Below are 115,343 nucleotides of genomic sequence, written 5' to 3'. Positions count from 1 at the left end.
GCGGGTATTTCTCTCCTTTTCGCGGGTAAACCTCCTTACTCCGCGAGTATTTCTCTCCCTTTCGCGGGTAAACACCTTTACTCCGCGGGTATTTCTCTCCTTTTCGCGGGTAAACCTCCTTACTCCGCGGGTATTTCGCAACCAGTCATTTGTGTAGCTGTTTGCGAAGATATTGTTGATGGTCAAGTATGCGTTGATCGTTTGGTTTATGGTGGCGTGCTGCTTCATTGTGTTCATAGGCATTTTCATAAAGCCGTAATCGATCATATAATAGACTTAATTGATAATGCGGTATCCATGTTGAGTATGCTCGTTTGTAAACGCCAATAGTGCAAGGCGTTACTTGTAAAGCTTGGGAATACCAATAAATTGCTTCCTTATTTTTCGATTGCGCCATAAAGTGTTGACCGATTCGACAGCATGTTTCCGGTTTTGGTTGATCATACAATAATGATTGAAAAACAGCCTGTGTCGCATTCTTGGTATCTTGTAATTGCTCATAGCAATCTGCTAAATTTAAACAAGCTTGAACTTGGGCCTCAGATGTTTCGAGTGCTGTATCTAAAAATGTATGATAGTGATTAATTGCTTCTAAAAAACGGCTGTGTTGTTTTAATTCATTTGCATAATGGAAAAAATCTCTTGGCGCAAATGTATATCCATCTGCTATTAACCGCTCATATATGCGTAGATTACGAGCTGTTTGTTGCTTTACTGGTACATGCACAACTGTTACATCACTTTTATAGATGTTACCTGTTACATCCAAAAACTCATGCACTGCTCCCTGCCACTGATAATGACGTGCTCGCTTTACTAACCGGTATCTTTTTTCACTCGTTGCGACAGTCCCATCCGCCTCTAGCGTTACAACATAATCCATTGAAACTGCATCGATGCTTGGATAAAGAAATTGCTTTAATTGTACTAACTTTTGCTGATGTTCAGATGTGAGCACATCATCTGCATCAAGCCACAAAATATAATCTTTCGTTGCTTGCTGGAAGGAAAAGTTCCGCGCCTTTGCAAAATCATCGCACCACGGAAAATCAAAAATTCTAGAGGTATAGTGCTGTGCAATATCCTTTGTACGATCAGTTGAGCCAGTATCAATAATATTGATTTCATCCACTACATGTTGGACGGAATCTAAACATCTTTCGAGCAAGCTTTCTTCATTTTTGACAATCATACATAAACTAATCGTTATCATTAGGACCCTCCTTTATGTAAGTAATATATGCAGGCTAGAAAATTTGCACGCTGTTATCTAAATGCACAAAAAAAACGAACGGCAACTGCGCCGCTCGTTCTCGCATTTATAAATATTGTGCTCGCCATTGTGGCTGCTCTTGGTCTGTAAGTTGCTGTTCTAGCTCTTCGTCCCATTTATTTAACAAAGTATTCCATACACGAACGTAGATAATATCTTGTTCCTTATCGTAAAGAAGAAATTCTAGACATGGAATATCATTGATTTGTTTCGCTTCTGATGTCACAATGGTTTCGATTATTTTCTGCGAGCTTGATGCTTCTTCCTCTCCCTGCTGTAAAGCTATAAGCAACATTGCCTCATCAAATTGTTCTTGCTGCTCTGCCTCTTTATCAACATAACGATAAGGAGCTGGCAACTCATCAAATTCCTCTATCTCGTCTTCTCCAACAGGGAGAATCGCTTGGTGGCATGGACTAAATAACAAAGTCGCTGTTTCGACTTCTAACTCCTCTTCGAAAATGCCACGTGCCAACTGTTGTTGTCCTTTAGGGGTTAATGTATAGAAGCCCTCTGATTGCTCGATAAGACGCACGCGAGACATTAATGATACTAAATCCTCAATAAACAGTGGGTCTACTAGTAAAAGCTCACTTAACTCCTGCACATTTTGAAAATTCGCTTCCTGCATGCTTATTAACAGCATTTGCATCAAGACATCCATCGTAGAGCGACGAATCGGCTCATATGTTACCTCAATGGTACGAATTGGAATGCACCAATCCGTTGCCTTTACTATTTTGACATGACGATTTTGTTGTAACTCTCTCATTAAACGTTGCTGTATTTTCAACACCCTACATCACCTGTCCTTTATGATTACGTAAGCCATTGTAGGATTTCACCGTTGTTAAAAGATTGCTGTACATATCACGTGTATCCTGATGTTTCGCACGTTTTGCAAACATATCAGCACTGCCGACAAGCATTAACAGTTCTCGCGCACGAGATAGCGCGACATTTAACCTGCGATAATCTCTCGCAAAGCCAATGTCCCCTCCCTTTGGCGTATTCCGTACCATACTCACTAAGATGACATCCATCTCCATCCCTTGGAATTTATCGACTGTGCCCGTTCTAAATTGGAGATGTGGTAACTGTAATTCTTGCTGAAGAAGGCGATTAATTTTCTTCACCTGCTCGCCATAGAAGCTAATAACGCCTACACTTTTCTGTGCATCCTGTGGTATGCGACCAGCCTTTTTCGCTTCCATTACAGCACTATTTAAGTCTGTTAAAATACTGCGGATTGTTTGTAGTTCTCCTTCATTATAACGACTTGTGCCACCCTTAACTTGTTCCTCTAAAAACGGTCTTTCCGCTGGCATATCAATCCATAGCAAATGATCATCACGACCGACAAATTGCCCTTCTAAGCCATGGTCACGGGCTGCATCCGAATCTGGTAATCCACATTGCAAGCCGTTTTCTTCCTTAGCGTAAAATGGTGTAATGCTGTGCATGATTTTTTCATGCATACGATACTGCAATGCAAGCATTTGCTTATGTGTTGAAGGTAGGTTATTAAATAATCGCTCAAATAGCGACTCACGAAGCAAGCTTTTCAACTCTTGCGCCCCATCAAAATTAGGATTTTCTTCTAGCATTCCTTTCAATGTTTCCTCCAACGTATCATCACCGAGCAACGGCGGTAATTGATGATGGTCACCCACTAAAATAATTTTTTTGCCTTTTAGCATTGGTAATAATAGCTCTGGCGGTGTAGCCTTCGATACTTCGTCGATTATTACAACATCAAACGTTGGATAGTTCTCCATAAACTCCTTGCTTGCCGAAGCAACGCATGTTGTGCCGATTACGTTGGCATGACGCACATACAATTTACGAATTTCATCTAAATCATATTCCGTAGCGTTTTGTAGCTTATCGCGCCATTGCTCTTGTAATTTCTTACGTAGAGGTAACTGCTGTTGTTTTCGATGTAGCTCTTCTAAACTTTCATTTGCTGTTTGAATAGCTTCCTTCACTTCTTCTAATGTTCGCTCTGGCGTAGCTTGTAGCAATGTTGTTAAAGCCGTTAGTTGTTTTTCCTTTTTTAGTCCTTCTATATTAATAGCTTTAATTTTTTCTTCTAATTGCGCTAGCTCTTCGTCAATCTCTTGTAAGCTTGCCTTAGCTGTTTGATGTGCCGCTCTTTTCGGTAAAAGCTGTGTATTTGCTTGTTCAACAGCCTGAAGCTGCTGACGGGCTGTTTGCACAGAGGATTGCGTTGTAGTTACGAGCATTTTCAACTGCTCTACAGATTCTTCTGGCATAGTCTCAGCTTGGAACGTATTTGCAAGTTGTTGTAAACGCTCGGTATGAGCTAAATACGGCTGCAATTGACGCTGCAAGCTTTGTACATCGAAGCTTGTAATTGCACATTCTTGGTGTATTAAACTCGCGATATTTTTGCGGAGCGACTCAAATTCACGATCTTTATGCTCCTGTTGTTGGCGAAGTGCCATCCCCTTTTGCCACACAAAATCGCGACGCATATACAGTCCCAGTAAATAGCTTTCTAACTGTTCCACTGACGGTGTTTGCCCTTCTTGAAATGAGGCATTTAGCTGTGCAAAAACGCCGTTTAAATTTTGTAGGGAAAACGATTGAACAGGCTGTTGACGACTTTTCGCAAGCGCCCGCTCTTTCCCATCAGGTGAAACCGACGCTTCAAGTTTTGCAATCGCTTTTTGTAGACGCGTATTTATGGTTGCCCATGCTTCTAAATCTTTCGCATCCTCTAAATGCTCTAGTCGTCGAATTTGCTGCGCTAACACAGGTGAAGGTTGAACTTGATAATGCTGTAAAAACCGTTGGATACGGTCATAGGTTGTTAATGAAGCGATATAATTTTGACTTTCCTTCATGAAAAGCAATCGCTTATTTTCTTGTTCATATTTCACTTGAATATCTTGAAACTGCGTTGTGAGCTCTTGTTTTTCTACAAGTAATTCTTTATATTGAATAGCCGCTTGCCATTGCTCTATTTTGATGGTGTTGTCTTGAATCGTTTGTTGTAACTGTTCAGCGGATGCGTATTCAGCTACTATGAGCTCCTGTGATTGAATAGCGGACTCTAACTGTGCAAGCTGTTTTTCATAATGCTCTTTTTGTGCTTCACTCGCTTCTTTTTCCGCTTTTGCCGTTTTTAACTCTTTTTTAAGCGATTGAATTTCTTTTTGTAAAATGGGTTCGTCGATTGCCGCTTGCTCCTTAGCAGCAATTTCCTTTGTTAGTTCTTCTAGCCACTCTTGCAATTTCGTTAGCTCATCAGTTGTTTTACTTATACTCGCTTGTAATTCTTGTTCACGTTCAGTAAAAGCCGTAATTTCTTCTTCAACAGCAGCTAATGTTTGCTCACGCCAATGTAGGGCAACATTTTCCTCAATGAATTTTTTCCCCTCTTCTTCAATACTTTCTGTTCGGCCATATCGTAAAATACGAATTTCTTGATTGGAGAGAAGTCTTCCTAAGGCATTATCAACAGCTAAGTTTGACTGTGAGGCAACGAGTGTTTTTAAGCCTGCTTTTACGTTTTGCTGGCAAATCTCTGAAATAACCGTTGTTTTCCCTGTTCCAGGGGGCCCTTGAATAACATACAAATCTTCTACAGATAACGCGCCGATGACAGCTTTCCGTTGATATTCATTTAAATTATTATGAAACTCAATATCTTCACGAAGCTTTGCTGTACGGACAGTCGGACGCTTTTCAAATAAAATCGTTTCTAAGCTAGCATTTACTGCTTCACCTTTTTCAAGCTTTGTAAAGCCGTTACGTAAGCGTCGAATTTGACTTAGTGTCGCAAAATTACTAAAGCTTACTTGTTTTGAGCGCAAATTTAGCTGGTCTTTGCGTGCTTGCTCCTGTGCAAAAGGCTTTAAGTCAACTTCCACTGTTTGCTTACCCGCATTCGCTTTTAACACTTGTCCAATTTCACCACGTACCCCTTGGATGCTCACACTTAAACCTTCAAGTTGCTTCCATTCCTTCGCTTTCACATAGGGACATACTAGTGTTAAACGTGAAAAATCTTCATTATAGTAGCTTTGTTTAAAGTCCGTATGAATATCATCGATCGTCGCATCACGTTCTTGAATTTTTAAATAGCCTTCCCAACTTGCAATACGCTTTTTCACATATTCTGTCCGTTCCTCTGCAATCGGTAACTCTCTAATTTTCGTGTGAAGATCAAGCGGGATACCAGCCCCATTATTGGGCTTTGTGACAAATTGCAGTGCCGCTGGTAAACGACGATTCGTACTAATTGGACCACGCATATGTACAAAACGTATATTTGTTGCTAATAACCCTTCCACTTTTAACACACAATCCATAATCGCTGTTTTTCCGGCCAATGTACTGTCTAACTTTTCATTATGCTCTGCATTAAAATAAATCGATAAAAACGTTTCGCCAATTGTTTTTGCTTTTCTTTTTTCAATATAGACGGTCAAAGTTTTTTGTAACGCAAAAAAGGCATGCTCATTTGCTGAGCATTCCTCTACCGCCTCCTTCGCCTTATTCGTCAAAATTAAATTACAGCGTTGTTTCTCTAGTAAAGCGATGTTCTGCATGAGCTGCCCTCCCTTCCGAATTCACTAAAGTACTATTTTATCATATCGTAAAAGGATTTCTGAAAAGAAAAATCCCCTGCACAGTGATTTCCTTCCACTGCACAAGGGACTTTATAATATTGCAAAATTACGCATCAGTGTGACTCTTGCTCGTCATAACTGTTTAGGAACAGTACTCACCTTTGTTTAATGTTGGTCTATTGTTTCTTTCGGTAATGATTTACTCATTTCACAGTACTGGACAAAAACGCGAGCCATTTCACGTAAACGATTATGAACATCCTCGTCTACAATTTTATTGTCTGCATCAAAATGTGATGTATGTGTATAGACATAGTTTGGTGTTACAAGCGCACGGAAGTAGTCTAAAATTGGTTTTAGTTGATTTTCAACTACTAAATGGTGCTGATATGTGCCACCATTCGCTACGATAGAAACAGGCTTATAACGCATCGTTTTCGGATGTAAGAAATCGAATGCATTTTTTAACACACCTGGAATTGAAGCTTGGAAAATTGGCGTAGCAATAATATACGCATCTGCTTCTTCAAATTTTTGTATCATTTTTTTCATATCATCATTTAGTGGTGAACCATCGACAATTTGATGCTTATATTCACTAAAATGCATAATTTCTAAGTCGAAACTAGCATCGAATTCTTTAATATAATGCTCTACTTGCTCTAAAATAGCACCAGTTTTACGCCCAAACATTGTGCCATCAACGAGTAAAATTTTCATATTCATTTTGCCTCCACATTCATCTTCTACAATAATATTGTAACAAATGAATAGAGTCACGGGAAGAATTGTAGCAGTCAAAACATGAAATTCAGTCTTTAGGCGGAATGATATGAAAGGTACCTATTTTTCATTTTTGCGATGAAATGTCACCTCTTTGTCTACTACGCTTTCCTCCACTTTAAATTTATCTCGATTAATGATAACCTCTCGATTTACCTTGTCCGCTTCAGTTACATCTGCACCTTTTCGCTTTTGCCAATTAAATAGCTCCTCACGTGCAAACTCTTCGTGAACCACTTTTGGAAAATCCATTGTAGCTAGCTGTTGGGAAGGATAGATGGTCACTGGTTGCTTCTTGCCATGTAACGCAATAACAAGCATCGCTTTTGCCACCTGTGAAGCATCGATAGCACGCATACGTTTTAATGGTCCTATTAGCAAAGGTTTAGCAAGCTTTAACACCTTTTCCCCAGCCTTCTCACCAAAACGAAACTCATCTCGTTGCCCTACTAACAGAGATGGACGAATAATGGATAAGCGTTGCATACCTAGCTCTATTAAAGCTTGCTCCAACTTCCCCTTCACCCGATTATAGTAAATTTTTGACCGTTCATTTGCACCCATTGCCGTTATAACAAGCAAATGGGGAATCCCTTGTTTTTTCGCTAATGAAGCAATAGCTAGTGGAAATTCAAAATCCACTTTTTCAAATTCTTCACGTGAGCCTGCCTTTTTGATAGTAGTACCTAAACAACAATATAACTCATGAGCAAATTCAATATCCTTTTCTTCTAGTGTGTCAAAGTTACGAATCTTGACCTCTAACTTCGGGTGTTCATAGTGAAGCTTTCTTCGTGCAATAACGATGACCGAAACGTATTCATCATTTTCACATAACTGTTCTATGAGCGAGCTTCCCGTTAACCCAGTGGCTCCCACAACAATTGCCGAACGCATACCCAATCTCTACTCCTCCTATCTGCCTTAACATAGACGGTTACTAGATATGTATAGTATGAATAAGAATATAGCTTATCCTCTCTATTATTCATCGGTATGACAAACGCCATTTTTGAAGTTTAACTACATACTTTCTTTATCTAATGTTAATTTTTACACATACTTGCCCATTTTTCACCATAATTTAAATAGACAGATGAAAGGATGGGATACATTTGCAAAACGAAACACAAACAATAAAACCGAAAAAATCGATTGTTTTCATAATTGAAAGCTGTATTGATAAAGGGCTGTATCCTTTTGAACGGGTTGCAACATTGGCTAAGTTGCTTGTGCAAGAGGACGTTTTCATATTCGTCAAAACCCCTTCTAATGATGGGATTCAAATTTTAATGCATCACAATCTTTCACCAATACTATTCGATCTTTTTGACGAATTACCTAAGCAAATCAAAGCCATACAGCCTGATTTAATTGTCAGGGACGGTCGTAACTCCGAAAGTTGGCAAGTGGAAAGTTTACGACCATTCTGTAAAACGATGATTCATTTTGATGATTTTGGTGATGGTGGCCAAGCCTGTGATTGTGTGTTACTCGCACTCTATCAAGAAGTGAAAGATTATTTTCCATCTCATTATATTGGTGGCAGTTTTGCCTTTGCATTACCAGAAGCCTATCAACATACGGAATCATTACCTGATGTTAAAGTCTCTGAAAACCCTCCTCATATTGTTGTTGCTTTTGAGGATGGGGACGAGCATAACTTAACGTATCGAACTCTTCGCCACCTAACCCAGCTACAAATCCCACTACAAATTACAGTAATGATAGATGATAGCTATCGCCATGCGACGGATGACTTGCAAATGATGGTACTTAGTCGTCGTAATACTGCCCTATTGCGTGATAAAGACGCACTTCTCAAATTGTTACCCAAAGCCGATGTCATTATCTGCAATGCGAACTATACACCTTATAAAATTGCTTCTTACGGTGTGCCTTGTATTACACTTGCACAAACGGAGAACGAGCTATTACATGCTTTTCCTCGTGAGCATAACGGCTTTATACACCTCGGTCTCGGCCGTAAGATGAAACAATCACAAATACAAAATGCGGTGATGGAGTTTTTATTGCATGAGGCTCGTAGTGAGCGGGCTGTAAAAAAACAGCGACAGCTGAATCTCGCAAGTAATAACCAAACATTGGAATCATTATTACTCGATTTCGCTTATGATCGACATAATATCGCTTCAACTTAGTGATTCTTTTAAGGTGAATATGATACAATATATTAGAATTTTTCACTTCTTTTCCCCTTGCTTCTAGTTGAATGTAGGCTAGAATTTTCAAGGGAGTTTAAAGCATCAGTACCCGATTGATTTTAACAATTAAGCGGTGGAGGGATGATAAAACCTCCATCGCTTTTACACGCATTGGTAATACAAATGAAACGATAAAGGAGCGACAAACCATGCCAACAAAAAGCGATATTGAATATCAAATTAAAGAATTAAAAATGGATTATATGAATTTACAAGGCGACATTGAAAAACTTGAATCTACAGGCCATAATGACCAAGTCGTTAAAGCAGAACAACGCCTAGCTAACATGGAAACAAAGCTAGCCGAATTAAACAAACTACTAGCAGAGCTTTAATATTTTGCATATTGCAACTGTATGTAATAACAGTCGTACAGCGAATCTATCTACACAAGACGTAATCGAAATTATGGAGGAACAACCTATATGGCAATATTAACAGTTGAAAACTTAGGTCATTCGTTTGGTGACCGCACACTTTTTAAAGATGTTTCTTTCCGTTTAGTTGAAGGCGATCATATTGGTCTTGTCGGCGCTAACGGAGTTGGAAAGTCTACTCTAATGGGAATTATTACAGGGCAAACAATTCACGATGCCGGAAAGGTTGAATGGCTACCTGGTACACATTATGGCTATTTAGACCAACATACTGTGCTGACTGCTGGACGTACTATGCGCGATGTATTGCGTGATGCCTTCCTCCCTCTATATAAAAAAGAAGAAGAGTTAAACGAAATTACAGGTAAGATGGCTGAAGCGACACCTGAAGAATTAGAAGAGTTACTAGAACAAATGGCAGATGTTCAAGATGCACTTGATGCTGGTGATTTTTATTCACTCGATATGAAAATCGAAGAGGTTGCACGTGGTTTAGGTTTGGATGCGATTGGACTTGAACGTGATGTAGCTGCCCTGTCTGGTGGTCAACGTACGAAAGTATTACTGGCAAAGCTTTTATTAGAAAAGCCAAAGGTATTATTACTCGATGAGCCAACGAACTATTTAGACGAAGAGCATATTACATGGTTAAAAAACTATTTAAAAAACTATCCACATGCTTTCTTATTAATTTCCCATGATACGGAATTTATGAATGAGACTGTAGATGTGATTTTCCAATTAGAGTTTTCAAAACTGACTCGCTATACAGCTACGTACGAGAAGTTTTTAGAGCTAGCTGAAATCAATAAACGTCAACATATTGATGCATATGAAAAGCAACAGGAATTCATCAAAAAACAAGAAGACTTTATCGCCAAAAATAAAGCGCGTTACTCTACAACGGGTCGTGCTAAATCTCGCGCGAAGCAGCTTGATCGTCTAGAACGAATTGACCGTCCTGAAACAGCAGTAAAACCTGAATTTGGTTTCAAAGAAGCTCGTACACCAAGCCGTTATGTAGTGGAAGCTGAAAATTTAGTCATCGGTTACGATAAAGACAAGCCTTTACTACCACCACTTTCATTTATGATTGAACGCGGCGAGAAAATTGCCTTAGTCGGTATGAATGGTGTTGGTAAATCTACATTATTGAAAACGATGCTCGGTAAAATCAATCCGCTAAGTGGTACGGTTATTCGTGGGGATTATTTAGCCCCTTCTTACTTTGAACAAGAAGTAAAAGCAGATAAAATTACACCGATTGACGATGTCTGGAACGCCTTCCCATCCATGGAACAGGCACAAGTACGCGCTGCATTAGCACGTGCTGGATTAAAAACAGATCACATCACTCGCCCACTTAATTCTTTATCTGGTGGTGAGCAAGCGAAAGTTCGTTTATGTAAACTCATGATGGAAGAAGCCAACTGGTTACTATTTGACGAACCGACAAACCACTTAGATGTCGATGCAAAAGAAGAATTAAAACGTGCTATGAAAGAATTTAAAGGCACAATCGTACTCGTTAGCCATGAACCTGATTTTTATGAAGGTTTAGTAACGAAAGTATGGAATGTACAAGACTGGTTCACATCTGGTCAACAAAGCTAAAGTGCAAAGCTAAAGTGCCAGTCACCCACACAATTCAAAATTGTGTGGGTGACTGGCACTTCCTCTAAACTTACATCATTGTAAGCTTATTTAATGAAACTTTTCCCTCTTCCCAGCGTATATTTAGTATAGATTAAAAAATATCATATTCTCTTAAAAGTTTTTTAAATAACTATTGATTTATATATAGCTTACTAGTAAGATATATGTATAACCTATTTAACTTACTGATAAGCTATTCATAAAATATAATCTAACAAAGAAAGCGGGGAATGAAGAATGACAGTTACAATTTACTCACAAGCGAGCTGCTCTTCATCCAGAAAAGCATTAAAATGGTTAAAAGAACACAACATTGAATATAAAGAAAAACGTATTACATCACATCCTCTTACACTTGCTGAATTTAAAGAAATTTTAAGCATGACAGAAGATGGCACTGATGAAATTATTGCTACAAACTCTAATGATTTTAAAAATCTTAATATTGATATTGATCAGCTTTCTATTCAAGAGCTATACGCGATTATTCAGGCGCACCCAAGAATGTTACGTAGCCCTATCCTTATAGATGAAAAACGTATCCAAGTTGGGTACAATGAGATGGACATTCGTCGTTTTATTCCACGTAAAGTACGTGCTTACGAGTTAAACGCGATGACAAGATTGGCTCAAGAAAGTTAAAACTGTTTTGGAGATGACCTTATATGGATCAAGAAAAACAACAAGCCATTACCTCATTATTTGAAGTTGTCTCTTCTATCGAGCGTAAATGGGCAAACGAGTGGAATAATCATAATGTACTCGGCTTTTCAAAATCCCATATTTTAATTTTAGACTACTTATCGCAGGAGGGACCAAAGCGCCCTTCTGCTATAGCTGAGCGCTTAAAAGTTACAACAGGTGGCGTCACGGTATTAACGACCAAACTGATTAATGCTGGCTTTATCGAAAAAACACAGCACGCTACCGATCGCAGAGCCTCGCAATTAGTTATTACGACCGAGGGTGAAGATATCCTTGAAGAATCACGTCAACAAGTTAGCGAAATTATTAACAATATGTTTGGCATGCTGTCAGCAGAAGAGGTGCAAACATTACGTGATATTTTTGCCAAGTGTTTACTAACTGTCGATACTAATCGTCAAGATTAAATTTTCAGCTTTGTGTAGAAACACGAATAAGGATGTATTGCAAATTATTGTTTGCAATACATCCTTATTTTGATTGGCCGAACGAATACTTCCGTCTAAGTAGTTAAGATAGTGCGACCAATTGTTTTTATTACGCTGGTAGCACAGCCTCGACGATTGACACATCAGCCATAAGCATTTCTTTTAGGCGAGCTTTCGCACGGAATAAACGAGATTTCACCGTCCCAATAGAAACTTTCATAATAGTAGAAATTTCAGCAAGTGAATATTGGTCTATGTAGAAATACCATAAAGTTTTTCTATAGATTGCATCTAACTGTCCCATTTTATCCTGTACTAGCTTTGTCACAATTTCTTTTTCAATTTTTTCTTCTGTTGAAATTTCATTATTGGGAACCAAATCTAAAATCGGTACGTCTAATGTTTCAGGTTGGTTCATCATGTACTTACTGCGTCGTACTTTTTTTCGATAGCGATCTCTAAATGTGTTCATTGTAATGGTTGTTAGCCAAGCTTTAATATGTTCTACTTCGGCAACGCTATCTTCGTAGCGTACGACTTTGACCCAAACTTCTTGCATCAGATCTTCTGCTTCTACATTATTACGAGTAAGTTTCAAACATAAATGGTATATATAACGATTATATTCCTCATATACGCCTTCTAATTTTTCATTCATTGTGTATTCCTCCGCTTCTTGTTCTTGCTTCTATACACATTCTCGCAAAATAATGTATTACACTCTATCGTATTGGCTTTCAATTTCATTACAATCGTGTAAGCTTAAATGCTTTTACTTGTAATATTCGTAAAAAATGTTTTACTACTATATCTCTTTTATACGGAAAAACCTATGAAAACCCTTCCAAATTCAAATTTACATAGTCGCATTTAATTATTGTAGGCTTAATATTACTTTTGCTTACATAAAGATTTGTTTGTAACTAATAGCGAAGCTTTACACAGTACCTTTATCACTATCATCAAGATATACAAAAAGCTCTTAAAAGGTATTACCCGCTTTAAGAGCTTTTTAAGCTATTTATTGAAAATCTATAATGATTTTTAATGCATGCTCATCCGCCGCATTAGCAAAAGTTTCGTAAGCTTCCATCATGTCGTCAAATTTATAGCGATGTGTAGCTAACCTTTCTGGCTTAATCTTCCCTGTTTCTAACGTTTTTATTAGCATCGGTGTTGTGCTTGTCGATACTAAACCTGTGGAAATTGTCACGTTGCGAATCCATAAATCTTGTAATTGCAAATCGACAGGTTTACCATGAACACCAACATTAGCTAAACGACCTCCTGGTGATAAAATTCGCTGGCAAATATCGAATGTTGCAGGGTAACCTACAGCTTCAATTGCTACGTCAACTCCACGACCATCTGTCATGTCAAATATTTTATCGATTGCAGCTTGGGCATCACGTGAATTGATTGTCTCTGTAGCACCAAATTTCTTGGATTCTTGTAAACGATTATCATCGATATCAATCATTATAATTTTTGAAGGAGAGTAAAATTGCGAAGTTAATAGTGCAGACATTCCAATTGGACCTGCACCTACGATAGCTACTACATCACCTGGTGACACTTGACCATTTAATACGCCAATTTCCAAACCCGTTGGTAAAATATCAGAAATCATAACAGCAGCATCATCGGATATTCCTTGTGGAATGTGGTATAGAGAGTTATCAGCATGTGGAATATGAACATACTCTGCTTGTGTTCCATTGATTAAATGACCTAAAATCCAGCCGCCATCTTCACAATGAGCATATAAAGATTTTTTACAATAGTGGCATTTACCACATGACGTCACGCATGAAATAATTACTTTATCGCCTACTTTAAAGTTTGATACGCCTGCCCCTACCTCTTCAACAATTCCAATACCTTCGTGACCTAAAATTGTCCCCTCTTTAACAGCAGGTACATCGCCACCTGAAATATGCAAATCCGTACCACAAATAGTTGTTTTCACAAGACGCACCACTGCATCGCTATCTTTCACTACACGAGGTTTGTCTACTTCACGTAATTCCTTTTTACCTGGTCCTGCAAATACTAGCGCTTTCATTTAGAATTCTCCTCTCTCAATAGATTTGTAGACTTAATATACTTTAAATATAATTAATTATTCAGAAAACGTCAATTAACTGGACTCTTTTTAGTTAATTTTTATAATTTTTTAGAGACAAAAAAGCCTTCTTAAATATCGCCATTTAAGAAAGCTCTCGTATTCGCATTATTCTCATTTATCTATGGAAGCATGGCCTCGACGCAATCGATATTCTGCACCCGTTAAAAATGGCACCATCGCTTGTAAACATGCATCATCATATAAATACTCTTTAAAAACAATTGGTGGTACTAACAGCTCTTTTTCTTTACAAGCTTCTTTACAATGTTCAATAAACGCTGGTTGTAGGCTAGTATACAAAACTAATGGCATTGGAAACTGGTCATACGCTTTCTGTATAGCCATTACCATTAAGTCTTCACTTAGTAATTGATCGAAGCTGAAGCCTGTTATTTTCTTTGTATGAACATCTATAATAGACGCCATATAAGCCCATCCTTGATGCCAAGTTGGTACGTAACTTATATTGATTACCCATTTTTCGTTAGCTTTTGTCGTTTCAAAGCCTACATTTACTATTGGTTCCGGAACTTCTTCTACTTGTGCTTCCCTTGCCTTTTTTAATACGCGCTGGACCTTCCGCAAACTCCCTTGAAAGCCTCGCATTTTCAATATTTCATAAAGCTGTGCACCATTATAAAGCTGCCCATCTTCGATAAATATTTGTTCAATTTCCTCTAATAACTCTTCCGATGCCGACTTTCTTGATGACTGTTGCTTTTTTTGCAACCCACTATAGTAAGTACTTTTGGGCAAGTCTAATAGCTCACAGAGTACTTTAACAGCATGTTTTTTACTTTCCCGTTCTATATAATCAATTACATCTGTATCATCTAATTGGCTGCGAATATGGTAATAGCCTTTTTTAATATATCGACCTCTTGTTTTAATCGTTCGTTTTCTTTTTGAACGGTTAATACTTCTGCCTTCGTCATGTTGGTGACACCATCAACTGGTGTATATAACTTTATCCATTTATAAATGGTTACTTCAGATATACCATATTCGCTTGATAATTTACTGACAGCGGTGCCGAGGCGATATTGTTTTACAAGCTCTAATTTAAAGTCAGATGAATATCGTTTATTCCCCATACAACTCCCCCTTTTTTCTCCTATTTATAATAGTTGCTTGTCATAACAATGTCTAGGTTGCTGAAAAATTAAGGATGGTTCCGTATGAATCATCACGATTTCAGCTATAAATAATGTTTTGGAAAGCATTGCTACAACAGGATTCCCCCACCACATTATGCTATACTATTTCTATTATCGAAATATTGAAAGAGGGATGAATGTATGACGCAATTACAGACATTAAATGCTTATTTTGCTGAACATCGTGAGGCGCACTTAAATGAATTAAATGAATTTTTACGTATTCCAAGTATTAGTTCATTATCTGAGCATAAAGGCGATATTCAGCATGCCGCAGAGTGGCTAGCTGATGCCTTCAAGAAACTCAACTTAGAAAACATTTCTATCACTCAAACTGCTGGTCACCCTGTTGTTTATGCTGACTGGTTACATGCAGAAGGCAAACCAACTATTCTATTTTACGGTCACTACGATGTACAGCCAGTTGATCCATTACATCTATGGGATAGCGAACCGTTCAACCCTACGATCCGTGATAACAAATTATTTGCACGTGGCGCAAGTGATGATAAAGGTCAAGTGTTTATGCACTTAAAAATGATTGAAGCACTATTTGCAACGACTGGTACTTTGCCAGTGAACGTAAAATTCATCTATGAAGGTGAAGAAGAAATCGGTAGCCCTCATCTGCCTGCCTTTGTTGAAGAACATAAAGAAAAATTAGCAGCCGATTTAATTTTGATTTCAGATACAGGTCTTTATGGTCCTGGTAAACCAGCAGTATGCTATGGCTTACGCGGTCTTACAGGCGTACAAATTGACGTGCGTGGCGCAAAAGGCGATTTACATTCAGGCCTATACGGTGGCGGTGTACAAAATGCCATTCATGCACTAGCAGAAATTTTAGCATCCTTCCGCGATGAACACGGTACAATCCAAGTAGAAGGTTTCTACGATAAAGTATTACCATTAACGGAAGAAGAACGTGAAGCTTATCGAGCACTAGGCTTTGACGAAGACTCCGTAAAAGAGGAAGTCGGCGTATCTGAATTGTTCGGTGAAGCAGGCTATTCTTATTTAGAGCGTACTTGGGCTCGCCCAACGTTAGAAGTAAATGGTGTATTCGGTGGATTCTCTGGTGAAGGCATTAAAACTGTACTTCCTGCTGAAGCTGGTGCAAAAATTACTTGCCGACTAGTACCAAATCAGGAGCCAGAAGAAATCGTTGCTTTATTAAAAGCACATATCGACAAACATAAGCCTGCCGGTGTAGACGTAACGATTTCAGAATTCGATAAAGGCCGTCCATTCTTAACACCATTTGATCATCCATTTATTCAAGCAGCTGGTCGTTCCTACGAAAAAGTTTATAATGTACCTACCGCTTACACACGTGGTGGAGGTTCGATTCCAATCGTTGCTGCCTTTGATGAAATTTTAGATTTACCAGTTGTTTTAATGGGCTTTGGTCTATCGAGCGAAAACTTCCATGCACCAAACGAGCATTTCCATTTAGAAAACTTCGATAAAGGTTTACGTGTATTAGGAGACTATTTATATGAGGTTGCAGCACTAAGTCAATCGTAAACAACACAACTTATCCGCGATGTACTTTGCTTTACCCGCGAAATACTTTGGGTTATCCGCGCTTTATTACCATTTACCCGCGGAATACCCGATTTTACCCGCGCTTTACTGCGGTTTACCCGCGATAATAAAAATCCCCTCGCCATCTGGTGAACTGCACCCCAATTGTTAGACACATCTAACAATTGGAGGTGCAGTTTTTAATGGCAAAATATACTGCAGAGGAAAAATTACAAGCAGCTTTACGATACTTAGAAGGCAAAGAAAGTTCACATGAAATTGCTAAATCGATTGGGACAGATCATAAGGCTATTCTTAACTGGGCTAAACAATATGAGTATAACGGTGTTGAAGCGTTTATAAAATCATATACAAACTATACAGCACAGTTTAAACTAGACGTACTAAACTTCATGATTGAGCACGGCACGTCCTTAATAGAAACAGCGGCTATCTTTGGTATAGCAGCTCCATCGTCCATTATTCATTGGCGAAAACAGTTTGAAACAAAAGGATTCGATGCCCTTCAATCAAAGGAAAAGGGGCGTCCATCCATGAAAAAAGAAACCAATAAACAACCAAAACATACACCAGTAGAAGGCTCACCAGAAGCACTTCAAGCTCGTATCAAGCAGCTTGAAATGGAAAACGAGTATTTAAAAAAGTTGAACGCCTTAGTTCAAGCCAAAGAAACATCACCAAAGAAGACAAAGTAAAGGTCATCTATGAATTAAGGCATAAATACTCGGTGAAGGCACTTGTCGAATTCGCACAGATTCCACGTAGTACGTATTATGACATAGTGAAGAAACTGAATCGTCCCGATCCAGATACCGACTTAAAGGCTGAAATTCAATCCATCTATAACGAACATGAAGGGCGTTACGGATACCGTCGCATTCGTGATGAACTCGCAAATCGTGGACGAAGAGTGAATCATAAGAAAGTACAACGTATCATGAAAACACTTCGTTTAAAGTGCGTAGTCAGAATGAAAAAGTATAAATCATATAAAGGGACAGTCGGTAAAATCGCACCGAATATTTTAGACCGCAAATTTACAGCTGAAGCCCCTAATGAAAAGTGGGTAACAGATATTTCAGAGTTTAAATTGTTTGGTGAAAAACTCTATTTATCCCCTGTTTTAGACTTATTTAACGGAGAAATTATTACTTACACAATTGGTCATCGACCAACGTATTCACTTGTCTCAGAAATGTTGGAGAAAGCATTAGAGAAGTTACCAGAGGAACGCCAATTACTGATGCATTCCGATCAAGGCTGGCATTATCAAATGAAGCAATACCGTCACGCACTTGCATCAAAAGGCATTGTGCAAAGTATGTCACGTAAAGGCAACTGTTATGACAACTCGGTGATGGAGAATTTCTTTGGGATTTTGAAATCGGAATTCCTTTATTTAAAGGAGTTCGAAAGTGTTGAGCATTTTAAATTGGAACTTGAAAACTATATAACGTATTACAATACGAAACGAATTAAGGCAAAATTAAAACTGAGTCCGGTACAATACCGAACTCAGTTTACCCAAGCTGCCTAAATGAAATAACCGTGTCTAACTTTTAGGGGTCACTTCACTGGCAGGGGATTTTTCATTTATTTATTCACCAAAATTCGTTACAAACTGTGCTGATGTTTTTCGTTCTTTACCTTTTGGTACTTCATCAAAATAACCGACCTGTAACATCGCTATTACACGTTCACCTGGCTGTACTTTTAATGCTTCACGGAATTTAGGATTATCTAAGAAGCCTGGTGTTTTCCAGCAAGAGCCAATACCTTTATCCCAAGCTAACAGCTGGATATTTTGAATAAAAATACTCGCTGCTGCGTAATCTTCTAAACGCTCTTTTTGACGTGCATCCTCTGGCACAATAACAAATACATAGCCACCAGGCAATGTAAATTTTGCCATTTGCTTCGCTAAATCTTCACTCGAAAGCTCCTGCCATTTTGGAACAGCTAACTCTCGTAATAGCTGATGAAGTGCAACTAAATCATCATCGCAAGCAATAACTAAACGCCACGGTTCGCGATTACCATGGTTCGGTGCCCAGACAGCATCGTCAACAATGCCCAGTAAATCATCACGTTTCACCAATTGCCCATTAAACTTCTTAATTGAACGGCGATTTATAATTGCATCTCTTACCGATAAAAATTGTTCGCTCATTTTTTTCTATCTCCTTCTAATAATAGTAGTATATATCATTATTCTTCATTTCTATCTCCAACATTATCATAAAATGATGAGCTTTAAAACTGCTAACACTCTAAGCAAAACTATCATCTATATGATAAAAATAATAGGTCATATTTGGGGTATACGCCGTAGAATCCTGATAAAAATAAGCCCTATTAATACTATCTGATGTATGTGCATTGACATAGGGAATTCCATTTTGAATACTCGTAACAATGACCGAATGATCAATTCTGCCATCTCCTTGAAAATCATAAAATATAACGTCCCCAATGTCTAATTGTTCTGCCGTTTGCACGCGTGTTGCCTTTAAACCCGTTTTTGAGCCCTCTAAATACCATCTTAGAGAATGTGCCACAGACCAGCTAAAGCTCCAGTTTCCTTGCTGAATCCACCAGCCCCTTTCCCTATTTGGTGCCCCTCGCATCGGTGCTCCTCCAGCAAGTAAGCACTGTGAAATATAATTCGTACAATCGACATCAAAATTCGGAAATGCCGGATTACGACTATTCCACCATAAATTCGCATATTGTACAGCTGCCTGTCTGTTATACATTTTGGCCACGCTCCCCCTCCTTATGTCCATCATATGACTCCATCGTTCGTTCTATTAATTAGGCGATTCAACGCAAAATTGCTGAAAGCGGTCACATTAGGCGCTATCTTTTCCAATTTCAAGATAGTTTTTGCTACAATAAGATTAAACAAATTGGCAATTTTTTTATTTTACGAACAGAAGGGATGTTGAATGTGAAGCAGCATGCTGAGAAAGAAATTTTACAGCCTACTCTTTTATGCGATAAAAAAGGGAATTTAAATCCAGCTGCTATTGGATTTGCACGAAAACCTCTCATAAATAGCAATTTAAGCGGACATATCATGCGTAAAAAGAAATGGAACTATTGGTGCATCTATGGCGATGAGATTTTATTCTCCGCAACGATTAGTCATCTTGATTACGCAGCTGTGTGCTTTGTGTATTTCCTTGAATATGAAACTCAGCGCTATTTTGAAAAAACAATAACAATTCCACTCGGTGGCAAGCTCAAAATGCCAACACATGTACTGGAATCGGTATCTTTCACGAATAGTGAAATGACAATTGATATGACCTATATTCAAAACGAAACACATTTATCTGTTTCAATCCCTACTTTTGATGGCGATGCCTTGCGTGCCAATTTAATTATTCAGCATCCACCTTCAGACGAATCGTTAAATGTCGTCATTCCTTGGAATCGTAGGACATTTCAATTTACAGGAAAGCATCATATTCTTCCTACTTCAGGAGAAGTAATCATCGGCAATCGCCACTTTACGTTTACCCCTGAAGAAAGCTTTGCTGTACTTGATTATGGACGTGGTGTTTGGCCACGGGAAGCCACTTGGAACTGGGGCATGGCATCTCAACGTGTTCGAGGTAGACGCATCGGGCTCAACTTAGGTGGTAAATGGACAGATGGTACTGGCATGACTGAAAATGCTGTTTTTGTGGATGGGAAGATGACAAAAATACACGAAGATTTGCTGTTCACTTATGATCGAGAGGATTATATGCAACGATGGACAGTCAAAACAAAATTTTCAAATCAAGTATCTCTAACATTCTCTCCATTTTTCGAACGGGTTGCCGCAACTAACGCAAAACTTGTTAAATCAGAAGTACATCAAATGTTTGGTTATTATGATGGAACGATTTTATTAGATAATGGTGAAACATTAGTTATTAAGCAAATGCTAGGATGTATCGAAGAACATCAGGCAAAATGGTAATAACTATCTCCCATTTCAACCTAAAACACAAAAAAATTCGCCCTCTTTTCGCCATCGATAAAAGAGTGTCGCGAATTTTTTTGTTTCCTTTGGAGTCATTAGTTGTCGTTCAGCAAAGGGTAACTTTGTTAATCTTTATTGATTCCATCTAGTATAGCTTCTGGGTCATCTGTAAATAGGGCTTGTATGCCGAGCTGTTGCAATTGCTGTGCATACTTAACGTCATTAACGGTGTAAACACGCACGGTTGCCTCTTTCTCTAGTGCTGTTGCTATAGGTTTCCTAAATGCAGTAGGTAAACTAACATGAATCGCATTAGCAGGAATGGTTGCTGTATAGGTTGTAAAATCGACTAAAACCTCCGCAAATAAGGCAGCCGTTTCAATGTATGGCGCCATCTGATATACAGTTTGAAGCGATTCATGGTTAAAGGAAGAAATAATGACCCTCTCCGTCATTTGGTGCGTCGCTATTTCCTTTAATACAAGTGCCTCAATTCCTTCGTAAGGAAAGACATCCGTTTTTAACTCAATATTGATACGATGGTGTGTAGCGACAAAAAGCTCTAAAACTTCACCTAATGTAGGAATACTTTCACCTTGAAATTGTGCTGCAAACCACGAACCATAATCATATGCACGCAGTTGCTGAAGTGTAAAATCTTTTACATAACCAGAACCATTAGATGTTCGGTCAATTGTTTCATCATGAATCACTACAAGCTCACCATCTGCGGTGACATGAACATCCAATTCAATACCTGCAATTGGTAGCTTAGATGCTGCATAAAAAGCGGCTTTTGTATTTTCGGGATAATGAGCTGAAACGCCACGATGGGCAAATAAATCCAAATGCAAAACCTCCTTCTACTCTTTACTTCATAGTATAACAATAAGCTAAATAGAACGTTTACACTTGATAGGTAAAATTTTGTATAGTAGTATGAGAATCTACTTAAAATTGTAAGTACTTAGGAGGTGCTAAAAATGACTGCACAACACCCGGATTTTCAGGCTGAGTTAGAGCGCCTTGCATACACGCAAAATTATATGCAACAGATTTTAAATGAATCGCAACGAGACCTGCAATCTGCACAAGAAAATATACGAAAGTCTATGGCGGATTTAGATTATCTAGATTCAAGTTTAAGTTATTTAAACATTTTAACAAATGCTCGTTTTTTTGAAATGGCTCGCAATCAAAAAGAAGGTTTAGAGGCTGTACAAAAAAAGCCTTACTTCGCCCGAATTCACTTTCAAAAAACGGGCGATCCTGAAGAGTTTTTGTATATCGGAAAAACATCCTTATTTCATCGTGAAACACATGAACCTATTATTGTCGATTGGCGTTCGCCTGTAGCAAATGTCTATTACGACGGCCGTCTTGGTGATATGGAATATGATGTTCGCGGAGAAGTTCATAAAGGACATTTATTTGCCAAACGACAATATAAAATTGAAGATGGCGTATTGCTCGATATTCGGGATATTGACTTAACAACAAATGATGAATTACTACAAGAAGCATTGGCAGGAAAAGCAGATGTACGCTTAACAGAAATCGTCTCTACTATTCAAAAAGAACAAAACGATATAATACGCGCTCATCTGCGTCAGCCAATTATTGTCCAAGGTGCTGCCGGTAGTGGGAAAACAACGATTGCTTTACACCGTATCTCATACTTCCTCTATACGATGGGCGACCATTTTAATCCTGAGCAGCTCATGATTTTAGCACCGAATAAGCTTTTTATTGATTATATTGGAGATGTCCTCCCAGAGCTTGGTGTTGATAAAATATGCCAAACAACATTTGCAGACTATGTCCTTGCCGCAACAAAACTAAAGTTAAAGCTACGCAATCCGAATGAACAATTGGAATCACTCGTAATAGGCGGTGCTGACCAGCCAACTGCTTGGATTTCTGAAGTGAAGGGCTCCCTTTATTATCGCGATATGATTGAACGATATTTACAAAAAATTGAATTGCAAATAGCTGAACAATTCGAGGATGTCTATATTGAAAAATATCGTATAATGCGGGCTTCACATTTAAAAAAATTATTCTTATATGAATTTTCTTATATGCCGATTGAAAAACGGTTAGCCCATATTAAAAAGGTACTTGCAAGTCATGTTCGGCAAAAGAAACAAGCCGTCTTAAATACGTTGCATGCAAAATACGATGAAGCCCTTGGAAAAGCGCTCAATGGTATTCGTGATGCTGAGAAACGAAAACACATTGTTACAAAATTTATCGATGAACGCGATGAACGTTTACCCGCCATTGAAAAGGAAGCAAAATCTACCGTTGCTGTCTATATGCGCCGCTTTACAAAATATAATGTAAAAACAGTCTATCGTACGCTGCTAACGAATGCTGAGCTATTAGCAGAAATCGCACCAGAATGGCATTATATGGAACAACAACAATTTTTACAAGCACACGCTAAAGAGCAATGGATGTTAGAAGATTTAGCTGCCCTCTATTATTTACAAGCAAAGCTAAAAGGGATTGCAGATGAATGGAAAATGCGCGTTGTCTTTATCGATGAAGTACAGGACTACAGTCTATTCCAGCTAGCCGCTCTAAAAGCAGGGCTAGAAACGGATATGTTTACAATGGTAGGTGATTTAGCACAAGGAATTCATAGCTATCGTTCCCTAACCGCTTGGGAGCCTGTGCAAAATTTATTTCCCCGCGCTAGCTTTAGAACACTTCAAAAAAGTTACCGAACAACCATTGAAATTATGGAGGTCGCTAACAAAATTTTAATGCAAATGGATGAGCAACTGCCATTAGTTGAGCCTGTAGTCCGTCATGGAGATGCGCCAACATTTGTACAGGCGGCTTCCTTTAATACGCAGCAAATTAGAGAAATTTTCGCTTCCATTAGAGCAAATGGGCACCAATCAATCGCCTTAATTTGTAAAACTACGGCTGAAGCCAAATCAATGCAACAGGCGTTAACGAATGACGCGATTCCTTGTCAACTTCTCACAGAAGATGAATCGATTAATCAGCAAGTATTACTTGTTGTACCAAGCCATTTAGCAAAAGGTCTTGAGTTTGATGCTGTCATTGTTGCTGCCTTTGATACGCCCTTCTTTGATTCGAAAATTGATAGAAAATTACTTTATGTGGCATTAACTCGTGCCATGCATGAGCTATATTTAATTGGTCCTACGAAAAAGGCATTTCTATTAGAAAATTAAATAACACAATAAAAAATAGCACAGTAGGATACAGTCCCTAACATGCTATTTTAGCAGTTGGATAGCCGTGCTCATTCATAACGATTAAATAAATACTGTAAAAACTATTTATGGCGCGGTGGTAATCTGTAAAACTTTCCTTTCGATAAATAAGCTTTCACAACCTTCCACCATGAGCGAGGTGCTTCCCTCGGAGGAGACTTTTTTTTCGGCAATGCTGGCATACGCATGACAACGCCCCCTTTCTTCATCCTTATTAATACTATATGGGCATAGTACACATTTATGATAAAAAAGAGGAATATAACAGAAACTTAAACTTCTTAGCAATAAAAAGGCTGGGACATAAGAGAAAAAGTGTTAGATTGAACCTAATCAATCTAACACTTTTTTGCTATGCAGTTGTTGTCCGCTACGACGGTGCTTTCCGCTCAGTACAGTAAGCCGCAACCCTCTGCTTGCGCGCGGAATGCCCGCGTCTAACATTATGTGCTGTTCTGAGCTGGAGTCACCGCCTTCGCTACCAACAACTAGTGAACACTTCTAATTTTTTTAATTGCAAAAGCAAGAATAGCTAGGTCTCCATATAGCAAAAATTTATGAACAGCTTTCGTCTGTTCCTTAAATTTTTTTAGTTTTGTCCTAGCCTCTCTTTACATTAATTTTTCACATAATAGTCTAGTTGCTGTGCTTTCATAAAGCCTGCCTTCTCATAAACAGAAAGAGCTTTTCTATTCTCGATTTCTACATCAAGCATAACAAATTTAGCGCTTTGTTTACTAGCATAGTCTTTTGAAAAGGATAATAAAGCTGTACCGATTCCTTGCCCTTGATACTGAGGATGAACTGCAAGTGCTGTCACCCATTGAATTTCATTTTCTTCTGCTGTGGTCACCGTACCTACAACGTGGCCATCTTTATGTGCCACCCATAGTTTTCGGCCATGCGTTGACGTATTAAAGTCGATTAGCTCCTCCGATTCTGATGGCAAATCCCCAAACGCATCACTATATATAGCGATTAGTTCAGTCTGCTCCCCAGCGTATGGGGCAATTTGAATATCATCTCGAAGTTTAACTGGCTCTGCTTTCGTTTCCAATGTTGCTTCTGAAAAACTGTATGAATAGCCAAACTTTTCGATAAATGTATGCCCGTAAGGAGAGCCATCAATAACAACTGCTAACTGACCTTCTGCTCCTCGCTCTTCTAGTCCAGCTTGTAACACATTGACTAAAGCTGTTCCAATTCCTTTTTGGCGATAAGCTGGTGTCACTACTAACGACCATTCATACGTATGCAGCCCCATCAAATCAATGGCACTTGCAGCACCTACTAATACATCATTGTCATCTTCATAAGCAAGCACCATAAAACCTTTCGATTCAAAAGAACCTGCCGATGGTATATTCATAATCGTTTCATATACACGATAATCGTTTAAAGTTGCTTCTTCACATAATATTTTTAATTCATTCAATGTTTCCCCATCCAAAGGGAATGACACTGTAATCACTGAAATGTTCATTGTTTACTCCGTTCTTATATCAGACTATTGCCCTATTGTAGCAAGAAAGAAAATAAACTGGCAACAAATTATCATACCCGTTTCTAATAATCAGCAATTTTACTTCCAATACAGAATAAATAAAAAGATTTGTACTACTATAGGTCTTTAAAATAAATGAAATTTACTAGAAGCTATTAGTTATAAATCATTATATGGCTTCTCATCCTAAGAAATCGAATAATTACATTTATTGTAATTATTATAACATTAATACAAATAAATTACATTAATAAAAGTACTAAATTTCTACAATAAATTATTATACAACCATTACTATTGGCAGGTGCTTCCAATTAAAAAAGAGCGATTTCTAGAAAAATCGCTCTACAATCAAACTTATCCTACTTTCGTTTACCAGTAATTTGCGGTTCTTTTCCACCGCCATAGTTCTTCCAAACATTACTCTTCTAAATGATATGTGGAGGCGCTTAGCATCTGGGCGTAAATGCCCCCAGATTCAATTAATTCTTGCTGTAAACCTGCTTCAACTAGCTCACCCTTCTGCATAACGAGTATGACATCTGCATTATGCACAGTATTTAATCGATGTGCAATGACAAAGCTTGTGCGTCCTTGCATCAGTCGGTCGAGTGCCTCTTGGATTGCTAATTCTGTTACGGTATCAATGCTACTCGTTGCCTCATCAAGCAATAAAATTTTCGGATTAGCAATTAGTGCCCGTGCAATGGATAATAATTGCTTTTGCCCTTGGGAAATTTCACGACCATCTGCTTTGAGAACAGTATCATAACCATCCTTTAGTTTCTTAATAAATTCATGCGCATTAGCGAGCTGCGCCGCTTCTATAACTTCCTCATCACTAGCATCTAAACGGCCATAACGTATATTTTCCCTTACTGTAGTTTCAAACAAAAAAGGGTCCTGTAATACAAAGGCCATTTGGGAACGGAGTGCTTGCCGTTCAATTTGCTGTACATTTATACCATCAAATAGCACTTCGCCCTTCGTCACCTCATAAAATCTAGCAATTAACTGTAAAATCGTTGTTTTCCCTGCACCAGTTGCCCCTACCAAAGCAACCGTCTGCCCTGGCTCAACCGTAAAGTTAATATCTTTTAGTGTGTAAGATTCCTGTGCCACATCATATTTAAAAAACACATGTTTGAATGTTACCTGTCCTACTAATGGATGATTCTTTGCAGTAGACATTTCCATTTCAGACTGTTCATCGAGTAATGAAAATACACGCTCAGCTCCTGCAATAGCTGAGAGTACTGTATTAAACTGATTCGCCAAATCATTCAATGGTCGTGTAAATTGGCGAGCATATTCTGTAAAAATAACAATTACACCTATTGATACATGACCGTAAAGTGCAAGCACCCCACCAATACCAGCAACAATCGTAAAGCTCATATTATTTAAAAAGTTCATGACTTTTGGTATATATCCAGAGTACGTCTGTGCCCAAAAGCCTGTTCTTTTCAAACGTAAACTTTTGTCGCGAAATTCTGCTTTTACACGCTCTTCCTGTGAAAAGGCCTTTACAATTCGCTGTCCAGAAATAGTTTCTTCAATCATGCCATTGAGCGCTCCCATTGCTGATTGTTGCTCTTTAAATAACGGAGCAGTTCGACGTGTAATCCAGCGCATTGCCCAAAACATAATTGGAATAATTGTCATTGTTAAGATCGTTAACAATGGACTCAAGCTTAGCATGATAATAAGCGTGCCCCCAAGCGTTAAAACGCTGGAAAACACCTGTATAAAAGAACTATTCAAAGTAGAGCTAACCGCTTCAATATCATTTGTCATGCGACTCATTAACTCGCCATGTTGCCGTCTATCAAAAAACGAGATAGGTAACTTTTGAAAATGAGTAAAGACACTTGTTCGCAGCCTATATATCGTCTGTTGGGCAATCCCAATCATCCAATAATTTTGTAAAAATAACGAGATAGCTAAAAGCACATAAATTCCGATTAACAGCGTAATTTTACTGCCTAGTCCATTGAGCTCGCCTTGCATCACATATAGATCGATTATTTTGCCGACTATATACGGTCCTAATAGCGCCAAAAGTGAGCTGACCATAACAAGGAATAGTACGATAACTAATAACATCCGTTGTTCATCGACAATTTTCCATAGACGCCATAATGTACTTTTCCAATCTGCTGCTCGTGGCCCTTTCTTTTTCTTTACAACCTGTTTTACATCCTCTTTCGATAAAATCGGCTCATAGCCAAAAGGTTTTTGGAAAAATCCCATTATTTCACCTCCTGCTGGGAGATAGCGATTTTTTGATAGAGCTCAGAAGTTTGCAAAAGGTCTTCGTGTGAACCATAGGCAACCACTTTACCCTCGTCTATTAACAAAATATGATCTGCACCTTTAGCCGTACGAATTTTTTGTGTGACAACGAGCATCGTTGCACTTTCTTCACTAAGCGCATCCCATAGTGCCTGCTCTGTTTTAACATCAAGTGCACTTGTACTATCATCAAGCATTAATATATGCCCTTTTCTTAATAGTGCCCTCGCAATCGATAATCTTTGTTTTTGACCACCTGATAAATTAACTCCCTTTTGCCCAACGCGCGTATCATAACCACTCGGGAAGTCTTCCACAGATGCATGGATTTGTGCCTGCATCGTTGCATTTAACACTTCGTCCATTTCCGCTTTCGTATCCCCCCAACGTACATTATCAGCAATACTACCTGTAAATAATAAAGATTGCTGCGGAACATAGCCTATAATGTCGCGTAGTTCTTGCAAGTCCCATTGTTGAACATCTTTTCCTTCAACATATATCTGTCCTTCTGTCACATCATAAAAACGAGGAATAAGCTGTAGTAATGTCGATTTACCAGCACCAGTAGCCCCCATAATGGCTAATTTTTCACCTGACTTCACTTGAAAACTTACGTTGGACAAGACGGTCGCATCTGTACCTGGGTATTGGAAGCTGACATTATGAAATACCAGCTCCCCTAATTTCAGGTCACTAGATGCCCCCACTATCGATGACGAAGTACTCTCTACTTCATTGTCAACAGCCAACACCTCTGTCATGCGTTCTGCTGAAGCTTTCGCACGGGCATAAAAAATAATAATAAAAGCAAACATTGAAAACGAACCTGTGATACGCATTGCATAGTTGACAATCGCTACAATATCTCCAAGCGGTGCTGTCCCTGTAGCAACTTGCTTTGTACCAAACCAAAGAACTGCCAATAAACTCATGTTCATTACGAACAATAAGACCGGCATAATATATTCCATCGTGCGCAGTGCTTTAACAGTATCCACCTTCAAATGTGATGCCACCTGCTCAAAACGTGAAGCCTCATATTTTCCACGTAAATAAGCTTTCACGAGGCGCATTGCTTGTAAATTTTCTTGAAGCACTCGATTTAATCGGTCTACACGCTTTTGCACTTTCCCAAAATAAGACACACCTTTTGCAACCATAAAAATCAGGAAAAGAAAAATGATTGGTGCCCCAATAACTAAAAACAACGCTAGTTTTGCATTGACAACAAATGCCATAACAATGCTCCCCACAACAGCAAGTGGTGCTCGGAGCATAATACGAAGGCTCATAAACAACACTGTTTGAACTTGTGTGACATCATTTGTTAGCCGAGTAATGAGCGAAGCTGTAGAAAATTTTTGATACGTAGCCAATGTAAAAGATTGTATTTTTTCAAACAAAGCGTTACGCAAATCAAAAGCAAAGCTTTGCGCAGTATGTGATGAAAAATATGAATTAATGACACCGGCTAAAAAGGCGATAAAAGATAAAATAAGTAATACGGCTCCCCATTGTATAATCATCTGTTGATTTTGAGCACGTACACCATCATCAATAATTTTGGCCATAATAAGCGGTTGAATCAGCTCTACGAATAATTCCATAAGCATCAAACATAATGCAATAACGGCTGTCCACTTATAAGGTTTTACATACGAAAAAATTACTTTCACATTCTCTCCCCCTTGTTTGAGAAGAACTAGTATTCTATAAACCTAGTCAAAAACACCTATACAAATAATATTTTTATGCCTTTTCTCCTGCGATTGATAGCCATGTTACACAAACAAGCATAACGAAAACTCCCACTAATTGCCACAATCCAAGTGATGTACCAAATACAATAACTGAGATCACCATCGCCGTTAACGGTTCGATACTTGATAAGATACTTGTCTCTACAGCAGTAATATACTTCATGCTACTTAAAAATAGAATGAAGGCAACTGTGCCCGTAACGATTAGCGCCAGCATTAAACCTGTAATTTTGAAATCTGTAAAAACCGTCCACTGATTGGATTGCCATACACGACTTACTATACCTAACGTCACACCACCGATTAGCATCCCCCAGCCTACGACAAGGAGCACATTCCACTCTTTCATCAGACGTGCGGGATACAATGTGTAAAAAGCAAACGTTAATCCAACTGCTACTCCCCACAATAAGGCTTTATTACTAACTAATAAAGATTCAAAAGAAGCGTTCGTTAGTAGTAGAAATAAACCGAGTAATGTGCCTATAATACCTAATACTTGATATTTAGGTGGCCATTTCTTTAAACTAAGAGATACATAAGCAACAACAAATATTGGCGCTAAAAATTGTAGTAACGTGGCTAATACAGCATTACTTTCATTTATCGCTCCAACGAAAGCATATTGCACACCGAGCATTCCTACAATACCAAAGGTTATAAGCTGTCTACTCCAAAATTTTTGTTGCCATATGCTAAAAATATCTTTACCTGTTAACAATAAGTATGTAAGTAGAAAAATACCTGCAACCGATAGACGAATTGTCAACATAAAAGAAACTGTCAATGCTGTATGATTGAGTAACCATTCCATTAAAGGTCCTGTTGCTCCCCACAACATCGCTCCAGTGATAATAAAAAGTATACCTTTTAATCGTTCCATTCAATTCCCGCTTCCTATATACGTACTAAAAACTGTTATTTTTCTTCAAAACTTTTCTTTAATTTCGTTAGAAAAGTCCTATTTTTTCTCATTATCAAATATTTACAATTATATTCATAATGACTAATTCCCGATAATTATCTATAATATTAGTATATATTGATTACCCAAGGAGATCGAATACTCATGAGTCTTATGCATAAATCATTTACGATAGATGAACATTATATAAATTCACTTCCTTTTCCTGCAATTGTCATAAAGCAAAATGGACAAGCAACAATTTCGGGAAAACACGCTGAAGAACTATTTGGTTTCTCAGTTACTGACATTACAGGACATACTACTCCATCCATACATGAAAATCTACTAAGAAATCTTTCATCTGAGACGTTTCAAGCGATTTTACACAATACAGAAAGTACATATATAGATAAAGTTCAAGTGTACACACATTCTGAAGAAGAAATTTCTTCAGCATTGCTGGCAAAACCATTTATTGAACAAGGTGAACACCTTATTTTAATTATGTTTATGTTACCAGAGTTAATGATTAATTCTGTTTCAAACAGCAGTACATATGTAGACTTAAAGCAAGGTTTAGACTCTACATTTATGACAGTGACTTTGGACCGTGATGGCTTTATATTAGAGTGTAATGCAGAATTTTTAAAAATTAGCCAATGGACACCAAAGCGAGTAATCGGCAAAACTTTCTGGCAACTATTCCCTGAAAACGAAGCGAGTGAAAAAATTACAAATACGATATGGCGCAATTTGAATAATGGCCATACGTGGCAAGGGGAAATCGAGAAGGTTACGAAAACAGGGCAGTCCTATTGGGTACTTCTCACAGCTATCCCAACTTTTAATTTAGAGGCAAATGAACAACAGTTTATTTTAATTGAGAAGGATATTACAAAATCTAAGACCATTCAACACCAACTTGAAAAAATTGCTTATATCGATACAGAAACAGGCTTAATGAATGCCCACCGTTTAGAAAAAGTGATTACAAAAATGATTGAGGAAGAAAAACACTTCTCCTTCGTCTATTTAAGTATCGATAAATTTTATACATTAAAGGAATTACACGATCAACAAATCAATCAAAGCCTAATTATCGAATTTACAAACCGCATCAAAATGTACTTCCAAGACAGTACGATGGCTCGTATTAACGAAAATGATTTTGTTGTCATTACGCCATTAAGTGAATGGTTTATACAAGGCTTCTTGTCCTATTTACAACAGCATCCAATCTATAGCAGCAATATCGCAGTACCTATTTCAATTAGTGGTGGTATTACACGCTACCCTGAGGATCAAACAACCTTCTCTCAACTAATGAAGGCCTCAATCGCAACGATTACGAATGTGCGTGAAGCAGGTGGTGACAAAATTGTCTCCCTTTCAAAAGCAACACATAAAGCATTAAATCGAAAAGCTTTAATTGAAAAACGTCTGCTACAAGCACTAGACCAGAAAAACCTAAAAGTACTTTATCAACCACAAGTTGACATCTATTCGGGTAAAATTACAGCGGTAGAAGCGCTAGTTCGTTGGGAAGATGAAGTGATTGGTGTCGTTTCACCAGATGAACTAATTCCAATCGCTGAGGAAACGGGTCTTATAAACAATATTGGATCGTTTATGATAGAAAAAGCTTGCGAGCAAGCACTTATTTGGAAGAAGGCTGGTCATAATTTAAAAGTGGCTATTAACTCATCTGTGCGTGAATTCCGCGATAAAAACATGGCCAAATCCATTCTTGATATGTTAGCCAAAACAAATTGCCCTGCCAATCTCATTCAAATTGAAATTACTGAAAAATTCGCATTAGAAGCAGAAGCTGCTACCTTTATTACACAGCAAATGCGAAAACTTGAAAACGAAGGGATTGCTTTTGTTTTAGATGATTTCGGTACTGGTTATGGTTCATTCCGATACATGCAAATTTTACCAATCGAAACATTAAAGATTGATAAAACATTTACTAGTTCGTTATTAAAGTCCGAAAAAACACAAAAGCTTATGCATGGCATGGTACAGTTAGGAAAATCTATGGAGTTAAAAGTGGTAGCTGAAGGCGTTGAAACAGCCGAGCAAGCTGATCTATTAATCACTTACGGCTGTGATGCTATTCAAGGTTTTTATATTAGCAAACCTGTTACACCAGACGAAATCGAAGCATTACTTATAAAATAAATAATGTGATAAAAAGCTGTTCCGAAGTATCCAACACTTTCGGAGCAGCTCTTTTTATTCACCATATTTTGTATAATGTAAAGTGATACTTTATTTTCGATAAGTTCTTTGCAACTTCGACTTGCTTGAGCGGATAGCACGAAATACAAATTGCATTAGGACCTCTGCAAACACTAAGCCCATCACGATTGCACCTGTAATTAAAAACGCCTTCAGCCCATATTGTAAGCCCTGTAAATAATCATCTTCCACAACATTACGCATTGCATTGTAGGCCATCCCCCCTGGCACAAGCGGAATGATTCCCGCCACAATAAAGATAATCATCGGCATTTTAAAGCGGCGTGCATATAAATGTGCAACAATTGCAATGATAAATGAGCTGAAAAACGAAGCGTCTACAACGTCCAATCCCTGCTCAGTCAAAAGATAATAAATCATCCAGCCAATCACACCAACAAAACCACAATGAAACAAGGTTTTTCTTGGTACATTAAAAATAATCGCAATACCTGCTGTTGAAAAAAAGCTCACAATTAATTGTGTAATTATATCCATCTCTTCCGCCTCCTAAAACGATAGGATGACGGCAATCGCTGAACCAATAGCAAAGGCTGTTAAAAAAGCCTCCGCTCCCTTTGCCATCCCTGACATAAAATGACCTGCCATTAAATCCCTTACCGCATTGGTGATTAAAATACCTGGCACTAGTGGCATAACAGAGCTAATAATAATTTTATCGATTTCTGTACCATAGTTAAACTTCACTGCTAAAAAAGCAATAACGCCAATAATTAACGAAGCCGTAAACTCCGAGAAAAATTTCACTTTTGTTAAATGATTCATTAGAATAAGAGTAAGAAATCCTAGCCCACCTGCAATAAATGCTGTAGGGAAATCAGACCATCCACCCTTAAACATAATCAGAAAACAGCCACTAGCAAGTGCTGCTGCAAATATTTGTATATAAATTGGTAAAAAATAATTTGTTTTTTGTATCGACTTTAGCTCGTCATAAGCGTCTTCTAATGATATTATGTGAGATGTGAGTCTACGAGATACTGAATTTACCAAGGATATTTTTTGCAAATCTGTAACCCTACTGGAAATAGAAGTGATTCTCGTCGGCTGTGTCTTGCCTAACGAAAAAATAATACCTGTAGGTGTAGCATAACATTGCGCATCTAGCATATTTTGAGATTGTGCCATACGCAGCATCGTATCTTCAACACGATATGTTTCTGCACCACTTTCAATCATAATTCGCCCTGCAAGAAGCAAGCAGTCAATAGTAAGTTCATTATCCACTTCACGTGATAGCATTCCAGTTATCTACCTCCTTCAAAAGGTTCCTTGCATATAGTAACGAACTGTAAATAAAAACTCAACAAAAAATCTTCGATATTATCAATTATATTTTGTCATAATTGTATCTGTCGCTAAATGATACAATGCCTTCAGTACAAAATCCATTTATCCGTCGAATTTCATTGAGCTAAAATGTGCAAAATACAGTTTGCTTTGAACGAGTCTTTTATAAGTTCTTGTCGTGATAGTTTTAAAACACTGTTACATACTATTTTTTATTGTATTTCTATTAAATTCAACAAAAACTTTGTAGATTTCTACAACTTTTCCGTTGACTCGCACGTCTGATTTTATAGAAGAATAATTATAGAGAGGAGCGTACCAACATTGATTCAGGAACGCAGAAAAAAACGCGGCCCTATGATTGACTTTCTGTTAATTGGGCTTATTGTTACATTAATATCCATCATCCTTGTCATTGTATTGTCTAAGGACCATTTTAAATTCCAAAAAATCAGTGCTTCCAAAGACACAAATAGTGAAGCAACTAGTAATCTATCCACTGAAAACTCTGCGTTTCCAGGTATACGTATTACATCTGACGTTTCTAAAGATAAACGCACACCTTTTGCCGTTCACTATCCACAAACAGAAAGTGAAGTTTTTAACGATGTCGTACTGCAGTATATAACAGAGGCAAAAGAAGACTATCTGTTATCTATGAAAAAAAATAAAGATAAAAAGGCAACAGGTGAGCTTACTATAAATTTAGAGACTTTCCCATATCAGGATCACTACTATTCATTTGTCTTGACGAAAATGCTGTATTTAGGCGGAGCAAATCATGTCGTCTCCACTAAAACATTTTTCTTTAATAATGAAACAGGTGAAGCAATCAATATCCAAACATTATTACAGAACGACAACAATAACCTGACAACTTTAGCAGCCTATGTTCGCAAAGACTTACAGCAAAATCTTGAGCTAAAAAATCAACTCAATAATGATGAGCTACTGAAAGTAACTGAGCCGAAGTGGGAAAACTTTAATCGATTTGCTATTATCGATGATTCAATCCATTTTTACTTTGATGAGTACGAAATTGCCAGTGGCGCAGCAGGTGCACCTATAGTGAAGCTTGCACTTTCACTTATTAATCCATTATTAGCATCCGATTTTCAAATTGCTATGGAAACAATGGAACCTACAAAACCTGTTTCTCCAGGGGATCCAAACGCCAAACGTATTGCATTAACGTTTGACGACGGTCCACACCCGAAAGTAACCGAACAAATTTTAAATACGCTCGATAAATACAATGCAAAAGCGACGTTCTTTATGCTCGGAAGCCGTGTGAAACACTATCCTAATATCGCGAGAGATGTTCTCGCACGTGGTCATGAAATCGGCAACCATTCTTGGAATCATCCAGTATTGACTAAAATGCCAATGGAGCAAGTTTTAAAAGAATATACGTCTACTGCAAATGAAATTGAATTAGCGATTAATCAAGGCGCAACTGTTTTTAGACCTCCATACGGCGCTACTAATGACGACATCAATGCAAAAATACCTGTTCCTGTAGTACTGTGGAGCATTGACACTTTGGACTGGAAACATCGTAATTCACAATTATTACTGACATATATTAAAAAAAATATGCACAACAATGCCATCGTGTTAATGCATGATATTCACCAATCAACAGCAGATGGACTTGACGCTGTATTAGCCTACTTACAGAGTGAGGGCTATGAATTTGTGACTGTCTCTGAAATTCTCCCTTATCGTGAATAGCACGAATAGAAAAAGTGTTAGATTGACCGCAATCAATCTAACACTTTTTTGCTATGTCGGTGTTATCCGCCTCACCACGCACACGCTAGTTGCCTCTTACGTTGTGTGCGTTCTAAGCAGAAGTCACCACTCGATTTAATCTATTATTTAATAACCAGTGTATCTAGCGCTTTGAAATCTTTTAATTGGTAGCTCTTTACTTCATTGCGAGCAACGGTGTATAAAGTATCGCCAACATAGACAACACGTTGTACAACTTGCTCCCAATTCTCATATTGCTCATTTGTCTTTCCATTTATAATATTTCCTTTTAGCACAATGCCCTTCTCTGCTGTAATTTCGTAAATTTGTGCACCCTGACCTTGGTAGACTATCTCATCGCCTTTCCCTTCTTCATAAAGCACGACTGGGAAGCCGAAGTAATGATAGTCTTTATTGCGGAATAAAGCTTTTGGATTGTATTGTACATCTGAATAAGAGCCTTTACCGCCTATTTTAACGGTAGATTGCTCTTTAGGATTTTTAAAATCTGTCACATCAAACAAGGACATTTTCATATTCGTTGACACTGTGAAATTGCGTTTCGTATAAGCATCATAACGTTCTTCCGTATCATAACCAATGCCTATTAAGTGTGTATCATCAAGCGGATGTAAATAATTGCTATACCCTGGAATTTTCAATTCTCCTAGTATTTTTGGTTTTCGTGGATTAGCTACATCAATAACAAATAGCGGATCCACTTGCTTAAACGTTACGACATAAGCTTTCTCCCCCATAAAGCGGGCAGAATACACCTTTTCCCCTGGTGCCATATCCTTTACTGCACCAATTTCTTTTAAGTTCTCATCTAATATGAACAGATGGTTACGAGAAATATTTTTTTCATCCCACGTATTTCCTTCAGTCGTCACAATGCGGAATTTCCCGTCATACTCATCCATTGAATATTGGTTTAACACGGATCCTTTCACTTCACTCGTACCTACAAACTTCAAGACCGTTCCATCTAAGTCCCACTTAAACACTTGTGTATCATTTGATTGAGGCATCCAGATTCTATCCTTTATACCTCCCATTGGCGTTATTTGTTTATCGTCATATTTTGGTGTAGTTAAGTAGAGGGCATCTTCTGACATATAAAGTCCACTACTACCACCTAAATAACCTTTCGTACTCGCTGATGTTTTGGCACCATTTTTTAAATCAATTGCTGTAATTAAACTATATGAGCCATCCATCGTGTTTGGTAAAATAGAAATTTTCTCGATAGCTAAGCTTTTGTATTCCTTACTTACTACACTATCATACGTTTTAGGTTTTAAATCTGGTTTACTTCCCTCTTGAAGTATCCAATAATTCGGATGCATGTTACCAATTAAATACAACGTATCATTCGTAATACGTATATCCTGTAAAGAGCCCTCCTGTGCAACTTCCCGTATCACTTTGGGATTTTTCGGATTTGAAATATCATAAAAAGTTGCCGTTGACATACTTGTGCCTGCTTGTTCAATATATTCTTCTCCGATAGCAATTAATAGCTGATCGTATAATGCTAGTTTCGTAATATATTGAGATTCCTTTTGTTTAATTGTCGTTGCAAGTTTCAAATCTTGGGGATTATTAGCGTCAACAACCGTTATACTTTGATCTTTTATAGCGTAAATAAAGCCATCTTTAACAACGACGATATCCCCCTCCTCGACACCTTCTACTTGGTTGTTTGTTGTAGAAGAATTATCTGCAACTGGGGCACTATCTTTACTACTAGAAGCACTATCTTCAAGGACGTTTATTTCTGGTCCTCTATTTCCATTTGCCACAACGGCTTCAAAATATTGTTGTAACTCTTTTTCAGATTTAACAGCCTCTATTTTGTCAATAACAGTAAAGGCAATATCATGCGATGTTGCTTTCAATGTACTATAAGCAAAAGCTTCCTTTTGCACATGTAAGCGGTAACTCCCAGCAGGAAGGTTACTGACAAAAAGAGATTTTTTATCTTCTCCTAATGTAATCGTTGCCGTCACCTTTTTGCCCGACTCATCCGTAACATAGACATATTCATCTGTTACATTTTTTAATGTTTGTGAAAAGGATGCTCGCCAACTTTGCGTTGTCATTATTGTACTTGCTGCTTTAGCTTGTGCCTCTGGGGAAATCATCAATGTAAAAATCCCTGGTAAAGCAGCTAAAACGATAATCATGAATATAGCTAGCCATTTACTTCTCATTATTTTCCACTCCTTCATATTACTTGTTTTATAATTAGACTACTAAAAGGTTATAAAGTTACATTACATGAAAAATTTTCATAAAAATAAAAGTGACTACCACCAAATTCAGAATTGTTTCGGTGCCTGGCACCATAACAAAAGACATCTGGAATAGGTCATCCGGATGCCTTTTGTACAATAAATTTAAAATAGCTGTCGTTTACTCATCAAATGGCCATTTCGGTAACATTTTGGCTAATGGCTTATCGTTTCTTCGACCAAGTACATAATCTGCTTGCATAATTGTATGGATTTCTCGTGTACCTTCATAAATAACGGGCGCTTTCGAGTTACGTAAATAACGCGCTACAGGATAATCATCCGAATAGCCGTACGCACCATGAATTTGCAGCGCGTCATCAGCCGCCTTATTGGCAAAATCACATGCCTGCCACTTCGCCAAGGACGTTTCTCTTGTATTACGAATACCTTTATTTTTCAACTCGCCAACCCGATAAACGAGCAGTCGGCTCATTTGATAGCCCGCTTCCATTTTGGCAATCATCTGTCCGACAAGTTGATGCTCGCCAATAGGCTTCCCAAATGTCTCTCGTTCATGGCAATATTTCACACTTGCCTCAAGACACGCTTGAATAAGCCCAACTGCGCCTGCAGCCACTGTAAAGCGACCATTATCCAGTGCGGACATCGCAATTTTAAAACCCTCTCCCTCTTCTCCTAAACGATTTTCAACTGGAATGCGTAAGTCTTCGAAAAAGAGCTCACCTGTATTGCCAGCACGAATACCGTACTTGCCCTTAATCGCCTTAGAAGTAAAGCCAACCATGGAGCGTTCTACAATAAAAGAACTGATACCGTGGTGCTTTTTTGCTTTATCTGTGTAAGCAAAGACAATAAAATGATCTGCTATATCACATAAGGAAATCCATGTTTTTTGCCCATTTAACACATAACAATCACCATCTCGTATGGCTGTTGTCGTCATGGCTGCTACATCCGAACCCGCACCAGGTTCAGTCAGCCCAAAAGCCCCAATCCGTACCCCCTTCGCCTGTGGTACAAGGTATTGCTGTTTCTGCGCCTCGCTGCCCCATTGCATTAACGTCATACTATTTAAACCTATATGGACGGATACAGCTGTTCGAAAGGCCGTATCCCCCCGTTCAAGTTCCTCACATACAATGGCTAGTGCGTTATAATCCATGCCGCTACCACCGTACTTTTCTGGCACGCAAACACCCATTAGTCCGAGCTCGGCTAGTCTTGACCAAATGCTTGTATCAAAACTTCCTGCGGCGTCCCATTTTGCAATATGTGGCATTATTTCATCATCCACAAACTGGCGTACGGTTTTTCGTAAGATTTCCTGCTCCGTTGTAAAATCGAAATTCAAGGACTTCACCTACCATTTCACAATCATTGCAGACTTATGTGATGTTTCTTTAATGACAACACCGCGCTTCGCCATTTCTTTAATATACGTCTCCCCTGGAACGATCGTTTCTGGAGCAAACACGCCACGTTCTGTAATCGCGCCATCACCAATCATTTGGGCAACGACAGAAATTGTATTCGCTGTTGCACGAGCCATCGCTGTTTCATTATTCGTCATATCTTTACGTACGACCATTTCGTATTCATATGTGACCTGCTGTTGCGCCTTTTCTCCTGAAACAATTACTCGTAATAACACCGCATCAGGCTTTGTTCCAAGTTCAAGCTTCTTCTTAAGCGCCTCCCTGACAACAGCTCTAACAGGCACTTCTAGGTTATCGACTTCTACATTATTACTTGCATCTAAAAAGCCTAAATCAGCTAGCAATTTAAACTTTTCTGCATGCCCTTTATATCGAATTGTCTTATATTCTAATGTGTGGACATTTGGGAATGTCTTATAAAGAGTGGATATACCACCCGATGTATAAAATGCCTCAAGCACACCAAAATCATCGAAATAGATAGGCTCAATCCCTGATAATGATGGGACTTCTTCAAGTTTCCCCTTTTGAATCATTTTAGAAGGCTCTGTATAGTGGTCAAATACACCATCCAATGAAAAGACACGTGTATAGTGCAACGGTGGCTTCGGCTCTGTTGGAATACCTCCTACATAGAGTTTAATAGATTCCACTTCATCTAGTTTTGTTGCGCCATAGCCCGCTAATATATTGACCATACCTGGAGCTACACCTAAGTCAGGAATAAGTGTCACACCTTTTGCCTTTGCTTCTTCATGTAAAGATAAAATCTTATCCGTTACACCGCCAATATGCCCACCTAAATCGACAGAATGGACACCGGCTTCTATCGCAGCTCGTGCTACACGTTCATTGAACGAATAGAACAGTGCATTGACCACAACATCACCTTTCGCAATAACCGATGTTAAAGAGTCATCATTTTCCGCATGAAGCTCTACGACTTCAACTTTATCTGTCTTTAACGTCTCAACAAATTGTTGGGCTGTCTTTACATCAATATCCCCTAAAATGACCTGTTCCACTTTACTATTTTTTATTAAATCACGAGCAACCTCTTTCCCCATCAATCCTGCACCTAATACAACAACTTTCATCAAGAACATCCCCTTTCATTGATCTGTTACTTTGTATCGATTTGTGCTCTTTGTAATTTACCGCTGTAGTCAACGTAGATGCTCTTCCATTCTGTGTAAACGTCCAATGCTGCCACACCGGAATCTCGATGTCCATTCCCTGTTCCTTTCGTTCCGCCGAATGGCAAATGGATTTCTGCACCTGTCGTACCTGCATTGATATAAACAATACCTGTATCTAAGTCGCGTTGAGCGCGGAAAATCGTGTTCACATTTTGTGAGAAAATAGAGCTTGATAAGCCAAATTTCACACCATTATTGACTTCGATTGCTTCATCTAAATTTGCAACTTCAATAAGAGAGACGACCGGACCAAAAATTTCTTCCTGTGCAATAATCATATGAGGCTTTACATTTGTAAACAATGTGGGCTCATAGTAAAACCCTTTATCATAAGGTGCTTCATTTAAAATTTTGCCACCTGTTAATAAGGATGCACCTTCTTGTTTACCAATCTGTACATAATGATTAATTTTTTCTAATGCCGCTCTATTAATGACTGGACCGATTTTCACAGTTTCATCCAGACCGTCTCCAATTGTTAAAAACTGCATTGCTTCTAATAGACGATTTTCTAATTCTTCTTTTACATCTTTATGCACAATCACACGACTACATGCTGTACATCGTTGACCAGCGGTGCCAAATGCACTCCATAGTATCGCTTCTGTAGCGAGCTGCAAGTCTGCATCCTCCATTACAATGACAGCATTTTTGCCGCCCATCTCTAGCGAAATTTTCTTTAAATGTTTGCCGCCAAGTTCCGCCACCTTACTTCCTGTTGAGGTAGAGCCGGTAAACGATATGACTTTTACATCGGGATGCTCTATTAGCGCCGTTCCGACAGTTGGCCCTGTACCAAAAACAATATTTGCTACTCCTTTCGGTAAGCCAACCTCTTCAAAAATTTTCCCCATTTCATAAGCCATCATCGGTGTTTCATTTGATGGTTTCCAAATAAATGTATTGCCAGCGACAATTGCAGGGAAGGATTTCCACGTAGCAATTGCCACTGGGAAATTCCAAGGAGTTATTAACCCTACTACGCCTATTGGTGCGCGTACACTCATAGCAAATTTATTGGCAAGCTCTGACGGTGTCGTCTCTCCAAATAACCGTCGACCTTCACCCGCCATATAATAAGCCATATCAATTCCTTCCTGTACCTCACCTCTAGCTTCTTCAATCACCTTACCCATTTCTTTTGTTAAAACGGTCGCCAAATATTCTTTCTTGTCTTTCATCTTTTGACCGATGGCATATAAATAATCTGCACGCTTTGGTGCTGGCACAAGTGCCCAACTTTTTTGTGCTGCCTTCGCTACAGCTACCGCTTCCGTCACTTCATTTGCAGTTGAAAGTGGTATTGTTGCTAAGTGCTCTCCGTTTGCAGGACTCGTCACTGCTATACTTTGTAAATGCGAATGTGTAACCCATTTACCACCGATATAGTTTTTAATCTCCATTACACACACCCCCTGATATATCTATGATGCCTTGGCTTCTTTGAACATGTCGCTAATGCTACAGAAAATATCCGTCGCTCTCGCCCTCTATGTGTACTGCATTATATATATGCAGATACAAAATGCCAAAATTCCGAATTTTCATAACAAAGATATGACTCGAATAATAATTTCGAAGCAATGTTAGGTTAAAATATCGGTGGCACTTGCCAAAGGCTTTATCTTCATTTCCAGTAATTTTAACTAGATGATGATACTTTCACCACTAGTAGTAAAACAACTGACAAAAGATAAATAATACACATTCTAGTTTTTTATATTCGACATTTTCTATCTTAATCCCTTTTTTTCTAAAATTATTAATTATGTAATGAAACTATCCTGCATAATAATCGTATACAATAACAACAAATGATATTGGAGGAATTACACGATGAATAACCATGAGATCGACTACAAAGTATTTGGGGATGACATGCAATATGTGCAAGTTGAACTTGATCCGCAAGAAACGGTGGTAGCAGAAGCTGGCGCCTTAATGATGATGGATGATGCGATTCAAATGGAGACAATTTTCGGAGATGGTTCGAAAGGCAATGGCCAAAGCGGTCTTATGGGGAAATTACTCGGCGCAGGGAAACGTCTAGTAACTGGTGAAAGCTTATTCATGACAACATTTACAAATAACGGTACAGGGAAACGTCATGTCTATTTTGCGTCTCCGTACCCAGGTAAGATTATTCCGATGGATTTAAGTCAACATAAAGGGAAAATTATTTGTCAAAAGGATGCTTTTTTAGCAGCTGCTAAAGGCGTTTCTGTTGGTATCGAATTCCAGAAAAAAATTGGCGTAGGCTTCTTCGGTGGTGAAGGCTTTATTATGCAAAAGCTTGAAGGCGATGGTATGGCTTTTGTACACGCTGGTGGGGCAATTCATCGAAAAACGCTACAACCAGGTGAAGTATTACGTGTGGATACAGGCTGTTTAGTGGCGATGACTTCTGACGTTGATTATAATATCGAAATGGTTGGCGGCGTAAAAACGGCACTATTCGGTGGAGAAGGTATCTTCTTTGCAACTTTACGTGGCCCTGGTACTGTATGGGTTCAATCATTACCATTTAGCCGATTAGCAAGCCGCGTCTTCGCTGCAGCACCGATTTCACAAGGCGGTGGCGGACATTCATCAGGTGAAGGTGGTATCGGTGGTCTATTTGATATGTTCAATAAGTAACTAGCCAAATAGGTCTTAGGCTTTTCTTTAAAAAGGCTGGAACAAAAGAGAAACAGTGTTAGATTGACCCCAATCAATCTAACACTGTTTTGCTATGGCGTTGATGTCCGCTACGGCGGTCGCTTTCCGCTCAGCACAGTAAGCTGCAATCCTTGCTTTCGCGCGGAATGCCCGCTTCTTATGTTTTGTGCGTTCTTGCAGGAGTCACCACCTCGCTACCATCAACTAGTTTTCACTATGTTTTATCATTGCATGGTGATTGGATAGCGTTTTATCCGCTAAACTTTTTTATATCGCTTTTGTTTCTTCCCTTAGCCATACTTGTTCTTCTTCGTTTAAATAAGGAGCTAACGTAGTGTATACCTCTTGATGGTAATGATTTAGCCATTGCTTTTCACTTTCTGTTAACATGTCTTGATTGATACCTGCTAAATCAATAGGACAATACGTTACTGCTTCAAACTTCATAAATTGACCAAATTCTGTTTTCTCATCTTCTACTACTGACATCATATTTTCAATTCGAATGCCATACTTACCTTCAAGGTAAATTCCCGGTTCATTCGTAATGATCATGCCTTTTTCTAATGGCACATGATTGGTATTGCGGATGCTTTGTGGCCCTTCATGAACATTCAAGAAAAAACCTACACCATGGCCTGTGCCACATTTATAATCCAAGCCATACTGCCAAATTGGTTGTCTTGCTAAAACATCTAAATTAGCTCCTGTTGCACCGTACAAAAATTTCACTGAGCTTAATGCAATAAACCCTTTTAACACTAAAGTAAAATCTCTTTTTTGTTCATCCGTAAGACTTCCTAAAACAATTGTCCGTGTAATATCTGTTGTTCCATCATAATACTGTCCGCCTGAATCAATTAAAAATAGACCTTCATTTTTCAGCGTATATTGTGTTTCTTTATTAGCTTTATAATGCATCATCGCAGCATGGTCTTGATAACCTGCAATCGTATCGAAGCTAGGCCCTACAAATCCTTCTTGCTCTCTTCTGAAATTTTCTAATCTTTCTTCTGCAGCAATCTCTGTAACTTCTTCTTTATCTACAACGTGTTTTAACCATTTTATAAATTTCACCATAGCTAAACCATCTTTTATTTCACACCATTTTAGATTTTTTATTTCCACCTCATTCTTAATCGCTTTTAAGTTAGTCGTCATGTTAGGACTTTCAATTTTCGTTACATGACTGTTAATGGCATTATACAATCTAATATTGGTTTTATTTGTATCTAGACTAACAGTATCTCCGCCCGAAAGGTTTGCTAAAAAAGTTTCAATTTCATGATACTCCCTTAACGCAATACCTTCCCCCTCCAGTTCTGATTTCAGCGCAGTAGGGACCTTGCAAGAATCAATAAATAAATAACATGTATGTTCTGCTACGATGACATTTGCTATAGCCACTGGATTGTTCGGTACATCTGCTCCTCTAATATTCAATAGCCATGCAATATCATCAAGAGAAGTTAAAATATAATAATTCGCTCCTTGATTTTTCATTTCTGCCCTTACTTCATCTAATTTCTCCGCACGTGATTTTCCAGCATAGTTGACGTCATGACTAAAAATCGTTCCTTTAGGAATTTCTGGTCTATCTTCCCATAACTCACCAATTAAATCTTGATTCATTTTGAATAAGATTGCCTTCGCTTTTAAATCTTTTTCCATACTTCTAACCATATCAATTGAAAAAACATTTCCATCAAAGCCAACATTGCTGCCTTCTTCAAGAACCTCTGCTAGCCATTCTGTATAAGAAGGCACCCCTGGATCCATCATTCTAAATAATCTAATACCTGAGTTTTCAAGTTGCTTGTCAGCTTGAATATAATATCTGCCATCTGTCCATAAACCAGCATCATTTAAAGTAATGACTACCGTCCCTGCCGACCCTGTAAAACCTGATAGCCATTCTCTACCTTTCCAATGTTCTGCTACATATTCTCCTTGATGTGCATCAAAACTTGGAATGATATAAGCATCCAGTTGATGTTTTACCATGAGCTCTCTTAACTTTTCGACTCTATCTTTACTATTCATTACGAATACCTCCATTTTCTTTTACATGCATTTTTTTATTTTCACGATCATACAGCCATAAGACCAATGCTATACTAATAGACCCTGCAGTCAGTTTTGCTACTATAAACGCACCTAGCATTTCCGGAGCTACTTCTGATACAAAACCAAATTGACCCCCAAATACAAATGCTCCACTTACGCCAAAAGCCGTACATACCACTTTTCCTTTAGGGTTCATATCCTTATATGTTCCAAATATTAATAGATTACTAGCTAAATTTCCGAGAAGGCCCGCTACTGACACAGCATTTATGCCAACTTTCTCTCCTAATGCTTTAAAACTTTTTTTGAAAATTGCACTTAGCATGGCTAGCATCGGATATGCTCCCGCTAAAATAAATGCAATTTTTCCTACTATAATAATCGATTCAGATAGCGGTGCTAATCCTGAAACAAGCTTTACACCAAATATCACGTCAATGCCTTGGAATAGTAATCCAACAGTACTTAACGTCACTATAAACTTTCCAAATAGATTAAAAGCTTTTATAAAAACATGTGGAGCCTTGAGTAATCCGACCCCTAACATAATAGTAAAAACAAATATAGGAACCAGATTCCATACAAGTAGAATGATATTTATTTTTTGCCATAAGCCTGCTACAAGACATCCAATTGGTATAGTAATAATGCCAATTAGCACACCTTTAGCAAAATATTTTTCATCCTCTTTAGCAAGCATCCCTAACGCAACAGGTATTGAAAAACTAACGGTAGCTCCTAAAGTAGATGCAATAATAATTCCTGAAAATGCTCCCATCTCATTTGACAAAGCAAGCTTTTCAGCCATTTGAAAGCCTCCCATATCGACAGCTAGAAATGCTGCTGGAATAATGGAAGGGTCCAGATGAAATACTTTACTTATTGGACTAATTTGAGCGGATAAAAAATTTGTTAATACAGGTGCTAAAGACAGTATTCCTATCATACCAAGCCCCAATGCCCCCATCGTTTTTATGCCTTCCTCAAATTTTTTGCCCAATTTCAAATGATTACCAGTAATATAATCAATCCCACCGATTACAAAAAAAGAACCAATTAGGTATAATACAAATTTATCCATTCCCATTATCACTTTCTATAAGCTTTATTACTGCTCGCTAGCTGTAGTGTACATCCTACTATTTGAAAAGATAATTAGGTGTGTTAACAGCGATAAGCTTAACCTTTTTATTAGTGTAATTCGCCCAATTGTGAGAGATAGTTGAGTCCATATGAACACAATCACCAGGATACACTTCATGTCGATTACCATTTATGTAAACGGTTAATATACCTTCTAAAACGTAAATAAACTCTTCGCCCTCATGCGTATAAGATAAAATTTCTTCATCTTGCTTTTGCGGTAGAATTTCGATAAGCCTTGGAACAAGTTGTTTATTTTCCAAGTTGGTGCTTAAACTATACTTAATAAATCCACCTTCTACGGCTTCCATTATTTCTTGCTCATAACTCCTTAAAACGATATCTTTCCGCTTATGTGGATAATCAAAAAAATATGTTAAATGGACTCCCAATATTGTAGCTAGCTTTTCAAGTGAATCGACTGCTATCGTCGTAAGTCCCCTCTCTAATTGAGACAAAAACCCAACAGATAGTTCGCTTCTTTCACTTAACTCTTTCAAAGTAATACCTTTGTCCGTCCTCAATTTTTTTATTTCCATCCCTATATTCATCATCTCACCCCTATTTTTCATATTTGTGAATAATATAATATATATCAATCTTATTCGCAATAAATTGTGAAATAAATTCATAATAATGAAATTCATCTTTTGGCATTTCACTAAATATCCCATATAGTGTCTGCACTATCAATCTATAGGCACAAAAAAAGGCGCTTGATCCATTTAGATCTGCGCCTAGATTTATTTACTTTCTATGAGCCAAGCTCCATTCGTTAATCGATTCTATTTGAAAGTGGCTTACCCTGCCCATATGCCATTAGTGCATTGACATTAAGCATTAGCATAGCTGTTCTTGTCTTTAAAGATGCACTACCAATATGCGGTAATACAACAACATTTGGTAGGGTTAATAGTGGATGATCCAATGCAACTGGTTCCTGTTCAAAAACATCTAGACCAGCAGCCCATAGCTTGCCATTTTTCAAGGTGTTATAAAGGGCATTCTCGTCAATAATACCACCACGAGACGCGTTAATTAATACCGCATCTTCCTGCATTAAGGCAAGCTCCTTTGCACCAATTAAACCGACCGTATCTTTATTATAGGGTGTCATAATCACAACAAAATCAGATTTTGTTAAAAGCTCTTCAAGTGATGCATAGCAAAACCCATACATTTCTTCTGCTTCATGGCGACGTCTACGGTTATGATATAAAACTTTCATATCAAAACCTTTTGCTCGTCTTGCAACAGCCTGCCCAATCCGCCCCATGCCGATTATTCCAATTGTTGCGCCTGATACATCTTTTCCAACTAATTGCATAGGGTACCAGCTTTGCCATTTACCTTCACGTAAATAACGCTCGCTTTCTGGTATTCTACGTGCTGTAGCTAGCAATAAACCGAATACTAAATCAGCCGTCGTATTAGTTAACACACCAGGAGTGTTTGTTGCCATAATGCCTCTTTTACGTAATGCTGGCACATCAATATTATTAAAGCCCACTGCTAAATTTGTCACAAGTTTTAAATTGGGGGCGTGTGAAAGCAATTCCTCATCGACTTGATCCGCTATCGTTACCCACAAAACTTCACAGTTTGCAACGGCTGCTAAAAGTTTTGCGCGAGGTATAACGGTCTCCTCTTCCTCCCATTGTTCAATATCATAATGCTCCTCTAAAGGCTCGACAAACTGAGCCGGGAATTTACGTGTAATAAACAATTTCTTTTTCATCATCCAACACCCCTTATTCGTTTCCCCATTTTGCCTATAGCGTAACACTAATATGGGAAGGTCACAAGCAAGCTTTTACATTGATTTTCCCCACTAAATCCCTTTTTAAAAAGCGTTTTATTACTTTTTCATTCCATCCTTCTTTTTAGTAAATCTATCCTTCTGTTCAGGTATTCTATCCGTTTGCTTCAAAAATATTCCATCTAAATTCCGACAGTTCTAGGCAAAAAAATCCCTTTTGTTGTACCTAGCTCAAAATAATATTAAAAGGCATCAAGTAGTTGAACTTAATACCTTTAGTCATGTTTATGCTTTTTTATAGAAAATGAATTTTATATCCAATTGTTAATTGTAGTAAAATGCGGTGATTGTGCTACTTTAAACGTGCAGCAAAATGCTACGTGTTCCGTTAGAAATCTTTAATGGTCGTATCTAGACGACTCGCAACTCGTTCTAATTCCTCGGAAGATTCTCCAATGGATTCAATGACATTCGCCAATTCCGTTATTTGACTTCCGACATTTTGAAAGTTGACAATAGAGCCTTCCACCGAGCCGGATATTGCGTCAAAGGCTTTTAATGAATTCAAGTTTTGCTCGATACTATTATTAACAAGCACTTGAATTTCTTGAATGGCTTGTACAACGTGTTTTGTAATCCCATTGGACATACCGATTAACTCCGCAATTTGCTCTACAGATTCTTTCGTTTGGTCTGCCAGCTTACGCACCTCATCTGCGACAACTGCAAAACCTTTTCCATGTTCTCCAGCTCTTGCAGCTTCAATTGCTGAATTCAATGCTAGTAAATTGGTTTGTCCAGAAATGTTTTTGACCATTTCAATAACATTATTTATTTTTGAAGAGGAATGATTGAGTTCCTCCACCATCATTGCCATTTCAATCGTTTTATCATTGATTTTGCCTGTTTGCTCATTTAACAATACGATTTTCGAATAGCCTTCAGATGAAACCTTTTGCATCATTTTAGCCTCATCGATACTGTCTTTTAAGTATGCATTCACTTGCTTTGTGCTAGAAATAAGCTCCATTACTGACTCATTTGTCTCATGTGACTGTGCCTCTAATTGCGTCGAAATCCCACCCACTATATCCTTTACATGTGTCCGGACACTCATTCGTTGCTCTTCTATTAAAGAATTGGAGTAGTTATTATATTCTTCTAGTACAATCTGTTGTTCGAAATTACACATTTTACTTACTGCATCACAATACTTCTCTTCTTCTTCTTTAGACAAATATAAATAATAAACAGTCTTGCGCAAAGATTTTTCTAAGTTTTGAAACGCAGCTAAATACCATTTGGGATATAAGTTAATCTTTACATGCATCTTGCCTACATTTCGCCTTTTTTCTATAAAGGCATTATCTATTCTTCCTTCAAACATTTCAATTATATGGTGGCGAAGTGTTTGGCGAAGGCGTTCACTCGAACTGTACTTTTGAATAACATCCCGTAAAGTCGGTACACTCTCAACAGCCTTATAAAATGTTTCAACAATATCCACAACATTTTGTTCGATATAAGGCTTTAAACTTTTTATTAACTGCAAGTCCTGTTTTGTGAGATTGACAAGGTGTAACTGTAGCAAACGTTCCTGATCTTGAATAATTACACCTGTATTTGACACATCATTCATAACAATTGTATTTTGCTTAGGTCTATTTCTAAATTGAAACATCTCTCCACCCCATAAATTAAAATATTATGTCTATTCTTTTTAAATGTTAAAACCTATTAGCTAAAATAAGTATTATGATCTTTTCTATTATTGATTATAAAGTGTATGTAATAATAGTTACAATAGTTCGGTAAATTTTATCTACTATACCACGATTTTACACTAATTTCACCCTTTTTATATATCTATATACCTAATAAATTTTATATTTATTATTATCAATTTGACAATAATAATGTTTAAGTAGTACTTATTCTAAATAAAAAGTTGTAAAATCAAAAAAAAGCCACTCATTGTTGTGACAAATGAGTGACTTTTTAATTACATAAATATAATAACACTAAGAATTGCTGCTAACACTAAACGATAGATTGCAAATGGCATTAGTTTTACTTTTGAAATAAGTGCCAAGAAAAACTTAATGGATAATAATGCGAATACAAATGAACTGATAAAACCAACTACATAAAACCCTAAATAATCCATTGAAAGCGTATCCCAGTTTTTCAATACTGATACAAGACTGGCACCTGCCATTATAGGAACTGCCATAATAAATGTAAAATCAGCAGCTACACGGTGACTAATCCCAAAAAGAACCCCACCTGAAATTGTTGCACCTGAACGAGAGAATCCTGGCCATAACGATAAGCACTGTACTAAACCAACTTTAAACGCCATGCCATAAGAAATCTCATCTAATGAATTAACTTTTGGTCTTCTTGGAGCCAATTTATCAGCCGCAATCATTAAAATTGACCCTGCAACTAATGCATAAATAACATGCTCTACTTTAAATAAATGGTCATCAATAAAATCTTTAAAAGCAAAACCTAGCACTACTGCTGGTAACATACCAACAATCACGTGCATTAAGTTAAAACGACCCGTCATCGATTTTGACTGTCCATCAATATTATAGAGACCAACTAGACTTAGCATACGCTTCCACATGACCACGATAACCGCTAAAATTGACCCTAGCTGAACAACAATTTTAAACGTATTAGCTGGATACTTTCCTAAAAACTCTTCTGTCTTCAACCACATATCATCGACAATAATCATATGACCTGTAGATGATACTGGTGCAAACTCTGTCATTCCTTCGACAAAGCCTAAAATAAGTGCCTTTAATAATTCTATTATCTCCACATTGTCACCTTACCTTTTAACGTTATTCTACTTTTGTTCTACGCGGGGGAATCAGAGCTTCCGCAACATAAAGAAATGCCACAAATGATAAAAAGGCTCTGTGTACGTTCCATTGACAATCACCTAGACTACATTCTTTTGTGCCCACGATATTTGAAAGACTTAGCTTTAAGCGATTTTTGCGCACACCAACTTATTATAAGCTACTCCTTTTTCTTATACTACCTCTTTTACTGAAAAGTAATATCAACTACCCATAGCTCAGAACGACTGCCGATACGCATTGGTGGTCCCCAAAATCCAAAGCCCGATGAAACAAGTGTATGCATTTGTCCCTTCAGCTTATAACCATAATCTAGTTCAAATACACGTGCCGTAATATACTGATTCGGCCATAGCTGCCCTTTATGCGTATGTCCAGACATATGAAGGTCTACCCCTGTACGCGCAGGTGTTGTCAAATCATCTGGTGTATGATTCATAACAAACCAAGGCAACTGGTCGCTCAATTTCAAAGCTTCAAGATGTTTCCTTTCTTTATTCGTTTTATCTTCTTGGCCTGTTATTATAAACGCATTGTTCACTCGAATTGTTTCATCTCGCAAAATTTTAACACCAGCTTTTTTCATTTCTTCTACAAATTCGGGGATTTTCTTTCCGTAATATTCGTGATTACCAAGTACTCCGTACACACCATAAGTCGCTGTTAGCTGTTTCATTACTTCAGCCATTCCCTCTTGAACAAACCATTTTGGATCATCATCCACAATATCTCCTGCTAAAAAAACCACATCTGGCTCCGCTTCATTTGATAACTTAACAAAACGTTGTAAATGCTTTTTGTTTGATAGCACGCCTAAATGAAAATCCGATGCAACGACAACACGCATCGAGGATAGCTCACTATCCTTTTGAGGCATTACAATATTTAAATGCCGGACAACTGGAGAGTATGCAAAATAAGAACCGAAAACCCATAATATAAAGAACATAGCAACTGCTAAACTACCAATTACGCGAATATTGTGAAATGGTGTTAGCCACATTACAAGCTGTACAGTTAAACATAATAACAAGCCATATTCAAATATAAACATCCAATAGTTACCGATAACTGAAAATACGCGTAAAGACTCATGTAGCCTGCCGATAATAATGCTAAAAGAAACAATATAAAGTATGAGCCAATAAAAAATGGGATAGTGAAACCAATTCATTGCGTCAAGCCATTGCTTGATGCCCCAGCCCAAATAGAAAGTTAAAGCGCTATATATACTTATAACAACAAATCCTACAATAATTTTTGCCATATAGTAGTCCTCTTCTTTCATATATTCATTGTGATTATAGCATTCCATATAAGAATCGTATTTTTAAAAGCACTTTTATTTTGCACTGTATTTCAGTAACATTATAGATGTACTAGAAAATTTTTGCATAAACGAGCTAATAAAGGGGTGTTGTCTCAATGGGGAAGTACAAATTTGAATCAACTGAGCATGAGTTATTCCGTAAAACATTACGTAAGTTTTTAGCTGAAGAAGCAGAGGTACACTATGATCAATGGGAAAAAGATCACCTTATTCCACTAGAGTTTTGGCACAAGCTCGGACAATTAGGTTATTTATGTCCTCAAGTTGAAGAAGCGTACGGAGGCCTCGGGTTAGATTTCAGCTTTGGTGTTATTATTCAAGAGGAGTTAGAACGCGTAGGATCAAGCCTGATTGGTGTCGGTTTGCATAATGATATCGTTGTGCCGTATATCGAGGCATATGGAAGCGCTGCGCAAAAATCGCGTTGGCTTCCAAAATGTGTAACAGGCGAGACGATTACTGCGATTGCTATGACTGAACCAGGAACAGGCTCCGATTTAGCCAATATCCAAACAACGGCTATTCGCGATGGCGATCATTTTATTGTCAATGGTCAAAAGACTTTTATCACAAATGGTATTCATGCAAATTTAGTGGTGGTTGCCGTAAAAACAAATCCTCATGCAGAGAAAAAGCATCGAGGTATTAGCCTTATCGTGATTGAGGAAGGAACACCAGGCTTTACAAAGGGACGCAAACTTGAAAAAGTAGGGATGCATGCACAAGATACAGCTGAACTATTTTTTGAAGATTGCCGTGTCCCAGTAGAAAATTTACTCGGGGAGGAAGGAAAAGGCTTCACCTATATGATGGAAAAGCTCCAACAAGAGCGTCTAGCTGTTGCAATTGCTGCCCAATCAGCAGCAGAAGATATGCTTGCTTTGACGGTTGATTATGTGAAATCACGTCAAGCTTTTGGAAAATCCATTAGTGACTTCCAAAATACGCAATTTAAAATTGCTGAAATGGCCACTAAAATAGAACTTGGCAAAACTTTTTTAGAATCCTTAATTGAAGAGCATATTGCGGGTCAAGATGTTGTGACAAAGGTCTCTATGGCGAAATACTGGATTACCGAAAATGCACGCGACATAGCAGCCCAATGTATGCAGTTACACGGTGGCTATGGCTATATGGAAGAATATAAAATTGCAAGACGTTATCGTGATATACCCGTAATGTCAATCTACGCAGGCACAAATGAAGTAATGAAAATGATAATTGCCAAAAATATAGGCTTATAAAAGCATTGTCGCTCCGAGCCAATGTGACTAGGACAAAAGGAAAAAGTGTTAGATTGCTTTAGTCAATCTAACACTTTTTTTGCTATGCCGTTGTTGTCCGCTTTGGTGGTGCTTTCCGTTCAGCTTAATGCCGCACCCCTCACTAACACACGTCGAGCAATCCTTCACTATAATCAATAAAGCTTCTCTCATATGAGTGGATATTTTACCAACACAGCTCCTTTGGCAACGTATTTCTCCAAAGTATTTCTTATCGCAGACGCTTTGAAGGCGAGGGAGTTTAATGTCACCGTAACATTTTTTAGCATAGGAGGAGGATAGGATAACTAGCAAGTTTACTAGTTGATTGGAGTGGAAGGTGCGACATTCCTTCAGGAACAGCACGAGCTGAAAATCCATTTTTTGTGGCGGATGCTACAAAAATTAGTTGACGCAGTGCATGCGGAAAGGGAGCGCTTGGAACGGAAATCAACGCTTTACCAAAATTTAAGCAGCGGCAAATAGATATGCCGCTGCTTTTTTATACTGCTGGAATTCGTACAATTACTTTAAATAAATCTCCATCTACTTCTATACTCATACGCGCTCCGTGCAAATCAACAATAGATTGCGCAATGGCTAAACCTAAGCCTGAGCCTTCTGTATGACGCGATGCATCGGCTCGCTTAAAGCGTTCAAACAATTCATCAGCATTTTCGCTTATTTCATATTTCGCAACATTTTTCACCGTGAATTCAGCATCACCATTTGCCACTCTTTTTAACGTAACATAGACACGTGTACCTTCTAATGCATATTTCAATACATTGACGATTAAATTATCAATCAATCTCCACCATTTTTGCCCGTCCACATAAGCGTAAATCGGCTCATTCGGCATTGTCATACGCAAGTCTAAGCGTGCCTGTGATAAATCCTCCTCATGCTCTCCAACTGCTTGCTGTACAAGCTGTGTGACATCCACACGACTTCGATGGAGCTCAATATTGCCACTCGCCATTTTGGATACTTCAAACAAATCCTCGATTAGCACTTTTAAACGGTCTGATTTTTTATCGAGAATATGAATATACTGCTTACGCTCCTCTTCCGTAATATCTGGATTTTTCAATAAATCCGTATACGTAATGATTGAAGTTAAAGGCGTACGTAAATCATGGCTAACGTTTGTAATAAGCTCTGTTTTTAAGCGTTCACTCTTTGCCTGCTCATGCATTGATGTACGAACACCTTCACGTAAGTGATTAAGATTTTCGGCATGAGCTGCTAATGGGGATTTCCCCTTCACTTTTACATCTCGATTAAGTCGCCCTTCTGCCATATCCTTTGTATCTTTCATAATGCGATTTAAATAGCCCATTTTAAATAGGAAGACAACCATTGCTGGGATACCAACAATCCCACAGATGCCGAATACCATAACCGGAAATCCTCCGCCCATAGAAACACTCGCAACAAAACTACCACCACCAAAAAAGGCAGCTGCGACCATGACAATCGAGTTTAGTGCGATTGATCGATTTAAAAATAAATCAGTCATGGATTCTCCAATTCCCCATAAATAACTGTCTTGTGCATGTTCACTTAGCTTTTCAACAGTATTAACGCGACCATATAACCAAATAACTTGCACGAAAAACGCAACACCAATAATGATCAAAATCAATGCTTTAAAAGCAAAGTCAATTAAAAAACGCACATAATTGTATTGATACATATATTCAATTGCTTCAAATGCAGCATATGAAGAAAACCAATAGATACAACCTGTAATAAACAATATGACAATTTGGATATCAATGCGAAACTTCGCTAGAGATTCTTTTTCTTTTAGTGCCCCAATCGTTGGCAGCAATTCTTTCCGCCCTTTCCAAGCAAAGAATGCCGCGATAAGACTTGATATCCAAATCATAAAGAACATATATTGATTGCGTTTAAATCGGTCATAGCCTTCCATAATTGCTGCGGATTGGGCTGCTTTTTTAGAAATCGTAATCGTCCCAGTGTAATCAGTCATTTCATTTAATACGTCGGATTCGATGTATACATCTGAACCGTATAATAAATTACTTGAATTGTTACTAATACTTCCTGTTCTTATTGGCGGTTCTATATATGTTTTTTTGTATACATTACTGTCAGTAATATTTCCTGAACGATAGGTTTCACCATTTTCATCTGTTAATTCATAAGAAAAATAATTATAATTTTTTGCGAAATCTTTTGCTTCATCTTTTACAGATTTTATATATTTATCAATAAGCGCGCCCTTTTGCGCCACAATTTTCTTACGAACATATTCATCATCTTCAAAGTTTTTCGTAATATCTTTTATTTTGGCATCTTGCTCATTTTCAAGCTTTGTCTTTAAATCATTGGCATTATTATCAGCTGCTTCTTGAATACGAGACTCATATTGACTTTTTATATTGTCGATTTGCGTGCCGAGTGAGCCATAATAATTTCGATGTTCCTCAATTTCATTTTGCGAAACTGTAATCTTGCTCTTCAATTCCTCTGCGGTTGGTATATTTAACGCGAGCGGTCCTATTTCTGCTAGGAAATTGTCCAGTTCATGTTGAAATTTTTCAGATTGAAAATAAGATTTCCCTACATACTGATAACCAATTTTTGAAAATGTAAATACACCGAATATAAACCACGTTAAACAAATAATTGTAAGAAGAGGTTTCCAATTTTTCATCATGTTTTTAACGCTCCTCTAAAAAATTTTTTCAAAAAACTGTAGCATTTCGGAGGAGCGAGCATTGACCATTTGATAGGCATAAATACCGAAATAAATTAGACCGATTACACCTGCCACAAACCCTGCTATCGTGGCATACTTTTCTATTTTATTTTTCCATTTTATAGCCAACGCCCCACACCACCTTTAAGTAACGTGGATTTTTCGGATCCGCTTCAATTTTTTCCCGTATTTTTCGAATGTGGACTGCTACAATATTTTCTGCATTATAAGCTTCCTCATTCCAGACACGTTCATAAATTTCTCGAATCGAAAACACACGCCCTGCATTTTTCATTAATAATTCTGTAATTTTGTATTCAATGGGTGTTAAGCGAACTGGTTCGCCTTCTAACACTACTTCCTTGGCATCTTCATCTAGCACTAAACCATCAATTTCCACCTTCGCAACCCCGTCATGATACGTCCCAAGTTGTACATAACGACGCAATTGTGATTTAACACGCGCCAACAGCTCTAGTGGATGAAATGGCTTTGTTACGTAGTCATCTGCCCCAACAGATAACCCATGAATCTTGTCTCCATCTTCAGCTTTTGCACTAAGCATAATAATTGGAATATTGCGTTCTGCTCGTATTTTAAACGTTGCAGTGATACCATCCATATTGGGCATCATAATATCTAAAATAATCAAATGGACTTCATTGTTTTCCAGCTTTTCAATCGCTTCCACACCATCTGCTGCCTTAATAACATGATAGCCTTCATTTTTTAAGTAAATTTCAATACCATCACGAATATCTTGATCATCATCTGTTACAAGAACTGTTAACTTCGTCATGATATACACCTCGCTCTCAATTAATAGTGTACAGTTTAAATCTTAAAAACCAACTAGGATAAAAATGAAGAATTTCTTAAGCTTTTACCTATTGTTTATCCTTATTTATTTTTTCTTCCAGTCAATGTTAGAACCACAATTCCTCCAAGCAACATGGCTACACCTACCCAAGATGTTGAACTTAGATGTTCTCCAACTAGCAATACCCCGAGCATAGCGGCAGTCAATGGCTCTGCAAGTGACAACGTTACAGCAGAGGACGAGCTAATTTTCTGGAGCCCACTTAAAAATAATAAATACGCTATGCTTGTACACATAACGCCCATAAAAATCATTGTCCATAAATTTTGCATCTCTGCAAGCCAGCTAAAGCCACTACTGATGGAAAACGGTAATAACAATACTGCACAAATCGAAAATGTCATCGCCACTGCAGGCAATGCTTCCTGCTGCGCCATTAATTGTTTACTCATATTTGTGTACACGGCAAAAGATAATCCTGCACAAACGGCTAGCCCAACCCCGCCTAAATGAATAGCACGATCACCACTATTGATGAATAATAAAATACAACCTGTAATCGTCATGATTGTGGCAATACCCCATATTTTAGAGGGGCGTGTTTTCCAAAATAACCACTCTAGTACGCCTGAAAACATAGGAGCACTCCCAATTGTCACAACGGTTCCAATCGCTACACCTGTTAAACGGATGGAAGTAAAAAAAAGACCTTGGAATAAGGCAATACTTGCGGCCGCTAATATTGTCCATTTCCAGGACCATGTCCGAAAAGAGATTTTACGTAATAACACGGCTACGACAAATAATAACCCCCCTCCAATTGCTGAACGAATCGTCGCTACAGCGATGGGAGATACACCTTTATCTAAAAAAGTTTGTGCTGTCCCTGTCATTCCCCATAAAATAGCTGCTAGAAGAACAAAAAAATATGGATAGACCATTGCTTATCCCTCCTGCCTATAACACGATTACTACTAACTATACAGATTTATCCAAAATCAAACAATTCCCAATTTCCTTTCCTTACATTAATCCATCATTATGCTTTCCATTCGAGAGAAGGTATAATAGGTACATCAAAAGGAGCGACCGCTTATGTATAAAACTATTGAAGAAACAGCCATTGATCTTGGCATGCCAGAGGAGCAAGTACTACGACTTGTTTATGAAGGACGCATCCGTTCCATATATGATGGTCATCAATTACTAATTAACAGTGCACAATTTAGCATCTATTTTGAACAACTAGAACGGATAAAAGAAGAAATAGAAATTTGGCGTAACACACCCATTCCTGAAGATATTGACGTTAAAGATGAAGACTAAAGACTAAAAGTGCCAGTCACTCAAACAATTCAAAATTGTTTGAGTGACTGGCACCACATACTTAAATACTTACAACGAACCCAGCGCGTTTACCGATAATTTCAGCGTAGTCTTCCACCATCACGCTTGCTGTTGGATACATGCCTGCACCTGGTCCTACCAATGTTAATGTACCAATATAGTTTGTTTCTAGCGCAACCGCATTATTAACATCATCTACTGGATAAAGTGGATGCTCTTTATCTACTAGTTGTGGCCCGACTTTTGCCACCACTTTACCGTTCGCTAATTTCTCCACTTCGGCTACATGGCGATAACGTAAGCCTTTTTCACAAGCATCTTTCACCTGTTCAGCAGAGATACAGTCAATACCAATTACTTCAACATCAGCCCAATCTGGTTGTTCACCAAATGCTAAAGCACTTAAAATCATTAGCTTTTTAAAAGCATCTTGACCAGACACATCATTATAAGGATCTGCTTCTGCATACCCTAAGTTTTGTGCTTCTTTTAAGGCTTTCTCGAAGGACCAGCCTTGCGCACGCATTTTTGTTAAAATATAGTTTGAAGTGCCATTCAAAATACCTTGAATTCGACTCACATCATTTACAAGCAAAATATTTTTCATCGTTTTGATAACAGGCACACCACCTGCTGTAGTTGCTTCAAAGCCAACGAAAACACCATTTGCCTTTGCAAGCTCCTGTAACTCTAAGCCACGTTTGGCAAACATCACTTTGTTCGCTGTAATCACATGACATTTATGTTCAACCGCACGCTTTAAATAGCCAAATGCCGGCTCTTCATTGACAATCGCTTCGAATACAACTTGCATGCCAGGCTCTGCCAACACTTCATCCATACTCGTTGTCATTAAGTGAGCTGTGCCCGGAACACGTTCACGACTAGCATCCGTTACTAATATTTTTGCTACTTCTAACTCAATGCCTAATTTATGTTTTAGCTCTTCACGCTTTTCATTTAAAATATGATAAATCCCTTGACCTACAGTTCCAAATCCTAAGATCGCTGCCTTTATAGTTGCCATACTTGATTCCCTCCAACGTACATTTCTCCAGTTTTCTCTCTATATAAAGTTTGTGCCTACAAGCACATATTCAAATAATTCAAAATTTAACCTAAAGAAAATTGTAACGCAAATAAATCCATTGCACAAGAAAAATCTTTCTAGGATGGACATTTGTTTTCTCTAGGCGTGCAAAAGAAATCGGTTTCATTGCCTTTATTATACGTTTTTTTTATAAATCTATAATTTTTGAACAAATATTGACGATTCTTTTATAAAAAAAATGCCTTTCTTCTATTATATATGTACGAAGATACTACCTATAGAATGGCTGTCTTGAAAAGTCGAAATAAATTCAACAAATAACTTAGCACAACAAAAAGCTCATTCCCTATAGCAGTAGAGAATGAGCTAAAAAATATAAGGGAAAGTTAACTTGCTAGTAAAAATAATCGATAACGATATTGTGCTAAAGCTGATTGTACTAGTTTGATTTCTTCCTGTGTAAAGTTCGGTATGGCATATGTGCGCTCAATTAGTTGAAATGACCCATATTGTAAGTAATACTCTGTCGCAGGTAGCGCGATATGGTCTGTACCATGAACTTTATACTCTTCAAAAACTTCTTTTACAGTATAGCCTTCTTCTTTAGCATATACGATTTCTTCAAAAGCACTATGTCCAAAGGTTTGTTGCCATTTTGATTCAACTGTCGAAAGTAAGTATTGAATGGCCATATTATTTACAAAATGATGGCTTTCATTTAATTCATATATAAGATAAGCAGTTACATTTTGTGCACGATAAATATTTGCCATTGATAACACTCCTTTTTCGATCAGTTATGGAAAGCGAGAGTAGCTACTGGCTATGTAGCTACCCCCTTTCATGTATATATTCAAAAGTGGGGGAGCACTTATGAAAACAAGTTAGTTGTTTTCGCCTAATGAATGGCGGTGAAAGTTTAGTAACATCAACACTTTGTTCAAGGTTGGTAGCCTTTCGAACGTTTTACTTAATCCCTAGTATACAGCATGGCATTAACTAAGTCAACAATACTTATAAAATTACTAGGTATTATTTATAAAAAATTTCTGAAAACTCACCAAATGAGGTAAGGATTAATGTAGCAACGTTATACGCATTACCAAATGAGGCTTTTCGAATGAGAAAATACGTAAACGCTACAACATACATCTTTGTTTATCTAAATAGGTTATGCTTCTACTTTTTGTTCAGTAGTTGTTACTTGCGCAATAGCTTGTTCTAAATCTGCAATAATATCCTCAACTGCCTCTAAACCGATTGATAAGCGAATGAGCGACTCGGAAACGCCAGTTTGGATTAATTCCTCAGCAGATAACTGTTGATGAGTTGTAGACGCTGGGTGAATAATTAGTGATTTTGCATCGCCTACATTTGCTACGTGTGAAAATAATTTTACGCTGTCTATTAATTGACGGCCTGCTTCTCGTCCACCTTTAATGCCAAATGTAAGCACTGAACCGAAGCCATTTTTCAAATATTTCTTCGCTAAATCATGTGTAGCAAAATCTTCTAATCCATTATAGTTTACATACTCCACAGATGGGTGGTTACGTAAATATTCTGCAACTGCTAATGCATTTTCATTATGTTTAGGAATACGCAAATGAAGCGTTTCTAAACCTTGTAATAAGTTAAATGCAGCATCTGCACTTAATGTTGGTCCAAAATCACGTAGTAATTGCACGCGCAGTTTTGTGGCAAATGCAGCCGCTGCCGTATCAATACCGTATCGTAATCCATGATAAGATGCATCAGGTTCTGTAAATCCTGGGAATCTACCTTGAGTCCAATCAAATTTCCCCGCATCCACAACTACACCACCTAAAGTTGTACCGTGACCGCCAATCCATTTTGTCGCTGAGTGAACGACGATATCTGCACCGAAGTCGATTGGTGTTGAGCCATATGGTGAAGCAAAAGTGCTATCAATAATTAAAGGTAAACCGTTGTCATGTGCAATTGTAGCTACTGCCTCTACATCTAGCACTTTTAAGCTTGGGTTTCCGTAAATTTCAGCGAACACTGCTTTTGTCTTTTCATTAATGGCAGATCGGAAATTTTCAGGATTTGTTTCATCTACGAAAATTGTTTTAATACCGTAGTTTGGTAGTGTATTTGCTAATAAGTTATATGTTCCTCCGTATAAAGAACTTGCTGCTACGATTTCATCCCCTGCTCCTGAAAGATTTAAAATTGAAAATGCGATAGCTGCTGCACCTGATGAAAGTGCTACTGCTGCTGTACCGCCCTCCAATAAAGCGACGCGTTTTTCAAAAACATCTACAGTTGGGTTTGTAATACGTGTATAAATATTGCCCGCTTCTTCTAATGCGAAAAGACGTTGCGCATGAGCAGTGTCTTTAAATACGAAAGCTGTAGAACGGTACACCGGTACAGTTCGAGAGCCTGTCACTGGGTCTGGCTCTTGGCCACCGTGTAATAGTAAAGTTTCTGGTTTAAAATTCGACATGTTTTCTTCCTCCTAAATGGGTTTTTACGATGGTACCGGAGATGAGGAGGATTTATGTGAGAAAACAAAAACCCCCTTCAGTTAAGAAGAGGGTTGCGGTTGCAAGTTTTCCTCCCCTTATCTGCCAGATCCAAGTAAGAATCTGTAGGAATTAGCACCTTAGCAAGTTCGTCACTCACTGGTTGCCGGGCATCATAGGGCCTATCCCTCCGCCGCTCTTGATAAGAGTATGTGATTCAATTTCCATCGTTGTTACACAGTATAAACATAGACTTTTTTTCTGTCAACAGTAAAATTTATTTTTTTCTGAAACTTCTGTCTGCTCCTTTACGTAATAAGAACACATACACTATATAAAAATATAGTTTGAAAGGAGTATTTTTATGGTAAAAGCCATGATTATTTTTATTATTATTGGTTATCTAATCGGCTGTATTCATGGCTCTAAAGTGGCACAGTTTCTATCTGGAGTAGATTTAAAAAAGACTGGCCATGGCAATGCGGGTGCCTCAAACGCAACGCTTTCTCTTGGATGGAAATACGGCATATTAGTAGCACTTATTGATATAGGTAAAGGCGTTGCTGCCGTACTATGCGCACTTTACTACTTTACCTCCAATGCTTCACAATTTACTGAAGTACAAATGTGGTTATTAACCTATGCTATAGCTGCTAGTGTAATACTAGGTCATAACTTCCCGTTCCATATGGGCTTCAAAGGCGGCAAAGGAACTGCATCAATCATAGGCATATTGCTCGCTATTGATTGGAAAATTGCATTATTTGCACTTATGTTATTTGTCATTTTATCTTTAACAACAAATTATTTAATCATTGGTGTGCTTGTATTTTATATTGTTTTTTGTACAGCAACTTACTTATGGATACCTGGTATTGGACCAACAATGATTGCAATTGTTCTTTTTGGTATCGCGCTTATGTTGCATATTGAAAATATTAAACGGCTTATCCAAGGGACAGAGCCTAAAGTAACATCTGCCTTTAAAAAATAAACTTAAACAAATTAAAGCCTTGAGAGACAACAAACAAACTCTCAAGGCTTTTTTATATCATTATTTTGCAAATGATGGATCTTGCATTGTACCGTTCTTAGCTAAATTGACATGCCAAGAAAGCGCTTTTTCTAAAATATGTGGTGTATGGTGGCCGCCTGTTGCCTCGTTCGCTTCGTTAAAGTACGCCCATAATTGTTCCTTATAATCTGGATGCGCACAGTTTTCAATAATACGTCCTACACGCTCTTTCGGTGCTAAACCACGCAAGTCTGCAACACCTTGTTCTGTGACAATAATATCTACATCATGTTCTGTATGGTCTACATGCGAAACCATTGGTACGATACTAGAAATTTTACCGCCTTTTGCATACGATTTCGTCACAAAAATACCTAACCGTGCATTACGAGCAAAATCACCAGAACCACCAATCCCATTCATCATTCGTGTGCCAGAAACATGAGTTGAATTTACATTACCATAAATATCTAGCTCAAGCGCTGTATTTACAGAAATTAAACCGAGTCGACGGATAATTTCCGGATGATTAGAAATTTCCTGTGGACGTAATACTAATTTATCAGCATATTTTTCAAAATTTCCATAAACACGGTTTCCTACCTCTTCCGATAGGGTAATAGAAGTAGCAGATGCAAAGCTTACTTTTCCAGCATCCATTAATTCAAAAACAGCATCTTGCAGTACTTCTGAATAAACTTCTAAATTCTCAAACTCGGAATCTTTGAAACCTAGTAATACAGCATTTGCTACTGAGCCTACACCTGATTGTAACGGGCGTAAACTTGTTGTTAAACGACCTACTTTAATCTCTTCGCGCAGGAAGTTCAGCAAATGATTTGCCATAATATCTGTTTCTTCATCAGCTGGAACAATTGTTGATGGCGCATCTAAAATATCTGAAATAACAATACCTTTTACTTTGTCTAAGTCTAGTGGAATGCCAATTGTGCCAAGACGATCTGACGCATTTAGCATTGGAATTGGATCACGTTTACCTTGTGGTCCTGGTACAAAAATATCATGCACACCCTCTAATGCATCAAGCTGGGCTACGTTTAGCTCGATGATTACTTGATCTGCTTCTTGTACGAAAATCGGAGAGTTACCAACTGAAGTTGTAGGAATTAATAAGCCATCTTCTGTAATTGCAGCAGCTTCAATAATAGCAAAGTCAATCGGACCAATAATACCTTGGCGTACTAGTTCCGCATTATGTGATAAATGGGCATCAACATAAGTGACTTCTCCACTATTGATCATATTTCGGATACCTGGGTCTCCTTGGAAAGGACCACGTTTGCGAATTACACCCGCTTCGGCTAAGTATTGGTCGACTTCTGGTCCAAGTGATGCACCTGTATATACATCTACTTTGAAGCTTTCTGTTTTCGCTTTCTCCACAAGTGCAAGCGGTACCACTTTCACATCGCCTGCACGTGTAAATCCGCTCATACCAAGTACCATGCCGTCCTTAATCCAAGATGCTGCTTCTTCTGCTGTTACAACTTTGTTTCGTAACTGTTCATTACGAAGCTTTTTTGCTAACTTTTCATCCATTCCTTATTCCTCCATCCCACATTTAATTGCTTCAACTAGATTATTTGTCCTATACATCCGTACACCCACAAATGTCAAAATACAGTAGATAAATAATCTGTCGCCATACATAATTTTACACTAAAGAGAACATTTAAGCTATATCTAACAATATATTTTACTTTACGAGGTATTTTTGTCCTAGCTCAAATTATTTAAAAATAGTTTTTTATAAATGATTTTAAGTTTTTTTATTGAAGTTTATTCGATTTTAGCGAAAAAGCGTGATATGCTCTTGGTATATTTAAGGGGAAAAGGAGAATTTTTAAATGGTGAAAGAATTATTGCGTAACCACTCTTCAGTTCGTATTTACGATGGAAATCCTATTTCTAAAGAAATTATTGAAGATTTAATTGCCACAGCACAGATGGCGGCAACCTCTCACTTTGTACAAGCCTATAGCGTAATTTGGGTAACAGACGAAGCGAAAAAAGAACAGCTCGGTTTGCTCTCTGGCAATCCACGTCAATACGAAACTTCGGGTGGTGCTTTTGTCTTTTGTGTAGACTTTAAACGTCTGCAAATGGCTGGGAAATTAGAAGGTGTTGATATTGTGGCAGACTCGGCTGAAAATGTCCTCGTTGGTGTAGCAGATGTTTCGTTATTCGCACAAAACTTTGTGATTGCTGCTGAATCAATGGGCTATGGCATTTGCTATATTGGGGGTGTACGTAATAAGCCTGAGGAAATTAGCGAATTATTGAATCTACCAGATTATGTATTCCCATTGTTTGGTTTAACAATTGGCGTTCCTGCACGACGCAATGAAGTCAAACCTCGCTTACCAGTAGCTGCTGTCCTACATGAAAATGAGTACAATTGTGATAAATACGAGGAACTTTTACCAGCTTACAATGAAACAATGGAAGCTTATTACAATAGCCGCTCCTCCAATCGTAAAATTGATAACTGGACAAAGCAAATGGCTGATTTTTTAATTGAACAACGTCGTCCTTTCATCAATCGCTTCTTAGCACAGAAAGGTTTTAATTGGAAATAACTTTTTCTTTTGGAGTTACTATCGTATGATAATAACTCCACTTTTTTTATATTTTGAACCTTTTTTTATAGCTTATGTAGTATTTTTGTCTTGAATGGTCTGTTAAATTCAGGTACAAATTAAACGAAAAGACTCTTTCCTTTTCCTACCTTTTCATTAATATTAATAGAAGGACCCTATCTCGAAAGGAGTTATGCAAAAATGTCTTATGTTAATAAGCATCTTGCTCGTACCCTAGAACAACATATTGATATCAAACAATACAAAGAAGCTATTGCCTACGTCGATCAATTCGTTTCCTATACAACCATTTTAAATTTAAAATTTGTCACGAATACGCAGAACCTAGAAGTGGTTGTGCTACACGCACTTTTATTGGAGCATATTATAGAAAGTGAAACATCGTTCTCTTTCGAATATGAAACGAATTTGTTACATGGTTATATTCAAGAGATACTGGCATTAAATGATCATGCCTCTACACTTTTTACAAATCATAAAGAAAAAATGCACCGTTACATTGAAACGCAAACTACATAAAAAAGACGATCAAGCCAACAAAATTCATTGTGCTGATCGTCTTTTGTTTATTGTAACCCTTTAATAATTAGCGAGCGTACTGGTAAAAACTGTTCTCCTGTTTCACCATACGTAATAACTACTTCGTCACCTTCTTGTAAATAAATCGCAAGAGGCTCCGTCTCTGCACTTACTGAATAGTTTTCACCATTATTCAGTAAAAACGATACAATGGTAAAGTCACCTAGGCGTTCCTTATAAACGCGTAGTACTGTTCCACTTGCATTTTTCTCTTCTGCATTCGAACTACCTTCAACCGTACTTCCTCCACGACTAAGCGCTGTTTTATATAATTTCAACGCCTCTTTTGGTGTTGTTGCATAGGCTGAGATTTCAGGATTTGCAGCGGAAACGATAAAATAATTTTGTAAGAAGCCATTCGCATCGAGCACTGCTGTTAACCAACTTGCTTCCCCGTAAAAGTTATACAATACAGGCATTTCTCCTGCCCACTTCTTCTCAATAAATTTCTTTTCAATAATTTGTAGATTTCCTTGTGAATCCATATATGAAGCATCTTGATTTCCTGTATAATATGTCGCTTCACCAGTTCGTGCATTCGTTAATGAATAGCCCAGCATTGAATCCACGCCCTCTTTTGGACTCGTGAAGTCTGTGAAATAGTACATTTCGCCTTCCTCATTAAATATCGGACTTACATTCGATTCAGTCCCTTCATCAGAAGGTAATTTGACATCTTTTTTGCCAAACATACTATTCCAGTAACCATGAACATATTTTCCGTAATAGCTATTTTGTAAACTTACTGTCTCAGGTGAAACAGCTCCATCAATAAATGCTGGAACATCTGCTAATTTCACAATTTCAGATTTACCTGTTAATGCATCTACAAGGACAATCCCTTGTACATCAAAGCCATTTCGAGCAGATATAAACTCCCCGTAGGAACGGATATAGTACGGTTTACCGTCATCATCGATTTCCAGCTGAACATCCCCATAGAAAATAAGGAAAGGATGTTGCAAGCGCATATGACGCTCCAAATTAGCATTTAAATAGGCAGAAGGAACATATTTCATTTCCTGTGCGATAAATTTTGGGTTATCCGCTGAGTCTGTCGCACTCATTGTAAAATAACCAGGTGTCGTTTTGCCGTTCATCCATTTAAAGAAACCTGAAAATTCAACAGGTGCAATATAAACATATTCACCATTTACCTTTTGGATTTGTAAGCGTCCTAGTTCATAATAGCTTGTATTCGGTACTTGGCCGAAAGCTTTTTTCATTTTATTGCGGACGAATTTTGGTGGAACACTCGCTGGCGTTTGTGTTTCATCAAACGGCTTGATTTCAACCTCTTCTTTCATTTCCGCGGATTTGAATTTATCGTTAGCATTCCATAGCGGTGCGGACAATACATATACGCCGACGAATAAGCTTGCTAAAAATAAACCACCTTTAACTTTTCTTTCAATACCACTTGCAAGAAATGCACCACTCAACGTGAGTAGTATAATCACTGGCCAAAAGACAAGCCAGTTAACATCAATTTTTGTAACATATAGCGTAATACCTGATGCAATAAATCCTATAACAAAGACTCCGATAAAAAAGTAGCCAATTACTTTTTTCGATTGTCCATCTTCACGCTTTTTCGTTATTAACGGTGTTAATAATACACTCGCAATAATTGCAATGACTGCAGAAGCTATCAATAGCTTAGTCATTTCGTTCACCCTCTCCTCACTTACTGTCTTCTTATTTACGGTTACATACTAAAAAAGTTTCAAACATAAATTATACGGACACTTCTTCCCTTCTACTCTTCGGTAAAACAATTCTGAATAATACAGCTTAATGACGAATAAAGGATTTTAAGCATCGATAGAGAATTTCAAAGAAAAGGGGCTGAAAAATTTGGCGAAAAAATGGTTGTTAACGTGTATCATTGTGCTTGGTCTTTATTATATTTTTTTCTTCTCGCATATTGACCAAAATGTAAAACTGATATTCAAGGTCATACCGATGATTTTGATAATCTTTATGGCGATAACCCAAAAAGTACAATCGATTAAAAAATATCAACTATTCATTATTATAGGTCTAGTTTTTTGTATGATAGGAGACTACACATTACAATGGTTTCTTATTGGTCTTACAAGTTTCTTAATCGGTCATGTTTTTTATATCTTCGCCTTTTCAGGTACTAGTGAACAGCCAGTACCAACTTGGGCAAAAATCGGATTACTTCTATATGGTGCCGCAATGGCTATCTGGATTGCCAGTACCGTATTTAAATCCGGAGAAACCGTACTTACTTTTGCAGTTCTTGCTTATATTTCTATCATTTTAACGATGGGCTGGACGGCTATTCGTACAGGTTCTCCCTTTGCTATTATTGGCGCTTTATTATTTATCGCATCCGATTCCTATTTAGCGATTAATAAGTTTATCATGCCATTACCTTTTGCGCATGAGGTTATTATGATGACCTATTATAGTGCGCAAATACTTATTGCATTGAGCATCCTTCAATATTCCGAAATCCGAAGTAAAGTGGTACAATGAAAGTGCCTGGCACTCAAACAATTCAGAATTGTTTGAGTGCCAGACACCTACAAAGGAGGCTGCATATACCTATGAAAGAACAAGTAATCGAGCGATTAATTCGCTACGCAAAAATCGATACACAATCCGACTTCACAAGTGAAACTACTCCTTCCACTCAAAAGCAATTTAATTTATTGCATGTATTGAAGGAAGAATTGGCTGCAATCGGCTTAACAGACATTACACTAGATGACAATGGCTATTTATTTGCAACACTTGAAGCAAATACAGATAAAGTAGTTCCCACAATTGGCTTTTTAGCGCATGTGGATACAGCTACAGACTTCACTGGTACAAATGTGAATCCTCAACGCATCGATCACTACGATGGCGGTGACATTCAATTAAACGAAAATTTAATCATGTCTCCAACTGAATTTCCTGAACTAAAAAATTATGTAGGCCAAACGCTAATTACAACAGATGGTACAACATTACTAGGTGCGGACGATAAAGCTGGCATCGCTGAAATAATGACTGCTATGGAATACTTAATAAATAACCCTGCTATTAAGCATGGTAAAATTCGTGTAGCTTTCACACCTGATGAAGAAATTGGCCGGGGCCCACATAAATTTGATGTTGCTGCATTCGGCGCTGACTATGCCTACACAATGGATGGCGGACCACTTGGTGAGCTACAATTTGAAAGCTTTAATGCTGCTGGCGTTAAAGTAACAACAAAAGGGACGAGTGTACACCCAGGTTCAGCGAAAAATAAAATGGTCAACTCTATCACGATGGCAATTGCCTTCCAAAATGAAATGCCTACAGATGCAGTACCTGAAAAAACAGAAGGTTATGAAGGCTTCATCCATTTAATGGACTTCAAAGGAGCTATTGAACATACAGAGCTTTCTTATATTGTACGTGACCATGATCGTCAAAAATTCGAAGAGAAAAAGCAATTAATGCGAGATGCTGCTGCCAAAATACAAGCACAGTTTGGCAAAGATGCACTGACAATTTCTATCGAAGATCAATACTATAATATGGGTGAAAAAATCGAGCCTGTAAAAGAAATTGTTGACATCGCCCGTCAAGCAATGGAAAAATTAGATATTACTCCGAATACATTACCGATTCGCGGTGGTACTGATGGTTCTCAACTTTCCTACATGGGTTTACCTACACCAAATATTTTTGCAGGTGGAGAAAACATGCACGGTAAATTCGAATATGTCTCTGGTGAAACAATGGAAAAAGCAACACAAGTTATTCTTGAAATCGTGCAACTATTTGAACAACAAGGCAAGTAAGTTTAACTTTACTTCGAGCAATAAGAAATATTAAAAAAGAAAGACTTTGTACAAAGTCTTTCAGATACTAAAATCCGCTTGGCTCCCAAAGAGCAAGGCACGATAAGCACTGCTTACGCAATGTCGTGCATTTACTTTCTTAGGAGGCAACGCGGATTTTTACTTAACCTTCAGATATTACTTTTTCTGCCGAAATTAATGACTGAATTTTCAAACTACATAAAAGTTAAGGGTGATGAATTATGAAAGAAATTGCATTAGGCATCTTAGCCTCACTTTTTTTTGCGGTGACATTTATTTTAAATCACGCGATGGAAATGCAAGGTGGTAGCTGGCTCTGGAGTGCATCACTTCGTTATTTTTTCATGTTGCCGTTTTTACTAGCTATTGTCTTTTATCGTAAAGGCTTATCTCCACTTACCAATGAAATGAAAAACAAACCAAGGGCTTGGCTTTTATGGAGCTTCGTTGGATTTGTACTATTTTATGCACCACTTACATTTGCTGCAGCATTCGGCCCAGGTTGGCTCGTTTCGGGTACATGGCAATTTACAATCGTTGCTGGTGTCCTTTTAGCTCCACTTTTTGTATCAGTAATCGCTGGAAAAACAGTACGTCAGAAAATCCCGTTAATTTCCTTACTTATTTCATGTGTGATTCTAGTTGGAATATTGCTTATTCAAGTACCACAGGCACAGTCTGCCCCAACTAAAAATCTACTGCTAGGGATTTTACCTGTAGTGATTGCTGCTTTTGCTTATCCACTCGGTAATCGAAAAATGATGGAAATATGCGGAGGACGTATTGATACATTTCAGCGTGTGCTTGGTATGACTATCGCTTCCATGCCTGCATGGATTATCATGGCGCTATATGCTGTTTTAACGGTTGGTCTACCTTCACTAAACCAAGTTCTACAATCATTACTAGTCGGGATTAGCTCTGGTGTCATTGCAACCATTCTATTTTTTATCGCAACAGACCGTGTGCGCGAACATCAAGGCAAACTAGCCGCTGTGGAAGCAACCCAATCAACCGAAATACTATTTGTCATTATTGGTGAGGTGCTACTACTTAACATTGCCTTTCCTGATCCAATTGCCCTTGCTGGACTTGGTATTATTATTGTCGGTATGTTGTTACATAGCTACTATACAATGGTACTTGAAAAAAAGAATGTGGCCCAACACACCTCCCCATCTGAACAGTCTTCATAACATATGAGGGTGCTGCTAAAAAATAAAAAGGACGGCTCATTCATCATAGGAATAAGCCGTCTAGAGATTTTACGTTCCCAAAAAATGAGGGGGGTTTTAGGAGCGCTTTATGAACTAGCAAACTTCTGGAGAAAAGTAGCTAAAGTTCACCCTCTCTACACTCGTTTTGTAGAGGAGGAATAATCTTTACATTGATAATGATAATCATTATCAATTAAATTGTCAACTATTATCTTTAAATTAACTTAAAAATTTTTCAAATAATTACAATGCCTTCTTAAGTGACCTTCTGTATTGCCACTGTTTTAGCTGAAAATGCAAAAAGCAACCGATACAAAAACCAGCAATAGCAACAGATGAAGCGATGGCTACCATTGTTGTCAATACATACCCTACTACATGCCAGTTAAAGAAAAACCCAACGAATCCTCCAGCTAAACATATGCTAGCAATACTAGAGTTAAATTTTTGTTGTTGGGCGTCTTCAGGTATATAGGAAGCTGGTGCTTTTTTCAAAAACAGTTTTCCCAATCGGATAATGGGATTAAAATTACATAAAACACCAAGTAAATTAGCGACTAAAGGAATGACTAATATCCAAGCAAGCCCTGTTATCCATGTCACTATGACACTTAACAAAATGGTCCATTGATTGAGTCGTACAAGTGGTCTTGGAATTGCATATGGCAATGACATTTAAAAACCTACCTTTCAGATATGTTTAATGTATTTTACTATATCGCATTCCATTTGTGAAGTAAAAATGATTAATTTATAATGGATGTTAATGATTGAAAAGAAAAGGTGATGACAGTGCCAGCTTTAACGATGGATCAAGTAAGACAACTGAATTCCTACAGTATTTATACAACAGAACCAAAACGAACATTATTTACATTAGCTGATATACATAAAGACTTTTACCATCCAGATTTTTTAAACCTTATGATGGGTATTACGGATGCGGCAACGGAAACCGCAGCTATTTCCCATTTTGCACGTCGCTATGGTATGTTTTTTGCAATGCAGCTATATATGCTTGCTGCCTATGATGAAGTATGGGATGGAAAGCCAATTGACATTCGTTTTGATGCGGCCAAGGAATTCAATAGCTTTACAGTTGCCATGTTTGTGAACCCTAATGATTGGCGTTACGTGGATGAAGATGAAAGACAATCTGTGATTGAAAAAATTTTATATGATGGGCATGTCATCGTTCAGCAATTGCGCAAAGTAACATCCATCTCTCCTTTAACCATTTGGGAAAATTTCTTTGGTTATCTACTTTGGCATTATCATCAACTGTTGTCTAACCCTGGCTTAGCAGACCAGGCAATGGAAGACATTGAGGCTTTAGAGAACCCTAAAACTTGGGCCCGTTTTTCACAAAAATCTTGGTGGGCTGACTATACTGGTGGTCAAAGCCCTACAAATTTAGTTAACGTTCCTGTCCGTAAATCTTGCTGTTTTTCAAAAGATATCCCTGGCTTACTTGCTTGTGGATTTTGCCCACTCAAGAAATAAAAAAAGCCTTCCCTCTCACACTTTGTGAAAGGAAGGCCTCCTTTTATTCCAAGCTATTTTTCATAAAGTACGAACCAGTCATTTTGCTCTTCATACATGGCAGTTCCCGTATATCCCGCTTTTAACAGTTGCTGCTGCAGGGCAGTATCCCCCATCAAAACAGCTTGTTTTTCAGTATAAGCTGGTTGTTCCTGTTTTAAATCTTTATAGAAAATATATCGCAATTTATCAACATACTTAATCTTCAAGCCCTTTATGACAAGCCCTTGTGAAAATTTATCTTTTAGGCTCGGTATATTATACGGTTTAACCGTAGAGCAAACATAGTCGTAGCAATCCAAATCAATAGCGTTCATCACAACCGTTGCTAATGTTTTTTGTAATCCGTAGCCGCGATAATGTGGGGAGACATTGGATATCTCTTGATATAAAACACGCTGGAACTGATCCTCTGGAATTCCGCAATCATAGCCAAGGTGATCGTTATCAATAGGTGGATTTAATAATGCTCGAAAGCCAATTAACTCATGCTCTACATATGCCCCAATCATCAAACCATTTCCTTGCAAAATGTACTCGAATTCTTCCGTCGTTAAAGGCTGTAAAATGCTTTGGTCTGGCAAAGTCTCGTAAACTTCTTGCTGTAACTTCTCAATCGCAGGTAAATGCTGAAGTTGTAATTTCGTAACATAAAAAGGCGTTTCTCCTAGCATTCCTTCATAAATTCTATCCATGTTAACGCCTCCTTAAGCAGTGACTATTGTTGAAAATTCACATAGTTCCTTAAGTACTGTTTCATCTATATCGACACCTAAGCCTGGTTTTTCTGTTAGACAAATGAACGGTACATCATAGTGTAAATTACCAATATCCTTCGAGAATTTAAGTGGACCTGTTAATTCTACACTAGTCATAATTTTTTTCGAGAATGCTACATGGAAACCAGCCGCTGAACCTACAGATGACTCAACCATTGAACCAATTTGACATTCGATACCTGCCATTTCCGCCATGACAGCTAATTTCATAGCAGGATAAATTCCACCGCATTTCATTAGTTTAATATTTACTTTATCTGCTGCACGCTTTAAAATGATTTCACGCATCTCACGTACGCCTCGAAGTCCCTCATCAATCATTAACGTGACATCAGATTTAGATTTAATTTCTACCATGCCGTCAATATCTTCACTATCAACAGGCTGTTCTAACCAATCAATATTTAAATCTTTTAGTAAACGTAAACCTTGTAAAGTTGTAGAGGCGTTACCCCATCCTTGGTTGACATCTACTCGAATGGCAATCTCCTCGCCTACACGCTCACGTACCGCTTTAATACGAGCAACGTCACGTCTAACTTCCGTTCCTACCTTCATTTTAAATGATTGATAGCCCATTTCTACGCGTCTAGCTGCTTCATTTGCCATTTCTTCAGGAGTGCCAATACTTAACACGTGGGTAATCGGGAATTTCTCATGATAGCGACCGCCAAGTAACTGATATACTGGTACTTGAAGCGCTTTACCAGCAATATCAAAACATGCAATATCAATTGCCGCTTTAGCAGCAGGTACATCCTTTACGATGTGATTCATTTTATCGTGGAGTTTTTCAAAAGCCATTGGATTTTCTCCAATAATCGCAGGGACAAGTTGGTGTTTTAACACTGCATACGTACTTTCCCATGATTCGCCTGTTACATGCTCATCAGGTACCGCTTCACCATAACCAACAATGCCTGTATCTGTTGTTATTTTCAAAATGATAGAAGGCATTGTATCATAAGTAGCATAACTAATAATAAAAGGATCGATAAGTGGTAATTGGATTGCAAAAATTTCTACTTGTTGGATTTTCATTTTATATCATACTCCTGTAATTTTATAGTTGTCGTTAATATGTCGTTAATTGCTTAAAAAATATAGAAAAGGAACGATGCCTATGCCTACAAAAATAGCAATTATATGTTCTAAAGCTTTTATGAAACGTATACTTAGTATCGCACAAAACATAGAGAATATTCAATTAGAATTTTACCTTTACAATCAGCCTTCCGAAGCACCGTCATTATTAAAACAAATTAAACCATGTGATGCTCTTTTACTCGGGGGAACATTACCCTATTTACATGCACAATCATCCCTCGAATCATTGCCGATTCCTTGGAATTATTTAAAGCAAGATGAGGTAACCATTGCGACGACTTTATTATCACTTATTGCAAATAAAGCAATTTCTTTACAAAGGGTATCTATCGATGTCATGCACCCTATCTTTGTCGATAAGGTTCTATCAGAGATAGAATATACCGGAACAAAACCATATGTTCACCCCATTTGCATTACTGAAACATCAAAACATATTTTGAAAAAACATGTCGCTCTTTGGGAAGCCAACCAAATTGATTATGTTATTACAAGCATTCATAGTGTATTTGATGAATTACAGCTACAGAACATTCCTGCAATGCGCATGTTAGATGCAAAAAGTTCCATTATCCAATGTCTTGAAGAAACGAAATCAAGATCACTGCTTACTAAATCCGAATCGGCAAAAGCAGTCGTAGGATTTTTAGCTGTTCCTGAAAAAAACCAATGCGCAGACATTGTACAGCAAATTACAGCAGCGATACGTGCAACCTATAAGGAAATTACCCCTCATTATTATGAGCTTTATACAACAGCTGGACATTTACAAAATGCACTCGACATGGAAAATTTATCGCACCTAATGCAACAAATAAACACGCCCTTTAGGCTCGCCTTTGGCTATGGACACTCCATATATGAAGCTGCTGAAAATGCGACATATGCATTAAAATTTTCCAAACCATATGAAATTTATATTTTAGATGAACAAAAAAATCTTTTGGGCCCATTTCCAAAATCAGCAGGTAAACTCTCTTTAAAAACAAAAGATCCGTATATTTTACAAATGGCTAAACAGACAAGCTTAAGCCCGTTAAATATCTCGAAAATTATTCAATTTAGTAGAGAACGACAATCTTCACAATTTACAGCGCAAAATCTTTCAGAATACTTACAAGTTACTCGTCGGACTACTGAACGTATTATCAAAAAATTAGTTGACCACGGTTATGCGAACATTGTTGGTGAAGAAATGACCCATCAGCAGGGGCGACCACGTACAATTTACGAATTAAATTTTGCAACCTATTCTTAGAACTAACAAGCCCCATCACAACACTTTCCTTGGCGAACGAGCACCTCATCTCATGGTATACATCATGATTACAAAGTCTCTTCTTGCCAACAGTTAGCTGCGTGATGGGGCTTGCCCTCTTTGGCTTTACTAAGCAAAATTCTTCAGAGTATTCCCTCTATTTGAGCAAAACTCGTTTTAATTTAGTCTGCTACGACCATATTATTCATTTCATTTTCTTGCGCATCTTTTTTACGTTGGTTTGCCTCTTCAATTTCTTCTGGTGTCATCTTAACAATGGCAAATCCGACATAACCATAAATAATTGAAATAATTGGCACAACAAAGTTTAGTATTGCATAAGGTGCATATTCCATTGCGCTAACACCTAACGTTGCTAATATAAATACACCACAAGTATTCCATGGGAAGAATACGGATGTTAACGTTCCGCCATCTTCAAGCGCACGCGATAAATTTTTCGAATGCAAGCCGCGGTTTTGATATACGCCTGCAAACATACGAGAAGGTACAACAATAGAAATATACTGTTCTGAACATGTTGCATTTGTTGTAATACATGCGGCAATTGTTGAAGCAATAAGGCTGCCTGTAGATTTAGCAAATTTCACAACGACATCCATCAGTGCTTTTAACATGCCTGAATATTCTAACACCCCACCGAATGTCATGGCTACAATCGTCATTGAAACCGTATACATCATTGAATCTAAGCCACCACGATTAAAGAGCTCGTCCACCATTTCATTTCCTGTCGAAATAGCAAATCCTTCTTGTAATGCTTGAACAGCCATCGTTGGCGATCCACCTTGCACAAAAATTTGTAATAAGAATCCTGAAATAATCCCAATAATTAATGCTGGTATCGCAGGAACCTTTTTTGCCACCATGACAATAACGCCAACTGGGACAAGTAATAACCATGGAGAAATCACAAAGCTTTTTTCCATAACATCAAGCGTAGTCAGTATTTTTTCAGAATTCATGGCTACGTCAGCAAAACTTCTGCCCATAAACCCAAATGCGACAAGTGTAATGATTAATGCAGGTATTGTCGTATATAGCATATGTTTTATATGGTCGAACAAATCTGTATTTGTTAAGCCCGCTGCTAGATTTGTTGTATCCGATAAAGGTGACATTTTATCACCAAAATATGAACCTGAAATTACTGCTCCTGCAATCATCGGTGCAGGAATCCCCATACTTAAACCGATACCCATACCAGCAACACCGATTGTTGCCATTGTTGACCATGAGCTACCGATTGCTAGCGAAACGATTGAACATAATAGCAAGATCGTTACTAAAAACCAAGCTGGAGAAATTAACTTTAAGCCGTAAAAAATCATGGTAGCAACGACTCCACCACCAATCCATGCTCCAATTGTCAAACCTACTAAAATAATAATGACAATGGCTGGAAGTGCTAGACGAATACCTTTATACATCATTTCCTCTATTTCCATCCACTTAAAGCCGTGTTTTTTGGCAACAATTGCTGCCACAATTGTTCCTACAATAAGTGGCACGTGTGGACTTTGCTCTAACATAACTACTGTCACTAGCATTGTCGTTATCATTATTGCAAAAGTCAGGAGCGCCCAACTTGCACTAATATCCTTTTTCATTGTCCCATCCCCTTTTTTTGCACCCAATTATAAATTTGCATTTCATCAGTGCAAATATATTTTTACGATTTTTAGCTTAATATTCAAAAAATATAAAGTCAACGCAAAAATTTTATGCTTCTATAGCAATTCTGAATATTAAAGGGCAAAAAAACGCTTCCAAATAGCAATTACAAACCATTCAAAAACGCGTATTTTTATGCATTTCTTCCCAAAAAGCAAGGAAAAAGAGGCTCTATCCAACGTGTAAAGCTTGGATAGAACCTCTTTGAATTACCTATTCATGGATGGGCTTTTTTTCTAATACACACGCAAGAACTTTCGATGCGTCTATTAATGCACTTCGTTCAAAAGTCATTTTTGGATGATGCAGCCCAGGAACTAAATTAGCACCAATGCCAATCATTGTCGCTTTTAGTTCGGGTTTTTTGACTGTATAAAAATGAAAATCATCGCTTCCTGGTGTTGTAATTTCATCCGCCAAAAATTGCTCTCCGAGTGTTTCTAAAATAGCATTTTTAGCCATTTCAGCAGCAATTGGTGAAACCTCTGCACCAGGTGTGAAATCGACCCATTTCCAATTCATTTCAATTTCAAACTGCTGTTGGATTGATTTTAGTCCCGATTCAATGCGGCTTCGAAGTAATTCTAACTGATGATTATGCTGCGCCCGAATATCCATTGAAAAGCTAGCACTACCTGGAATAATATTCGTGCTACCACCATCCGCAATAATCTTAGTTAGTTTGGCAGAGTGTGGCTCGAATGGAGATAAATGAATGCTATTTAACATTAATTGTATTGCCATAATGACATCATTCGCATTTTTACCTTGATGCGGTCTTGCACCATGGGCATCAATACCATGTATTGTTCCATCTAGAAAATAGGCAGCACCATGGTGGATAGCAGGTGAAACCTTTCCTAAAGGCAACTCTTCAATCGGTCTCAAGTGAACACCAAATAAATGCGAAACATCGTCAACTGCTCCACGGTCAAATGCTGCACAAGCACCATTTCCCACTTCTTCAGCAGGTTGGAATATAAATCTGACGCGATGTTGCAGCGGTCGATCTTTAAGCAATAATAGCGCTCCTAGTACCATTGTAATATTAGCATCATGACCACAGGAGTGATTCGCTTGCCATTTACCATCTACTTCTTGCCATAACGCATCAATATCTGCACGAACTGCTACAATCTCATCGCCTGTACCAATTTCAGCGATTAACCCTGGCACATCACCTAATAAACGGTAAGATACGTTTAAGTCATCTAATATAGATGCAATTTTCTTAGTTGTTTCATACTCCTTCCAACTTACTTCTGGATAATTATGAAAATGTTCAAACCATTGATACATTGATTCTTCTAACATTGCTGCACTTGTCATAACCACACCTCGATATACCTTTTTTTCTCCCCCATTATACATGAAAGCTTTTTAGAAAAGTATATATGAAATTAGTACTATATCCATTTTAAAATCATATAACTTCATAATAAAACGCTTCAACACTTCTTACTATTTTATGTAAACTTCATAAAAAGGTGACTGTACTATACTTTTATGCAATAGTAAAAGGCTGTGTTAAAAGTAGTCGTTCCACTTTTAGCACAGCCTTTTTGAAAATGCGTTATAAACTTGAAAAAAAACCTTCTGGATATTCTTCATATTGGAGTTGATTTGTTTGCTCCTCAATATTTTGGTTTGATGTCAGGAATTCTGCCTCTTGATCCATCAAATACGTTTCAAATTTCGAGTTTAATAATTGTTCCATTCCTCGTCACCCTCCTTTGTTAATTGAATTTTCTGATAATTTTATTATATACTAACTTTTTATTAAAAATCAATAAATAATACTCATTATGCATAATATATATCGATTTCATCTCTTTTTGATATAAGATATACTTAAAATAAATTCGAATAAACAGCAATGGTCATCCCTCTCCATTTTTCCATATCAAAAAAGCATCCAAGTGACTACTTTACTTGGATGCTCTTACGATTTTCTTAAGCTGTTACGCTTTTATTATCATTGTCCATACCGTTACCGCCATACTTATGCTGTGTTAAAATTTGAATCACTACAAGCACAATAAAGATTGCGAGACCTGCCCAGTCAGAGAATTTTTCAGGATAGATGAGCAATAATCCAGCTACGATGGCAATCAGACGTTCAAACCACAACACTTTACGATACCAATAGCCAATTACGCCAGCACCAATTGCAACCATTCCCGTAACAGCCGTAAAGACTACCCATAATATTTGCGGTATCGTTGTATCAATCATTAATAAAGCTGGTGAGAAAACAATCATATACGGAATAATAAATGCAGCAATGGCAAGTTTTGCAGAGTTTACACCAGTCTTAATTGGATCGCCACCTGATATTCCAGAAGCAGCAAATGCAGCAAGTGCTACTGGCGGTGTAATATCGGCAATAATACCAAAATAGAACACAAAGAAGTGCGCCGATAATAAGACAACAACTGGCACTAATTCTTGTGGTGTATTAGGCGATAATAATGCCACAATCGCTGGTGCTGCAATGGTTGATGTAATAACATAGTTTGCCGTTGTTGGAGCACCCATTCCTAAAATTAGTGAAGCAATCATAACGAAAACAAGTGTTAAAATAATACTTCCTCCAGCTAAAGCTACTAAACTATTAGCTAAACTTAAGCCTAAACCTGTTTTAACCACTACCCCTACAATAATACCAGCGCAAGCTGTTGCCGCAACTACACCAAGTGCTGTACGAGCTCCTTCAACTAGTGCATCGATAATATCTTTCGGCTTTAAGCGCGTATCTTTGTTAAACATCGCGACTGCAATGGATATTAAAATCCCATACAGTGCAGCATGCATAACAGGCGTACCTGTTAGCATCAGTATAATAATAGAAACAATTGGTAGTAACAGATAAATCTTCTTAAATACCTCTTTACGATTTGGCATTTGATCATCACGTAAGCCTTTTAAGCCGACACGCTTCGCTTCAAAATGCGTCATAATCCAAATACCTGTAAAATACAGCAACGCAGGAATAGCAGCTGCTTTTGCAATATCCCAATATGTAATTCCACGTCCAATGAACTCCACCATTAGAAATGCCGCAGCACCCATAATCGGAGGCATTAACTGCCCGCCAGTAGAAGCAGCCGCTTCAACTGCACCAGCAAATTCTTTACGGTATCCTAGCTTTTTCATCATCGGAATCGTGTATGAACCAGATGTGACTACATTGGCAACAGAGCTTCCTGAAATCATACCTTGTAGAGCACTTGAAAAGACAGCTACTTTTGCTGGCCCACCAATTAATTTTCCAGCGAATGCTACAGCCAGATCATTAAAATATTGCCCAACTCCTGTTTTTACAAGAAATGCCCCAAATAATAAGAATACAAAGATAAATGTAGCCGATACACTAATCGGTGTTCCTAAAATACCATCTGTCGTATAAAACATCAGATTCACAATACTTTCAAAATCCTGACCTCTATGCGCCATAAAGGCTGGGAAATAAGGACCGAAATAGGCATAAATTAAAAAACATACTGCGATAATCGTTATCGGTAAACCTACTGCTCGACGTGCAGCCTCAAGCACAAGGAAAACAGCTATTAAACCGACTATAAAATCCAACTGTGTAATGGTCCCATTGCGATTAACAAGTTCTGTATAATTCAATGCCCAATATGAACCGACTACTACCGATAATAACGATAAAATATAATCAAACCATGCAATTTTATGCTTTGGCGCCTTTCTACGGGCTGGAAATAATAAGAAAATCAGAGCTAAACCAAACCCTAAGTGAATCGTCCGTTGAATGGGTGCTGTAAATTGCCCAAAAATCGCTGTATACAATTGAAACAATGAAAATGCCAATAATCCAAAGAAGATTATATGTTTCATAATGCCTGATATTGTTCGCACATTGGATTCGATATCGTATTTTTCAAGTATCGCTTGTTGCGCTTCAGCGGATATTTGTTCAAATTCTTCTTTTACCTCGGTGTTACGTTCATGCTGTTTTGTCATTTCATCCTAACTCCTTTCCATCGTTCATAAAGCGATAATCGCTTCACCTCAAATAAATAGGACTTACCCCTTTGCAAATCTTTTTTTAAATCGTATTCTTGTTCCTTGTAAACAAACACAAGGTCTAAGTCTAAATCCCCGATATAAATTGTGAAGTTTTCAATGACTTCCTTGTCAAATTGCAAAAAATATTTACCATCTCGTTGTGTTAACGTTTGATTTTCCTCAGCGTAGCCAGGCATCCCAATTGCTAAGTCTTCATACTCCATTCCAATCATTTGAATACGCTGTTCTTCTATACAACGATAATATTCCAGTACATCTGATTTATGGATAGAGTGTGTGTACCTTATACGAAAATCCTCATCAGATGTTAGTGGAATATAATGTACGATTGGATCGTCTACCCTTGTTTCTGTAAATGCGAATACCTTTTGAAGAGGAAGAAAAATAATGATGCCGAGGCATATACAACATACGGCTATTACCAAACCTATTCTCCTCTTTCGCATCACATCTGTTCCCCCACTTTAAAAACTATTCGCTATTTTGCTAGCATCTTTATGTAACAAAAAGGGGCCCGAAGCTTTACGCAATCCGAGCCCGTTTCATGTTTAAGAAAATATAAAAAACCATTATCAATGTCCAAAAATCACCTTGTTAAACCACGAGCGAATGTTCGTTTTTCAATAGCTTGGAACATGTAAAGCGATGTTGTCCTATTTATTTTCATCAAAGTATTTTTGAGCACCTGGATGAATATCAATACTGATACCATCTAAAGCTGTTTCAGCTTTAATAAATGCACCTTTAGCATGTGAAATTTTGTCTGTATTACTATAAATCGCTTTTGTCATAGCATATACAACATCTTCTGGTAAATCCTTATTCACTGCTAACATCGCAAGAACAGAAACAGTCTCTGTATCATTCGCAATACCGTAAGTACCAGCTTTTACTGTATCTTTTGCATAGTAAGGATATTTGGCAATAAGCTCATCTGCTTTACCAGCATCTACACCGATAATATTAACTTTTGTCGTCGCATTTAATGCCTCTACAGCCCCTGTTGGTGTACCAGCAGTAATAAATGCCGCATCGATTTGACCTGATTGAAGACCATCAGTAGACTCACCAAAATCAAGATTTTGCGCTTTAATGTCATTCATTGTTAAACCATGAATTTCAAGTAATTGTTCAGCATTGGCATAAGTCCCAGAACCCGGAGCCCCTACAGAAACTTTTTTCCCTTTTAAATCTGCATATGTTTTAATACCAGAAGCTTCAGTTGTTACTAATTGAACAGTCTCTGGGTAAAGTGCACCTAATGCCGCAATCGTATCAATTTTTTTACCTTCAAACATGAATTTACCTTCAGTTGCGTAATAAGCGATATCTGTTTGCACAAACGCAATCTCACCTTTACCTTCTTGCAAGGCAGTCATATTTGCTGCAGAGGCTTGTGAAACTTCTGCTGTCGTTTTAATACCTGTTTCTGTTGTAATTAAATCAGCAAATGTACCACCTAATGCATAGTAAGTACCTTGCGTTCCACCTGTTAATAAACTTAAAAATTTTGGCTTTTCAGAGCTAGCTGTATCACCATTCCCATTTTCCTTATCCGAACCTGTACTACTATCAGATCCACATGCCGCTAAAATTAAAAGCGCAATGGCACTTAATAGCATGAATAATCTAAATTGCTTTTTCTTCATATTAACCTTCCCCCTTTGGTTATAATTAAGAATCAATTTAAAATTATCAAATTTAGTATAATTATGTCAACCTATTTATAGTAAATTCAGATAATTATAATTATACAAAATGACATAAATACGAACAACACCCAATTATAATACGCTGTTATTTACCCTTCTTTTTTCTCTAATAAACTAAAAAATACTCTACTACAATAAAATATACTAGTGTAGAAATGTATACATATTGTATAAAAATATACTCCTTGCTAGCTATTTATTTTTATTACATGGAAAATAGGATGAAACTCACAACCTACTACACAACGTAGTGGTGGAGAATGCATAAGCCCCGCCCGTCTATGCGAGCAGCCTGTAACGCAAAAAAACACCCCCACAATACTGAACTGCACCCCAATTGTTAGACACATCTAACAATTGGAGGTGCAGTTTTTAATGGCAAAATATACTGCAGAGGAAAAATTACAAGCAGCTTTACGATACTTAGAAGGCAAAGAAAGTTCACATGAAATTGCTAAATCGATTGGGACAGATCATAAGGCTATTCTTAACTGGGCTAAACAATATGAGTATAACGGTGTTGAAGCGTTTATAAAATCATATACAAACTATACAGCACAGTTTAAACTAGACGTACTAAACTTCATGATTGAGCACGGCACGTCCTTAATAGAAACAGCGGCTATCTTTGGTATAGCAGCTCCATCGTCCATTATTCATTGGCGAAAACAGTTTGAAACAAAAGGATTCGATGCCCTTCAATCAAAGGAAAAGGGGCGTCCATCCATGAAAAAAGAAACCAATAAACAACCAAAACATACACCAGTAGAAGGCTCACCAGAAGCACTTCAAGCTCGTATCAAGCAGCTTGAAATGGAAAACGAGTATTTAAAAAAGTTGAACGCCTTAGTTCAAGCCAAAGAAACATCACCAAAGAAGACAAAGTAAAGGTCATCTATGAATTAAGGCATAAATACTCGGTGAAGGCACTTGTCGAATTCGCACAGATTCCACGTAGTACGTATTATGACATAGTGAAGAAACTGAATCGTCCCGATCCAGATACCGACTTAAAGGCTGAAATTCAATCCATCTATAACGAACATGAAGGGCGTTACGGATACCGTCGCATTCGTGATGAACTCGCAAATCGTGGACGAAGAGTGAATCATAAGAAAGTACAACGTATCATGAAAACACTTCGTTTAAAGTGCGTAGTCAGAATGAAAAAGTATAAATCATATAAAGGGACAGTCGGTAAAATCGCACCGAATATTTTAGACCGCAAATTTACAGCTGAAGCCCCTAATGAAAAGTGGGTAACAGATATTTCAGAGTTTAAATTGTTTGGTGAAAAACTCTATTTATCCCCTGTTTTAGACTTATTTAACGGAGAAATTATTACTTACACAATTGGTCATCGACCAACGTATTCACTTGTCTCAGAAATGTTGGAGAAAGCATTAGAGAAGTTACCAGAGGAACGCCAATTACTGATGCATTCCGATCAAGGCTGGCATTATCAAATGAAGCAATACCGTCACGCACTTGCATCAAAAGGCATTGTGCAAAGTATGTCACGTAAAGGCAACTGTTATGACAACTCGGTGATGGAGAATTTCTTTGGGATTTTGAAATCGGAATTCCTTTATTTAAAGGAGTTCGAAAGTGTTGAGCATTTTAAATTGGAACTTGAAAACTATATAACGTATTACAATACGAAACGAATTAAGGCAAAATTAAAACTGAGTCCGGTACAATACCGAACTCAGTTTACCCAAGCTGCCTAAATGAAATAACCGTGTCTAACTTTTAGGGGTCACTTCATACGTAGTGGTAGGGTGTTTCAACTTTATGTTAACAAATTAGCCAACTAACTTCCTGACTGGATTGCTCCACATGCAATTCTTGCACCTGAATTACCAGCAGGGTCTGTTTTATAATCGTCTGCTGCTTCATGGATAACTAATGAAGTACCTTCTCCATCCATTAAGGAATTTTCAGCATTCTTTTGTAATGTTACACCTTCAGCTAAGAAATTTAAATCTACCGTCCCATCTTCACCAACTTCTAAATTTGGTAAATCACCTAAATGATAACCGTTAGGATTTAATTTTCCATGCTCCTTATTTGTTGGATTAAAATGCGAACCTGCCGATTCAAACTTAGGTGCTTCACACTTCGCTACTGAATGGATATGAATACCATGCGTGCCCGCTGGTAAACCACTTAATGCTAAAGTTACTTTAACCCCATTGTCTTCTTCCTCAAAAAAAGCATTCCCATAGCTCTCATTATTTGAACCAATTACTTTTGCAGTTGCCGTTAAAGACGAATTGGCATTAGAGTTAACGGCTACTTTTTCATCTTTCTTATCAAAAAGATTGCACCCTCCGACAAAGACAGTCAAAGAAATAATTAAGATAGATATTTTTTTCATGTTATTACCTCCTCTATTTCTGATGGTACCCATCTCTACCAATAGTTATGCAATACATACCGGTGTTTTCTCATCACACCATCAAAAGGTAATATTATGAAAACTGCTTGTAAACAGTAATTAATGGCTATAGTCTTTATATTGAGCGTATTCGATTGACCCCAATCAATCGAATACTTACTATGCCGTTGATGGCCAAGCATAGTAAGCCGTAACCCTATGCTTACATTTGTCCTGTTTAAGCAGGGGGCACCACTTGCGTTTCCATCAGTTAGTAGTGAAACCTTGTTATCGGTGCAAACTACAACAACAAAGAGGCTGGGACAAAAGAGAAAAAGTGTTAGATTGATGGCAATCAATCTAACACTTTTTTGCAGCGCCGTTGTTGTCCGCTTCGTCGGTTCTTTCCGCGGGCACACACGTAAGCCGCAACCCTCGCTGTCCCGCAGGAGTCACCGCCTCCGCTACCAACAACTAGTGAACACTTCTAATTTTTTATTTATTGCAAAAGCAAGGATAGCTAAGTGTGCTAAGTCTCCATATAGCAAAAATTTATGAACACCTTTCCTCTGTACATTAAATTATTTTAGTTTTGTCCCAGCCTCCTTTTCTATTATGATTGAATAACACCACATGCAATTCTTCCGCCTGATTCACCAGTAGGGTCTGTCATATGGTCGTCCTCGTTTTCATGAATAACAAGCGCAGTACCTTCCCCATCCATCAAAGAGTGTTCAGCATCTTTTTGTAACGTTACACTTTCTGCCAAGACACTCATAGTTGCAGTACCGTCCTCCGCTACCTCTAAATTCGGTAAATCCCCGAGATGATGGCCATGCGGATTATCCTTGCCATGCTCTTTCTGCGTTGGATTGAAATGCCCTCCTGCAGTACCGAAATCCGGCCCTTCGCATTTCCCCACTTCATGTATATGCATACCATATTTTCCAGCAGGTAAACCACTTACCGTAACGGTTACTTTCACACCATCAGCCTGTTCTTCAAATTTGGCTTCTCCTAAACTTTTATTATCCGAACTCATTACTTTCGCAGTGGCAGTTAAAGCAACCGAGCTATCTGATACTGATTGTTGTTCCGCTTTCTCATCCTTATCAGCGCAGCCCACCAAAAAAACACCTAAAGAAATAATAAGTAAAGTTGTCAATTTCATTTTATTACCGTTGCCAAAAATCTATAAATATCTATAAATCTTGTTTAATTCCCTGTTCAACAAGTCCGATTTCGATCGCTACAAGTAACCCATCTACTTTCATATAACTCTCCGAGGGCGTAAATTCGGATACAACGCATCCTACATATTAGCGTTATCTTGTTGGTGATATTATGCTAATTTATATTTGGCAAGATTAATACTTGCATTTAAATCCCTATCAATACATAAGCCACAACTACAACTATAAACTCGATCTTTGAGTTTTAAGTCTTTGTTAATCTCCCCACAGTGACTGCAAGTTTTGGATGATGGATAAAATCTATCTGCTACTACGAACTCAATTCCTCTAAATTTACACTTATATTCAAGTTGTCGTTTAAATTCATAATAACCTTATTTTGAGATAACTTTAGATAGATGCTTATTTTTCATCATGCCTATAATATTTAAATCTTCTATTACAACTCTGTATGGCTTGGTTTTCACTATACTTGTTGTCGTTTGGTGAAGATAATTAGTCCGTATATTAGTCAATCTTCTGTGGACTAGTCGTATCCGATTTTCAAGTTTTATAATATTTTTAGTTTTGACATACTCCTTTCCTTTTTTATTTTGTTTATATTTTCTAGTTACTTGTCTTTGTAGTCTTTTTAAGCTCTTTTCATTTTTTCTAACTACATAAGATTTATTTTTCCTAAGAACTGTATCGGCTAAAAATTCGCCTCCATTTTTATAATTTTCTTCTTGTTTTGCAAGTGTCCAATTATAGATAAATCTTGCTGTTCCTACTGATTGCCACAACTTTTGTTCTTGCGATTCACTTGGGTACAATCTAACTTTCTTTGCCAGTATCATTCTCTAGCAACTCTCTTTTGAACTGTTTTGCCTATCTTATTTGCAACAATGCGATTACACTGCAACAACTATAAAATTAACTATTTTTGTATAGATTCATTTAAACTGTATCATCCTCCTTTTTTATAGTTTATCATTTATCAGAATACTCTCGCAACTCATAACTAGGTATTTATCCTCATTACAAATAAAGGGATTTCTCAGAAAAATACTAAGAAATCCCTATGTTGTATTAATTTAAAATTTTTACCGTAACTGTTCGAACACCCCAATTACGAGCTTGTCCATCAGAAGGAATAAATACATCAATTTTATTTCCTTTTATCGCACCACCAGTATCAGCAGCTATCGCTTCGCCATAACCTTCTACCCACACCTTCGTTCCAAGGGGAATAACACGTGGATCAACAGCAATCACCTTTAAATTTGGATTTGAGCGTATGTCTGTCCCGTTTGCTGTAATTCCTGAACAACCTTTACAATATGCTGTATAAGCTGTTGCACGCATTGTATATGTCTGACCATTTTGACTCGCTGGAGCACTTGCTGTTGTTGTCGCTTGTTTTGTTGTGGCCGTTTTTGTTGTAGCTTGTTTTGTTGCAGGCTTCTGTGCAATGGTTTTTGCTGTTTTTGGCTTTGCTGCTGAAGCTTTAACAGCTAACGTTTCACCAACTAAAATTAAATCTGATGTGAGGTTATTCCATTCTTTTAAATCGTCCACCTTAACATTATGAACTTTAGCAAGACTGAATAATGTATCACCGGCCTCAATAAGGTGGGTGTCATCTGTCTTTTCTTCCTCCAGTATTTTTTCCATACTCAAGGTCTGATCAGGATTAATCCATATCGAATCAAATTCGTCTAACTGTTGCAACTCGGCTAAACTCAAATTATAAATAGGTGAGATGCCCCAAAGTATGTTGCTCGTCTGACCAGTATATACTCCCTTAGCAGAAGTGGTACTCCCGAACATCCCCATGCCAAGAGTCAATGCTACAGCTAATGCTATTGCCTTTTTCTTCATAATAAGTAATACCTCCAGTTGTTTTATATTTCTGCAATCTGTTGCTAGCACACTAGAGAATTAGGCTCTTAAGTATACAAGCATTATTGTAGAATGCATCTAAATATCACAGGACTTGGACCTGATATTACAAATTATTACTATTTAATCAGTAAAATATACAATTTCAATCAATTTTTTCTCCAATTAAACAATTATATGGAAAATTAAGATCAAATCTCTACAATCTATTTGCATATTTTATATAATGGAAATACAGTTTTTATAGCCGATAAAGTAGGAAAGGAGATGCCTTGAACTCGATTTTGTAAAGTGAACTTTGTTAATGGGTTAAACCAAACAGTAATCGAATGGGGATTCACACTACTCTAGTTGCTGTAGAAAAAATGTGTTTAGCAAGTGAATCACTCTGTATACTTATTGCGTTTCCTCTGTTAATGTAAAATAAAGTTTTATTAACCTAATAATTACAATTTAAATACTATATGTAATACCTAAAATACAAATAGTTAGGTCATATACTAATTTGAAAGTTGGTGTCCTACTGTGATTCGAGTAATAATTGCAGATGATGAACCGTTAGCTCTTTTAAACATGGAAAAAAAGTTGAAAGAATTTGATTCAGTAGAGGTTGTTAAAGCTTTTTCAACAATTAAAGATTTGCTTGATGAGGCACCTACATTGGACTATCATGTCGCTTTTTTAGATGTTGAAATGCCAGGAATGGACGGTTTGCAAATTGCTCAAATATTAAAGGAGTGGAAGAAAAATGTCTGTATTGTTTTTGTGACAGCGTATCGAGATTATGCTGTACAGGCATTTGAAATTAATTCCTTAGACTATTTACTAAAGCCTATTTCTAAATCTCGACTTGAGATGACTATCAATAGGATACATGAACTATTCCAATTAGAAATAGCCCCCCCTACTCGAGTGCAACAGAATGAGTACTCCCTTAGTATCCAGTGCTTAGGCGGATTCACTGTTTTACATAATAAGAACATCGTGCATTGGCGAACTGTTAAAACAAAAGAATTATTTGCCTTTCTTTTATCTAATCTCAACAGCCATGTGCCTAGAGATACAATCATCGAAGCATTATGGGCTGAAACTGAATACAAAAAAGCAAGAGTGCAACTTCATACAACAGTTTCTTATCTACGTACGACTCTCTCAGCTTTAGGGTACTTTAACGTTTTACAATATGTAAACGGCTGTTATATTTTACAGCTAGAGAATTTTCAATCTGATGTCTTAGAATTAGAGCACCTGTTAAAGCACAAAGAGGAATTCGGGGAGCTAGATATAGAAAGAGCGGAGGCATTTATTCAAAACTCTCATGGAGAATACATGGCTACATTAGATTACTCTTGGATTCATAGTAAGTCGAATTTCATTCATAACCAAATTACGCTTTTACTAAATTACTTAGTTGAGCATTACAAGGCAACAAACAATGTAGAAAAAATGGAGCGTACTTTACTAGTGATGCTGGACTACAATCCTTATTCAGATAAAATCATCCAAGAGCTTCTTCAACTCTATATTGAAGAAGATAATCGTGCTAATGCAGTAAAAGTTTACAAAGACTTTAAGAAGACCTTGTTTACTGACCTAGATATTTCACCTAATCAAGAGACCATAGAATTATACGCAACAATAGCGCAAGAGTAAAAATGTAGCTGCCTCCTAAGAGACAGCTACATTATTTGGTTGTTGAAGGTAATTAACTACTAATTCGAGAGAAATCCTCCACCACACGTATACAGTTTCTACCTGATTGTTTTGCCTCATACAATGCCTGATCAGCAATAGCTATTAACTGATTCGGGTCACAAATCGAAGAAGAAAAAACTGTAACACCTGCCGACAAGGTAACTGGACGACCACTAGGATTTTCAGCTTGCGCTTGTTTAACTCGCAATTCCTCTGCTAATTTAACGGCGTCTTCAATTGCCGTATAAGGCAAAATAATTAAAAACTCCTCTCCTCCATATCTAAAACAGCTTCCCTGAACGCTTTCCTTCATTTTGTTTGCAAAAGCTTTTAAAACCTCATCCCCCACTGTATGCCCATATGTATCATTGACACTTTTGAATTCATCTAAATCGATTAAAATAATGGCATGTGGCACTTTCTCTGCAATTAAATTACTTAATACTTGATCCATGCTTCGGCGATTCGGAATACCTGTTAAAGAATCTAATTTCAACTGGTCAGTCAATTCCTTAATTTTATTTTGTGAATCAGCTTTTACCTTTAACATGGCATCTTTCAAGTTGCTCGCCTCAGCATACCAGTCATTCACTAATTTTAAATCGTTAATTCCACAGCCCTCTTGTCCACTTTTAACAATATCTTGTAGAGGTCGAATAATTTTCAACACAAACCACAGTACCAATATGAAAATAATTGCTACTATTAACAATAAAGGAAGAAGTATTTTTTTTAAAAACACACTAACAGAGACAACACTTTCTTTTTGTAACTGACTTACTGCCTGTTCAAGCCTATCCTTAACTAAAAATTCTGTTTGTGAGTTTTGTAATGACTCTTGTACATAGATTTCAGCTATATCAGAAACTTCCTCTATAAAAGCTTCCTGTAAAGCATGGTTAGGCTGTGTTAGCATTTCACTGTAACTTTTATAACTAATCCAAATACTGATACTTGATGTAACGAGTACAACAATTATTATCATACTAACAATGACAAACGATAAATTTAACTTAAATTTCTCCACAATAGATCATTTCTCCCATTGAGATGATATTTTGCTAAAGCTATATATAATAAGTTCAATTCTCATATTAAAAGTTTTTATTTCATCATCATACGTCATACCTCTTAAAAAATACTTAACAACTAATCGTTTTAACCTCTGTAACTCAAAACACAATTACTCAAAAAGAACTAATAATGTGTGAAAATCTTCAATTTATATACATAAAGTTTTCTTTAGAGCGAAATGCATATTTTCTTTTTCTTTATTTCATGGCATGGTAAAACAATACAATCTAATATTTTAACTTACAGGAGGCTTTATATTGGCGTTGAGAAAACCTATCGTAAGACATTTGCTAGTTATTTTAATCATTTTTATCGTCTTAACGATTTTCCGTCTACTCTGGCTAGCATATTTTACACCTTCTAATAATCAACCACTTGCACAAGCAGGTGTTTTAGATATGCGCCAGCAAACTTTAACAGAAGATGAGATCTATCAAATCAATGGTGAATGGCTCTATTATCCTGAAGTGTTGTTAAAAACACCTAACAGCAATGAGACAAGCAGTTCCATCGAACAAACTGTCCGTAAAATTCCTATGCAAAGGGGTTCAGCGACAAAACAACATTTTGGTACATATCGTGTAAAAATCTTATTAAGTGCTAATGCCCATTCAAATCACCGTTATGCTATCCGAGTTCCTGCCATTTCTACTGCATCAGCGCTATATATTAACGGGAAACTTGCGGGGCAGTCTGGAGTAGTGTCATCAAATCCTAGCACTCATAAAGGACAGGCCGCACCTTACACCATATATTTCACTGCAGAGCAGTCTGAAATCGACGTCATTTTACTTGTATCCAATTTTGATACTCCCTCCAATATGGTTATAGATAAACGTCTTTCTTTTAGCTCTGCGTCAGCCATGATGCACCATCAGTTCATTACACAATTATCACTTGTAGCTATTTCGATGTTGCTTATTTTATTTGCGTTATTTAGCATTCTTGTTTTTCTCTTTATTTACCGCAATAAAAAAGTGTTGCTGTTCACTGTCGGCTTTCTTTTACCTTTAGCTGACGAACTTATTACTTATGATCGTTCAATACTTGATTGGTTACATTTGGATTATGTATGGTCGTTAAAGCTATCCAATCTTATTTATCTCGGTGCTTCCTATTTCTTTGTACAGTTTATTCGTGTCTTATTAGTGCGCTATCAACAAGCAAAATATTTCCGATGGTTTACAACATTGTATGCCTTAGGCGCGCTACTTATTATACTCTTACCTATTCAATGGCTACACACAGCTAACCTAGCCTTCTTTATGCTTTATGTCATGTCATTTTTATATGTTGTTGTACTGGCCTTAAAAGAGTATATAGGAAATCAAGAAAGTTCAGCTTTTATTGCATTTACAGCTATTGGCACAACAAACGGAATTATATGGGGCCTTATAAAAATGTCTTTTGTATTAGACATCCCGTTTTATCCATTTGACTATTTAATGATTGCACTGGGCTTTGCAGGTTATTGGTTTAAACGCTTTTACGAAAATCAACAACAGATTAATCTGCTTGTTGCCAAATTACAAAAAGATGGGGAAATGAAAGATGAGTTTTTATTAAGCAATGCACAAAAGCTTTGGGACCCTATGAATAAAATGATTACTTTAGGACAAACAATTTATGATAATCCAAACAATTGTTTTGTTATGGAAGACAAGCAGAATTTAAAATATTTAATTGATATAGGACGCAGTATGTCCTTTACGCTCAATGACATCGTGGATTATACACGATTAAAAGATAATAATTTACACCTTCATAAAAAGAATGTCCGCATTCAAGGCGTGGTGTCTGGCGTATTTGATATGCTACGTTTTATTGCTGTGGGAAAACAAATTCAAATGACATCTTCTATTGCAAGAGACTTCCCTCTTGTGCTACCCGATGAAAAACGGCTTATTCAAATTCTGTTTAATCTGCTACACAGCTCTATTAAAAATACGAACGCTAGTTCAATCGAAATTAGCGCAACAATAGAAAGAAAGATGGCTGTAATTTATATCAAACTGACAGAGTCTGGAATGAACAATCCTGATATTAATCTTCACGAACATCTCTTTTCTTCTGACAAAGGACTTTCAGATAATGAAGAAATTCATCTTAGTTTTTTGATTTCTAAGCAACTAATTGAATTACACGGAGGTTCATTACTTAATAAAGGAGCAGATTTGCTTTTTACTATACCTATTGTAGATGTCATGGAAGAGATAGAACAATTGGATGATGAGCGAACAGAGGATATTCATTTACAGGAGAATAACACGCAGTTAAAAGCTTCCGCTACTGAAAAACAGTTTAAAATTTTAATGGTCGATGATGACCCTGTAAACTTAACAATGATGCGAAGTCTATTCTCTGCTACAGAATATAATATTACAACCATTACAAGTAGTGAAAAGGCACTGGATTTATTGCGTTTACAAAGATGGGATTTAGTCATTATTGATGCAATGCTCCCTTATATTTCTGGATATGCCTTAATTGAAAACATTCGACAGCATTATACCTTGCTAGAGCTACCAATTTTATTGTTAACTGCTCGAAATAATCCTGAAGATGTGTATACTGGGTTTGCACATGGGGCCAATGATTATGTAACGAAACCCATTAATTCTTTGGAATTAAAAGTACGCTGTCGTGCGTTAATTGATTTAAAATATAGCATCAATCAGCAGCTACATTTGGAAACTGCTTGGCTTCAAGCACAAATACAGCCTCATTTTTTATATAATACACTTAATACAATTGCTTCACTGAGTACAATTGATCCAGATCGAATGATTGACTTAATGCATCAATTCGGAAAATATCTCCACGCAAGCTTCGATGTAAAGAACCTGCAACGAGTTGTACCTCTGCGTCATGAACTCGAACTCGTCCGTTCATATCTTTATATCGAACAGCAACGTTTTGGGGAATTATTACAAATTGATTGGGATATTGATGAACAAATTGATGTTGAGATTCCCCCAATTTCTTTGCAAACGCTTGTAGAAAATGCATTACGACATGGTGTATTAAAACAAAAAGGTGGCGGCACTGTTTGTATTCGAATTAAAGAGCTTGCCGATTATGTGACCGTCAGTGTAATTGACAACGGTATTGGTATGGACGCCACGACATTAGCACAATTACTATCCGATACGGATACAACGAGTAGAGGCATTGGATTACGCAATACGGACCTACGTCTTAAAAGGATTTATGGTCAAAGGTTACAAATCAAAAGCACTCCAAACGAAGGCACAACCATCACCTTCCACATCCCCAAATAATAGTAGTGCCAGTCACTCAAACAATTCTTGCAACCACTCAAGGCACAAGACGCAAAAACCCTCGCATCAGCGAGGGTTGCGGCAGTGCCAGTCACTCAAACAATTTATTACCAAAGCACTGGTTTTGCTACCATCAGCCATAACATAATCAGCAATAATACAATATATATCCATGCTTTACGCTGTAATAATGAAGCAAATTTTTGCTGATGATAGGCGGGCGTATCGAACGTGCGAATAGTTGGTTTAAAGGCTCTAGCTAAAAAGACAATCGAACCACCCATTACAAGAAATGTTAGGATTACCCACGATGTTGTCCATGGATATCCTCCACGCCACATTAATAAAATACCCGAGGCAACTAGCACATGCCCCGCGTGTTTAACGATCGTAATTGCACCTTGAAATACTTGGATATATGGTGGCATTTCAACATGTGCAGCTGTACGCATTTTCTTAACAATTACTAAAACAACAAACAATGGCCCAATCGAAAGGACTGCACTTAAAATATGTATATATAGAAGAAGTGTATAAATCGATAGCATATTGCATACTCTCCCTTTAACAAGTCTTACTCATTATAGCATTCCCCATTGCGTTCTCTCACAATAATTGTGAATCCTTTGTAAATGCAACATGAATCATTGTTAAATTGTTTGAAATTTGAACAAAGAGGGTATGGATTATAGTAACATGCACTTATAGAAACAAAAAGGAGTGATTCTTATAGGAATTCATCAATTTTTTACAAGTCTTAATGATTTAGAACGTATTATTCGTTGCCCTGGCCGCTTCAAATTTGAAGAACATAATGTAGCAGCACATTCTTGGAAAGTCTCACAGTATGCCATGTTCTTTGCAACACTGGAAGAAATGAATGGCGCTACAGTGAATTGGAAATCGCTATATGAAAAAACCATCAATCATGATTTCGCGGAAGTATTTATCGGAGATATTAAGACACCCGTAAAGCATGCTAGCCCAGAGCTAAAACAAATGCTTGCACATGTGGAAGAAAAAATGATGGAAAAATTCATTATGAACGAAATCCCTAAAGAGTTCCAAGACATCTTTTTTGAACGCATGAAAGAAGGAAAAGACGAAACACTAGAAGGTCGTTTACTTGAATTCGCAGACAAATTAGATCAATTTTACGAAGCCTTTGCAGAATTAAAACGCGGCAATACCGACATGGAATTTGTCCACATGTATCAAACGGCATTATCGAAGCTGTTATTGATTCCTCTTCCAGCAACAGTCAGCTATTTCAGAACTGAAATATTAAAAGATGCTGTAAAAGAAAAAACACATATTGATATACAAGCGCTCACAAATGAAGTATTAGACACAAACAAATAACGTGCATGTACAAGTTTTCCGATGAATTGATCGACGGAAGGCTTTTTTTATTTCCTAAAAAAAGTCGTATAATAGGAGTGATAGGAGGGAAAATATTGTCACATGAATGTTCAATTGTAGAAGATTTACTACCTTTATATAAAGCACATGGCCTCCAAGCCGATACGACCGAATTTATTGAACAGCATTTAGCTACATGTAAATCATGTCAGCAGTTGGCCGCTACACAATTATCCACTAATCAAAACTTATCGATGAAAAGCACATTAACCTTTTTTCATCTTGTTTTTATCGTGCTATCTTTTATGTTTGCCCTTAATTCATCTTTACTTGGCAATCATAAAAGCTTCGTCATACTATACGGTCTTTTCGGTTGCCTAACTTATTTATTTTATAAAAACATTTGGATTGTCTTTGCCATAAGCTCTATACCTGTGTTCGTCTGGGCCATTATTAATAATTTTAGCAATCCACTCTATATGAAGAACTTCTCTTTTATCGATATTGGTTCACTTATAGTTGGTGCAAGCTATATAGCTCTTTTACATACTATATTTGCCCTACTCGGTGCCGCTTTTGCCATTGTTTTACGTAGGCTTTGAAATGATAAAAGCATCTCTCCTTACGAAAGATGCTCATTTATCATTTTAATTTTTAAGCTTTTTTCACGAACTCTGATTTTAGCTTCATTGCACCGAAGCCATCAATTTTACAATCAATATTGTGATCCCCTTCAACAAGACGGATACTTTTCACCTTTGTTCCGATTTTTAATGTTGAAGAACTTCCTTTTACTTTTAAATCTTTAATAACTGTTACCGCATCACCATCTGCTAACAAGTTGCCATGTGCGTCTTTTACAATGAGTGTATCTGACTCCTGCTCTGTTGCATTAGTGCTCCATTCATGTGCACATTCTGGACAAACAAAATTTGTGCCATCCTCATATGTGTATTCAGAATTACATTTTGGACAATTTGGATATGCTGCCATCTCTGCTTCCTCCCTCTATTTTTTCGATAGATAAATGATTACGCTCCTATCTTCACACACTTAGTCTGATTTCGCAAAGGTTGTTCGTATTTTTTGTTCGCATTTGTGAAAAATATATGAAACAATCCCTTATTATCCAACTATTTTTCGGCCATAACTTTTTATTTTACAACATGTGCCCATTGACTTTTTTTCATAAACCATCTTACTTGCAACTTTGTTTTGCATGCCTTATTATATCCTTAAAGGCTGCATTGTTCGTATAATATTAAGTTTTAACCTTTAAGCTGTAAAAGGGAGTTTTATTATTGGAGTTGGAATGACGGGCCTCACACCAAGGTGCATGAGGATAAGCAGGAAAACTTCTGCGAACACCCACTTTGAGGAGTGGTGGTTTAAAACTTTCTATAAGAAATACGGCATACGCGGCTTTTAAATTTACCATTAGAGCCTTAAGGCTTCAAAGCGACTCACCCTTCTTTATTGGAGGGTGAGTTTTTTATGTTATTTTCTAACGTGTGCAAAAAATCTCCTGTACCATTATTAAGTGGGAAGAAAACTTAGCGAACCTAAAAGACAGCAAAAAGAATGCATCGAAAAATGCGTAGAACTTCACTCAGTCTTTCAATCCTACTCAATTTAATAACTTACTTAACAAATCCTCATGCCAGTCATTATGATTCTGATTGACAACTACATCTTCTTCAATGAATTTATCCGCAGACAACTCTTTTAGTGTTAACAGCGGTATTAGTGGATAATATAATTCCTCAACCTCGTAAAGGACCTCAAATGCTAAATACTCCACATTGTGCGTCTTAACTTTTTTAATAAAAATATCCCAATTTATATCCTGTGACTTAATTAACCGATAGATATCCGTATATTTAAAAAGAGGTACATCCTTGTTATATTTTTTATCCTTATAAACGTCTACACATAAAGAGAGTAACGTATCTTCCCATAACAAAACTTTAAATTGAACCCCATCTATTGTTAATATTTGTACATTTTTTAGCAATTCTTCCGTTACATCTTCTTGAAGATTACGCTCACCGAATGAATATGGAAAAAATTGCAATCTAATTTTAAATATACTTAAAAATTTCATCTCGGTGGATTTAACTAAATCAAGCGGTTTTAGGTTTTCAAGTATCCTATCCCCAGTGTCCAAATTCACATCAGCGTTATTTGGCATGTAACCAATAGACTGTAGACATTGTACGACCTTGCCTTTATCTTTATAATTCACTAACACCTTACTATCGTAGTACGGACTGTGAAGACTGTCCTTATAGATCGTTTGGCAATTTGGCAGCCCGTCTAATAAAGCATACGGAATTTCTGCTGTATTGAATATTTCTATCAACTGTAATTGATGTTGTAACTGTTCATTGGCGATCTCTTTGTGCAATTTATATTCTAAATTAGCCATTGTTTTTAATTTTACATACCCGTATTCAAAGTTAGTTTCATCCACTATGTACTTTCTTATAATTACAGATACATTTGGGAAAATATGATGCATTTTTAATAGCCCTATTACTCGTACCCAATCTAAAGGCATTTTAAGTAATTGTTTTAAAGTATCAACCTCTACATACGATAAACTTTCTTTCGAGAGTAATAATATAAGATTATTTTCCCAATCAGTATATACCAATTACTCTTTCTCCTTCCATTTCCCAATAAAATTGAATCAAACTATGACAATATAAAAGGAAAAGGCACCTATAAATGTGCCTTTCTCCATAACCATTCATCTATTCAATTTATTTAACGACTAATAGAAACAAATCCATTACTAACTAAACTTTTCTTGGATAGGCGTTTCTTTAGCATTCACTCGATACGATTCTACTACTGATATACATGCTAGTATTCCAGCAATAGACATTAGAAACCAAGCTAAATTGGAACCTAAAGTTGTAAACACAAAACCAAAAATTAATGGTCCGACAGCTGCCCCTAGAGAAACACCCATTTGACTAATAGCAGTTGCTTGCCCTTCTCTTCCAGGATAAGCAGCTCCTGTTACATAGTGTAGTAATCCAGCCCAGCCCCAGCCACCACCATAGGCTAGAATAGCCCCTACTACTTGTAGAGTGTGTGAAGGCATGGTTAATGCTGCTGTACCTAATGATCCAACGATAAACATTGATAGTAACAATATTTTTTCAAGCCCTCTAAAACGGTCAATTGCTAACCCAGCAAAAACCCTTACTAGAATATTTGTTATCGATGCAACTGCGGCCACCATACTAGCCTTTACTAATGTAATTCCTCCATGTGTTAGAGACGTAATCAAAAATCCACCTAAGCTATTTCCAATTGCAGCGCCTAGGCCTCCTGCGATCGCCAACAACATTAAATGTCTATTTAAGCGTAGTTTTGTTGCATTTTTCTTTTTAGCATTGCCATGTTCATCATCTTTTGAATTCATCAGTAAGATTATGCCATAGAATAAAGTTAGTCCAGCAACAAGTCCGAATAGATTTCTCCATCCTATAGGCACTGCTAAAAAAGGAACAGAAAGGCTACAAAACAAAGTTGCTGCAGGTATGGCTGCTTGTTTCAACCCAAACGCAAATCCTTGAATCTTCTCCGGGCACCGTCTGATAATTAGCATATTAGTAAATGGTTGACTGTACCCGTAGACAGCTCCCCCAAAAGCAGCACCTACCCATAACCCAATTTCCGGATATACGAACGTTAAGAAAAGGCTGAATGCAGTAACTAGAACTGCTATACCTATTATCTTATCTATGGAATGATGGCTGTTTATTTGCCTACTAATATAGGCTCCCATAAGTGATCCTAACCAATATAATGTTATTGTTACGCCTATAGCTCCAACACTAAACCCTGTATCCTTCCTTATTAAATCATTTACTGCACCTGGTAAAAATACAGGAGTTGAAGTCAAAATTGTAACAAAAACTACGGTTAGCGCTGTGAAAACACTTCTTGATGTTTTTCTTTCTGATTTATTATGCTCTAACAAGAATTTTTCTCATCTCTTTCTCTTTGTTTTCGTGTTCTGCATGTAATAGACTAATAATTTCTCGTGCAATTGCATCGGATTCACATAATGTAACTGAATTAACCCCAGGTCTAATACCCGCTGCAGTGACCCAGTGAACGCCTTCAGTTGGAACACCAAAAGCAAACCTTCTTGCATGCTCTTTGCCCTCACCGTCTAAAACTTTGTTAAGAGGTCTACTTACAGCTAATCCCCCTGTATCATAAATCAAACCATTGCAACTAGGTATTTTATAAGTTTGACATTGGTTTGTTTTTAACAAATAGGACATTAATGGATCCGCATTTCGCTTTAAATTTGTCTCAGGAAGACGTGCTTCAATGAGGGCCTTAGCCTTTATACCACTATTGTTAACGAAAGGTGACACAGCATAAAATATCGATTCTTCTTCCACTACTTCTACTTTAAGTTTTGGTCCGATAATGTTAACAATTCCTGCTTCCATCAAAGCAATCATTTGTTCAATTCTAATTGCTGGTGGACCAATCGAAAAGAATGCATTTAACGGCGTATACCAATTCTTTAATTCGATTTTATACGAATCTCCATTAATACCTGCGTAATCTACGATAAGACGAATTTCATTACGTAAATCTCGTAACGCGTCTAATGCCGATTTTAAAGGACTGGTCACATTACCTCTTTTGGCCTCCTTTAAGTCTAAAGAAAGATAATGAATTAACCAATCATTAAATTCTTCGGGATTATCATAAAAATGATTTTTGACAGGATTAGCAAGCGTTTCCCAATCCCACATTAAATCATCAGGAATGCCAAAGTCCTTTAAAATGCTTCTCTCATGTTCACTTCCATAGGAATAGAGACTATATTTAGCCTGAAACTCCTGTCCAGCATTCAAACCTGATTTCTCTTCAATGATTGCCTTGTAATAAATCGTTTCTATTTCTTTCGCAATAAGTGGCCATACATCATTTTTAAAATCTACGGCTTGTCCGTCTAGCGTTTGGTTATGAAAATTCTTAATCACCTCTGGAGTGATATATATTGGTGTGTGTCTGCCTGATGCACCCTTCTCATTTTCACCACGAGCGTGATATGGAATGCCTCTTCGAGAACCTGCATAGATGATAGGCTCTTCCCCTGAAGCTTGGTATACTAATTTGTTTCCTGTTCGTATGAATTGCCCGCCTCTTCCCTGTGTAAACAGTGACATGTAATCGAAGAAATTCAAACCGAGTCCCTTTAAAATAACAGGCTCTCCTGCTTTTATACACTCTAATGAAACATCGGCTGGATTACTCGGGGTAATATAGATCATTCCCTTTTCAGCTGCGATTTTTCTTAATTTCTCTTCTTCTGGAGATAAACTTACCGGTGTATGACCTTGCGCTAACACGACAGCGTCCACTCTTAAATGAACATTATCCTTTTCAAGCTGTACAATCTGGCTTCCATCATATGCATCATCAATCGCAATAGCTCGTGTTTGATGAGTATATACCATGACGTTACTTGGCATAGTTAAGACAACTTCTTTAAATACCCATTCCAAGTAGTGACCATAAAAGGCACGTGTAGGATAGGAATCTGGTTTTAATTCTTCTGCCTCTCTCATGACTAATTCGCTATATTCCAAATTAGCATTCGCGATCTTTGTTAAAGACTTAGCCCATTCATACAAACAAGGACCTTGCATAATAGGACCTTCACATTCAACACTAAAATCTGTAAACAAAGTAATTTGAGAAGCTACTGTGTTCATCAATAACGTTTTCGACTGATTTGTTCTCCACACTTCGCCAGAACCTGGAAGGAAAGGGTCTATCATATAAATTTCAATTTTACCTGCATAAGAGTCTTCTTTAAAATTTGTACGAAGTCTTTCTAACACAGAAAGTCCTCTTGGTCCGCAACCTACTAAAGCAATTCTAAAAATATCTTTTGTCATTTTAAAACTCCTTCTAATAAATTTATAATGACCAACCCTGTATATTAGCTAAAGTCATACATGATTTGTGTTTACTTGCAGCATTAATGTTTTTATTAAATCTGCCGCTGGAAGAGATTGAGCAAGTTTATAGCCCTGTCCAGCCCATAAAGACATGTACTTTGGATTATCTGACTGAACAGCCTCTTTTCTTAATTTTTGTGTCATATAATGAACTTGTGGATACGCAGCGGGTGCTTCCTTGTCATAAGTGGATAGAAAATAATTTACTAACCCTCTTGCACGCCTGCCCGTAAATGCACGTGTAATATGAGTTGTTGTATAGTCCGAATCCGTTAAAGCTTTTCTATATACTGGATTCGTCCCACTTTCTGGACAAAGGAGAAAAGCGGTACCTAATTGAGCAGCACTAGCCCCTGCCCCTAAAACAGCAGTAATCGTACAACCATCCATAATCCCTCCTGCCGCTATAATAGGAATATCGATTTCCTTTTTCACGATACTTATAAAAACGAGTAATCCATACTCTTCGTGAGGTTCCATATTATTTGAAAAGGAAGCTCGATGTCCTCCCGCCTCAATGCCTTGCAAACATAATGCATCGGCACCCGATTCATTTGCTATTTTTGCTTCTTCTAAATTTGTAACGGTAACAATTACGAAACTTCCATTTTGCTTTAATTCTTTTATAGTTTCAGTAGACGGACATCCAAAAGTAAAACTTACAACAGGTATTTTTTCTTCTTTGATTAAGTCAATTTTGTTATGCCAGTCATCATCATCCACGATTGGATCTCCAACTGTAGTTCCTAATAGCAATGCTTCTTTTTCTAACTTCGCTCGATAGTCGTCCACATTACAATTATCATTGATTTCATTTAGGTTAGGGACAAATAAATTTACACCAAAAATATTAGAAGACAAATTACGAAATTCTTGAATATCTTTTCTTAAATCTTCAGTTGTTTTGTATCCAGCAGCTAGAAAACCTAATCCTCCTGCATTGGATACCGCTGCGGCAAGAGCTGGCGTCGATACCCCTCCCGCCATAGGAGCTTGTATAATTGGGTATTTTAATTTATCTAACATACCGTTCTCCTTTTCATCGATGATTTAATTTTTCGAAAATTAAATTTGTTTTTTTAGAAACGCAGGACTCTTCTCAAATCGAATACCAGTTAGAAGTAAACCTGCGCCAACTAAAACTACACTGGCCGCACCCAGTAATACAGCATCATAATTCTGAGTGGCAGTTGAGATAATTCCAGCAATTGATGGCCCAATCATTTGTCCACCTGCATAGATAGATGTAAGAATGCCAATAATCCGACTACTATTAAATGGACTCATTTGGCGTGCTAATGTTGTAGCAAGGGTTGTGATTCCCATAAAAGTGGCCCCAAATAATAGAGCACTTAAAACTACCCCTATTTGAGATACCCATAAAGCTGGTAGCGCTATTCCAAAAGCTTGCAGTGTCATTGCTAACACCAAGGATTTAACAAATCCAATTTTTTTAGCTAACTCTGACCAGATAATACAAGATGGAATTGCAGCCAATCCAACCACCATCCACACTACGGTAGCATCACCATGAAAGCTCGGTATTTCTTTCGCGATAGATACAATAAATGTACCTGTCACAATATACCCTAACCCTTCTAATCCATAAGCTACAATTAGCCAAGGAATCCATTTTAAAGGAGGTACACATAGAGCACTTTCTTGTTTACTAGTTTTCTCAAAAGACAGTGGTTCGTCTTTCATGCTAATCCAAACTATCAAAACTAGTAGCATACTAACACCGGACAAACCTAACCATACGCCTTCCCAGCTGTATAAACGATTTAATATGGGTATCAGTAAACTTGATAAAAAAATGCCCAGCCCTACTCCACCATAGAAAATGCCAGACCAATTCAATTTATTTCTGATAGCTAGTTTATCTAGCACAATGCCAGAGGCCATCACAAAAACAATAGCGCTGGAAATACCGGATATAAAACGCAACCCATACCAAATAAAATAAGATTGAAATAAACCCATACTAGCTGTTGTTAGAATACTAATAACCAGACTCAACCTTAATATAAACGTTCTATGTTGCTTTACAGGAATAACTCCTACTAAAAATGCCCCAAGTAAATAGCCTGCATAATTACTTGTAGCAAGATAACCCCCTACTGCATTTGAAAACGAAAGATCACTTTGCATCAGTGGAAGAATTGGCGTATATGCAAACCTGCCAATTCCCATAGCAACGATTAAAGATAAAATACCGCCTAATAAAAAAATAGAAGAATGTTTAAATAAAATCACACCCCTTGTAAAATCATTATATAAATATCATAACTTTTTTTTGAATTATAGTATAATTCAGGTAAGTGATAGTTACCATCTTTTATTTATATAGCTAAATGGAGGGTTTACTTATGGACTTACATGCTTTGAATATTTTTAAATCTGTTGCCGAAAAAGGGAGTATTTCGCAAGCCGCTCGTGATCTTAATTACGCACAATCCAATATCACTACTAAAATTCAACAATTAGAAAACGATCTTCAAACCACACTATTTTACCGGAATAACCGTGGCACTACCTTAACTTCCAAAGGGAAGGTCTTATTAACATACGCTGAAAATATCTTTAATTTAATAGAAGAAACAGTCAAGGTGATGCAAGATAATCAAATTCCACAAGGCCCATTATCTATAGGCTCTATGGAAACAACTGCTGCTGTTCGCTTACCATCCTTACTATCGAAATATCACCACGAATATCCAAATGTAGACTTGAATTTAAAAACAGGGCCAACTCAACAAAATATTCAAGGGGTTTTGCATCATGAACTAGATGGGGCATTCGTTGCTGGTCCTATTGACCACCCAGAACTAACGCAAAAGACTGTTATCGAAGAGGACTTGGTACTAATTACAGATACTGTTCATCCTCCTTTGTCATCTATTAAAGATATTCAAACAAGGACGTTACTAGTGTTTCGAAGTGGCTGCACTTATCGGGCAAAACTCGAACAATGGTTGCATGATGAAGGAATTACACCAAATAAAATAATGGAATTTGGTACACTTGAAGCAATTCTTGGCTGTGTCTCTGCAGGGTTAGGCATAAGTATGCTCCCCTATTCTGTTATAGAAATGCATTTACAAGCTGGGACAATTAGACATCATTCAATCCCAAATCCTTATGGAAAAGTTGAAACAATATTCATCTATAGAAAGGACACATTTATACCTACATCTTTAATTAAATTTATGGATATGTTTTGTGAGGAGAGAAACGCTTATCAACATCCTATTTCTGTTCAATAATCAGAATAGTCAGTTTTAAATAACTAAAAAATAATAGCGTTAATTTACAGTGCTGTGCCTTATGTATATGGATATTTCCAATGAAGCTAAGCATAAAAATAGTAACGGCTTATGCGTCTTTTATCCCCTCTTACATTTATAAAGCATCTTAACCAATTTGGCTAAGATGCTTTTTTAATACATGTGTACAAGCGTAGGCACTACTTTGCATTGATATAGTAGACGAGATGATCAGTCCATTCATCGTCCTCATAGATAAAGCCTTTTCTCGTGCATTCATAAACCATTCCAACACTTTCTGCCAACTTTATTGATGCATTATTATCAAGGTTTATATGCGCTTCGATTCGATGATAATTTAATTTCTCAAACGCTAGCTCAATCGCTGCCTTTACAGCCTCTTTACCATAGCCCCTTCTCCAAAAGTGGTTATGGATGGTATACCCGAATCTAGCCCATTGAAATTCTCTCCTCATAATTGTTGAAAAATCGATAACACCAATATGTGCATTATCCTCTTTTCTAAACACACTAAATACATAAACATTGTCATCCACAGCCATCTGATAATGTTGAGTGACTAACTCACTAAACCATTCTTTTGTACAAATACCCATGTCTATTTTCCCGTCATCGTATTTATGCTGAGAAGGTAAACGATTTTCATATTCAGTAAGCCAAGAAGAATAATCATCCTCTTCTATAAATCGAATAACTAATCTTTCTGTTTCCGTTCTTATCTTATGCAATTGAACACCTCGTCTAAAAATATTCCCCACTATTCAATAGCATATTCTACATAATGGAAATATATCCTCCTTAATTAGCGGCTGTATGGCCCTTTTAAAATTTTCCTAACTACTAAACGATAGGCAACATAAGATAGAAGTTCTCTGTAGTTAACATAAAAAATAACAGCACCCTAATATTTAACGATTAGGGTGTTGTTTAAAAACCTCATATATAAAATGGAACTGACCCCAATAGATATAGACAAATAAAAAAAGCATCTTCGATTGAAATCGGGTATAGATACCCAAACTTCAATTAGGAGGTGTTTTTTCTATGGGAACAAGAGTGAGTTATCCATATGATGTAAAAATGAAAGCGATTGAGATGCGATTAGCAGATGTACCTATCAAACAGATTTTATTGGAATTAAATATACGTCATAAAACACAGGTGGAAACATGGATGCGTTGGTATAAAAATGGCGAAATCAATCGTTTGAAACAACCTGTAGAGGTATCGGCAATTTCTAAAATCAATGGTCGTATTCTTTAATAAAATATTATATATTCTGTTCCTCGTTAGCTTCCCATTTAGCAATTTCCTCTCGAACACGGGGGGCAACCTCTGTCCCGAGCAATTCGATGGCACGCATTACTTGATGATGTGGCATTGTACTTAACGGCACATACATCATAAAACGTGTAATCCCTACATGCTTACGCAAATGAATGATTTTTTCAGCGACTGTATCTGGATCACCAACATACAATGCTCCTTCAAAACTCCTTGCAGCATCAAAGCTTGAACGGTCATAATAAGCCCAACCTCGCTCTTTACCAAGCTTATTCATACCAGCTTGCGTAGATGGGAAAAATGTATCTGCTGCCAATTCTCTGTTTTCCCCTATAAAACCTATCGAGTGAGAACCTACCTGAAGTTTAGATACATCATGTCCGGCACTTGCTGCTGCTTTCTTATATAACTGTACAATCGGTGCAAATTGCATAGGGCTTCCACCAATAATTGCTAGCATAAGTGGCAACCCTAGTAGGCCTGCACGGATGGCAGAATCTTGATTTCCACCACTACCTACCCATATAGGTATAGAATTTTGAACTGGTCTTGGATACACACCTAAATTATTTATTGCAGGTCGATGTCTGCCCTGCCAAATTACTTTTTCCGATTGACGAATTTTGAGCAGCAAGTCCAAATGTTCTTCATACAATTCATCATAATCGTTCAAATTATAGCCAAACAACGGAAATGACTCAATAAAAGAACCTCTCCCCGCCATTATTTCTGCACGTCCATTTGAAATGCCGTCAAGTGTGGAAAAATCTTGGAAAACGCGTACGGGATCAGCTGAAGAAAGCACAGTTACGGCACTTGTAAGCCTTATATTTTTTGTTTGCGGTGCCGCTGCCGACTCCAAATTTAGAGCATGTCTACAATTTCTTTGGCAATTTCATCAAGTTCTTCTGCGATTTCATTTTGCGTAGGGGTTTGGGCAACTCTTATTAAATACTGTTTAAACTGAACTTGCGACTCTACAGGTAATTTAATAACCAAAAAATTCAAAATAAACCACTTCCAGTTATCATCATTTGAAGATAATATCGCTTGCACATGAGAGACAATTTCCTTAGGGAAAGTTAATAGTATCTCCACCACGCCAGAAGCAACAGGCCAGTTCATATCTTGCGTATATTCGAGGAGGTCAGGCAGTAAAGGTTCTAATACATTTCTATCTAATTTTTTTAGTTTTTCAACCTTATCAACATCGTATATATTTAAAGGGAGATAATCTTCATACCCTTCCAAATCCAGCACCTCCTTGTTTTTCCTTGGTTAACACTCTATTAAAAAACTACGCAACATTAGTAGGACCTTGCTTACTAAGCAATCTTATAAATAACTGACCTAGAATATAGATACTTGAGACAAATATCATAGCACCGTTTTTGCCAAAAGGTTTAAACCAACTGCCATCATCCAATATAAAAAAATGACCCAATACTAATGAAATAACGAGCATCATAATATTTAAACTAAAAAACAAAGGTAAATTCATTTTTCTCGTTAATAGACCTATAACGACTATGCACACTATAAATATAGGAAATAAGAAATCCGCGTCCTCACTATTAAGATAAAAATGATATTCATAAAAATAAAAGAAAAATGGAACTGGAAATAAAGACATTATACAAATAATAAATTTTTTCATTTATATAAACCTCACTATATTGAACAAATAAGGAAATCAATATTTAGTGTAATTTTACACCAAAAATTGGTTTTTTCATATATTTAATAATTCTTATTTAAGACTCTATTATGTGATTCTCTACCCTCTTTTCTACTTACTTTAGGCAAAAATAAAATGCTGACAATCCACCCTAAATACAAAGGGTATTTTAATATTTCATTTGTTGAATACCCTAATAAATAAGGTAAATGATTATACCGGTTATATACAATCCCAATCCTATTTTGTTCAACATAAGTCACCCCTTCTTTTCAAGAACAAAATGTTTTGTTAATTATAACACCGCCTTTATTATACCATTTATTTACATATATTAATTTATGCAATATTGCTCACATAGCATTTTATTTAGATAACCGTTCGTTCAATAATTGCTTACAGTTGTCCGTTTTTTACGTTTGTGTTATAAAAAACTAAAAATAGAGTAGGAGGAGATTATCATCAAATTAAGAGAAGAATACACTTGTCCGTTAGAATTAGTACAAGATATGATCAAAGGAAAATGGAAATGTATTATTATTTGGCGATTACGGCTTGGACCCACATCTCCATCTAAACTAAGACGGGATATTAAAGGAATCACTGAAAAAATGCTGTTAGAACAATTAAAAGAACTAATGGATTTTCAATTAGTCGATAAAGAGGAATACCTTTCCACATATCCACTACGAGTGGAATATAGCTTAAGTACAAAAGGAAAAGAAGTATTAAAATCATTAGAAATTATGCAGCGATTAGGTATTCAATATCTCGAGGAAAAACAAATAATAGGTAGTCGTTAAATAGAGTACCCTTACAAAAAAGTGGGTAATTTACGATAGTTTTTTCTCCATGTTATCATGACCTCAACAACAACATATGGAGGTAATAACCATGAAGAAAAAATTTATACTATTCCTATCCATCCTTTCACTGTTAGCTACAGGTATACTAGCTGGATGCAGTAATCTAAATAAAAATATTACTGAATCCACAAAAGAAAAATCATTTGTCGTAACAAGTACTGGTATAGTAGATGGCGTTATTCAAGATCAATATGGACAACTAGGAGATTCCTTTAACGAGCATGGCATGCCGACTTATTCATTACCATTAAAGTTTGAAAATGCACCAAAAGAAACTGTGTCATATGCGTTAGTTTTAGAAGATAAAGACGCTTTCCCTATTAGCCAAGGGTTCTCTTGGATTCATTGGACAGCAGCTAATATTCAAAAAGATGAACTGAAAGAAAACGAAAGTCAAACAGCGACCGATTTTGTCCAAGGCGTAAATAGTTGGATAAGTCCTCAAGGAGGTAGCCAAAGTACAGAACTCTCTAGCTTTTACGGGGGGATGGCTCCGCCCGATAAACCTCATACTTACGAGATTCATGTCTATGCATTAGATACGACCGTCGATTTAGAAAATGGATTTTTACTGAATGAACTCTATCATGCTATCGAAGGGCATGTGTTAGCTGACTACACTTTAAAGGGTACTTACCCAAATAAGTAATTACTTATTATCCTAATTTATCTCAACATTATCTCAATTTAATTTCAAATAAGTCCGGGACTGTTCGATTTTTTGAGTCTCTGGACTTTTTTCTTTGCTCCTAGTAACATTGTTTTAAGAACAAATTGATTTGATTTTCTACGTTAAATCACTGAAACTTTAGCCAGCTATAGCAACAATTTAGACAAAAAGAGCTTGGCTAATAATTTTTTTGTTTTCATTACTGAAACAATATAGGATATACTTTTATAGTCCTGTTATTGGCACGTAAAATAGAAAGTTAATTTCAAGAAAGTTTTATTGGAGGTTTATTATGAATTACAGAATTATTAACAAACAAGTATTTGAACAAGCACAGCTTCGTTCGGTTTCAGATGTACCATTCACCGAAGAAGAACTTCAACATGGGATGAAAATTGCCGTCTCTAAAGCAGATGATACTTTAGCTTTATATTTACTAGATATCGAAGGTCATAGAAAATTTGAAGTTCGTTGGGACGATTCATCAGAAATTTTCAACGGTTGGTATTCAGCATGGGATAATTTCTCTTGGTGCCTAGATGTAGTAAGCAAATAAATAGCCTTGTGGAATAATATCAACTAGAAACGAACATTCTTTTGTTTTCAGTTGATATTATTTTATTTAACTAGTATTTCTACTTTAGAATAAAGGGTTTCTCATTAAACTATTTAGTAGCAACATTTGCAACTTCATAAACAGTAAATTTCTTGAAGGAGTGATATGATGAAATTTTTTAAGAAGATTACATTTATCCATCCTATAAGAAAGTACATACATGTCATACTAATCATTTTCATGTTTGCTCTTGTCGTTCCTGCTGGATTCGATCCGCTATATTTAAATTTAATCATGGTCCTTTTTGGACTCGTCATATTAAATCGTGGTTTTGATTACAAAGGAACGGACACTAAAGCTTATTACAAATGTTTGTATATGGGCGTAGCGATGTGTTTATTATTTATTGTTTTATTTATTGTCCAATTTATAAAAAATGGATAACATATGTTACGCATGCCTCTCACTTTCCGATAGTCAGTAATGCACAGAAGATGATTTTCTTTCATTCGTTAGAAAAAATACTTTAACTCCCTGTCCCTTTGTATAATTCATACGCAATTTGAACATATATGGAGTAACAAGGGAGGAATGAACATGAAAAAACTACTTTACATGTTAGTACTATTCACGCTATTGTTATCAGCCTGTGGAAAGAATGCAGAACCGAAGGAAGCAGCAGTGAATCAAGAGACATCTGTTAAAGAGATTGTGGGCGCAACCGTTAAAAATAAATTTACTGTAGAAGAAACGAAAGGTATTGTTACTATTTCGATTCAGGATACAGATGTCAGAGAAGGTTCAAAAAACCAAATGCTAAAAGATTCAGGGAAAATATTTGCAGAGATGTCGAAACTAAAAAGCGTGAAAACACCTTCGATTATTTGGTATGCCCCATTAACAGGTGCTAATAGCAATGAAGAAATGACCGAAGTATTAAGCATTTATTTTAATGAAAAAGATTTTAGAACTGTCAATTGGGCCGACTATTCTCGATTAAATATAGAATCCATTGCTACTGAATATAGGGAAAACCAAGCATTAGGAGATTAAGCATTCAGAAGCGAGTGCAAAATGGAAAAAGTGTAAGATTGACTGCCATCAATCTTACACTTTTTTGCTCTGTTATTGTTTTTCGCTATGGCAATTGCTCCAAAGGGTACTTCTATGCCCGTACTCGCTTGCGTGCAGTATGCCTGCGTCTATTTTTATGCGTCAATCTATGTAATGATTGCGTCGCTTCATTGGCCTCTCAACCGCTTCAGACCTCTAGACAATCAAAACATTCATTTATATGCCCATTGTATTCATTAATACAATACGCCAGCCATCCGGATCTTCAATTGTTACACCTTTTTCAGCCCAATAAAGATTTTCAGGCTCTACTTCTGGATACCCCATCTGCGCCAAACGTTGCGCAATTCGTTGGATTGTTTCAATATTTGGCATATACAACACTAGAAGATTATCTTTTGTCGGTGCTGGACACGGGCTCCCCTCAATATGCTCGGTAAACTCCAAATGATAATTAGCGTTTGGCAGGCCAATCATAATGCCATCGTAGCCTTGATGGCCTGAAAAAGAACCTATTTTTTCTAATCCTACCCCTTCACAATAAAATCTTTCTATTGCTGCTAATTGATTTGTAGGTCTTGCAACACGAACTTGTACAACTTCCTTTGACCAATCTTTCATTGCCATCTCCCCTTTCAGGACCATTATATACTGGAAAAACTTGAGAGTAGAACGGTCAATAGTCTGAGATTTTAGCCGATTGCCAGATTATATTTGCTTTTTGTAATGGTGATTCCTTTTCTAAGTAATATTGTTCTGCCATCCAATATCTCTGTTTATACTTCTTCATTATTGCTAATTCATCGCCTATATACGAATCACGCTTTAGTACTCTTTCTTTCCTAATCTCTAAAGAGCATTCTAAAAAAACCGTATAATCATAAAATTGTTCCCACTCATGGCGCTGGAGAAAGACTCCTTCTATTAATAAAATACTATTTGGTGGAAATACGCTTTGTATATTTATGATAGTATTCGTTTCCCGATTATAAAAAGGAAGCGTTAGCTCCTGATAATCTTTATGTATTTTGGAAAAGCAATATTTTATGTACGCTATATCCCATTGTAAGTAATAATATTCGTACCATTCTTCATAACCCGTATTATAGCGTTTTTCGCTTTCTACAATGTAATCGTCAATATGTAACACATGGATCGTACATGCATTTTCTAGCATGCTCACTAACTCTTTGACAAAGGTCGTTTTTCCTGCCCCACCTAATCCGTCAATGGCAACAATAAATGGCCTTGCTCCTCGATCCGAACTGCAATATTGTTTCATTATTTCGTTTGTAACCTGCTGTAGGCAAAGCAATTCTTCACTCTCCTTAAAATTCAAATAACCAGCTTACCTTCACAAGGTAAACTGGTCTCTTATTAATTAATGGGATAAAGCAACATTAAATGAAGCAGCCGTTTTCTCTTTTACCTCTTCCAATGTCACACCCTCTGCTAATTCGATGAGTTGCATACCTGCATCTGTAAAATCGAATACAGCCAAGTCCGTTATTAATCTGTGCACGACACCTTTTCCTGTTAACGGTAGCTCACACTGCTTTTTAATTTTTGATTCTCCATTTTTATTGACATGCTCCATCACCACGATAACTCTTTTCGCGCCGACAACAAGGTCCATAGCACCGCCCATGCCTTTAATCATTTTTCCTGGAATCATCCAATTCGCTAGATCCCCAGTTTCCGAAACTTCCATACCACCTAAAATTGCAAGATCAATATGCCCCCCACGTATCATGGCAAAGGAATCAGCGCTATCAAAAAAGGATGCGCCTGGCACGGCTGTCACCGTTTCCTTCCCTGCATTAATGAGGTCAGGGTCTACCATACTCTCCTCTGGATAAGGGCCAATGCCAAGAAGACCATTTTCAGATTGTAATAACACCTCGTAGTCAGCAGGAATAGCATTGGCAATAAGTGTTGGGATACCAATACCTAAATTGACATTCATACCATTTTCAATTTCTTGCACTGCTCTATTCACTATTCTATGTCTTGTATCCACCATCATGCTTCCTCCTTTTTCACTGTCAAACGCTCAATACGTTTTTCATATTTGTCACCGAGTAAGACACGTTGCACAAAGACACCTGGTGTGTGGATATGATCTGGATCTAGTTCGCCCACTTCCACAATTTCTTCTACTTCTGCAATTGTAATTTTGCCAGCCATTGCTGCTAACGGATTAAAATTACGTGATGTTTTTCTATAAATTAAGTTGCCTAGCTTGTCTGCTTTCCATGCTTTGACAAGCGCAAAATCTGCAACAATCCCTTGTTCTAAAATATATTCTTTGCCATCGAAAACCTTTACTTCCTTGCCCTCTGCAATAGGCGTGCCAACCCCTGTCGCTGTATAAAATCCTGGAATACCCGCTCCACCAGCTCGTAGCCGCTCAGCTAACGTTCCTTGTGGCGCAAGCTCTACTTCTAACTCGCCGTTTAAAAACTGCTGTTCGAAAATTTTATTTTCGCCAACATAGGAAGCAATGATTTTTTTTATTTGTTTATTAGCTAGTAATAATCCTAATCCCCAATTATCCACTCCGCAATTATTGCTTACAACGGTTAAGTCTTTTGTTCCCTTTTGTTGTAATGCTGCAATTGCCTTTTCTGGAATACCACATAAACCAAATCCCCCAACTGCTAACGTAGCACCTTCCTTAATATCTGCAACGGCTTCCTCAAACGAATGCCACACTTTCCCGTTCTCCATATCGAAACCCCCTAAAATTGCTCGTTTATTAAGAAAAATTCTACATCATTCTTGTTTTATAAGTAAAGGAATTAATTGGAATGTTATTTATTCTAAAATCGAATAACTGCATTGTTACTATGTTTCTTCCGATCGTATTGTCTTTAATAATTGCTTTAAAGCATAAGATTGATATGTATTTTTTTTCGTAATAACGCCAAGGCGCCACGGCATATGATAGTTCTGTAACGGTATAATTTTTACATTTTGATTCGTTTGCTTTGCCGCAATAGAATAAGGCAACAGCGTTACACCCAAATTTGAAGACACTAACTCCACGATTAAATCCCATTGTGAGCTTTTGTATCCGATAATCGGCGTAAATCCAGCACTTTTACAGGATTTAATCACATAATCATGCAACGTAAATTCCTCTGTAAAAATAATAAACGATTCATTTTTTAAATCTTGCAATAAAATAGTATCCTGCTGCGCTAAAGGATGCTGTTCATTTATATAGACAAAAAACTGATCTTCCACAAAAGATTGCACAACAAATTTTCGCTCGTCGGTAGGTAAAACGACAATCCCCATATCCACTTCACCATT

99 protein-coding genes, 1 other RNA gene, 4 pseudogenes and 1 riboswitch (1 of these 105 cut by a window edge) are annotated in these 115,343 nt (G+C 37.3%); of the genes and pseudogenes, 35 read left to right on the top strand and 69 right to left on the bottom strand.

Features of this window, described 5'->3' with window-relative positions:
* Positions 1 to 145 precede the first annotated feature (145 nt).
* The 5 genes from I5435_RS01945 to I5435_RS01925 all read right to left on the bottom strand — a co-directional run bounded on the left by I5435_RS01945 (position 146) and on the right by I5435_RS01925 (position 7,554).
* Positions 146 to 1,213 (bottom strand): glycosyltransferase family 2 protein, encoded by a 1,068-nt coding sequence (locus I5435_RS01945; protein WP_229388424.1) that lies wholly within the window; start codon positions 1,211 to 1,213, stop codon positions 146 to 148.
* A 106-nt stretch (positions 1,214 to 1,319) separates the two neighbouring features.
* A complete protein-coding gene (locus I5435_RS01940; protein ID WP_025218530.1) occupies positions 1,320 to 2,069 on the bottom strand; it encodes a hypothetical protein in 750 nt (249 codons plus the stop codon).
* 1 nt (position 2,070) lies between these two features.
* Positions 2,071 to 5,853: a DEAD/DEAH box helicase gene (locus tag I5435_RS01935; RefSeq protein WP_231785471.1), complete on the bottom strand. Its 3,783-nt coding sequence runs from the start codon at positions 5,851 to 5,853 to the stop codon at positions 2,071 to 2,073.
* 186 nt (positions 5,854 to 6,039) lie between these two features.
* A complete protein-coding gene (locus I5435_RS01930; RefSeq protein ID WP_024362785.1) occupies positions 6,040 to 6,594 on the bottom strand; it encodes an NADPH-dependent FMN reductase in 555 nt (184 codons plus the stop codon).
* A 123-nt stretch (positions 6,595 to 6,717) separates the two neighbouring features.
* Positions 6,718 to 7,554, bottom strand: coding sequence for an NAD(P)H-binding protein (locus I5435_RS01925; RefSeq protein ID WP_038510114.1), 837 nt, complete (start codon positions 7,552 to 7,554; stop codon positions 6,718 to 6,720).
* Positions 7,555 to 7,772: 218 nt separating this feature from the next.
* Between I5435_RS01925 and I5435_RS01920 the strand changes: the two genes are divergently transcribed.
* From I5435_RS01920 to I5435_RS01900, 5 genes are all read left to right on the top strand, one after another.
* On the top strand, positions 7,773 to 8,819 hold the full coding sequence (locus I5435_RS01920; protein WP_024362783.1) for a PseG/SpsG family protein: 1,047 nt from the start codon (positions 7,773 to 7,775) through the stop codon (positions 8,817 to 8,819).
* A gap of 212 nt (positions 8,820 to 9,031) precedes the next feature.
* Positions 9,032 to 9,217: an SE1832 family protein gene (locus I5435_RS01915; protein WP_337983144.1), complete on the top strand. Its 186-nt coding sequence runs from the start codon at positions 9,032 to 9,034 to the stop codon at positions 9,215 to 9,217.
* A 90-nt stretch (positions 9,218 to 9,307) separates the two neighbouring features.
* Positions 9,308 to 10,873 (top strand): ABC-F family ATP-binding cassette domain-containing protein, encoded by a 1,566-nt coding sequence (locus I5435_RS01910; protein ID WP_024362781.1) that lies wholly within the window; start codon positions 9,308 to 9,310, stop codon positions 10,871 to 10,873.
* 279 nt (positions 10,874 to 11,152) lie between these two features.
* Positions 11,153 to 11,557, top strand: a complete 405-nt coding sequence (spx, locus tag I5435_RS01905) for a transcriptional regulator Spx (RefSeq protein WP_024362780.1) — start codon at positions 11,153 to 11,155, stop codon at positions 11,555 to 11,557.
* Positions 11,558 to 11,580: 23 nt separating this feature from the next.
* Positions 11,581 to 12,027: a MarR family winged helix-turn-helix transcriptional regulator gene (locus I5435_RS01900; RefSeq protein ID WP_024362779.1), complete on the top strand. Its 447-nt coding sequence runs from the start codon at positions 11,581 to 11,583 to the stop codon at positions 12,025 to 12,027.
* A 130-nt stretch (positions 12,028 to 12,157) separates the two neighbouring features.
* Here the strand turns inward: I5435_RS01900 and I5435_RS01895 are convergent, their stop codons facing one another.
* The 4 genes from I5435_RS01895 to I5435_RS01880 all read right to left on the bottom strand — a co-directional run bounded on the left by I5435_RS01895 (position 12,158) and on the right by I5435_RS01880 (position 15,270).
* A complete protein-coding gene (locus I5435_RS01895; RefSeq protein ID WP_024362778.1) occupies positions 12,158 to 12,706 on the bottom strand; it encodes an RNA polymerase sigma factor in 549 nt (182 codons plus the stop codon).
* Between the two features lie 363 nt (positions 12,707 to 13,069).
* Positions 13,070 to 14,113, bottom strand: coding sequence for a zinc-dependent alcohol dehydrogenase family protein (locus I5435_RS01890; RefSeq protein ID WP_337983143.1), 1,044 nt, complete (start codon positions 14,111 to 14,113; stop codon positions 13,070 to 13,072).
* A 174-nt stretch (positions 14,114 to 14,287) separates the two neighbouring features.
* The gene (locus tag I5435_RS01885; RefSeq protein ID WP_337983142.1) at positions 14,288 to 14,932 is read right to left on the bottom strand and encodes a hypothetical protein; all 645 of its coding nucleotides are present in this window, start codon (positions 14,930 to 14,932) and stop codon (positions 14,288 to 14,290) included.
* 77 nt (positions 14,933 to 15,009) lie between these two features.
* On the bottom strand, positions 15,010 to 15,270 hold the full coding sequence (locus tag I5435_RS01880) for a transposase (protein ID WP_337983141.1): 261 nt from the start codon (positions 15,268 to 15,270) through the stop codon (positions 15,010 to 15,012).
* Between the two features lie 204 nt (positions 15,271 to 15,474).
* On the opposite strand from I5435_RS01880, the gene I5435_RS01875 reads away from it, so the two are divergent.
* Both I5435_RS01875 and I5435_RS01870 read left to right on the top strand, forming a co-directional pair.
* The gene (locus I5435_RS01875) at positions 15,475 to 16,860 is read left to right on the top strand and encodes a dipeptidase (RefSeq protein ID WP_025218520.1); all 1,386 of its coding nucleotides are present in this window, start codon (positions 15,475 to 15,477) and stop codon (positions 16,858 to 16,860) included.
* Between the two features lie 203 nt (positions 16,861 to 17,063).
* Positions 17,064 to 18,418 (top strand): IS3 family transposase gene (locus I5435_RS01870; protein WP_337982349.1). Its coding sequence is split into 2 segments (ribosomal slippage): positions 17,064 to 17,517 and positions 17,517 to 18,418, totalling 1,356 coding nucleotides; the frame shifts between segments, so codons are not numbered across the junction.
* A gap of 60 nt (positions 18,419 to 18,478) precedes the next feature.
* Here I5435_RS01870 and I5435_RS01865 read toward each other — a convergent pair.
* Together I5435_RS01865 and I5435_RS01860 are read right to left on the bottom strand one after the other, a co-directional pair.
* The gene (locus I5435_RS01865) at positions 18,479 to 19,051 is read right to left on the bottom strand and encodes a nitroreductase family protein (RefSeq protein ID WP_337983140.1); all 573 of its coding nucleotides are present in this window, start codon (positions 19,049 to 19,051) and stop codon (positions 18,479 to 18,481) included.
* A 100-nt stretch (positions 19,052 to 19,151) separates the two neighbouring features.
* A complete protein-coding gene (locus I5435_RS01860) occupies positions 19,152 to 19,646 on the bottom strand; it encodes an amidase domain-containing protein (RefSeq protein WP_024362771.1) in 495 nt (164 codons plus the stop codon).
* Positions 19,647 to 19,831: 185 nt separating this feature from the next.
* On the opposite strand from I5435_RS01860, the gene I5435_RS01855 reads away from it, so the two are divergent.
* A complete protein-coding gene (locus I5435_RS01855; protein WP_258841999.1) occupies positions 19,832 to 20,854 on the top strand; it encodes a DUF2804 domain-containing protein in 1,023 nt (340 codons plus the stop codon).
* 128 nt (positions 20,855 to 20,982) lie between these two features.
* Here the strand turns inward: I5435_RS01855 and I5435_RS01850 are convergent, their stop codons facing one another.
* Complete coding sequence (locus I5435_RS01850) at positions 20,983 to 21,705, bottom strand: glycerophosphodiester phosphodiesterase (protein WP_108030667.1); 723 nt, start codon at positions 21,703 to 21,705, stop codon at positions 20,983 to 20,985.
* A 135-nt stretch (positions 21,706 to 21,840) separates the two neighbouring features.
* Between I5435_RS01850 and helD the strand changes: the two genes are divergently transcribed.
* The gene (gene helD, locus I5435_RS01845; protein WP_337983139.1) at positions 21,841 to 24,069 is read left to right on the top strand and encodes an RNA polymerase recycling motor HelD; all 2,229 of its coding nucleotides are present in this window, start codon (positions 21,841 to 21,843) and stop codon (positions 24,067 to 24,069) included.
* A 104-nt stretch (positions 24,070 to 24,173) separates the two neighbouring features.
* Here the strand turns inward: helD and I5435_RS01840 are convergent, their stop codons facing one another.
* The 5 genes from I5435_RS01840 to I5435_RS01820 form a co-directional block, all read right to left on the bottom strand.
* Positions 24,174 to 24,299 (bottom strand): hypothetical protein, encoded by a 126-nt coding sequence (locus tag I5435_RS01840; RefSeq protein ID WP_255313807.1) that lies wholly within the window; start codon positions 24,297 to 24,299, stop codon positions 24,174 to 24,176.
* Positions 24,300 to 24,727: 428 nt separating this feature from the next.
* Positions 24,728 to 25,594 (bottom strand): GNAT family N-acetyltransferase, encoded by an 867-nt coding sequence (locus tag I5435_RS01835; protein ID WP_337983138.1) that lies wholly within the window; start codon positions 25,592 to 25,594, stop codon positions 24,728 to 24,730.
* Between the two features lie 441 nt (positions 25,595 to 26,035).
* Positions 26,036 to 27,868: an ABC transporter ATP-binding protein gene (locus tag I5435_RS01830; protein ID WP_337983137.1), complete on the bottom strand. Its 1,833-nt coding sequence runs from the start codon at positions 27,866 to 27,868 to the stop codon at positions 26,036 to 26,038.
* On the bottom strand, positions 27,868 to 29,589 hold the full coding sequence (locus I5435_RS01825; protein WP_024362765.1) for an ABC transporter ATP-binding protein: 1,722 nt from the start codon (positions 29,587 to 29,589) through the stop codon (positions 27,868 to 27,870). The genes I5435_RS01830 and I5435_RS01825 overlap by 1 nt, the downstream gene beginning before the upstream one ends.
* A 73-nt stretch (positions 29,590 to 29,662) precedes the next feature.
* Positions 29,663 to 30,556: a DMT family transporter gene (locus I5435_RS01820; protein ID WP_024362764.1), complete on the bottom strand. Its 894-nt coding sequence runs from the start codon at positions 30,554 to 30,556 to the stop codon at positions 29,663 to 29,665.
* 186 nt (positions 30,557 to 30,742) lie between these two features.
* On the opposite strand from I5435_RS01820, the gene I5435_RS01815 reads away from it, so the two are divergent.
* Entirely contained in the window at positions 30,743 to 32,764 is a 2,022-nt protein-coding gene (locus I5435_RS01815) for a bifunctional diguanylate cyclase/phosphodiesterase (protein WP_024362763.1), read from the top strand.
* Between the two features lie 90 nt (positions 32,765 to 32,854).
* Here I5435_RS01815 and I5435_RS01810 read toward each other — a convergent pair whose 3' ends face one another.
* Together I5435_RS01810 and I5435_RS01805 are read right to left on the bottom strand one after the other, a co-directional pair.
* Positions 32,855 to 33,322, bottom strand: a complete 468-nt coding sequence (locus I5435_RS01810) for a threonine/serine exporter family protein (RefSeq protein WP_024362762.1) — start codon at positions 33,320 to 33,322, stop codon at positions 32,855 to 32,857.
* A 12-nt stretch (positions 33,323 to 33,334) separates the two neighbouring features.
* Positions 33,335 to 34,087: a threonine/serine exporter family protein gene (locus I5435_RS01805; RefSeq protein ID WP_024362761.1), complete on the bottom strand. Its 753-nt coding sequence runs from the start codon at positions 34,085 to 34,087 to the stop codon at positions 33,335 to 33,337.
* A 372-nt stretch (positions 34,088 to 34,459) separates the two neighbouring features.
* Here I5435_RS01805 and I5435_RS01800 point away from each other — a divergent pair, with 372 nt between their 5' ends.
* On the top strand, positions 34,460 to 35,869 hold the full coding sequence (locus tag I5435_RS01800; RefSeq protein WP_337983136.1) for a polysaccharide deacetylase family protein: 1,410 nt from the start codon (positions 34,460 to 34,462) through the stop codon (positions 35,867 to 35,869).
* Positions 35,870 to 36,012: 143 nt separating this feature from the next.
* Here the strand turns inward: I5435_RS01800 and I5435_RS01795 are convergent, their stop codons facing one another.
* From I5435_RS01795 to I5435_RS01780, 4 genes are all read right to left on the bottom strand, one after another.
* A complete protein-coding gene (locus tag I5435_RS01795) occupies positions 36,013 to 38,106 on the bottom strand; it encodes a beta-propeller domain-containing protein (protein ID WP_024362759.1) in 2,094 nt (697 codons plus the stop codon).
* Between the two features lie 202 nt (positions 38,107 to 38,308).
* The gene (locus I5435_RS01790) at positions 38,309 to 39,502 is read right to left on the bottom strand and encodes an acyl-CoA dehydrogenase family protein (RefSeq protein WP_337983135.1); all 1,194 of its coding nucleotides are present in this window, start codon (positions 39,500 to 39,502) and stop codon (positions 38,309 to 38,311) included.
* A gap of 9 nt (positions 39,503 to 39,511) precedes the next feature.
* Positions 39,512 to 40,684 carry a saccharopine dehydrogenase family protein gene (locus I5435_RS01785; protein ID WP_337983134.1) on the bottom strand — a complete coding sequence of 391 codons (1,173 nt, stop codon included), beginning with the start codon at positions 40,682 to 40,684 and terminating at the stop codon, positions 39,512 to 39,514.
* Between the two features lie 26 nt (positions 40,685 to 40,710).
* Entirely contained in the window at positions 40,711 to 42,189 is a 1,479-nt protein-coding gene (locus tag I5435_RS01780) for an aldehyde dehydrogenase family protein (RefSeq protein ID WP_337983133.1), read from the bottom strand.
* 433 nt (positions 42,190 to 42,622) lie between these two features.
* Between I5435_RS01780 and I5435_RS01775 the strand changes: the two genes are divergently transcribed.
* Positions 42,623 to 43,423 (top strand): TIGR00266 family protein, encoded by an 801-nt coding sequence (locus tag I5435_RS01775; RefSeq protein ID WP_024362755.1) that lies wholly within the window; start codon positions 42,623 to 42,625, stop codon positions 43,421 to 43,423.
* 288 nt (positions 43,424 to 43,711) lie between these two features.
* Here I5435_RS01775 and I5435_RS01770 read toward each other — a convergent pair whose 3' ends face one another.
* The 7 genes from I5435_RS01770 to I5435_RS01740 all read right to left on the bottom strand — a co-directional run bounded on the left by I5435_RS01770 (position 43,712) and on the right by I5435_RS01740 (position 52,559).
* Complete coding sequence (locus I5435_RS01770) at positions 43,712 to 45,487, bottom strand: aminopeptidase P family protein (RefSeq protein ID WP_337983132.1); 1,776 nt, start codon at positions 45,485 to 45,487, stop codon at positions 43,712 to 43,714.
* Entirely contained in the window at positions 45,480 to 46,592 is a 1,113-nt protein-coding gene (gene eutH / locus I5435_RS01765) for an ethanolamine utilization protein EutH (RefSeq protein WP_337983131.1), read from the bottom strand. Before eutH ends, I5435_RS01770 begins: the two co-directional genes overlap by 8 nt.
* Positions 46,593 to 46,650: 58 nt before the next feature.
* Positions 46,651 to 47,205: a helix-turn-helix domain-containing protein gene (locus I5435_RS01760; RefSeq protein ID WP_025218509.1), complete on the bottom strand. Its 555-nt coding sequence runs from the start codon at positions 47,203 to 47,205 to the stop codon at positions 46,651 to 46,653.
* 224 nt (positions 47,206 to 47,429) lie between these two features.
* Positions 47,430 to 48,392, bottom strand: a complete 963-nt coding sequence (locus I5435_RS01755; protein ID WP_024362751.1) for a 2-hydroxyacid dehydrogenase — start codon at positions 48,390 to 48,392, stop codon at positions 47,430 to 47,432.
* A 409-nt stretch (positions 48,393 to 48,801) separates the two neighbouring features.
* Positions 48,802 to 50,094, bottom strand: a complete 1,293-nt coding sequence (locus I5435_RS01750; protein WP_337983130.1) for a protoglobin domain-containing protein — start codon at positions 50,092 to 50,094, stop codon at positions 48,802 to 48,804.
* A gap of 321 nt (positions 50,095 to 50,415) precedes the next feature.
* On the bottom strand, positions 50,416 to 51,249 hold the full coding sequence (locus tag I5435_RS01745; RefSeq protein ID WP_024362749.1) for an undecaprenyl-diphosphate phosphatase: 834 nt from the start codon (positions 51,247 to 51,249) through the stop codon (positions 50,416 to 50,418).
* 230 nt (positions 51,250 to 51,479) lie between these two features.
* Positions 51,480 to 52,559: a metallophosphoesterase gene (locus I5435_RS01740; RefSeq protein ID WP_337983129.1), complete on the bottom strand. Its 1,080-nt coding sequence runs from the start codon at positions 52,557 to 52,559 to the stop codon at positions 51,480 to 51,482.
* Positions 52,560 to 52,717: 158 nt separating this feature from the next.
* On the opposite strand from I5435_RS01740, the gene I5435_RS01735 reads away from it, so the two are divergent.
* A complete protein-coding gene (locus tag I5435_RS01735; protein WP_024362747.1) occupies positions 52,718 to 53,866 on the top strand; it encodes an acyl-CoA dehydrogenase family protein in 1,149 nt (382 codons plus the stop codon).
* Positions 53,867 to 54,386: 520 nt separating this feature from the next.
* On the opposite strand, the gene I5435_RS01730 is transcribed toward I5435_RS01735, so the two are convergent.
* The 4 genes from I5435_RS01730 to I5435_RS01715 all read right to left on the bottom strand — a co-directional run bounded on the left by I5435_RS01730 (position 54,387) and on the right by I5435_RS01715 (position 58,376).
* The gene (locus I5435_RS01730; RefSeq protein WP_337983128.1) at positions 54,387 to 56,573 is read right to left on the bottom strand and encodes a histidine kinase dimerization/phospho-acceptor domain-containing protein; all 2,187 of its coding nucleotides are present in this window, start codon (positions 56,571 to 56,573) and stop codon (positions 54,387 to 54,389) included.
* A gap of 15 nt (positions 56,574 to 56,588) precedes the next feature.
* A complete protein-coding gene (locus tag I5435_RS01725) occupies positions 56,589 to 56,744 on the bottom strand; it encodes a hypothetical protein (protein WP_162832719.1) in 156 nt (51 codons plus the stop codon).
* On the bottom strand, positions 56,722 to 57,414 hold the full coding sequence (locus I5435_RS01720) for a response regulator transcription factor (RefSeq protein ID WP_024362745.1): 693 nt from the start codon (positions 57,412 to 57,414) through the stop codon (positions 56,722 to 56,724). Before I5435_RS01720 ends, I5435_RS01725 begins: the two co-directional genes overlap by 23 nt.
* A 101-nt stretch (positions 57,415 to 57,515) precedes the next feature.
* Positions 57,516 to 58,376: a DMT family transporter gene (locus tag I5435_RS01715; RefSeq protein WP_258841986.1), complete on the bottom strand. Its 861-nt coding sequence runs from the start codon at positions 58,374 to 58,376 to the stop codon at positions 57,516 to 57,518.
* 154 nt (positions 58,377 to 58,530) lie between these two features.
* On the opposite strand from I5435_RS01715, the gene I5435_RS01710 reads away from it, so the two are divergent.
* On the top strand, positions 58,531 to 58,761 hold the full coding sequence (locus tag I5435_RS01710) for a MerR family transcriptional regulator (RefSeq protein ID WP_337983127.1): 231 nt from the start codon (positions 58,531 to 58,533) through the stop codon (positions 58,759 to 58,761).
* Between the two features lie 61 nt (positions 58,762 to 58,822).
* Here I5435_RS01710 and I5435_RS01705 read toward each other — a convergent pair whose 3' ends face one another.
* The 3 genes from I5435_RS01705 to I5435_RS01695 form a co-directional block, all read right to left on the bottom strand.
* Positions 58,823 to 59,809, bottom strand: a complete 987-nt coding sequence (locus I5435_RS01705) for a homoserine dehydrogenase (protein ID WP_024362742.1) — start codon at positions 59,807 to 59,809, stop codon at positions 58,823 to 58,825.
* 410 nt (positions 59,810 to 60,219) lie between these two features.
* Positions 60,220 to 60,606, bottom strand: coding sequence for a hypothetical protein (locus I5435_RS01700; RefSeq protein ID WP_024362741.1), 387 nt, complete (start codon positions 60,604 to 60,606; stop codon positions 60,220 to 60,222).
* A gap of 398 nt (positions 60,607 to 61,004) precedes the next feature.
* Entirely contained in the window at positions 61,005 to 62,306 is a 1,302-nt protein-coding gene (locus I5435_RS01695) for an O-acetylhomoserine aminocarboxypropyltransferase/cysteine synthase family protein (RefSeq protein WP_337983126.1), read from the bottom strand.
* 114 nt (positions 62,307 to 62,420) lie between these two features.
* Positions 62,421 to 62,534, bottom strand: a riboswitch (SAM riboswitch).
* 155 nt (positions 62,535 to 62,689) lie between these two features.
* Here I5435_RS01695 and I5435_RS01690 point away from each other — a divergent pair.
* Complete coding sequence (locus I5435_RS01690; protein WP_024362739.1) at positions 62,690 to 63,319, top strand: glycerol-3-phosphate acyltransferase; 630 nt, start codon at positions 62,690 to 62,692, stop codon at positions 63,317 to 63,319.
* Positions 63,320 to 63,379: 60 nt separating this feature from the next.
* On the opposite strand, the gene I5435_RS01685 is transcribed toward I5435_RS01690, so the two are convergent.
* Complete coding sequence (locus tag I5435_RS01685) at positions 63,380 to 64,900, bottom strand: succinyl-CoA:acetate CoA-transferase ScpC (RefSeq protein ID WP_024362738.1); 1,521 nt, start codon at positions 64,898 to 64,900, stop codon at positions 63,380 to 63,382.
* A gap of 308 nt (positions 64,901 to 65,208) precedes the next feature.
* Between I5435_RS01685 and chrR the strand changes: the two genes are divergently transcribed.
* Both chrR and I5435_RS01675 read left to right on the top strand, forming a co-directional pair.
* Positions 65,209 to 65,940, top strand: coding sequence for a class II chromate reductase ChrR (chrR, locus tag I5435_RS01680; RefSeq protein ID WP_024362737.1), 732 nt, complete (start codon positions 65,209 to 65,211; stop codon positions 65,938 to 65,940).
* 201 nt (positions 65,941 to 66,141) lie between these two features.
* The gene (locus tag I5435_RS01675) at positions 66,142 to 66,480 is read left to right on the top strand and encodes a hypothetical protein (protein ID WP_337983125.1); all 339 of its coding nucleotides are present in this window, start codon (positions 66,142 to 66,144) and stop codon (positions 66,478 to 66,480) included.
* A gap of 47 nt (positions 66,481 to 66,527) precedes the next feature.
* Here I5435_RS01675 and I5435_RS01670 read toward each other — a convergent pair whose 3' ends face one another.
* Positions 66,528 to 68,207 carry a hypothetical protein gene (locus I5435_RS01670; protein WP_024362735.1) on the bottom strand — a complete coding sequence of 560 codons (1,680 nt, stop codon included), beginning with the start codon at positions 68,205 to 68,207 and terminating at the stop codon, positions 66,528 to 66,530.
* A gap of 190 nt (positions 68,208 to 68,397) precedes the next feature.
* On the opposite strand from I5435_RS01670, the gene I5435_RS01665 reads away from it, so the two are divergent.
* The 3 genes from I5435_RS01665 to I5435_RS01655 all read left to right on the top strand — a co-directional run bounded on the left by I5435_RS01665 (position 68,398) and on the right by I5435_RS01655 (position 71,566).
* Complete coding sequence (locus I5435_RS01665) at positions 68,398 to 69,048, top strand: lysoplasmalogenase (RefSeq protein ID WP_337983124.1); 651 nt, start codon at positions 68,398 to 68,400, stop codon at positions 69,046 to 69,048.
* Between the two features lie 71 nt (positions 69,049 to 69,119).
* Positions 69,120 to 70,349, top strand: a complete 1,230-nt coding sequence (pepT, locus tag I5435_RS01660) for a peptidase T (RefSeq protein ID WP_024362733.1) — start codon at positions 69,120 to 69,122, stop codon at positions 70,347 to 70,349.
* Between the two features lie 242 nt (positions 70,350 to 70,591).
* Entirely contained in the window at positions 70,592 to 71,566 is a 975-nt protein-coding gene (locus I5435_RS01655; RefSeq protein WP_337983123.1) for a DMT family transporter, read from the top strand.
* A 264-nt stretch (positions 71,567 to 71,830) separates the two neighbouring features.
* On the opposite strand, the gene I5435_RS01650 is transcribed toward I5435_RS01655, so the two are convergent.
* Entirely contained in the window at positions 71,831 to 72,262 is a 432-nt protein-coding gene (locus I5435_RS01650) for a DUF4395 domain-containing protein (protein ID WP_025218497.1), read from the bottom strand.
* A 117-nt stretch (positions 72,263 to 72,379) separates the two neighbouring features.
* Between I5435_RS01650 and I5435_RS01645 the strand changes: the two genes are divergently transcribed.
* A complete protein-coding gene (locus tag I5435_RS01645; RefSeq protein WP_024362730.1) occupies positions 72,380 to 73,090 on the top strand; it encodes a Fe-S oxidoreductase in 711 nt (236 codons plus the stop codon).
* Positions 73,091 to 73,143: 53 nt separating this feature from the next.
* On the opposite strand, the gene I5435_RS01640 is transcribed toward I5435_RS01645, so the two are convergent.
* Together I5435_RS01640 and I5435_RS01635 are read right to left on the bottom strand one after the other, a co-directional pair.
* Positions 73,144 to 73,824 (bottom strand): GNAT family N-acetyltransferase, encoded by a 681-nt coding sequence (locus I5435_RS01640; RefSeq protein ID WP_337983122.1) that lies wholly within the window; start codon positions 73,822 to 73,824, stop codon positions 73,144 to 73,146.
* Between the two features lie 12 nt (positions 73,825 to 73,836).
* Positions 73,837 to 74,949, bottom strand: a complete 1,113-nt coding sequence (locus I5435_RS01635) for a mandelate racemase/muconate lactonizing enzyme family protein (RefSeq protein WP_337983121.1) — start codon at positions 74,947 to 74,949, stop codon at positions 73,837 to 73,839.
* An 82-nt stretch (positions 74,950 to 75,031) separates the two neighbouring features.
* Here I5435_RS01635 and I5435_RS01630 point away from each other — a divergent pair, with 82 nt between their 5' ends.
* Positions 75,032 to 76,273: a hypothetical protein gene (locus tag I5435_RS01630; protein WP_337983120.1), complete on the top strand. Its 1,242-nt coding sequence runs from the start codon at positions 75,032 to 75,034 to the stop codon at positions 76,271 to 76,273.
* A 182-nt stretch (positions 76,274 to 76,455) separates the two neighbouring features.
* Here the strand turns inward: I5435_RS01630 and nhaC are convergent, their stop codons facing one another.
* The 6 genes from nhaC to I5435_RS01600 form a co-directional block, all read right to left on the bottom strand.
* Positions 76,456 to 77,904, bottom strand: a complete 1,449-nt coding sequence (nhaC, locus tag I5435_RS01625; protein WP_024362726.1) for a Na+/H+ antiporter NhaC — start codon at positions 77,902 to 77,904, stop codon at positions 76,456 to 76,458.
* A gap of 277 nt (positions 77,905 to 78,181) precedes the next feature.
* Positions 78,182 to 79,297 (bottom strand): amidohydrolase, encoded by a 1,116-nt coding sequence (locus I5435_RS01620; RefSeq protein WP_337983119.1) that lies wholly within the window; start codon positions 79,295 to 79,297, stop codon positions 78,182 to 78,184.
* A gap of 244 nt (positions 79,298 to 79,541) precedes the next feature.
* Positions 79,542 to 79,685 (bottom strand): hypothetical protein, encoded by a 144-nt coding sequence (locus I5435_RS01615; protein WP_162832718.1) that lies wholly within the window; start codon positions 79,683 to 79,685, stop codon positions 79,542 to 79,544.
* Between the two features lie 236 nt (positions 79,686 to 79,921).
* Positions 79,922 to 81,958: a TRAP transporter permease gene (locus I5435_RS01610; RefSeq protein WP_024362724.1), complete on the bottom strand. Its 2,037-nt coding sequence runs from the start codon at positions 81,956 to 81,958 to the stop codon at positions 79,922 to 79,924.
* Positions 81,955 to 82,449: a DUF1850 domain-containing protein gene (locus I5435_RS01605; RefSeq protein ID WP_227665400.1), complete on the bottom strand. Its 495-nt coding sequence runs from the start codon at positions 82,447 to 82,449 to the stop codon at positions 81,955 to 81,957. The genes I5435_RS01610 and I5435_RS01605 overlap by 4 nt, the downstream gene beginning before the upstream one ends.
* Before the next feature lie 228 nt (positions 82,450 to 82,677).
* Positions 82,678 to 83,673 carry a TAXI family TRAP transporter solute-binding subunit gene (locus tag I5435_RS01600; RefSeq protein ID WP_025218492.1) on the bottom strand — a complete coding sequence of 332 codons (996 nt, stop codon included), beginning with the start codon at positions 83,671 to 83,673 and terminating at the stop codon, positions 82,678 to 82,680.
* A gap of 438 nt (positions 83,674 to 84,111) precedes the next feature.
* Here I5435_RS01600 and I5435_RS01595 point away from each other — a divergent pair.
* Positions 84,112 to 85,466, top strand: a protein-coding gene (locus I5435_RS01595) for an IS3 family transposase (protein ID WP_337982349.1) whose coding sequence is annotated in 2 segments (ribosomal slippage) — positions 84,112 to 84,565 and positions 84,565 to 85,466 — 1,356 coding nt in all. Because the reading frame shifts where the segments join, the coding sequence is not laid out codon by codon here.
* Positions 85,467 to 85,549: 83 nt separating this feature from the next.
* On the opposite strand, the gene I5435_RS01590 is transcribed toward I5435_RS01595, so the two are convergent.
* From I5435_RS01590 to I5435_RS01575, 5 genes and pseudogenes are all read right to left on the bottom strand, one after another.
* Positions 85,550 to 86,116: a superoxide dismutase family protein gene (locus tag I5435_RS01590; protein ID WP_024362721.1), complete on the bottom strand. Its 567-nt coding sequence runs from the start codon at positions 86,114 to 86,116 to the stop codon at positions 85,550 to 85,552.
* Between the two features lie 613 nt (positions 86,117 to 86,729).
* Positions 86,730 to 87,242: a superoxide dismutase family protein gene (locus I5435_RS01585; protein WP_337983118.1), complete on the bottom strand. Its 513-nt coding sequence runs from the start codon at positions 87,240 to 87,242 to the stop codon at positions 86,730 to 86,732.
* Positions 87,243 to 87,458: 216 nt separating this feature from the next.
* Positions 87,459 to 87,980, bottom strand: a pseudogene (locus I5435_RS01580) (RNA-guided endonuclease InsQ/TnpB family protein); the annotation flags it as partial.
* A gap of 42 nt (positions 87,981 to 88,022) precedes the next feature.
* Positions 88,023 to 88,145, bottom strand: a pseudogene (locus tag I5435_RS23135) (helix-turn-helix domain-containing protein); the annotation flags it as partial.
* Positions 88,146 to 88,377: 232 nt separating this feature from the next.
* Complete coding sequence (locus I5435_RS01575; protein WP_024364657.1) at positions 88,378 to 89,169, bottom strand: 3D domain-containing protein; 792 nt, start codon at positions 89,167 to 89,169, stop codon at positions 88,378 to 88,380.
* 546 nt (positions 89,170 to 89,715) lie between these two features.
* Between I5435_RS01575 and I5435_RS01570 the strand changes: the two genes are divergently transcribed.
* A complete protein-coding gene (locus I5435_RS01570; RefSeq protein WP_024364658.1) occupies positions 89,716 to 90,843 on the top strand; it encodes a response regulator in 1,128 nt (375 codons plus the stop codon).
* Between the two features lie 52 nt (positions 90,844 to 90,895).
* Here I5435_RS01570 and I5435_RS01565 read toward each other — a convergent pair whose 3' ends face one another.
* Positions 90,896 to 91,912, bottom strand: coding sequence for a GGDEF domain-containing protein (locus I5435_RS01565; RefSeq protein ID WP_337983117.1), 1,017 nt, complete (start codon positions 91,910 to 91,912; stop codon positions 90,896 to 90,898).
* A gap of 304 nt (positions 91,913 to 92,216) precedes the next feature.
* Between I5435_RS01565 and I5435_RS01560 the strand changes: the two genes are divergently transcribed.
* Entirely contained in the window at positions 92,217 to 95,240 is a 3,024-nt protein-coding gene (locus tag I5435_RS01560) for a hybrid sensor histidine kinase/response regulator (RefSeq protein ID WP_337983116.1), read from the top strand.
* Between the two features lie 107 nt (positions 95,241 to 95,347).
* On the opposite strand, the gene I5435_RS01555 is transcribed toward I5435_RS01560, so the two are convergent.
* On the bottom strand, positions 95,348 to 95,788 hold the full coding sequence (locus tag I5435_RS01555) for a hypothetical protein (protein WP_025218487.1): 441 nt from the start codon (positions 95,786 to 95,788) through the stop codon (positions 95,348 to 95,350).
* Between the two features lie 172 nt (positions 95,789 to 95,960).
* On the opposite strand from I5435_RS01555, the gene I5435_RS01550 reads away from it, so the two are divergent.
* The gene (locus tag I5435_RS01550) at positions 95,961 to 96,602 is read left to right on the top strand and encodes a YfbR-like 5'-deoxynucleotidase (protein WP_337983115.1); all 642 of its coding nucleotides are present in this window, start codon (positions 95,961 to 95,963) and stop codon (positions 96,600 to 96,602) included.
* A gap of 95 nt (positions 96,603 to 96,697) precedes the next feature.
* The gene (locus tag I5435_RS01545) at positions 96,698 to 97,204 is read left to right on the top strand and encodes a zf-HC2 domain-containing protein (protein ID WP_038509369.1); all 507 of its coding nucleotides are present in this window, start codon (positions 96,698 to 96,700) and stop codon (positions 97,202 to 97,204) included.
* Between the two features lie 52 nt (positions 97,205 to 97,256).
* Here the strand turns inward: I5435_RS01545 and I5435_RS01540 are convergent, their stop codons facing one another.
* Positions 97,257 to 97,595 carry a zinc ribbon domain-containing protein YjdM gene (locus tag I5435_RS01540; protein ID WP_108030686.1) on the bottom strand — a complete coding sequence of 113 codons (339 nt, stop codon included), beginning with the start codon at positions 97,593 to 97,595 and terminating at the stop codon, positions 97,257 to 97,259.
* Between the two features lie 243 nt (positions 97,596 to 97,838).
* Between I5435_RS01540 and ssrS the strand changes: the two genes are divergently transcribed.
* A non-coding RNA gene (ssrS, locus tag I5435_RS01535) (6S RNA) lies at positions 97,839 to 98,031 on the top strand.
* Positions 98,032 to 98,229: 198 nt separating this feature from the next.
* On the opposite strand, the gene I5435_RS01530 is transcribed toward ssrS, so the two are convergent.
* The 5 genes from I5435_RS01530 to I5435_RS01510 form a co-directional block, all read right to left on the bottom strand.
* Positions 98,230 to 99,258, bottom strand: coding sequence for a nucleotidyltransferase family protein (locus I5435_RS01530; RefSeq protein ID WP_337983114.1), 1,029 nt, complete (start codon positions 99,256 to 99,258; stop codon positions 98,230 to 98,232).
* Positions 99,259 to 99,399: 141 nt separating this feature from the next.
* Positions 99,400 to 100,599, bottom strand: coding sequence for an MFS transporter (locus tag I5435_RS01525; protein ID WP_337983113.1), 1,200 nt, complete (start codon positions 100,597 to 100,599; stop codon positions 99,400 to 99,402).
* Positions 100,586 to 102,547 (bottom strand): FAD/NAD(P)-binding protein, encoded by a 1,962-nt coding sequence (locus tag I5435_RS01520; protein ID WP_025218434.1) that lies wholly within the window; start codon positions 102,545 to 102,547, stop codon positions 100,586 to 100,588. The genes I5435_RS01525 and I5435_RS01520 overlap by 14 nt, the downstream gene beginning before the upstream one ends.
* Before the next feature lie 54 nt (positions 102,548 to 102,601).
* The gene (locus tag I5435_RS01515; RefSeq protein WP_024360904.1) at positions 102,602 to 103,636 is read right to left on the bottom strand and encodes an NAD(P)H-dependent flavin oxidoreductase; all 1,035 of its coding nucleotides are present in this window, start codon (positions 103,634 to 103,636) and stop codon (positions 102,602 to 102,604) included.
* Between the two features lie 39 nt (positions 103,637 to 103,675).
* Entirely contained in the window at positions 103,676 to 104,866 is a 1,191-nt protein-coding gene (locus tag I5435_RS01510; RefSeq protein ID WP_337983112.1) for a YbfB/YjiJ family MFS transporter, read from the bottom strand.
* Positions 104,867 to 104,979: 113 nt separating this feature from the next.
* Here I5435_RS01510 and I5435_RS01505 point away from each other — a divergent pair, with 113 nt between their 5' ends.
* Positions 104,980 to 105,876, top strand: a complete 897-nt coding sequence (locus I5435_RS01505) for a LysR family transcriptional regulator (RefSeq protein ID WP_025218431.1) — start codon at positions 104,980 to 104,982, stop codon at positions 105,874 to 105,876.
* Positions 105,877 to 106,076: 200 nt separating this feature from the next.
* Here the strand turns inward: I5435_RS01505 and I5435_RS01500 are convergent, their stop codons facing one another.
* Positions 106,077 to 106,625 (bottom strand): GNAT family N-acetyltransferase, encoded by a 549-nt coding sequence (locus I5435_RS01500; RefSeq protein WP_024360901.1) that lies wholly within the window; start codon positions 106,623 to 106,625, stop codon positions 106,077 to 106,079.
* Positions 106,626 to 106,941: 316 nt separating this feature from the next.
* On the opposite strand from I5435_RS01500, the pseudogene I5435_RS01495 reads away from it, so the two are divergent.
* Positions 106,942 to 107,118 (top strand): annotated as a pseudogene (locus I5435_RS01495) (IS3 family transposase); the annotation flags it as partial.
* A 49-nt stretch (positions 107,119 to 107,167) separates the two neighbouring features.
* Here I5435_RS01495 and I5435_RS01490 read toward each other — a convergent pair.
* Positions 107,168 to 108,037 (bottom strand): annotated as a pseudogene (locus I5435_RS01490) (LLM class flavin-dependent oxidoreductase); the annotation flags it as partial.
* An 8-nt stretch (positions 108,038 to 108,045) separates the two neighbouring features.
* The gene (locus I5435_RS01485; protein ID WP_258841976.1) at positions 108,046 to 108,441 is read right to left on the bottom strand and encodes a DUF5071 domain-containing protein; all 396 of its coding nucleotides are present in this window, start codon (positions 108,439 to 108,441) and stop codon (positions 108,046 to 108,048) included.
* 927 nt (positions 108,442 to 109,368) lie between these two features.
* On the opposite strand from I5435_RS01485, the gene I5435_RS01480 reads away from it, so the two are divergent.
* The 5 genes from I5435_RS01480 to I5435_RS01460 all read left to right on the top strand — a co-directional run bounded on the left by I5435_RS01480 (position 109,369) and on the right by I5435_RS01460 (position 112,004).
* On the top strand, positions 109,369 to 109,662 hold the full coding sequence (locus I5435_RS01480) for a winged helix-turn-helix transcriptional regulator (protein ID WP_227665397.1): 294 nt from the start codon (positions 109,369 to 109,371) through the stop codon (positions 109,660 to 109,662).
* Between the two features lie 91 nt (positions 109,663 to 109,753).
* Complete coding sequence (locus I5435_RS01475) at positions 109,754 to 110,374, top strand: YbhB/YbcL family Raf kinase inhibitor-like protein (RefSeq protein ID WP_337983111.1); 621 nt, start codon at positions 109,754 to 109,756, stop codon at positions 110,372 to 110,374.
* A 313-nt stretch (positions 110,375 to 110,687) separates the two neighbouring features.
* Complete coding sequence (locus I5435_RS01470; RefSeq protein ID WP_024360891.1) at positions 110,688 to 110,951, top strand: hypothetical protein; 264 nt, start codon at positions 110,688 to 110,690, stop codon at positions 110,949 to 110,951.
* 168 nt (positions 110,952 to 111,119) lie between these two features.
* Positions 111,120 to 111,395, top strand: coding sequence for a hypothetical protein (locus tag I5435_RS01465; protein WP_025218421.1), 276 nt, complete (start codon positions 111,120 to 111,122; stop codon positions 111,393 to 111,395).
* A gap of 153 nt (positions 111,396 to 111,548) precedes the next feature.
* Entirely contained in the window at positions 111,549 to 112,004 is a 456-nt protein-coding gene (locus tag I5435_RS01460) for a hypothetical protein (RefSeq protein WP_337983110.1), read from the top strand.
* A gap of 237 nt (positions 112,005 to 112,241) precedes the next feature.
* Here I5435_RS01460 and I5435_RS01455 read toward each other — a convergent pair whose 3' ends face one another.
* The 5 genes from I5435_RS01455 to I5435_RS01435 form a co-directional block, all read right to left on the bottom strand.
* Positions 112,242 to 112,652 carry a VOC family protein gene (locus I5435_RS01455; RefSeq protein WP_443136934.1) on the bottom strand — a complete coding sequence of 137 codons (411 nt, stop codon included), beginning with the start codon at positions 112,650 to 112,652 and terminating at the stop codon, positions 112,242 to 112,244.
* A gap of 49 nt (positions 112,653 to 112,701) precedes the next feature.
* Entirely contained in the window at positions 112,702 to 113,340 is a 639-nt protein-coding gene (locus tag I5435_RS01450) for a kinase (RefSeq protein WP_337983108.1), read from the bottom strand.
* Between the two features lie 66 nt (positions 113,341 to 113,406).
* Positions 113,407 to 114,048, bottom strand: a complete 642-nt coding sequence (locus tag I5435_RS01445; RefSeq protein ID WP_025218419.1) for a 3-oxoacid CoA-transferase subunit B — start codon at positions 114,046 to 114,048, stop codon at positions 113,407 to 113,409.
* Positions 114,048 to 114,755 (bottom strand): CoA transferase subunit A, encoded by a 708-nt coding sequence (locus I5435_RS01440; RefSeq protein ID WP_024360885.1) that lies wholly within the window; start codon positions 114,753 to 114,755, stop codon positions 114,048 to 114,050. The genes I5435_RS01445 and I5435_RS01440 overlap by 1 nt, the downstream gene beginning before the upstream one ends.
* 117 nt (positions 114,756 to 114,872) lie before the next feature.
* Positions 114,873 to 115,343, bottom strand: the 3' portion of a protein-coding gene (locus I5435_RS01435; protein ID WP_025218418.1) for a LysR family transcriptional regulator. Its footprint extends 411 nt past the window's final position; only the last 471 of its 882 coding nucleotides appear in the window; its start codon lies off the right edge, out of view; its stop codon occupies positions 114,873 to 114,875.

The organism is Lysinibacillus sp. C5.1, assembly GCF_016350185.1.
Lineage (GTDB): Bacteria > Bacillota > Bacilli > Bacillales_A > Planococcaceae > Lysinibacillus > Lysinibacillus sphaericus.
Note: the sequence above shows the minus strand (reverse complement) of the source record. Positions and strands in the feature narration are given on the sequence as shown.

Coding starts and splice junctions, on each gene's coding strand:
- I5435_RS01795 (WP_024362759.1), bottom strand. CDS start 38,106: ATGAGAAGTAAATGGCTAGCTATATTCATGATTATCGTTTTAGCTGCT.
- I5435_RS01740 (WP_337983129.1), bottom strand. CDS start 52,559: ATGGCAAAAATTATTGTAGGATTTGTTGTTATAAGTATATATAGCGCT.
- I5435_RS01655 (WP_337983123.1), top strand. CDS start 70,592: ATGAAAGAAATTGCATTAGGCATCTTAGCCTCACTTTTTTTTGCGGTG.
- spx (WP_024362780.1), top strand. CDS start 11,153: ATGACAGTTACAATTTACTCACAAGCGAGCTGCTCTTCATCCAGAAAA.
- I5435_RS01810 (WP_024362762.1), bottom strand. CDS start 33,322: ATGGATATAATTACACAATTAATTGTGAGCTTTTTTTCAACAGCAGGT.
- I5435_RS01890 (WP_337983143.1), bottom strand. CDS start 14,113: ATGAAAGCGCTAGTATTTGCAGGACCAGGTAAAAAGGAATTACGTGAA.
- I5435_RS01935 (WP_231785471.1), bottom strand. CDS start 5,853: ATGCAGAACATCGCTTTACTAGAGAAACAACGCTGTAATTTAATTTTG.
- I5435_RS01630 (WP_337983120.1), top strand. CDS start 75,032: ATGCCTACAAAAATAGCAATTATATGTTCTAAAGCTTTTATGAAACGT.
- I5435_RS01695 (WP_337983126.1), bottom strand. CDS start 62,306: ATGTCGAATTTTAAACCAGAAACTTTACTATTACACGGTGGCCAAGAG.
- I5435_RS01945 (WP_229388424.1), bottom strand. CDS start 1,213: ATGATAACGATTAGTTTATGTATGATTGTCAAAAATGAAGAAAGCTTG.
- I5435_RS01685 (WP_024362738.1), bottom strand. CDS start 64,900: ATGGATGAAAAGTTAGCAAAAAAGCTTCGTAATGAACAGTTACGAAAC.
- I5435_RS01620 (WP_337983119.1), bottom strand. CDS start 79,297: ATGACAAGTGCAGCAATGTTAGAAGAATCAATGTATCAATGGTTTGAA.
- I5435_RS01470 (WP_024360891.1), top strand. CDS start 110,688: ATGAATTACAGAATTATTAACAAACAAGTATTTGAACAAGCACAGCTT.
- I5435_RS01900 (WP_024362779.1), top strand. CDS start 11,581: ATGGATCAAGAAAAACAACAAGCCATTACCTCATTATTTGAAGTTGTC.
- I5435_RS01820 (WP_024362764.1), bottom strand. CDS start 30,556: ATGGAACGATTAAAAGGTATACTTTTTATTATCACTGGAGCGATGTTG.
- I5435_RS01865 (WP_337983140.1), bottom strand. CDS start 19,051: ATGAGCGAACAATTTTTATCGGTAAGAGATGCAATTATAAATCGCCGT.
- I5435_RS01475 (WP_337983111.1), top strand. CDS start 109,754: ATGAAGAAAAAATTTATACTATTCCTATCCATCCTTTCACTGTTAGCT.
- I5435_RS01615 (WP_162832718.1), bottom strand. CDS start 79,685: ATGGAACAATTATTAAACTCGAAATTTGAAACGTATTTGATGGATCAA.
- I5435_RS01540 (WP_108030686.1), bottom strand. CDS start 97,595: ATGGCAGCATATCCAAATTGTCCAAAATGTAATTCTGAATACACATAT.
- I5435_RS01700 (WP_024362741.1), bottom strand. CDS start 60,606: ATGGCAAATATTTATCGTGCACAAAATGTAACTGCTTATCTTATATAT.
- I5435_RS01735 (WP_024362747.1), top strand. CDS start 52,718: ATGGGGAAGTACAAATTTGAATCAACTGAGCATGAGTTATTCCGTAAA.
- I5435_RS01600 (WP_025218492.1), bottom strand. CDS start 83,673: ATGAAGAAAAAGCAATTTAGATTATTCATGCTATTAAGTGCCATTGCG.
- chrR (WP_024362737.1), top strand. CDS start 65,209: ATGGTGAAAGAATTATTGCGTAACCACTCTTCAGTTCGTATTTACGAT.
- I5435_RS01815 (WP_024362763.1), top strand. CDS start 30,743: ATGAGTCTTATGCATAAATCATTTACGATAGATGAACATTATATAAAT.
- I5435_RS01720 (WP_024362745.1), bottom strand. CDS start 57,414: ATGACGAAGTTAACAGTTCTTGTAACAGATGATGATCAAGATATTCGT.
- I5435_RS01750 (WP_337983130.1), bottom strand. CDS start 50,094: ATGTTTCAATTTAGAAATAGACCTAAGCAAAATACAATTGTTATGAAT.
- I5435_RS01650 (WP_025218497.1), bottom strand. CDS start 72,262: ATGTCATTGCCATATGCAATTCCAAGACCACTTGTACGACTCAATCAA.
- I5435_RS01775 (WP_024362755.1), top strand. CDS start 42,623: ATGAATAACCATGAGATCGACTACAAAGTATTTGGGGATGACATGCAA.
- I5435_RS01445 (WP_025218419.1), bottom strand. CDS start 114,048: ATGGTGGATACAAGACATAGAATAGTGAATAGAGCAGTGCAAGAAATT.
- I5435_RS01915 (WP_337983144.1), top strand. CDS start 9,032: ATGCCAACAAAAAGCGATATTGAATATCAAATTAAAGAATTAAAAATG.
- I5435_RS01460 (WP_337983110.1), top strand. CDS start 111,549: ATGAAAAAACTACTTTACATGTTAGTACTATTCACGCTATTGTTATCA.
- I5435_RS01640 (WP_337983122.1), bottom strand. CDS start 73,824: ATGGATAGAATTTATGAAGGAATGCTAGGAGAAACGCCTTTTTATGTT.
- I5435_RS01670 (WP_024362735.1), bottom strand. CDS start 68,207: ATGACTAAGCTATTGATAGCTTCTGCAGTCATTGCAATTATTGCGAGT.
- I5435_RS01730 (WP_337983128.1), bottom strand. CDS start 56,573: ATGATGAAAAATTGGAAACCTCTTCTTACAATTATTTGTTTAACGTGG.
- I5435_RS01480 (WP_227665397.1), top strand. CDS start 109,369: ATGATCAAAGGAAAATGGAAATGTATTATTATTTGGCGATTACGGCTT.
- I5435_RS01610 (WP_024362724.1), bottom strand. CDS start 81,958: ATGACAAAACAGCATGAACGTAACACCGAGGTAAAAGAAGAATTTGAA.
- I5435_RS01880 (WP_337983141.1), bottom strand. CDS start 15,270: ATGGGGAATAAACGATATTCATCTGACTTTAAATTAGAGCTTGTAAAA.
- I5435_RS01780 (WP_337983133.1), bottom strand. CDS start 42,189: ATGGAGATTAAAAACTATATCGGTGGTAAATGGGTTACACATTCGCAT.
- pepT (WP_024362733.1), top strand. CDS start 69,120: ATGAAAGAACAAGTAATCGAGCGATTAATTCGCTACGCAAAAATCGAT.
- I5435_RS01805 (WP_024362761.1), bottom strand. CDS start 34,087: ATGCTATCACGTGAAGTGGATAATGAACTTACTATTGACTGCTTGCTT.
- I5435_RS01785 (WP_337983134.1), bottom strand. CDS start 40,684: ATGAAAGTTGTTGTATTAGGTGCAGGATTGATGGGGAAAGAGGTTGCT.
- I5435_RS01520 (WP_025218434.1), bottom strand. CDS start 102,547: ATGACAAAAGATATTTTTAGAATTGCTTTAGTAGGTTGCGGACCAAGA.
- helD (WP_337983139.1), top strand. CDS start 21,841: ATGACTGCACAACACCCGGATTTTCAGGCTGAGTTAGAGCGCCTTGCA.
- eutH (WP_337983131.1), bottom strand. CDS start 46,592: ATGGATAAATTTGTATTATACCTAATTGGTTCTTTTTTTGTAATCGGT.
- I5435_RS01505 (WP_025218431.1), top strand. CDS start 104,980: ATGGACTTACATGCTTTGAATATTTTTAAATCTGTTGCCGAAAAAGGG.
- I5435_RS01455 (WP_443136934.1), bottom strand. CDS start 112,652: ATGGCAATGAAAGATTGGTCAAAGGAAGTTGTACAAGTTCGTGTTGCA.
- I5435_RS01770 (WP_337983132.1), bottom strand. CDS start 45,487: ATGAATAGTAAAGATAGAGTCGAAAAGTTAAGAGAGCTCATGGTAAAA.
- I5435_RS01465 (WP_025218421.1), top strand. CDS start 111,120: ATGAAATTTTTTAAGAAGATTACATTTATCCATCCTATAAGAAAGTAC.
- I5435_RS01515 (WP_024360904.1), bottom strand. CDS start 103,636: ATGTTAGATAAATTAAAATACCCAATTATACAAGCTCCTATGGCGGGA.
- I5435_RS01910 (WP_024362781.1), top strand. CDS start 9,308: ATGGCAATATTAACAGTTGAAAACTTAGGTCATTCGTTTGGTGACCGC.
- I5435_RS01575 (WP_024364657.1), bottom strand. CDS start 89,169: ATGAAGAAAAAGGCAATAGCATTAGCTGTAGCATTGACTCTTGGCATG.
- I5435_RS01635 (WP_337983121.1), bottom strand. CDS start 74,949: ATGAAAATCCAACAAGTAGAAATTTTTGCAATCCAATTACCACTTATC.
- I5435_RS01715 (WP_258841986.1), bottom strand. CDS start 58,376: ATGGTCTATCCATATTTTTTTGTTCTTCTAGCAGCTATTTTATGGGGA.
- I5435_RS01835 (WP_337983138.1), bottom strand. CDS start 25,594: ATGAACATTTCAGTGATTACAGTGTCATTCCCTTTGGATGGGGAAACA.
- I5435_RS01930 (WP_024362785.1), bottom strand. CDS start 6,594: ATGAAAATTTTACTCGTTGATGGCACAATGTTTGGGCGTAAAACTGGT.
- I5435_RS01690 (WP_024362739.1), top strand. CDS start 62,690: ATGGTAAAAGCCATGATTATTTTTATTATTATTGGTTATCTAATCGGC.
- I5435_RS01440 (WP_024360885.1), bottom strand. CDS start 114,755: ATGGAGAACGGGAAAGTGTGGCATTCGTTTGAGGAAGCCGTTGCAGAT.
- I5435_RS01875 (WP_025218520.1), top strand. CDS start 15,475: ATGACGCAATTACAGACATTAAATGCTTATTTTGCTGAACATCGTGAG.
- I5435_RS01755 (WP_024362751.1), bottom strand. CDS start 48,392: ATGAAAAAGAAATTGTTTATTACACGTAAATTCCCGGCTCAGTTTGTC.
- I5435_RS01760 (WP_025218509.1), bottom strand. CDS start 47,205: ATGAATATAGGGATGGAAATAAAAAAATTGAGGACGGACAAAGGTATT.
- I5435_RS01840 (WP_255313807.1), bottom strand. CDS start 24,299: ATGCGTATGCCAGCATTGCCGAAAAAAAAGTCTCCTCCGAGGGAAGCA.
- I5435_RS01590 (WP_024362721.1), bottom strand. CDS start 86,116: ATGAAAAAAATATCTATCTTAATTATTTCTTTGACTGTCTTTGTCGGA.
- I5435_RS01705 (WP_024362742.1), bottom strand. CDS start 59,809: ATGGCAACTATAAAGGCAGCGATCTTAGGATTTGGAACTGTAGGTCAA.
- I5435_RS01830 (WP_337983137.1), bottom strand. CDS start 27,868: ATGGGATTTTTCCAAAAACCTTTTGGCTATGAGCCGATTTTATCGAAA.
- I5435_RS01925 (WP_038510114.1), bottom strand. CDS start 7,554: ATGCGTTCGGCAATTGTTGTGGGAGCCACTGGGTTAACGGGAAGCTCG.
- I5435_RS01555 (WP_025218487.1), bottom strand. CDS start 95,788: ATGCTATCGATTTATACACTTCTTCTATATATACATATTTTAAGTGCA.
- I5435_RS01895 (WP_024362778.1), bottom strand. CDS start 12,706: ATGAATGAAAAATTAGAAGGCGTATATGAGGAATATAATCGTTATATA.
- nhaC (WP_024362726.1), bottom strand. CDS start 77,904: ATGAAAAAGGATATTAGTGCAAGTTGGGCGCTCCTGACTTTTGCAATA.
- I5435_RS01710 (WP_337983127.1), top strand. CDS start 58,531: ATGTATAAAACTATTGAAGAAACAGCCATTGATCTTGGCATGCCAGAG.
- I5435_RS01675 (WP_337983125.1), top strand. CDS start 66,142: ATGTCTTATGTTAATAAGCATCTTGCTCGTACCCTAGAACAACATATT.